The organism is Sphingobacterium sp. UBA5996 (assembly GCF_002429765.1).
GTDB lineage: Bacteria > Bacteroidota > Bacteroidia > Sphingobacteriales > Sphingobacteriaceae > Sphingobacterium.
In genome coordinates this window covers 1-115,343 of record NZ_DJAS01000029.1, presented here as the reverse complement: position 1 = coordinate 115,343, position 115,343 = coordinate 1, and the positions used below count along the sequence as shown (strand labels likewise).

Below are 115,343 nucleotides of genomic sequence, written 5' to 3'. Positions count from 1 at the left end.
ATTCTGCAATTGCACTATGAAAAGCTATATCAGCTTCAACACAGGCTATCAGATTATTTAACTCTGCATATTTTAGTCTATTCTTTAGCGCCGAAGCCATATCTTTCAGCCCCTTAGTTGTCCTATTCAGGGCAGATTTTTCAATAATTCTAATCTCCAATACTTGCCTAACTTCAAAGATATCATCAAAATTTCCTTTTTCAATTTTGGCATCCAAGGCGTGATGTCCTATTGAACTCTTCACAAATGTTCCCAACCCCTGTTGTACATTTAGATAGCCAGACTGGCATAAGTATTTAACAGCTTCGCGAATTGTTGATCTACCTACAGCAAATTGCTTCATTAATTCAGGTTCCGTGGGAAGTTTTGACTCTACCGGAAAAGCGCCCATTTTGATTTTTTCTTCAATTGCAGTAGCAACTTCCTCTGCTAGCGATTTCCTTATAATAGCATCATTCTTCATATAATCACATCATCTGATGATTGCAAAGTTAGTAGAATTTGTTTTACAATTAGTTCAGACGTGGAAAAATTTTTGGGACAGGTGAATTGCGCCACTTTTTTCTTAATTTGCATGCATGTCAAATCAAGCGAGTAATTATCAGTTATTTTCTACTGATATTTTGGCACTTTGGAGAAGCCAAAATGTTTCTTATATCAAAGTGGAGGAACTATCTGTTGTTAATGGAGTCACCTTTTTTGAACTTATACCAGATTCGGAACTGTTGGATGAGGGAGGGCTTGACACCCTTTACCCTATAGATTCTGAAGATGTTGAAGATATGATTGTTTTCAACAAGGATATTAAATTTGTCGTTCATGGTATTTACCTGGATGAAGATTAATCAGTTTTTTATTCATGATCGGTCAATATTTTTATTGCCGATCATGAAAAATTAGGTGATCTGATTGTACAAGACCTAGCTCTTCATATTTAATCTTTCTTCCTGAAGATCCAATAAACGAAGGTGCTTCTTAATAATTTCTTCGTCTAGTAAAAGCTCCTCACGATTTTTATTGATAAGCCACATGCGTTGCGTTTCAAGAATGTCAATATATATTTTGCGATATTCTGCATAATTAATGATAATTTCAGAGCTCCGCAATTGATTTTCATACTTATCTAACTGATCCTTTAAGGTCGGAAAATTTTCAATTTTGTCGGCGTAGTCATTTCGAATTTTATCGACAGCAACTTGAGCTAGCCTATTCTGAATTTCATAATCGATTTCCTTCTCGCTTCGGACAAAATCTCTATCTACTAATTTGATTGTTCTTAATATAAAAGGAAGTGTTAATCCTTGAACGACTAAGGTTAAAAGAATGACGACAAATGTGATAAAAAGAATAAGGTTTCTTTGTGGAAAAGGGGTACCATCCGCCAGTGTTAAGGGAATGGACAGAGCTGCCGCCAGAGAAACTACACCACGCATTCCGGTCCAACCAATAATCATTGGAGTTTGCCAACCTGGTGATTGGGCATCGGCGACTGTTATGAAATGTTTCATTACTAAAGTGGTGATTACCGCAGCATATCCAGCGAAAATTCTGACGAGAATAAGGACTATTGTTACGGCTACACCGTAGCCGATCGCGGTAGAAATATTGGTGTCTCCCAATCCCGAAACAATTTCAGGTAAATCTAATCCGATAAGCATAAAGACAATACCATTCAATAAAAAGCAGAAGCTTTCCCATACTGTTACGGTGCGGATTCGGGATGCGCTACTCAAAAAGTCGTGGCTGCGATAGGATAAAAATAATCCGCCACTTACCACTGCCAAAACGCCGGAAGCGTGAAGTTGTTCTGCGATCAAATACATAGAGAAAGGCGCTATGAAAGTTAGCAATAAGTCTGTATTTGAATCGGTGGGCAAAAGTTTGTGCATTTTAAGGAAAACATATGCGATTGCAAGCCCTATTGCTACACCGCCAACGCACATCCAAACAAAGCTTCCGGCAGCTTGGTACCATACAAATTGTCCTGTAGCTGCGGCGATCATTGCGAATCTGAAGATTATTAATGAGGAAGCATCGTTCAATAAACTTTCACCTTCCAGAATGGAAGCCAATCTTTTGGGTACTTTTACGAATTTTAAAATTGCACCAGCACTAACCGCGTCAGGCGGTGAAACTATGCCTCCCAATAAAAATCCAAGTGCTAAGGAGAATCCTGGGATAAAATAGTTAGCAAATACGGCAACCGATAAGGCTGTAAAAAAGACCACAACGAAGGCAAAGCTAAATATAATCCTACGCCATCGCCACAGTTCTTTCCATGACGTTGACCAAGCAGCCTCGTACAAAAGTGGAGGTAAAAAAATAATAAATATTAATTCGGGCTCTATTTTTATAGTAGGAACTCCTGGTATAAAACTAATTACAAGTCCGGCTAATACAAGTAAAACGGGGTAGGCAACCTGAATTTTTCTCGCCAGTAAGATCAGCATCGTGATCAATAGGAGCACAAATAGATAGAATTCAAAATTTTCTAACATATATAAACTTTAGGTATATAAATATAAATCAAATTTCCAAAATTCTTTCAAAAAAGAGGGCTAATCTGCTTATTGAAAATTGGAAGAAATATTTCTTGAAGACTGTCGCATCTTTTCCTATTTTTGTTAGAAACAGAAAAAAGATGGAGAACGAAGTGATCGGTTTGAAACGAGTCGCAACACTATGTATCTTGAGAAATAAAGATAAATTCCTATTATTAAGACGCTTAAAAGAACCCAACAAGGATATGTACGTTCCTGTTGGTGGAAAAATAGACCCCTTTGAAAATCCTGATGTGGCTGTTGAGCGAGAGGTAATCGAAGAAACAGGTATCCATATAACTTCAAAACAGTTTTGTGGTATTTTGACAGAAACTTCTCCAGTTAATTACAATTGGATCAGTTACGTATATGTATCAGACATCGAATTTGTCGATGTACCTTATTGTAATGAAGGAGATTTAGAATGGATTTCAGCAGCGGATTTATCCGCTATTCCGACGCCAATAACCGATCTCTATATCTATGATTATGTGGCAAAGAAAAAGCATTTCGCTCTTAATGCTACCTATGACTCAGCCGTAAACTTGACGGGACTATGGGAGCAGTATAGCAATACTAAGCTTATTTAGGACGCTTTAATTGAATAAGAAAAATGACTATCGATAAAGACGCGATTAAAATCATTGCCTTTGATGCTGATGATACATTATGGGTAAATGAACCCTATTTTCAAAAAGCAGAACATGATTTCTGCGCACTGTTAGAGAACTATCTTCCGCAGCATGCAATTTCGCAGGAACTATTTAAGACGGAAATGAACAACCTGTCGCTTTACGGATATGGCGTAAAAGGTTTTATTCTTTGTATGATAGAAACTGCCAGCCGTATTTCTGCTGGCCAACTGCCTTTGAGCACAGTGAACAAAATTATAGAAATTGGACAATGTTTATTAAAAATGCCGATTGAATTATTGGATGGCATAGAGGATACGTTGGTACAACTTAGTGCACATTACAAATTGATTGTAGCGACAAAGGGCGATCTGTTGGATCAGGAAAGAAAGTTGAAGAATTCGCCTCTTCAAAAATATTTTCATCATGTTGAGATTATGAGTAACAAAAAAAGTGCGGATTATACGAAATTGTTAAGCAAAATTGAATGTCCGTCCAAGAATTTCATGATGATAGGAAATTCAATAAATTCCGATATTCTACCCGTTTTGGAAATTGGCGGACAGGCAATACATATTCCGTATCACGTAACGTGGTCCCATGAACAATCAAGCGATGACATAAAGCCGAGTAGTTTTCTACAGATAGACAGTTTAGATCAATTGCTACCAATCTTGCTTTAGTTAAAGATATAGATCTCGTTAAGCGTTTGTTGTAAAATCACTTTTTTAACTTGAAGGACCCAACTAATATCGCCATTTAATAGTTAAATTTCCGTTTGTAGATTGGTCGTTTTAATAACATTAAAACAATGAAGATACTTCATTGTTATTAGAAAATATTATTAACCGGTCACATGGAAACAGTTAGAAACGTAATCATTTTCCTTTTTTTCTTAATTTTTTTAGGCTGTAAGAGTAATCAGCAAAAAGGAGACGTTGTATATTTCGGCGGAAATATTGTTACGATGGAAGCGGATTTTCCGGAAGTAGAAGCTCTAGTATTAAAGGAAAGTAAAATCATTTTTGTTGGAAGCCAAAAGGAAGCGGATAACTACATAAAAGACAATACAAAGCGGATTGATTTAAAGGGTAAAACCCTACTTCCTGGTTTTATTGATGCTCATGGGCATATCACTTCAAGAGCCGGGATGGAACAAGCAATAGATCTTTCTCCAAGCCCTTATGGAACCGTAAATTCCATACCGGATCTTCAAAAGACATTAAAAATGGTAATAGATCGGATGAAACCCGGATCTGTTGCGCCGATATTGGGAAACGGCTATGACGATGCTATTATGCGTGAACATCGCCATCCTACCCGTCAGGAACTAGATGCGGTTAGCACTACACATCCTATTATTGTCATCCATTCTTCTGGTCATGCGAGTGTTGTTAATAGCGCTATGCTGACCTTGTTAAATATTACAGAAAACGTCAAGGATCCAGAGGGAGGACACTACGGGCGAAGTTCCGATAATCGCTTAAATGGTAAGTTGGAAGAAAATGCCTCCTTTGCGGCATTAATAAAGCTGACAGCTTTGTTGCCTAAGCCCAAAGAGGCTAAAGACGAACTATCTCAATCGCTTAAAGATTTTGTTAAAGCGCAAGACGAGTGGCTTAGTTATGGTCAGACAACGATCTGCGACGGGCGTTCGATGGGAGGGAATATTGAACTCTTAAAAGAAGCCGCTTCAAAAAATCTTCTTAAGGCAGACGTGATCTATTTTCCAGATTTCGAAGCCAACAAGTCAGATTGGAATTCCTTTAAATCTAATTATATGATATACGAAAAGCGTTTGAAATTTGGCGGTTTTAAATTTTCAAACGATGGTTCTCCGCAGGGAAAAACAGCGTGGTTAACAGCACCCTATCTCGTTCCTCCACAAGGCCAGTCGACAGATTATAAAGGCTTTCCAATATTTTCGGACGAAGCTCTATACAATGATCTGAAAACAATATTTTCACACGATATTACGGCGCAACTCCACGTCAATGGTGATGCGGCTATTGATCAGGCGATTCGGGTGATCGAAAAACTGAAAAATGAAGGGGTTTACAAGCCCGAACTCAGAGCGACGTTAATTCACGTGCAAAACAGCAGACCTGATCATATCGCTAAGATAAAAAAAATTGGCGTTATACCGTCTTATTTTTCATCCCATGTATATTTGTGGGGAGACTGGCATTATCAAAGTGTTTTTGGCCCAAAACGTGCCTCTTTTATAAGTCCCGCGCAATCAGCAAAAACTGCTGGAATACTTTTTACTATCCATCATGATAGTCCTGTAACACCACCTGATTTAATGACTGGGGTGTACGCCGCTGTCAACCGTATAACGCGGAGCGGAATGGTATTAGGGCCAGGAGAACGTATTAGCGTATGGGATGCGTTAAAAGCAATTACGATAAATGCGGCGTATCAATACCAAGAGGAAAAAAGTAAAGGGTCTCTGAAGGTAGGGAAGTTAGCCGACCTTGTTATTTTGAATCAGAATCCGTTAACAATAGATCCTCTAAAATTAAGAGATATCATCGTTGTAGAAACGATCAAAGAAGGCAAGTCAGTTTTTAAGCGAGATTTAGAGAACCCTTTTAATTCTCATTAATGTAATCCTCCTAGTGATGCCTTTTCCCTCTTTGGTGGTAGGGCACATGTTTAGCGAGGCTTTGTGCAACCTCATTACTGTTGGAAGATATGGATGAATTAGCATACTGCAACGAAACAATATCTGCAGCATCTATGTCTGGAAGGTTTTTGATTTGATTGTGCCATTTAGGTGGATAGAATAGATTGCTCTTTTCGTGTTGATGGTCTTTCTCCGTATTGATATTTACAAATCGTCTTTTCCAACGGCTGTAAATAAATGCAGCAACACCCGCTGCTGCTGTGATCATTAATCCAATTCGTGTATTCATTGCTCTGATTTTTTTATTAGTTGAACAGTTCCTCAGTTCAAATTGTTCAAAAAACTTTAAATTGATGTTACCAGAGATGACACATCTAGATTGACATGATCTCCTCTTAAACCATACAAATGAGTCAATGTAGGAGGTATACACCTGAAATCGTACAGCAGATTTGCTGGATTTGCTCAATTTTTGTATCATTGGGAAGATCATAACCAATGCAGCAACTTAAGTCTTTTTTATACGCGTATCTCAACCTTTTTCTTCTCCTTTTCATAGGTCATTTTTCGGCTTGGAGCCAGGTCAATACTTATGCGTTTAAAACCTTAACTTCTGACCAAGGCTTGGTTCATAATCACGTCAACTGTGCCATTAGAGATAAGAATAATTACCTGTGGTTTGGTACCGAGTCGGGCTTGAGCCGATTTGATGGGGTACAATTCACAAATTTCCGATATTCTGCCAGTAAGCACACAGGCCTGAGTGGAAATGTGATTTCAGCAATCTTCGAAGGACCGGAAGGCAATGTCTGGATCCGTACCAACAACGGGATGAATGTGTATGATCAGCGCTCAGGCATTATCCGCCAGCACCTGGATTCTATACTCACCAGCTTGAAGCTGCCCGTCAAAGACGTACACACGATAAGGCCGCTTGAAGAGCAGACCTTTGCACTATTGTATAGCGATCGTTCGCTGGTCCTGTACGACGCCCTAACCAAAACGTACCGTACTGTGCCGCAGCTGACCAAAAGCAGCCGAATTGCGGATGTGATAGCGGGGCAAGGGCAAACGATCTGCGTAATCTACGAAAATGGCCTCCTTGGCTATATCGATACAAAGTCGCTGCAAAGTATCAAAACCAGTTTATTGCCGCTCATTAATAAAACGGTAAATTATAATCTATTTGCCGATCAAGAGGGCGTCATATGGATATTCTCAAAGGATATCCCCATTGGGGTATACTGGCTTGACCCGAAAGACGGGGTAATTCGGCATATTCAAAAAGAACTGTCCAACCCCTTTGTAGGCAATATCGTGGAAGACGACAAAGGACTTCTCTGGCTGGGCACAGACCATGGTGGCATCAATGTCTACGATAAGAAAACGAAAAGTGTCGAAATCATCGGCAATGATAAATATGACTTACGGAGTCTGCCTTACAATAGTATAACGTGCTTATATCGGGATAAGTCAGGCATTATATGGACAGGAACCTATAAAGGTGGCATCAGTTATTATCATCCCAACCTGTTGTTATTCTCCTTAATCAAGAACTATCTGGGGCTTCCCAGATCACTTCCCTTTGACGATGTCAATAAGTTTGTACAGGATCGCAGGGGCAATCTCTGGATCGGGACAAACGGTGGGGGATTGCTCTATTATGATATCAGTCAGAAAACATTTAAGCAATATTTGCATGATCCTCGGGATCCCAATAGTTTGAGTTCCAACGTAATTGTTTCCTTATTGCTGGATACAGAAGACAGGCTGTGGATCGGAACTTATCGAGGTGGTATGTGTCGATTCGACGGCAAAAGTTTTAAAGTTTTCCATCGTGACCCGGCACCTGGAAAATTGAACGACGATAGTGTTTGGGAGATCTATGAAGATAGTCAACATCGGTTTTGGATAGGAACCCTAAGTTCCGGCTTGTACCTGTTTGATAGAAAAACAGAACAGTTTTCGAAAACGTATTCTCGGCAGGGCCAAGCCATCAACAGCAATTATATCTCCGTCTTATTTGAGGATTCGAAAAAAAGGCTCTGGATTGGCACAGCTACGGGGTTGGAATTATTGGGTCCCGACGGTAGGATCAGCTATATTAATACCTCCAGTTCGCCTATGAAACTCATGAATGATCTGATTTATGATATCAAGGAGGACAAAACCGGTCGCATCTGGATAGCGACACAAGAGGGGTTGCATGTAATCGACGGGACGAAAATAAGCTGTCTCACACAGCAGGATGGGCTCAGCGACGATGCGATCCTGGCACTATTGGTCGATAACCAAGAGGATATTTGGGCTTCAACAAACAAAGGACTGTCGGCGATCGTCGGCAAGGGGCAGGCCGAGAAATTCATCATTCGCAATTTTACACAGGAATCGGGCCTACAGGGGAATGTATTCAATGAAAATGCGGCTTTAAAAATTAGGGACGGAAGACTTGTCTTTGGTGGACCAAAGGGATTCAATTTTATCGACCCTACAAAAATTAGCAGCGAAAATGAACTGGTCTTGCCCCTTTTGTCCAACCTTTATTTATTTAATAAGCGGGTAGCAGTAGGAGAGGAATTTTCGGGTCGGGTCATTTACGATCAAGCCCTGAATAATCTCAAGGAACTGAGTCTTCCGTACAATCTAAATGCCATTTCGCTGGAATTCTCGACTTTTGATTACCTGCAACAGCATAATGGACTCTACCAATATCAGCTCGCCGGTCTAAGTGATGAATGGTTTGATTTTGAACCGGGGACCATGCGCGCCAATTTCACCAATCTAGACACCCGCAGCTACAGCTTATTTATTCGGCATGCCATCGATACGAATAGCTGGTCGGAGGGTGTACTGCTCTTGAAAATCGATGTACAGCCGCCTTTTTGGCGTTCTACCTGGGCCTTTCTTTTTTATGCCTGTATGATACTAGTCGTCCTATGGGCTTATTTTTATTTGACAAAACTGCGTGTCAAGACGCGTAATCAACTTTACCTTGCCCAGGAGCAGGCAGCCCAGGCAAAGGAGCTGGATGCTTTAAAAACACGTTTCTTTACCAATATAAGCCATGAATTCAGGACTCCGATCAGCTTGATCCTAACTCCAGCACAACAGTTGCTGGAGGAAGAACAGCATCCAGAAAAAAAAGCTGACCTAAATTTGATCAAGAAGAATGCGGACCGCCTCCTCAAACTGGTTGACCAGCTGCTGGACTTTAGGAAATTAGAGAAAAGTGAACTGGAACTGAGCGAGGAATATGGGGATCTCATGGGATTTATCCATGAACAGCTCAATGCCTTTGCCGGAATGGCCCAAAGCAATCAAATCTCCCTACAGGTCAATATTGCCCAAGACACATACCCGGCGTGGTTCGACAAAAACAAACTGGAAAGCATTATTTTCAATCTGATGTCGAATGCGATCAAATTTAGTCCGATATCCGGCATTGTGGCCTTCAATGCCGAAGTAACTGAAGAAGAAGCAGGAAAGGTACTGCTTATTGAAGTTCAAAACCAGGGTACAGCGATTCCAGAAAATCTACAATCCCGTGTTTTTGAACGTTACATACAGCTGGATGTGCCAAATGGAAAACTGAATCAGGGTACGGGCATCGGGCTCTCCATTGTCAAAGACTATGTAGAATTCTTGGGTGGAAATATCAGGCTGAGCAGCAATGGGCAATGGACGATATTTTATGTTCAACTACCTTTAAATAAGGTCGCAGCGAGCACTGACTCTGTCGAAAGCAAAAGGCAGGATAAACCCGCTATTTTATTGGTCGAAGATGATATTGACTTTCTTCATTACCTGGAGCGGACCCTAAGGTCAACCTACGTAATCCACTCTGCAAAAGGTATCAATGAGTCGAAATTGATTTTAAGCAAGCAACAAGTTGATCTTGTCATCACCGATCTCAGCCTGCCCGGGGAGAGTGGGTTGGATTTTTGCCGCTATATAAAAGCCCAGGCTAAGCTGGTCCATATCCCTGTGCTGATTGTAACGGCGATAGTCAATCAGAAAATTGAACTGGAAGCCTTGCAGTCCGGTGCTACAGATTACATCAACAAGCCTTTTAATATTAACCTGCTGCGTTCCAAATTAGCGCAGATACTCCATCAGCAGCAGACGATGGTAAAACGGTATAAAAAACAGATTAATGTCAATCTGGCACAGCCGGATATCGCATCTGCTGATGAACAGTTTATCCGTGCGCTGGTAAAGGAAATTGAACAGGATCTCAGTGACTCTTCGCTTTCTGTCGAACTGCTTGCCAAAAGAATGAACATCACCCGCGTAGGCCTTTATAAAAAGGTGCTTGCCATCACCGGTTATTCGCCGATGGAATACATCCGGCATATCCGGCTCAAACGTGCCATGCATTTAGTTCAGAACTCGAAATTATCGATAGCTGAAATTGCTTATGAAGCGGGATTCGGAAATCCGAAACAGTTCAGCAAATATTTTAAATCTGCATTTGGAAACCTACCGTCTTTTTACCGAAAAAGCCTGTAATTCATAGGTTTGAAGTTTATTGTACCTTCAAATGATCCCTTACATGTTAACAAAGGAGCCCCTAAAAGTTAACAAAATATACCCCTTATACAACCGGTTACATTCTATATTTGATCAGTTCTTTCAATAGGAAAGGACGTGTAATAACCAAGGGAATATAATAACCAATAAATCTTATTTAAATGCGCAACTTAACGTACGCTTTAAGTGGTCTGATGCTCTTCGCGATCGTGCAGCAGGGATTCAGCCAGACGAATAAAGCTCATTATGAAAAAACACCTACTGGTATTAAAGTTAGCTTCAAAAATTCGGAAACCTCCATTGATCAGGATGTCTATTTGGATGTCGTGACCGATAAGATCGTGCGTGTCACGGCTGTTCCGGCTGGTGCAGCCTTACCAGGACAAACAAGCTTAGTGATCGTCGATTCACTGCGCCGGCAAGTAAAATCACTCGCGGTAAGTTCGACCGACTCGACGGTACATGTACAAACTGCCAATATGCAGGCAGTAGTTTCCTTGATGAATGGTAAAGTGGAATTTTTTGACCTTAAGGGGCAATCCATCCTTAAAGAAGCAAAGCGGAATTCAAGTTCTTTCTTAGCCAATAGTTATCAGGGAGATGTCTTTTATCAACTTAACCAAGACTTTATTGTCGATCCTGAGGAAGGGATCTATGGATTCGGCCAGCATCAGAATGCCGTGATGAACTATAATCGCGGAAAACAGGTTTCGCTGCTGCAGTACAATACAGAAATCGGAATACCCTTTTTACTGTCCACCAACAACTACGGTATCTTATGGCACAATTATTCCATTACAAAAGCGGGCGATGTGAGACCATTATTGCCCTTAAATGCTTTTAAGTTGCAGTCCAAGGAAGGTGAGCCGGGCTGGCTCACTGCAACCTATGTAAATCGAAACAAAGTCAACGAGGTCTATTTATCCCGGCCGGAATCGATTATCGATTATGGCTATCTAACGGATCAGCACAAGTTTCCAAAGGGAGTAAATCTGGCCGACAGTAAGGTTATCTATGAGGGAAATTTCTCGTCGCCCTACACGGGCAGGCATGTGCTGCATTTTAAATATTCGGGTTATATGAAAGTCTGGATTGATGGTGAAGAGGTCGCCGACCGCTGGCGGCAATCCTGGAATGCTGGTACCTTTGAAATAGAAAAGGACCTGCAGAAAGATAAGACGCACCAGATCCGAATGGAATGGATACCGGATGGGAGCGAATCCTATTTTACCTTAAACTGGCAAAGCCCTATTCCCGGAGCACGTAAAAACCTTTTTTCCTTTAATTCAGAAGCCGGCGATGCCATTGATTATTACTTCGTTCAGGGGGCGTCCATGGATGAGGTCATTGCAGGTTACCGCTACTTATCCGGCAAGGCACCGATTATGCCGCTTTGGAGCTTTGGATTTTGGCAGAGCAGAGAGCGCTACAAGACGCAAGCGGAAATTGAAGAGGTCGCTGCTGAATTTCGCAAACGCAAGATTCCGATCGACAATATTGTGCAGGACTGGTCTTATTGGGCTGAAAATGACTGGGGCAGTCAGAAATTTGATGTAAAGCGTTTTCCAGATCCGCAGGCTATGGTGAAGAAGCTGCATGATCAACACTTTAACATCATGATCTCGGCCTGGCCCAAAATCAATGAAGAGTCTTCCGTATACCAAGAATTTAAAGCGAACAAATGGATTTATCCCCGGAATATCTATGATGGCAGAAAAGACTGGATCGGAAAAGGTTATACTTCGACCTTTTATGATCCTTTCAACAAAGCAGCACGCGATGGGTTCTGGAAGTTGCTGGACAACAACCTTTTCAAAATCGGGATCGATGCCTGGTGGATGGATGCCAGCGAACCTGATGTTCACTCCAATATCGATCTGGATGAACGCAAGTCGGTTTTTCAGCCGAGTATAGGATCATCTGTTCGCTATTATAATGCGTTCCCTTTGCAAAATGCCAAGGGCATCTATGAGGGTCAGCGTGAAACGGATCCCAACAAACGGGTATTTATTCTGACGCGCTCCTTTTTTGCGGGTCAGCAGCGCTATGCCGCGGCTGCCTGGAGCGGAGATATCGCTTCCAGATGGCATGACATGAAAGATCAGATTGCCGGGGGGATCAATTTCTCGATGTCCGGTACACCTTATTGGACAATGGATGCCGGTGGCTTTTTGGTGGAAAATAGGTTTCACAAACCCAATGCGGCAGATTTGGAGGAGTGGCGGGAGCTCAATAGCCGCTGGTATCAATATGGCGCATTCTTGCCCTTGTTCAGGGCGCATGGACAATATCCGTATCGCGAGCCATACAATATCGCACCGGAAGATCATCCGGCCTATAAAAGCATGACCTATGCGATCAATCTACGGTATAAATTACTGGCCTACAATTACAGTCTGGCGGCAAAGACCTTTTTCGAAGACTATTCGATGATACGTGGACTTGCCATGGATTTCCCGCAGGACAAAGATGGATTCCAGAGCAACGACCAATACCTTTGGGGACCATCCTTGCTCATCAGTCCAGTCACTGAAAAAGGAGCGACCTCACGCAAGATACACTTCCCGAAAGGAGCCAGCTGGTATGATTTATACAGTGGCAAGATGGTAGCAGGCGGGCAGGATCTGGTTGTGGCAGCACCATACGAACGTATCCCTGTTTATGTCAGAGCCGGAGCAATAGTACCCATTGGACCTGTCATTCAGTATACGACGGAGAAAAAGGCAGATGTGCTGGATCTTTATATTTATGCCGGAGCAAACGGTCAGTTTTCACTCTATGAAGATGAAGGGAGCAACTATAATTATGAAAAAGGAAAATACAGCCGTATTGATTTCAGCTATGATAACTCGACACACACACTTTCTTTGGCCAGCCGTCAGGGGGATTTCGAGGGTATGCTGACCAAAAGAAAGTTTAATATCATTTTTGTCAGCGAAAGCAACGTCGTCGGACTGGATGTTTCGTCAAAAAAATCAACGGCTATAACCTATACAGGAAAAGCCTTGCAGATCAAATTAAAATAATAAAAAACCAATTTATAAATCAAGACATATGATAAGCAAACAATTGTTGAGCAGGGGCGTGGCCGTCGTGGTCATGACCGGCGTGACCTCTCTGGTCTGGGCACAATCCTTCACCGGATCGGTTGTTTCGGCTGATTCAGGCTTGCCAATCGTGGGAGCGAGTATTAGCATAAAGAATCAGAAGATTTCAACCAGCAGTGATGAATCGGGCAGGTTTTCACTGAAGGCCAGCACAGGGACAGTATTGACCATTACCTACGTGGGGTATAGAACAGAGGAAGTTAAAGTTACCGGCCCCAATATGGTAATCCGCCTGCAGCCGCAAGCTTCTGATCTTGAAGAAGTGGTGGTCATTGGCTACGGTGTACAGAAGAAAAAATTGAATACAGGAGCCAATTTGAAAGTTGAGGGTGAAGAACTGCAGAAACGCAATCAGCTGAACCCGCTGCAGTCGCTTCAGGGGCAAGCACCGGGTGTATCCATTACATCAACTTCGGGTCAGCCGGGAGCAGATATGAAAGTCGTCGTCCGCGGACTGGGGACAATCGGTAACTCAGGTCCTTTGTATGTCATTGATGGTGTCCCAGGAGGAGATATTTCGGTCTTGAATGCGGCCGATATCCAATCTATCGACGTACTTAAAGACGCTGCTTCGGCTGCCATCTATGGGTCGCAAGCGGCAAACGGAGTGGTCCTGGTCACTACCAAAATGGGGGCAGCGGGTAAAAATGTGCTATCGTTTGATGGCTATACAGGCATTCAGAATGTTTCGCGTAAAGCGAAATTACTGGATGCAGATCAGTACAAGCTAATCATGAATGAGCAATCACTGAATTCGGGAGCCGCGCTGATTGATTTTAACAGCATGGAAGGTTTGGCCAATACCAATTGGATGGATTACATGTTCAAGGATAATGCAAAAACGGACAATTACAATTTTGGCCTGACCGGTGGGAATGAGAAATCCACCTACGCTTTATCCATGAACTATATTGGTCAGGAGGGAATTGTGGGTGGTAAGGACGTTTCCAACTATCAGCGTTATGGTTTCCGGACGAACTCGGAGCATAAACTTTTTGATAACTTTGTGAAAATAGGTCAACACCTCAACTTTAACTACATTAAGAATCGAGGCATCAGTGTCGGCAATCAGTACAGTAATACGCTGCGTGGTGCTTTTGCTACTTCGCCCTTGTCACCGGTGTATTCGGACAATGGCTTGTACGGAAGTCCTTTCAATGATACCTCCAATTCGCCCTGGTACAATGGGGACAGCAATCCATATGGGGTGATGATGACCAATTCGAACAACGCCAATGATGGTCAAAAATTACTGGCCGATGTATTTGCAGAGATCGAACCGATTAAAGGCTTAAAGGTCCGCTCACTGCTGGGGTTCAACTATTATGCTTCAGAATACAGAAGTTTTACGCCCTTATATCGCTTCTCCATCTACACCTACAACCAAGATCATACAACCACCTCGCAGAACATGAGCAAAGGTCATACGCTGACCTGGACAAATACCGCTTCCTATGACTTTGATATTCACACGGATCACCGTTTTTCGGCCATGGTCGGTATGGAGTCGCTACGTTACCAGGGAACTTACCTTTCGGGGGCCAACTGGAATCTGCTTTCGCAGTTCAACGATTTTGCACATGCCTATTTGGACAATACCACAGGCCAGGCACACCTGGATGAAAAAGGTAATGTCGTCGAAACGCGTACGGTGTCTGGAAAACCAGAGAACATCACCCGCAGGGTCTCGTATTTTGGACGCCTGGGCTATAACTATAAGGAAAAGTACCTCTTGAATGCTACATTGCGTGCCGATGGATCCTCTAAATTTTCGCGTAGCAACCGCTGGGGATATTTCCCTTCGGTATCGGCGGGCTGGGTAATTTCTTCTGAAGAGTTTTTTAAAGAGCATTTAGCGGCTGTAAACTTCTTTAAACTCCGTGCTTCATGGGGACAAGTTGGTAACCAGGATATTGCTGATTTTCAATATGCGGCACCCATCAGTACCTCAACTGGCATTACATCGTCCAACCCCGGCGCACATTATGTTTTTGGAACGAGCAACAATAATATCGCTGGGGCCTATCCGAGCCGCTTATCCAATCCGAATCTGACCTGGGAAACTTCCGAACAGACCAATATCGGATTTGATGCCAAATTTGCGAACAGCCGTCTGGATGTTGTTGCCGACTTTTATGTCAAAAAGACGAAAAACTGGCTGGTTACAGCGCCTGTTTTGGCGACAACTGGAACGTTGCCCCCTTTTATCAATGGCGGTGACGTGAAGAATACAGGGGTGGAACTGGGACTAAATTGGGCGGATAAGATCAATGAAGTCAAGTATCGTCTTGGGGTAAATGGTGCCTATAACAAAAATAAGGTGGGACAGATACCAACTGAAGATGGTATTATCCACGGACAGACAGCCATGTTATACGATAACTCGGAAGAATTTTACCGCGCCGCAAACGGCCTACCCATTGGCTACTTCTGGGGGTATAAAACAGACGGTCTATTCCAGAACCAAGCCGAGATCGACGCCTGGAAAACAGCCGGAAAAGGTATCCTTCAAGCGGATGTAAAACCGGGCGATGTGAAATATGTAGATCAGAATAACGATGGTATTATCAATGCCTCGGATAAGACAAATCTAGGTGTTGGCATGCCTAATTTTACCTATGGATTTAATATTGGACTGGATTATAAAGGATTTGATTTCTCGGTGAATGCCTACGGTTCCCTTGGAAACAAAATTGTACAGTCTTACCGCAATCATGCCAATAAACAAGCAAACTATACCACACGAATATTAGACCGATGGACCGGAGAAGGTACTTCCAGTAAGATCCCCCGTGTTACGGAAACTAATGTCAATTGGCAGTTTTCAGACCTTTATATTCAGGATGGAGACTTTCTTCGGATCAGCAATGTGACCTTTGGTTATGATCTGTCGAAGCTGATCAAATGGAAGTATGCTAATCAGATCCGGTTCTACGTACAAGGTCAAAATCTGTTCACGTTCACCAAATATGATGGGATGGATCCCGAGATCGGCTATGGAACAGATGGTTGGGTATCGGGTATCGACCTCGGCTACTATCCAAGACCAAGAACGGTATTATTTGGCCTAAATGTTAAATTCTAAACACAAGAAATCATGAAAAAAACGAGCTATATCTATCATTCCATGTTATTTGGGTCCTTAATTTTAGGATCGTGTTCATCTAGTTTTTTGGATGTCGAACCGATGACAAGCGTTTTGGAAAGCAATTTTTATAAAACCGTCGCCGATGCTGACATGGCGCTGGTTGGTTGTTACGATGGTTATCAACGGACGACCTCCAATGGGAGCCAGTCTTTCTATCTGACAGCAGAGGTGGCTGCAGACAATTGTTTTGGCGGAACAGGTACAACAGACGGTCGCTCATTTCAGGCAATAGACCGTTTTGATATTGCGCAGTCCCAATCGGACAACAATATCTTTGACGGCACCTGGTCGGATTACTATGCTGGAATTTTTAGGTGTAATACGCTGTTGGGAAAATTGGACGGTACTGATTTTTCGGGCAATACAACTGCACGGGCACGTATTGAAGGAGAAACGAAATTCCTGCGGGCCACCATGTATTTTGATCTCGTCCGCCTATTCGAAAACATACCTCTGCTTACAAGCCCAACCAATGAGAATATCCCGCAGTCGGACCCCAAAGCGATTTATCAGCTGATTGTTTCCGACCTTAAGTTTGCGGCAACCAATATCCCAGCCACAGCTTACCCCAAATCAGCTGCGGCAACCAATGATGGCCGGGCAACTCCCTTTGCTGCAAAAGCACTATTGGCCCGTGTCTATCTATTTTATTCCGGTTATTATGGAAAGGAAGATATCGGTATCTCCAAAGCCGAAGCCCTTGCAGGCTTAGAAGAGATCATTAGCAGTGGTCAGTATGCGCTGGTGGCCGATTTCAAAAATCTGTGGCCGGCAGCCAGTTATATTCCGAATGCAAGCAATAATACGCTAGACATCTCCAAATATGCCGGTAAGGGGAATGTTGAGGTGGTATTTGCACAGAAATTCAACAATACATCGAATTACAACGGTTATGTTGATGGCAATCGCTGGGTCGTCTTTCTGGGCCTACGTGGTAAAAATTGGTCGCCTTATGGCCAGGGATGGGGTGCATGTACGGTAAGCAAAAAATTCTTCAATGAGTTTGACAACACGGATACGCGCAAGACTGCTTCAATTATTGATATTGATGGCGAGAAGATTACGGGATTTGACCTGAAAGATCAGCGTGAGTATACAGGGTACACTATAAAAAAATACGCCCCCACAGCATTGCCGGACGGTACCAGCAATACAGGTGGCGATAAGGATATGCAATTGTCCCAAGACCAGGATTACTTTGTTATCCGCTACGCTGATGTCTTGTTGATGGCGGCAGAACTCGGTTCCGCAAATGCGCAGAAATACTTTGATGAGGTACGAAAAAGAGCCTATAAGACCAATTTTGTCTCCTTATCAGTTTCAAAAAATAATATTCTGAAGGAAAGAAAGTTTGAATTTGCGTTTGAAGGTGTCCGCTATTGGGATGTATTGCGGCAGGGGCTAAACAATGCTGCTGCTACACTGGAAACAACAGAAGATGTCCTCAGCGGTTCAGTACCGGAGAAGGTCACCGTAACTAAAGAGCGTTTTCTGACAACGAAAGGATTTATGCAGATTCCAAACAAGCAGATTACTCTTTCCAATGGCGTACTGAAACAAAATGCCGGCTGGAACTAGACAAAATCTTAGTAGAATTTGGTACCCGTTGAATTATAACTAGACAAACATGAAAAAGATATTCACATATGCCATCTGCTTCTTTGTAGCGATGGTACTTTTTGGAGCCTGTTCTCCGGAGAATTATACACTGGGGGACATCGATGTCACATCGGCACAGTTGGAGAAGGGAAAAGCCTTTACTGTTGAACATGATGCCAATAATCCCAATATAGTGTATTTGACAAGCTTGATGGATGCCAGATACACCGCTTTGTGGGAGCATCCGCAGGGACGGAGTCAGGAAAAAAAGGTTATCCTGAAAATGCCCTTCCCGGGCGAGTACACGGTCAAATTTGGTGTTGAGACCCGTGGCGGGATTGTCTACGGTGAACCTGTAACATTTAAAATCGATCAGATGTATGCCGAATTTATCAGTGACGAGACCTGGACCTTATTGACGGGCGGGGCCGGGGAAGAGAAAACCTGGTACCTCGATCTAGATGCTGACGGTATCTCTCGTTACTTTAAAGGTCCGCTGTACTTTTACGGCACCGGTGACTGGTGGGGTAGCATCAACGAAACAGCTGCGCCTCTTAACAGCGATAGTTGGAGCTGGGAACCCGACTGGAAAGGCAATAGTTGGCTGATGCCTGCAGGCGATTATGGGAGTATGACCTTTGACCTGAAAGGTGGAGCAAACATCAATGTGAATCATGCCATGTTGGGTAAAGTACAGAAGGGGACTTTTAATATCGATACTGAAAAGAAAACCATCCGTATGACGGGGGCTTCGCCTTTACATGGAAAACCACAAGATGGGATCGTAGTCGACTGGGGTGATGTCCGTATTATGTCGTTGACCGAGAATACCATGCAATTAGCGGTATTGCGAGATCCGGTGCTTTCGAATGATGGAGCGGCCATGCTGACCTTTAATTTTATTAGCAAGGCCTTCAAGGAGAGTCTGACCGAAAATAGGTCGAATACCAAAATGAACAAATAAATGTATGTTGAAGCAATTATTTGACATGGGGTATAGCAGATTAATAGGTATATTGTTGCTATTATTGACGCTCACGGGCTCCGTGATTGGACAGTCCAGAAAGGTTATTGATTTTAATGGGGGCTGGTGGTTTAAACTGGATAGCAACCAGCAATATAGCGATGGACGAAAAGGAGAAAGCTGGCGAAAGCTCGATCTGCCGCACGACTGGAGCATCGAAATGCCTTTTAGAGAAAACAGTCCCGCAGGCAGCGGGGCTGCTTACCTCGATGGTGGCGTAGGCTGGTATCAAAAATCTTTTAAGCTGCCTAGCGCGGAGCGGGGCCAGCGGATATTTGTCGCATTTGAAGGTATATACGAAAACAGCGAAGTCTGGATTAACGGGCATTTCTTAGGGAAACGGCCCAATGGTTATATCGGATTCGAATACGAGCTTTCCCCTTATTTATACTGGGATGGTAGGGACAACCTGCTTTCAGTAAAAGTAAACAATAAGAATCAGCCCAATTCGCGTTTCTATTCGGGTTCGGGTATCTATCGGGATGTCAAATTAATCAGCCGGAATCCAGTCAGTATAGGAACGAACAGCACCTTCATAAGGGCTGAGCAGCTCAGCGAGAAACGTGCTGTCGTGGATCTTTCCCTGGAAATTGAGCACAGCCGTAAAGAATCAAAAAAGATGACGCTGCTGACGGAGGTCCTTTCCGCTCAAGGTGCTGTTATCGCAAGCAAACGTACATCTTTGAACGCCGTCAAAGCAGGTCTACATCCCATCGCTCAGCAGATTGTTCTCGAAAATCCCGTCTTATGGGATATTGAAAAGCCCTATCAATATACAGCAAAAATGCAGCTCATTGTGGATGGTGAGGTGCTGGATGAACAGCATACCAAATTTGGCTTACGCCATTTTAGATTCGATCAGCAGCAGGGCTTTATACTGAATGGAAGACAGCTTAAAATCCGAGGGGTCTGTTTACATAGTGACCTCGGCGCACTAGGCATGGCATTTAATCGGTCTGCAGCATTACGTCAGCTCCGCATGATGAAAGCAATGGGGGTGAATGGGATACGAACATCACACAATCCCTCGGCCCCAGCATTTTTGGACCTTTGCGATAGCTTGGGTTTCGTCGTGATGAGTGAAACATTCGATGTTTGGAAAGGTCGTAAAAATGCCTATGACTATCATTTATACTGGGACCAATGGTACAAGCGAGACTTCTCGGATCATGTCAAACGGGACCGGAATCATCCGTCGCTGTTTATCTGGTGTCTGGGCAATGAAGCACAGGAGCAGTGGCATTCCAAAGCTGATGGTACAGCTATTCCAATATCGTTAGCCGCAATCGTCGATAGCCTGGATGGCACACGCCCGACCACCATTGCCAATAATGAGCTCTCCAAAGCCAATCCCGTACTCATGAGTACGGCGGTGGATTTAGTTGGCTATAATTACAACCATCACAAATGGGCAAGCTTCCCACAGGATCATCCGGGAAAGAAGTTTATTGTAACAGAAAGTACTTCGGCATTGGAAAGCAGCGGGAAATATGATTTGGTTCCTTACGATTCCATTCGTATGTGGCCTGAAAGATGGGATATTCCTTTTGATGGGGGCAACAGTGACAGGAGCATATCAGCTTACGACAATGTATTCACGCCTTGGGGATCAAGCCATCAGACGAGTTTGCGGCTAATGGAGAAGTACAGCCATATTGCAGGCATGTATGTGTGGACGGGTTTTGATTATCTCGGTGAACCCACACCATACACTTGGCCAGCGCGAAGTTCGTACTTTGGTATTGTGGATCTAGCTGGATTTCCGAAGGATGTTTACTACCTGTATCAAAGTGTGTGGACAGAAAAACCGGTTTTACATGTATTACCACATTGGAACTGGAAAAAAGGCGACCGAGTTGACGTGGTGGTCTATTTTAATCAGGCTGATCGGGTAGAGCTTTATCTAAACGACAGAAAAATACGAGAACAGTCCAAAGATCCAGATCGGTACGACCTTGTATTTAAAGGAGTGGAATTTGAGCCTGGTAAGCTCGAAGCGGTATCGTACCTTGGAAACAAGAAGGTACTCAGCAAGGCAGTACATACTGCGGAGAGCGCATATCGAATCAAACTAATGGCAGAAAATTCGATCGCAAAAAACGGCAGCGATGAACTATTCTTTGTGCAGGCCTTCATTGTTGATCAATATGATACTATTGTTCCGGATGCAGCTGATGAAATAGAATTTATGACAGATTCTGCCAACACAACGGTTATTGTCACTGATAATGGTAATACAGCCGACTTAACTAGTTTTCAATCAACAGCCCGAAGGGCATTCAACGGCAAAGCTTTGGTGATGATAAAAAGCAAAGAAAAAGGTAAAATCATCCTTCGAGCCAAAAGCAAGGGGCTTTTGGCTGATGAAGTAGTGTTGATGAGTGAGTGAATTATAATTCAACTTAACAGCAACAACTATTAACGCACTGTCTGCATAAATCATACTTTCAGTGCGTTAAATTACGTCCATAAAGGTCCTGGAGCGACAGCATTTACGCGAATACTTTTAATCTGCTCTAGAAGCATTTGTGGGAGATTCGGAACAGTATGTGGTGTACAGGAGATGCTGTACGCAAAAAGAATTGAGGATATATTTTGTCTATTCCCTGTTAATCATTCTATCAATATTCGCTTTAATGTCATCTAGATCAAAAGGTTTTGCTATAAAGCCATTTGCTCCATTTTCATTGGCTATGGTGGCGCCATCAACACTAGCGGAAAGTACTATAATAGGCAAATCCATTATTTTACCGTTTTTGCGAATCAGGCTTATCACCTGATCGCCAGACAACAAAGGCATCCAAAGGTCAAGCAGGAGCAGATCAGGTGAATGCATTTCTATCTGCTCAATTAACAGGGTACTATTGGCGACAGTGAAGACAACATAACCTTCCAATTCTAAATATAGCTCGAGAACTTCAAGTATTCCCTCGTCATCGTCACAAATCATTATTCGTTTAGCTTCCATGTATTTTTTGTTTTTGCATAATAGGTAATGTAAAATTAAAAGTAGCACCCTCATCAACCGACCTTTCCATCCATAATGTACCTTAATGATTCATAATGATTTCTTTGGATGTATAGAACCCAATACCTAAGCCTGGGAATTTCTTTTGTGTAAGTTGAAGGTGTTGCTTTAATTGCTTTACATTCGCGTTGTCTTTTATAATATTAGGGCGATAAACGACCTTATAGCAGGCTATAATAGCATAGTATCTACAAGGCAATTATACTTATCAGAAGAATTACAAATCATATGCCTTTAATACCGCTGACCGTATAAATCACGGGTAATTCAAGTAGTTTAACTCTTAAGAACCGCGGTAGGAAACTTTTTTAAATGGATTTAATTCAACAGAATCTGAGCGACATGGATACATGTTTAATTAAGGATACTGGAGATATTTCATTTAACTCCTTTTGTGCGCATTGGAATACAATATATTGCTGTAGATGCGGTAATAAATAAATCAGTCCTATCTTTTCCTCCAAAACACACGTTCGATGTCCAAGGTTCATTTATCTCAATATGTCCGATCAATTCACCTTTCGGGCTATAGATAGAAACACCTCTTCCAGTAAGGTAAATATTTCCTTGGCTGTCTAGGGTAAGTCCGTCAGAACCTTGCTCAATGACCGCTGTCTGACTACTTAATTTACCTTTAGACTCAATGACATATCTATACGTTTTATTCCGTTCAATGTCTGCTACATACAAATATCTTCCATCAGGCGAACCTACTATTCCGTTGGGCTTAGTGAGATCATCAGCCACCACAATTGGCTTCTTTCCTTTTCCGAAAGGAAGGTAGTATACTTTTTGCCCCGCTATCTCGGGTTTCTTTCTATCCCAATAATCACGCTGATAATAGGGGTCTGTAAAGTAAATGCCTCCTTTTTCATCCACCCATAGGTCATTTGGACCATTCAATTTTCTTCCATCTACAGCTGATAGCAGGACCGTAACCTTACCATCCATGTTGATTGACCAAATTTCGTTTTTCTCATCCGAACATGAAAGCAGTTGATTCAGATGATTAAAGTAAAGTCCATTTGCACGGCCTGAAGAATCTTTAAACAACGAAAGATCACCATTTGTGCTGTATTTCCAGATTTTGTTATTTGGCTGGTCAGTAAAATAAATATTCCCCTCCCGATCCACGGCAGGACCTTCTGTAAATGTAAACTCCCGAGATATTAATTTCAAGCTGTCTTGATTAAATAACTGCGCTCTTGTGTTTATTCCCCCTACCATGAAAAGGATGAATAAGAACGTATGAGAGTACCTGCAATAACTAACTGAATGTCCCATAGTAAAGTTTATAATTTCAAATTATTATCATCAATTAGCGTTCTACCATTAACGTGAAATGTCCTATTAATATACTTGCTAAAGAATCCATATCTTGATGTGGTCGAATGATCAGATACAATATAGCTTTTATTCTTTAAATTTATTGGTAAAAGTGTCTCTTTAGCAGCGATATGAAAAACCTTTTTGAATAAAGTAACGATTTTTATTTATATGGTTAAATATAACCATTGACTGAAGTATAACATCGCTGGTAACTTTGGGAGTTGTATAGATGTTCTATTTACTATTTAAAGTGTTAAGATCCAAATTAGCAGTGCCAAATATGACTATTCCATTTAGTATTGTTTTGTTAAGTCTTTTTATGATGATTTATCATACGCCTATTACAAACGTAGGAGAGCGGCAAGTTACTTATACTGATCATTCTCGAGAGCGACCTTTGAAATCCCAAATTTGGTATCCAACAACGGGTACGAATTTTAAAAATACGCAACAACCATTCGTTTTACCACCGACAGTAAAAGATGCAGAATTTATACAAAAAAAATATCCATTGGTTGTCCTTTCTCATGGGACAGGAGGCAATCGATATAGCTTATCATGGTTGGCGATTGAATTAGCTAAAGACGGATATGTTGTGATAGCTCCGGATCATTGGGGAAATACTCTCGATAATAAAATTCCTGAAAACTTTGTACGTTATTGGGATAGGCCGCTGGATATGAGTTTTCTAATTTCATCATTGCTTGATGATCCTGTTTATAATAGTTACATAGACAGTAGTAAAATAGCGGGAATCGGATTTTCGTTAGGTGGATACACCACTTTAGCACTTGCTGGAGTTAAAATAGATTGTGATAAACTCAAGATAAATGCATCGATAGCCAAAAATCGCAACCAATTTGTTGTTCCTGAACTGGGTGATCTTCAAGAACTCATACAAAAAATCCCATGCAACCAAGTGCCAGAAAATTTAAAAGATAGTCGATTTAAAGTCAACATAGCTTTATCTCCGGCTTTGGGACTGGGACTTTCGGAAGAAAAACAAAGCACAAAATCTTCGGTTTTGATCATCGGTGCCGCAGATGATTCCATTGCTCCGCTGGCATCGAATGCGCTTAAATATAGTGAAGTAATAAAAGGCTCAAAATATAGCGTACTTCCAGTTAAAACGGGGCATTATGTTTTTTTAAATGAAGGAAAATCATTTTTAGTTAATGAAGAACCGACTTTTTACAACGATCATGAAACTATTGACAGAAAATCGGTACATCGTCAAGTGGCTTCAGAAATAAAAAATTTCCTTAGAGAGCATCTGAAGTAATTGACCACTGATTTGTTAATATTAAGCTCAAATGCTTATCAGAGAATTTATTAAGGGTAGAATTTATGTTGAATTTTAAAATATATCAATTGCTTGCAACCTTTTTAATGAGGCGAATTATTTTTTAAATGTAATTTCATCGCATATCATCGGGTTAGCATACCACGGTCTAAAGTATTTGAAAAGTAACATGGTCGTAATTCAATTAGTCAAAAAATAAATTTATTAGTTTCTGTATTAATAAGTTAATTGATACAGGATTGTTACAAATAAAGTTTTTTCTTAATTTTGGCATTTTAGTATTTATAATTTATTCAATTTATGCTTTTCATTTATACGCGTTACGAGTACGTTCTAGGGAGTAAAAATATCTTGGCAACATTAAAAAATGAGGCCGTACCCCAGAACTTTAATCTTAGTATCATCACACCTGCAACCAAATTTTTAGGATTCCCAGTTGGTGGAGGTTTAGTAAAAATGTCTCGTTTAGTGAATCAAAACGGACAGGTCATCCACGCTAGAAATTATTCACCTGAAATAAAAGAAGAGGTTAAAAAATTTAAAAAGACGCTTAAAATTCCCTATTTCAAACTATGGAAAGGGTACTTGATGATAGCCTCAATAGCAATTGTCGGCTCTATTATTTACGGTATAAAACTAAATTTGGATGGCAAAAAATATCGTAATGAAAAGGATAATCTTGTGAAATCGGCTCGACAATTACACGCGGGTCAACTTTATGGAGCAAGTTTTTTTACTGACGCTGAAGGAAATAATATCGAAGGTTTGCCTGTCGGTTGGGTTAAAATTCTAAAGATAGAAGGAGATACAATTTTCGTCCAACGGTCAAAAAAAATGACAGATCGCGCGATGTTTGAAATGAAAGATTTGCAATCAATCAAGCCAACAACAGATGAAGACTGGAATAACCATATCGAAAAGATGAATTATCCACTATTTAAAGAAGCTTCCCTCAATAAAGATTTATCAAGAATAGATCTGTCATATATTGGTGCAGACCATGATAAATATTCTGGCGTCATCATGTCTTTCAAGGGTGTTGAGTAGTTACTTTTATTAAACTAATCATATGGAAAATGGGAGAGAAGTTTACCAAATTCGACGGGGTGGAAAACGAAAATAAGCAGGAAACACAACACAGTATATTATTTCAAAAAAGTGGTCGATTTTTAATTGTGTTGCCTTTTTTAATCCCCTTATTTTTTATCGGAAAAACTTTTGGTTGGTGGCAAAAGGAATTTGTTGCCAGAGGTTATATTATTGGGATTTCATCAAATGGTAAAATCTATGAGCTCGGCAATGGTGGTGTTTTTGCGTTCAGTAAACGTTTCGTTAGGGATAAGAAAGTGTTTTTGAAGGCAGGATCAGGCACGGTATGTTTTATTTCTGCACTAGCGGAGCAACACTATCAACTCAATTCTGAAAAACCGAGCAATCCATTTTTCCAGGGGAGCGTCACCTTTATCAATTACGACAAATCGAAGATTTACTGTCGGGAGGAGAGAAAATACATTGACGCTAGTTCATACTATACCGTAAATAGTGCGTTTGATCGCAATGGCCAACTTTTGTTAGCTTACAGTACTGACGACGAAGCTCCAAAATCCTTAAGGCAGCCCCAATTTATAAAAACAATCATTAATCAAGGCATGTCTCGGCGCTCGGGAGGAAGTGTAAGTGATGTTGAAGATCCTTATATTGATGTATCAGCGATCTTTGAGCAATTTTTTCATAGAAAATTGAATTATTCGGTTGACGAGGAAAAGAAAATCATACGTTTAATCTTATAATTATCAATGGAGATCTTGTACGTGCACTATGAAAAAACTAAACTTAAATTTTTTTATAGACTTTGTAGTTATGGATGATCGCCCACCGTTTTTGGATGTCAAGTTCATGTGCAACACAAGCTTTTTAGCCAACTAGGGTAGGCGCTTTTCCAAATTTTTTCTTAAAGGCAGTAGAAAAATGGGAGAGGCTCTCGAAGCCAAGATCTAAATAGATAGTTGAGGGCTTTTTTTTCTTTTTTTCAATTAAATACCATGCTTCGTTTAATCTTTTATCCTGTAGCCACTTTCGTGGCGGCATACCAAAAGCCCTCTGAAAGTCTCTTTTATACCCTGAAAGGCTTCTTCCTGTAAGTTGTGCAAATTTCTCGATGGGAACGTTAAAATGAAAATTGTGGAGCATAAATTTTTCAAGGTCTATTTTATAATTTTCCGAAAAATCAAAGAAAAAGTTACGTAGTGCTGGCACTGCAATCAGTATCAATTTGAGTCCTTCTTTGACTTTTAAAAGTCCCATTTCATCAGTCATTTCACGTCCAGCGCTTCGAGCATAGGGTATAATCGATTGAAAATAGCCTGTGAGATATATATTATTGGGGAGACATAGATTCAGCGGTCCGCTGTATTTACCGCTAACTTCCAATTTTTCCTCCAGCGCGATCTGACGCATTAGATTTTCTTGCAGGGATATAACAATTGTTTCATAATGGCCTTTTGTTTCAGGTGTTTTGGTTAACGTTCCAAGTTGATTTTTATGAATTAGCAATACTTCTCCAGCAGTTATGTTTATATTCTGTTGAGTAGTTTCGAGAAGCATGTGACCTGATACCTGCAATATTAGGGTATGGTGATTCCAAAAGCATGCTTTCTCTTTTCGCTCCGAAGAAAGGTAAGAATAGAATATAACGCCGGGAAGTATTTCTGCTGGACTCTCCATTTATCTTTGTAAGTATGTACTGCCTTTGATTGCACCTATTGCAAATGTACTGTTTAAAAGGCTCATCTCCTGGGGTGTAAATACGATTTTCATAGCAGCAATATTTTCAGGTAGTCTTGATCTGCGGCTCATACTCACCAATGGCATGATATTGTCGCTTTGTTCTTTAACCCATGCGATTGCAAGCTGCGCAGGTGTGACATTTTTAAGATGCGCAATTTCTTTTAATATGTCGACTTTTTCAAGATTATGGATTAGGTTATTGCTCTGAAAACGGGAAAAATGGGTTCGATAGTCATCCATAGGAACTGACGCTTTTAGCTGACCACTTAGCAGACCTTCGGCAGTATTAGCGAAGGCCACTACACTAATTCCTAACGCTTCAGCCACCGGCAAAAGATCCTTTTCGATCTGACGGTCGGCCAAAGAATAGGCGATTTCAAGTGCACTGATGGGGTAAACATTATTTGCTCTACGAAGTTGATCAGCGGTAATTTCTGATACGCCGATATGGTGTACTTTACCTTCTTTAATCAGGTCGGCTATTGTACCAATAATGTCTTCTATCGGCACGCTGCCATCCATTCTGCTGGGCTGGTATAGGTCGATGGCTTCAATGCCCAGACGTGTCAAGGAGTAATTGATAAAGTTTTTAATGGCTACAGGGCGGAGATCCAAGCCGATCCATTGTCCATTATGGAAGATCGCGCCAAATTTGACACTGATGAAAGCATCATCCCTTCTTTCTCTAATTGCTTTACCAATAAGCATCTCGTTGTGCCCTGCGCCATAAAAATCTCCGGTATTCAGGAAGTTGATCCCCATGTCCAACGCCTGATGGATGGTAGCGATGCTCTCCTTTTCATCGGGCGTAGCGCCGCCCCATATTGATGACATCCGCATACAACCCAAGCCGAGTTTTGAAACCGCAGGCCCGTTTTTGCCCAGTTGAATTCTTGTAATTTCTGACATTTGATTGATTTTAATGTAATAAGACAAAAGTCTTTATTTTTTAACATAATCACTTTCTTCCACGGTTCAATTTACTTGTCTGTAGGGTTCTGATATGATTTTAAAATTATTAAATAATAATTACTCAACATTTATATATTTTTTGAGTACTTCAAAAAGGTCAGCCTGTCGTATAGGTTTGGCAAGAAGGTCATTCATTCCGCATTCAAGGCAATTTTCTCTTTCTCCATGTACATTTCCAGCAGTTAGGCCTATGATAGGTACATCTTGATAACCTGGCAACATTCTAATATATCGGGTTGCATCAATACCACTCATTATTGGCATCTGTACATCAATAATAATAACAGAGAATTGCTTCTTCTTACATTCTTCCAATGCCTGCAAACCATTGACAGCTTCTGTTAGTTGCACAGTAGGGGCAAAGGATCTGATTATCTTATTATTCAGGGCCATATTCACAGGATTGTCATCAACCAATAGTACGTCCGATGATAGAACAAATAACGGTGAATGTCCTCCAATATGGTCCAGGATGTTTTCTGTTGCATTACTTTTGTCAATGTTTTTAAGTATTTGGTATAATTCATCGGATTTTATAGGCTTCATCAATAGATACATATTTTCAGTATTTTTACGGGATGTATACGTATCCAGTTCCTCTGAAGAAGCAGAGAGTAGTATAAATGGGGTAGTCTCTTTGTGCTGATTTAACAATCCTTTTATTTTATCGATTGTTTCCAATCCCGACATAATAGGCATATGATTATCCATCAGGATCACGTCGAACCGTTCACCTCTCAACATGAGATCTAACGCTTCCATTCTATTAGAAGCCAAGGTAACCTTGATATCTTTATAGGCAAGCATGTGTTCTAGAATGATTCTGTTGGACTCATTATCATCGACGATTAGAGCCGTTTTGATAGCTATCTCATCCTCATCTCGCCATTCGGGGATTTCATAGGGGACCTTGATATCGAAGAAAAACACTGAACCGTTTCCCATTTGGCTAATTAGGGATAAATGACTTCCCATATATCCCAAAATATTGTTCGAGATGGTTAGCCCGAGCCCCGTGCCTCCATATCTTTTGCTAATAGAACTGTTTTCTTGGGTAAAAGCATCAAAAATATATTTCTGTTTCTCAGCAGGAATTCCAATTCCGGTATCTCTTACTGAAAAGCGTAAAGTGATGGTATTATTGTCTATACGTAATTTCTCTACCTTTAATTCAATCTCTCCCTGTTCTGTAAATTTAACGGAATTACCCAAAAGGTTGATTAAGATTTGCTTTAACCTTGCTTCATCAATGGATAGCATTTTTGGCAATTCCGGTTCTACATTCAGCAAGAGTTCGATATTTTTTTTCCGGGATTGATAAAGAATAACATTTATAACTTGGCTTAGCATATCATAAATATTGCTTTTTTCGATTGAGAGCTCCATTTTTCCGGATTCTATTTTAGAAAAATCCAATATATCATTGATAATTCCAAGCAGGTTTTCACCGGACTCGTTGATATAATTCAGATATTGCATCTGTGTTTCATTCAGTGGTGTTCTCAAGAGAAGGTCAGAAAAACCAATAACCCCATTCAAAGGGGTACGAATTTCATGACTCATGTTGGCTAGAAATTCAGATTTTGCCTTGCTGGCAAGATCTGCGGCTTCTTTCGCATTTTTTAGCTCTTCATTAATTTTCACGGCATTAGTAATATTCTGTATGGAAATAATTACGCCGCCTACTTCGTCCTTTGTAAGATATCAAGGCCCCACTTTAAGGTCGTAATGCTGCATTTCTTCCTTTCCCTTCACCTTTAATTTAAAATTTCCATCGGTGTAAGTTTGTCCTAACAATGCATTCCTGTAGATTTCCTTTCTTTCTCCAGGAATATCCGGAGATGTGCTGAAGAGATTTTTACCGATAAGATCCACATCATGAATATCAAATTCCTCTTTCCATTTGCTACTTACAGCAACATAGTTAAGGACTTTGTCGAACATCGCTAAAGGAATAGGGACATCAGTGGCAAAAGATTGCATCATCGCCTCTTTCCGCGTGATTTCCAGAAACATTTTTTTAAAGGTATCGATGTCCTGGATAATTCCATAAACTCTGTTGCAGATTTCATCTTCAAATTCAGGAATACCCTTTACTCTCACCCAGATTGTAATGCCGTCATTACGCAAAAGCTGAAGTTCTTCATCAAAAGAAATTCCTTGTTGTACAGCCCTGTCAAAGAGATATCTTATTCGTTTTTCATTTTCTCCTTCATAAAATCCAAGAGCATTCTCAAAAGTTGGTTGGAAATTGCTTTTGATTTTGTGAATTTCCCTCGTGCTTTGAGACCAGAAGAGCTTACCAGTTTTCATATTAGCCTCCCAGCCGCCAACTTGTGCAACCGCACTTGTTTCCTCGAGCATTTCCTTGGTACGAAAAAGATCCTTTTCGAGCTTATCTCTGCGTAAAATGTCGGATTTTAATTGTATATAAACGAAGATAGTAACACCAATGGCTGCAACTGCAGAAAAGAGGATAAATAGAACAGTCCATCTAGAAGACGTATTCAGATCTTCATTTTTTATAGCGAGCTGAATTTCCTCATATTTGACAAATTCGTTAACGAGCATACGACATTTATCCATTGTCCTCTTATTTTGTATCAGTTCTTCTGAGGTCATTAATACCCCCTTTTTACGATTTTCAATCAGTAAGACATAACCTTTCATCATTGCTTCTGAAGTCTGTAGCAGATCACTTAAGGTATTCATTTGTTGTTTATCTTTGAGATGAAATCTACCTTTTTGAGCAACGAGCAGCGGATACTCCTTTCTGCTTTTGTTAAAAGGTTCCAGAAAATTTTCCCTACCGGTAAGCTGATATCCCCGATTGCCTGTCTCAGCATCTAAGAGTATGTTTAGAAGATCTTTTATCAAACTGATAGATTCCTTACTTTTTAAGAAGCTTTCTCTATTCTCCATCTGGTTTCGTATGCTGATATAGGATGCTACGGAACTCGCAATCAGCAGTATCAAGGAGAGCACTACACCTATCTGAAGATTTCTAATAATTTTTTTCGGCATTGTATGGTTGTTTACAGTTAAGATACTAAAAAAGTGGAACATTATATACTCAGGTACAAACGTACTTTAAACTATCAAATATGCACAGCGATTTATAATAATCTCTAATAAAAAAACTGTAAACTAAGTTGCGGGTGTTATATTCATATCATTAAAAGCCATCGAAGCTGTATATTCCAAATATTTTGTCCTATCAAATCTATCCATATTGTTTAATGGGCCTATAAATGCACTTTGAATGGAAGACACGCCACAATATCTCAATATGCCTTTTTCCAATTGAACGAGCCCACAAGAATGATAAATTTCTTGATAAGTATCCAAAGATAAATCGCCTGATGTGGTAATAATTCTTGCTGTTTTTGAACGTAGCAGCCCCGTACTAATCCCATTTTTATCACTTTTAAAAGCTAATCCTGGTAGAAATAAACGATCGATAAAGCCTTTCATAATTGCAGGCATACCCACCCACCACAGCGGATGTATCCAAACCTGGTGTTGGCTCCATTGTATATCTTCCAATGCTTTTACCAAATCTGGTTCAAGATCCATCCTTTGTCGATAACCAAACTGGAGATTGGGGTTAAAATTTAATGCTCCTATGGCTACATAACGTATATCAGCGCCATTTGCTAAGGAAGATTTAATATATGACTGTGCTAATGCTTCGTTGAAACTTTCGTTATCGGGATGTCCGTTGATGACTACTATTTTTTTCATTTCTTTTGACTTAAAATGCTGTTGGATAACTTGGCTGGCTGGTTGTAAAATGGCTTAACGTTTTATAAAGTGACTACTATTTTTCCGACTGTACGGCCGGTTTCGATGTGTAGATGTGCCTTTGCCATCTCGTCGAAATTGTACACATGAGAAATATGAGGTTTCAGAATACCTCTTTCTAATAGTGATGCAATTCGCTGCATATCAACACCGCTAGAATAAACGGACATGAAATAGCAGGCATGTAACTGCTTTTGTTGCGCTTTAAGCTCGTCGTCTTTAGTGTGGCCAGACGGTAATGCCACTATAGTTCCAAACTGTTTTAATACACTTACGGACTTTTGGAAATTATCGCCTCCAATGGATTCTAGTACAAAATCTATGTCATGAAGTACATCTTCAAAATTTGTCGTTTTATAATTAATGTGTTTATCTGCACCCAAGCTGAGGACGAAATCTCGATTCGAATTAGATGATGTTGCAACCACATAAGCACCAATATGTTTTGCAATCTGTATAGCAAAATGTCCTACGCCTCCTGAAGCTCCGTGAATAAGAACTTGATCTTGCGGTCTCAATTTTCCATAACTGTCAAATGCCTGCCATGCAGTTAAGGCCGATAGGGTACTGGCCGCGGCTTCGATATGGCTAATGCTATGCGGTTTCAAAGCAAGATGCTCCGCTGGAGCGGAGACGTATTCGGCGTACGCTTTGCCATGACCAACAAAATTGATCATCCCGAAAACTTCATCACCAATTTTGAATTGCTGAACCTGATCCCCTGTTTCTATCACTTCTCCAGATACATCCCAACCCAAAATCAATGGATCATGATGTGCTAAATCTTCTGCTAAAGGTGCTTGCCTGCTACGGACTTTAGCATCAACAGGATTAACACTTATGGCTCTCACCTTTATCAACACTTCATGTGCTTTAACACTTGGCCTTTCCATATTCTTGTAAAAAAGGCCAGTTGTATTTCCGAACTTTTCTAATATTATTGCTTTCATTTTCTTACGATTTATTAGGCAAATATAGACCGATAAAAGTCCCTAAAACAGGTACTTTTACAGTATTTATTGGTATTTTTGCAGTATGCCGAAGGAAAATATTTATCAATCAATAGAAGTTTTTTATGAAAAGGTGGACCACTGCCCATTGCGGGACAGAGAATTTAATTTTTTTGAATTGATTTATGTTATTTCGGGATGTGGAGTTCACGTTGTCAATGGGAACAAGGTCGCTTACCATACGGGTGATATGTTTCTTCTTGCACCGCATGATCGTCACGAGTTTGATTTAGAAAGCGTATGTGAGTTTATGGTTGTGCGTTTTGGGGAAAGCTATATAAAGGAATACCAATGGAAAAGTATTGACCATTTGGAATGTATATTATATTATGCTTCTCATATAGCTGGCTCCGTCCTTGTAAATAGAGAAGATCAGCAAATGGTTTCTTTACTTATGCAGAATTTAAGACAGGCCATAGCCCATCAATCTATGTACAACGAGGATCTTATCCGTCATTTGGTCAATGCTGTAATTGTCATTGCAGGAAGAAATATTGCTGTGATGAAGCCTAATGGCATCTCCTCTAAATCAGACGGTCGAATATTGCAGATACTGGATTATATACAGGAAAATATTCGAGAGCCAGAATTACTGAAAATTTCAGCAATTGCTAATCAGTTCGGTATATCTCCAACTTACCTCGGTACTTATTTTCGAAGACAGTGCAACGAAACCATCCAAAGTTATATATCCTCCTATCGTATTCGTTTGATAGAACATAGATTACGGTTTAGTGACAAAAGGGTTCATGAATTAGCCGATGAATTTGGGTTTGCAGATGAAAGCCATATCAATAAGTTCTTCAAAAGGCATAAAGGGTTGAGTTTAAAAGGTTATCGCAATACTGTACACTTAAATATGGGAGAAGACTCCTAAAACAAATGCAGGCGCAGCTATGCCATTTTTTTTCAGATGATAGAGTATACCGTTATTGTCACAAATAAGTGTATGCATGTAGGAAAGAAAGGCTGACGCATTAATTTAACTCATGGCATCCACTACAATTTTACTATCCACAAATTGTTCAAAGCGTACAATTTTGCCTTCTTCCAATTCCCACACATGGACAACTCTTGCGGCCATTGCTTTTAATGTAATCTTATAAGTACCTGTGTATGTGCCAATAACGGCGATATGACTATCACTTACGATATATTTCTCGGGCGTAAACTTATAATCTATCCATTCTGTTGCTAATCGATAGAAAACATTTTTCGAAATTTCCGCTATTCCAATATAAGTTCCGGCGTAAGGAAAACCCGCAGCTTCTGTCCATTCAGCGTTTGGCGCTAAATGAGTTTCCAGGTTCTTTCCTTTTTTTCTGATTTTACTCACAAACTCATGACTAATTCCTAGATACGCTGCAATTTGTAAGTTAGTAAGACGTTGTGAAAGTTTAGGATATTTTTCGATAAAATCAAGATATCGCTGATCTGCCGTTTTACTTAGATTATCTATCATCCGACGTTGTAATGCAACATGTGTCTTTTGTGTCATGATCCGAAAAAGTTTTTCAACAGCAGGTATAGCTTCATAGGCTAATTCCTTATTTCTTTTGGAAATTATCAATAGCTCACTATCTTCCAAAGCTTCTATACATAGCTGCGACGGTGTCTGGTTTGTAAAACTATCAATATCGGTTAGCCACCAACTTTCAACCGCGAAATATAACACCTTATCAAATCCATTAGCATCAATATGGTATACGCGAAGAAGCCCTTTAATGACAAAAGCTTCAAATTTACAAACGTCGCCTTCGTACAATAAGAATTCCTTCTTTTTGATGCTTTTTTGAGCAAATAGTTCACAAAACTGCGCTAGATCCAGTGCGGAGAGATCAATATGATTGGCGATATTTTCTTTCAGTTGTTTTAGCATGCTGTCATCCTATACCTAATTTTAGGAACTAAATTATAATGATCGACCTAAATTAATGATTATAATCTAATTCCTAAGGGTAGTTTGTATTGAATTTGCTCAGCCGTCTGATAGATCATTTTATATCATGAATCGGTAGATTTATTAATGGCAAAAAAGAATATTTCATTTTTTAAAACTTTAAAATACAGGCGACCCCCAACTTATTTGATTGATAGTAGGGTAAAACAAGTGGATTTTTTTCCCTTTTGCTCGAAAATAATTCAGACAGTTTTGGAAATGACCAATAGGCAAGCTCTGTTGACAAAATTCCAATGCCTGCTCCTGCAACCACATCGCCTACCCAATGCTTATCATTGAACGTTCTATATGTTCCAGTGAATATGGCAAAAGGATAACCGAGTAAACTGAGCCACAAATTATGCGCACGATATTCACGGAACATAAAATGAGCTGTTGCAAAAGCTGTAGCTGTATGGCCCGAAGGAAAAGATAAATTATTTGAACCATCGGGTCGCTCTTCGCTGACTAGGTGTTTTGTAGGCGTCACGATCGCTGTGGAAATTAGCAAAGTGGTGGCCAAAATTAGATTACGATCTCTAAAGCCATGTATTCCTTTTATACCAATAGCATTTAAGCCATAAACTAAAGCTCCAGGCACAAATTGCGTGTAATTATCAAAATTAATATGCGATAGACTGTGCTCTCCAATTTCAAAACGCGTTGAACTGTTGATTTCTTTTATTCTTGGGTTAGTAAGACTGAGAATACCGTATCCAATGCATAGGGATGGTATGATCATCGTTTTATAATTTGGCTTATACATTTTATCCAAAGAATCTAAGTTATTCGACTCGTTCCCAAACAGTGTATCACGACTTGAACAATGATGCATTCCAGACGCTAAATTAGCGAAGAGCAAACATACCATCGTGGTTAAGATTATGGTCTTCATTTATTTAAATCTTAGATTTAATGAAATAATATCGGACTTCATGCCCACTGACTTGGAGTAATGTCCGTACCGTAGTTCCAACAGATCCAATTTACGGATACCGAACAGTCCATTTGGAAGATTGAAACGGACACCGGCACCATAGAAATTGCTGGTGAATTGCGATAAATCATAGTTACTGGTGTAGTAATCGTCCAATCCGGTGTGTTGCTGATAAGCTGCAAAATATTTAGCGGCAGTCTGACGGTAATACCGATAAAAAGGACTTAGCGAAACAAATGGTGAAAGCTTTATCGGCATTTCTAGACTTGCTGTGCTGGACTTTATTCCCCAGTCGTCTGTGTAATAACGATAATAGGCGCGCATGATGAATTTGTCGCCGAGGAAATAATTTGCCCGTACACCCAATGGAATTTTAAATCTTCTATCGGGTAAGGTTTCTTGATGCACCGTGCCATCTGTAAAATAGACCCTGTGAAAGGGCAAACTCAAAAAACCTGAATGCTGTACGGCATCAGCCAAAAATTCCACCTGAAAATTGCTGTTGATAATCTGTGAATAGCTCAGTGAAAGCGCATAGGTATTTCTGCCGCTTGAACCATAGTTATTATCATGCTCGTTTCCATTCGACCCAAGGTTGTTGTTTAAGCGTAGCTCGATTGGGGTGACCAGCTTTACTTGGTCGAGGTAGGTTTGGAATCGTGCGGTGAATTCGCCCATTCTGTTTTTGGTTTTCTGCGCAAAACCAATATTGGCACCATAGGATTGATAGTCAAATTCTGAAGAAAGGGATATTCCACCCATCAATGTCGATCCCTTTTTTTCATTTTCCCGAGACCAGGAAATTGACGGGTAGATTCGATTGTCGGCATGTGAAGCAGAGGAATTGGCCTTGAGGTCGATCATATCTGAAGATGCCGAAGTGTAATGGTCCAGTCCGATATTGAATGTGAATTTGTTTTTCCGGTGTTTCTTGTCATATTTTAAGAGAACCACCTCGATATTATTGGAGATATCTGTTAATCTTTCTGAACCGATACCGCCTGTTACTGCCGAATTGTTGCCGTCCTGATGATAATAACTTGAGACAAGATTTGCCTCTTCAAAAGTAAGCTTCCTCGATTTTTCCGTGGGTTTGCTTTCCTGTGCTTTTGCGTGCAGCAGGCTCAGGAGGGCCGCAACGCTAAGAAATACTTTTTTCATTTAGTTGTGTGTTAAAAAACAGGAATCATTTTAATTGCAGCCACAGCCGCCGCCAACCTTTCCGGCGTTTGCGCCAGAAGAACCTTCTCTATAAGACTGAAAGCTGAGTTCAGTCTTTTCGACATTGCGGTTTCCCAACCTCATTTCAGCATCGTTGAGTTTATTTTTTTCGTATTCTTTTACTGTACTGCAGGAGGAGGACAGTACCGATAGTACAATCATAGCGAGGCTCCAGTATATCTTATTGCTTTTGTTTTTCATTTGAAGTTGATTTTATGAGATGAATAAATATGGTTGTCATCGTCAATGATGATACATTCTACCTGTTGAATCTGATTGATGAGCTCAATACCATTTTGAACACCCATGATGCTGATCGGCGTTGCAAGGGCATCTGCTATTTCAGCATTCGGGCAGATGATCGTAACACTCTTTATACCGCTTATGGGCATTCCTGTTTTTGGGTTAATGGTATGGGAATACTTTTTACCGTCTATCAGGACGAATTTTTCATAGTTGCCCGATGTTGCAATAGCAGTATCAGTGATGTTCATATAGGAAAAGGGAAGGCCTGCCTGCTCCGGATTGGCAATTCCAATGGTCCATGGCTTTCCATTAGCCTGATTTCCCCAGACGGTAAGGTCACCCGAAGCGTTTACCACACCCGCATCTACGCCCCGCTGCTGTAATATTCGTTTCCCCATTTCGGCCGCGTATCCTTTTCCGATGCCTCCAAAACCGATACGCATGCCCTGCTTTGTTAAAAATACCGTACTTGCCTTTTCATCGAGTACTATATTGTTGTAGTTCACTAAACTCAAATTGCGTTCAACAGTTTCTGCATCAGGAAGACATGGCATACTGCGATCAAAATTCCAAAGGGCCTTATCAATGCTCCCGTAGGAAATATCAAAATAGCCATCCGTCAAGCGGCTAATCCGCAGGCTTCTTTCGATAAGTTGGTAGATTTCCCGGTCAACTTTGACCGGACGGATGCCCGCATGACGGTTGATCAGGTTCGTTTGACTGTCTTCATTGAAAGTGGACAATAATCGCTCTATACGTTGTATTTCTGCAATAGCCGAATCAATATGGGCGTTAGCTTTCACCTCATTTTCATCCACGACTGTTAGCTCAAAATGATTACCCATGAGTTTGAGTCCACGTCGAAATTCTTTTTTCATGGCCGTGTTATTTGTTGGTAAACTGTCCTGATCTCTTCGCAAAAAGCAGAGCGATCTTCCCGAGGTAAGCCGGCCCAGCTCTTTAAAATTTTCCCATTGGCATCCAGTAACAGCGTATAGGGAAATATGCCCGTAGGATTATATTGATCTGCAAGATTCGCATTCTCTTTTTTCAGTTCTTCCGGCAGTTGATTTTTTTTGCTTCTTGGAAAGTCGGCATTAAGAAAGACAATGATCTGTTCGTTTAGAAGTTGTTTGAACTGCTCGGTATCAATGATCTCTTTATGCAGCTTTATACAGGGAATGCACCAGTCCGAACCGGAAAAATTGAGCAGTATAAGTTCATGTTGCGCTAGTGCCTGTTGTTTAGCAACATCCAGTCGATTCTGCGCGTGAGCGGTATAACACAACAGTGTTAGTACCAACGTATTTAATAATGTTTTCATAGTGATTTTATTAATCTTCTCCTTCGGTTGTGTTTTTTAACTGCATTAATAGGGTATAAGCATTTTTACTAACGATTTTTTTACCTTCGAAATCTCGACCGTTTAACACCTTAGCTAGGCCTTTTTGGGGCTCCTCAACGGATATTGCTGTCAGACGATAGTTCCTGTTTCCTTCTGAGACGAATACGTAACTTTTTCCTTCGAAATCTACAATACATTCTTCCGGCAGAGCCTGTCCCAAGCTCGTTGTCGTTTGGATTTCAGCATTCATATATACACCTGGTACCAGCTCCTGATCATAGTTATCCAAATGGCAATGGACATCTGTCATGCCTATAGGATCGACATCTTTGCCGATCAAATGGATTTTTCCAGCATACTTCTTACTGGGACTAGCATTGGTGTAAGCCAATAGTGATTGGCCTGGACGTAATTGTTCAAGATCCTTTTCATAGACTTTCAGATTTAGATGAATGTCCGTCGGATTGATCAATTCAAAGAGGATATCGGAAGGATTTACATATTTCCCGATATTGACATTCACTTTACTTACATAGCCATCGATCGTGCTATAGACTGGAGCGCTTTTACGGATATTTCCTGCAGTAATAGTACTTGGTTGTATATGAATAAGTTCTAGCTGTCTGGCGATTGCATTCATAATTATCTGCTGGCTGTTCATTTCGGCCTGTGCTTGCTGCATTACTTTGTCACTGCTTGCCTGGCTCTGGTTGAGTTCTTTTTGACGTCTGTAGTCGATCTGGGCAAATTGTAATTTCGACTGGGCGGCAAGATAGTCTTGCTGCAGTTGAATAAACTGAGGGTTTTCGACGATAGCAATAATATCGCCTTTTGATACTTTCATACCGGGCAGTAGGTTGGTACTTTTTAAATATCCCCCCAAAGGAATACTTACCGATACCAGGTTCTGAGGCGGGACATCAATTTTTCCATTCAGTTTTAAGATGATGGCTATCGGCTGGTCTGAGAGCGTTACAGTTTCTATTTGGGTATTGTGCAGTTGCGCTTCCGTTAAGGAGACAAGAGTTTCGTCCTTCGACTTGGGTGATGACGGTGAGACATCTCCTTTATTACCCTGGCAAGAGATGACAGTTGTTGTCAACATAAGGACGATGTATTGGACTATCATATTTTTTGTTTTCATTTCTATTGATTTATCATGATGTAATGAAGTTGAATGGCATTTTCATTGAGCTGCCACAATGCATCTGTATAGCTACTTTTCAGCGAGATCGCCTGATTGATTAAAGTGACAAATTCGAGATAGTCAATTGCTCCATTGGAAAACTGCTTCTGTGCTGTTTCAAAAACTATTGTTGCATTTTTGAGTCCCTCGGATTCATATTGATTGACAATAGCAAGACTGGTCTGATAGCGTTGAGAAAATTCTTGGGCTCGTCTTTCAAGCGCAGATTGTGCATTTTGCAATTCATCGCTGGCAATGGCTTCAGCCAGGCGCATCGTTTCGATCCGGGCACGCTGTCCGCTCGAAAATACCGGTATGGAGAGCCCTAACTGCACCGAATGAAATCTTGGACTCGCTTCGTAAATTCTGTTATCAGGCCCTGCACCTTTAAAACTATTCAGATTGTAGCCTAGCAGTAATTGGGGAAGCAGCCTGGATTTTTCCACTGCAGTCGCCTGAGCTGCGATTATCTTTTCTTGTTCCAGTACTTTGAGTAAAGGATGATCGACTACCGATGACTGAACGAAAATAGTCTTTTCCACTTGGATAGGGCTGTAGGCTTCTGGTGTATTTAGCAACCATTGAAATTGGAGGTGAAAGACTTTTAGTTCATCAGCCACCTGTCTCAATTGGATTGTGATTGCTGCCTTTTGATTTGCCGCTGTTGCGCTTTCTAAGGCATTACTTTCTCCTGCTTTTTTACGTAGTATAGTTTTGTCAAGGAAGCCGCTATAAAGGGACAATGCCTCGTTTAAAAGTATTTCCTTTTGCTGCCAATACAAGATGTTATAGTAGGTTAGACTGACAGCCTTTTTCAGCTCAAACTCTTTGAGAGTGACATTGAGCTGGCTTTTTTTCCATTCTTCGGTATAGCGTGCGCGTTGCCTTCTGTAGACAGCAGGAAATCCAAAACGTTGACTGACACTGATTTTTGTATCTTGATAGGCGCTATTGATCTGCCCGTAATCCAAGCTTAGGTCCGTTTGAGGAACATCAGCAGTGGATGTCGCTATCATTGCCTTTGCATAGGCTACACGCAGTTTTTCAATTTTTATGTTTCGGTTGTTTTGGAGCGCAAGTTCAATAGACTGATCTAAAGTGATCTTGGTCTGTGCTGTGGATTTTTCTGTTGCAAAAACAACAAAGGCTATCACAAGCGGTACAATTTGCTTTCCTTTTAATTTACGCGTTTTAAATCCGCGTTCCATCGTTACGAAAAGCAGTGGAAGCACAAATAAAGTTAATAGTGTCGCAATAAGGAGACCACTGATAACCACAGTTGCTAAAGGGCGTTGTACTTCAGCTCCAGCTCCGTTGCTCAGCGCCATTGGAATAAATCCCAGTGAGGCCACCGATGCGGTCATTAAAACAGGACGTAACCGATTTTCTCCACCATCAACGACAATACGCACAATATTACGGATGCCGCTTTTTCGAAGTCGGTTAAATTCAGATATCAATACGATTCCATTGAGCACAGCGACCCCAAAAAGCGCAATAAATCCAACTCCGGCACTAATGCTAAAAGGCATTCCCCGCAGCGCCAGTAAGAACACGCCACCGATAATTGATAATGGTATAGCTGTATAGATCAATAAGCTTTCTCTAACAGATTTAAATGCAAGGAATAAGAGTATAAAAATTAGCGCTAACGCAATAGGTACAGCAATCAACAGGCGCTGTTTGGCGTTATTGAGGTTTTCAAAAGAGCCGCCATATTTGATGGAGTATCCAGTTGGAAGTTTGATTTCTTTTTCAATCTTAGCTTGTAGGTCATGAACGATACTTTGTACATCTCGACCGTTGATATTAAATCCGACAACAATCCGCCGTTGCGCATTTTCCCGTTGGATCTGGTTAGGGCCCTGTACAATCTCTACACGGGCCAATTGGGACAATGGAATTTGGTTTCCCATGGGAGTAGGTATTAAAAGGTTACGGATATCAGTAATGTTATTTCGGTCTCTGGCGGCAAGCCGTACGACCATGTCGAATCGTTTCTCACCCTCGAATACCAGACCTGTTCGCTGTCCAGCAAAGGCAGCATTGATGGTTCTGTTCACTTCAGCAATCGAGAGGTGATACTGCGCTATGATGGGGCGATTATAGGATATGACAACTTGCGGAAGCCCAGCAATCGGTTCGATGTAAAGATTCTGGGTTCCCTGGACTGTTTCGATAATTTTACCTATTTTTTGAGCATGTAAAGTTAGGGAATCCAGGTTGTCTCCAAATATTTTGAGGACAACATCCTGACGTGCCCCCGTCATCAACTCATTGAACCGCATTTGGACGGGGTACTGAAAACCCGCGGTAATACCGGGGACATCTTTCAATGCTTCGCTCATTTTTGTAGCAAGTTCAGGAAACGTATGTGCCGAAGTCCATTGCTTCTTGTCTTTTAAAATAACCATCATATCCGATGCCTCCATGGGCATAGGATCGGTTGGCACCTCGCCACTGCCAATTTTGGTGACTACTTTTTCTACTTCCGGAAATCTGCTCTTTAAGACATGGGCAGCTTTCTGGGTGCTTTCAATGGTCGTCGTCAGGTTGCTTCCCGGGAGTACGCGGGTATCCACCGCAAAATCACCTTCCTCCAGTGAAGGGATAAATTCACCACCTAGCTGACTGAGTACCACTACAGCTCCTATAAAAAGTAAAATCACCAGTGTAAAAATTGTCTTTGGAATTCGCAGTACTTTGAGTAGTGTGTGTAGATAAAACTTTTCCAGTCTTTTCATCAGCTTATCCGAAATCGAAGGTCTGTTACTTTTTGACCGAAGTAGGAATGAGCTCATCATCGGAATATAGGTGAGCGATAGAAGGAATGCACCCAATAGCGCAAAAGCAACCGTTTCGGCCATAGGCTTGAACATTTTGCCTTCGATTCCTTGCAACGTTAAGATTGGAAGGTAAACGATCAGAATAATGATCTGTCCAAAGACAGCACTGTTCATCATGCGACCGGCTGATGCTGTTACCAAATCGTCCATTTCAGAAGCGGGCACTTTGAATAGGGCTTTGAATCGTTGCTGTTGCATAAGCTGATGCATGACGGATTCAACAATAATGACTGCCCCATCAATGATTAATCCGAAATCCAGTGCACCAAGACTCATTAGGTTACCACTCACCCCAAAAAGGTTCATCATACAGATTGCAAAAAGCATGGCTAGCGGAATGACGGAAGCTACGAGCAATCCGGCGCGTATGTTGCCCAAAAAGAGGACCAGCACTAAGACCACAATAAGTGCGCCTTCCAAAAGATTTATCTGCACGGTGCTGATGGCATTATTGACCATTTTGGTACGGTCTAGAAATGGCTCTATGACGACTCCTTTGGGTAGGGTTTTTCGGATTTCCTCTACCTTGGCCTTTACATCCGCAATCACTTGGCTGCTGTTGGCTCCTTTAAGCATCATGACGACGGCTCCAGCCACCTCACCATTGTCATTGTAGGTCATGGCACCATATCGCGTTGCAAAGCCCGTGCGGACATCGGCTACATCCCGAATGAAAATTGGTAAGTTATTTTGCTTCCCTGTGATCGCAATATTCTGAATGTCTTCAATCGTGCCAACCAATCCTTCACTTCGGATGTAAAGCACTGTCGGTCCTTTTTCGATGTAAGCACCGCCGGTATTCTGATTGTTGGTGTTGAGGGCATCAAAGACGTCGTTAATGGTAATCCCATAAGCATTTAGCCTGTCGGGGTTTACAGCGATCTCATACTGTTTAAGTTTACCGCCAAAACTGCTGACTTCGGCTACACCTTTAACACCCAGCAGCTGCCTTCTGACAATCCAGTCCTGGATTGTACGGAGCTCAGTCACATTATATTTACCCTCATATCCATGCCCCGGGCGAATAACATATTGGTATATTTCGCCAAGACCTGTTGAAATCGGACCTAACTGCGGAGAACCTATACCAGGTGGGATTTCCTGTTGCGCCTGTTGGAGACGCTCAGCTACCTGTTGCCTCGCCCAATAGATATCGATATTGTCATCAAAAACAAGGGTTACCAAGGATAAGCCAAATCGCGAAAAACTCCGGATTTCCTGTAATCCACCAATATTACTGTTGGCCTGTTCGATTGGAAAAGTAACGAGCCTTTCAATATCTGTTGCTCCAAAGGATGGAGCTATTGTAATGACCTGCACTTGATTGTTGGTAATATCGGGCACGGCATCAATAGGCAATTTCGTCACCTGATAAGCACCTACACCGATCAAAGCCAACATCAACAGCACGACAATGAGTTTGTTCTTTACAGAGAACTCAATAATTTTCGTAAGCATATCAATTTGATTCTGTTAAATCGTAAGTTTTGACAAAGACATGAATGAACAGCAATATATTGACATTGAAAAATGCTTCCGTATTTCCAATACAGAAATTATAGGCATTTACTGTCAAGAAAGATGCTGAACTGCGGACGTCTTTATCCTAATAAAAAGAGGAATATATTAACAGAATTTTGGCGGTTGCCAGATGGAACTAAGAAATGTATCGTCTATAAACCGATCGTTATGGATTGGAGTAGTGGTATGCTGCTTCGGTTGGGAGCTATTGTGCATTTCCACTTCTATAGTGGGAGGGCAAACAAAAACAGCATAGTATGAAGCTGTATGCATTATGAATGGGAGCTTCTGATCTTCTTCAAAGTCGTCATCATGTGGATGGTTTTCCAGGTGATCCCCATTATAGTGAATCTTTAGAAATTCGAAGACAGATAGCTGTGGATTTTTCGCCTTATGCTCAAAATAATGCTCAATCAACAATGGAAACCGCAACAACTGCGCAATTTCTGTTGCAGAGGCGATATAGATCGTCAAAAAGCATATAGCAAGCATTTTTTTCATCCTATACAAAGTTATTAAAAAATAGTATTGAATTTGTTTTGCCATCAAATATTTTCTTGAATTTTATTTTCTACTCAAGCTTTATTACTCAGTAACTAGTTTAATTAGGAGGGCACCAGTAAGCTATAATTCAACTTAAATCTTTTTTATTAAAAAACCATTTGATTAACACGGTTGTTTTGTTCATATATTTTAAATTTCTCTAGCATATTATGGCCTTATGCACAACCAAAGATATCCTAAAAACGAAAACACTTTTCACTTCGTAGCTGATCAAAATTATAGGCTGATAGCTGATATGATTAAGGATGATTTCTTTCGGGTGCTCCTTAAGGCTAAATTGATCAGTTATGCGGAGATGGCCATATTAACTTTATTTGATAATAATCGAAATTTTGTCGGTACATACTTCCACGATGCTAAAGGAAATGTCAGTGTAGACAAAGTGTTCCTGGATTATATGTTTGATGATGGTATTCATTCAGAGCTTTCAGATCTGAAGAATGAGCGATGTTTGTTGCGTAATTCCGTGGTTTTCCAAGAATATAACATTATGTACTACTTGGAAATACCACTAAAAAATCCAGATGGAAAGACGGTTGGTTTTTTAAGCGTTATGGATAGCAATGTTAGAGACATTGATGATAATCAACATACGCTCTTATCATTATTATGCCTCGAAGTGCTTGAACTGCTCTACGATAGGAATAGCCGTTTTAATCTAAGCAGTGAATTGGCATATGTAAAATCCACAATAGACATGACGAGTAAAGTGGCTAGGGTAGGTGGCTGGGAGTATGATTTAATAGAACACTCAATCAATTGGTCTGAAATGACTAGAACTATCCATGGCGTTTCTATGGATTATAATCCTACTGTCGAAACAGCAATTGATTTTTACAAGGATCCGCAACATAGAATGAAAATTGTTAGGGCTATGAATGACGCTATTTTTACTGGAACACCTTGGGATCTGGAATTGGAGATTGAAACATATCAAGGCCAAAGACTATGGGTTAGAGTCCTTGGAAATGCAGCGTTTGATAATGGGAAATGCGTTCGACTATATGGGACTTTTCAGGATGTTGATAAGCGAAAGCGTTCTGAGGAGGATTCGATGCAGTCAAAAAAACTGCTTGAAGATGTATTAAACGCTACAACTCCAGTAGGCATTATTGCAACTGATTCAGAAGGGTTGATAACACTTTTTAATCGGGGAGCTGAAAACCTTTTAGGATATCGCAGTGAGGAAGTTATCGGAAAAATTAGCCCAACATTATTTCATAGTAGCAATGAAATAAAAGGACGCGCCAATGAATTGGAAATTGAACTGGGCTATCCTGTTAGTGAATTTAGGGTATTTGTTGAGAATGCGGAACGTTATGGATCAGAGCAGCGAGAATGGATATATGTAAAAAAGGATTTGACCCAACTTTATGTATCTGTAGCTGTTACGGCAATTCGGGATATTTCGGACCAGATTATAGGTTATCTTTGCATAGCCACCGATATCACGAAGAGTGTTTTGCAGCGTGAAGAATTAAAAAAAGCTAAAAAACTTGCTGACCAGGGAAGTGAAGCAAAATCTGAATTTTTGGCTAATATGAGTCATGAAATTCGCACACCTCTTAATGGAATTATTGGTTTTACGGATTTAATGAGTCGTACAAAACTTGATGTTACACAAAAAGAGTATCTATCTATCATCGATCAGTCCGCTAATCTTCTCTTGGGAGTTATCAATGATATACTTGACTTTTCTAAAATTGAAGCAGGGAAATTAGAACTTTTAGTTGAGAAAAGTGATTTATACGAAATGCTTGCTCAGTTAACGAGTTTGATCGATCCTCAATTAAAAATCAAAAAGTTAGATTTTAAGTTGAGCTTATCTGAATCGTTACCGCATTATATTTGGGTTGATACTCTTCGATTAAAACAAGTGCTCATGAATCTACTAAGCAACGCGTTAAAATTTACTGAGAAGGGAAAGATTGAGCTTCTTGCTGATGTACTTTCTACCGACAGCAGCACCACAACGCTACGCTTTAGTGTTACTGATACCGGGATGGGTATTAAACCAGACAGACAGGAAAAAATATTTGAAGCATTTTCGCAGGAAGACGCTTCAATAAGCAAAACGTTTGGAGGAACTGGACTTGGACTTAGTATTTCAAATCAGTTGCTAAAAATGATGAGTAGTCAACTAAAATTAGAAAGTGAATATGGGGAAGGGAGCAAATTTTATTTCGAAATAACCATAAGATCCTTAAAAGGTGAGGTATATGAGTGGAAACTTTTGGAGTCCTTACATATGCTGATTGTGGCTCGGGAAGATACCGACAGAGCTAATACTGCATTAATGTTAAATATGAAGAAAGTCAATGTGTCTTTAGCTGATAACGGATTTGAAGTTCTCCAATTATTAGCCAAAGGACATCGGTATGATATGATTATTATTGATCATGATCTGCCTGTAATGAACGGTATGGATACAATAAAAAAAATTAGAGAAAAACTAATCAACAATGATACTGAACAGCCGATTGTTTTAATGTTATCTACCGTAGAAAGCCATGCCGCTGATAGTATTAACAGTGAATTCACTCCTTCTATTAATAAACCCTTTAAGATCGATCAGTTATATTCTGTGTTGGTTGGCGTATTAAAACAGCATGTTAAATCAGTCAGATCCAAAGATGAAGAAACCATTTTCTTGGAGTCAAAACACAAAATATTAATTATAGAAGACAATAAATTCAATATGTTACTCACCCATACTATTGTGCAGAATCTTCTTCCTAATGCTGAGATCATAGAGGCTTCCGATGGTGTGAAGGGGTATGAATTATTTAAGGAACATGCGCCAGATTTGGTATTCATGGACATTCAAATGCCTAAGATGAATGGTTATGAATTAAGCAAATTAATCAGAGAAAATGAGGACCAAGAAAATCGTACACCGATTATAGCATTGACTGCGAGTAATATTAAAGGTGAGAAAGAAAGGTGTATTGCGTCTGGCATGGACGATTTTGCGGTGACACCCTTTGTTAAGAAAACGTTGACGGAGCTATTGTACAAATGGTTGCCACGATACTAAAAAAGTTTATCCATAATACGCATATTCATATATTTGCTAGACATGAGCCAACTTCTGATCAACGATATAAAGCAAACAATCGATGTTTCCGAAAAGGAAATAGAACACATTATGACATTCTTCGTTAGCGATACGTTTAAAAAGAAAGATTTCATTATACGAGAGAACGATAAAGTGGAACATATGTACTTTATTTTATCGGGACTTGTAAAACTTTCGGTTATGGATAATCACGCTAATGAGCACATTATATCATTTGCTATGGATGCCTGGTGGGAAACTGATTACCATGCATTCTATACCCAAACTAGAGCTTCGCAATCGTTAAGATGTATTGAAAATACCAGAGTTTTAAAACTTTCGTACGGGGGATACCATCGATTGCTGCAAGAAGTTCCCAAAATGACTCATTTTTTTCTAAACAAGGCTGTAAGAGGCCATATTTCCAGCCAGCACCGGATTCTTTCTCTCATGACCTTATCTGCACAAGGAAAATACGAGCATTTCCTTAAATATTATCCTCTACTGCTACAGCGGATTCCCAAGACTACGCTGGCACTTTATCTTGGAGTTTCAAGGGAAACGTTAAGCCGATTTTTTCGGAGCCCAAGTTATTGTGATTAATGTCACACAAAACATGCATTCATTTCGACGAACTTTGAACTTTCTTTAACTAAAATAAATAACATGGAAAAGAGAGTTATCAACCCTTGGCAGTGGCAGGATGCTAGAGACTATGTGCAAGCTGTAGAAGTTAAAAATGCACGGAGCACGCTGTATGTTTCAGGACAGACAGCAATCGACGATGATGGAATTTCTAGCGACGCCGATATGAGAACCCAGATATTGATGGCGCTAGAAAATCTTGAAAAAGTCATTTTTCAGTCTCAATTTGAAATAAAGAATATTGTTCGACTTAATGTTTACACAACCGAACAGGAAGAGTTATTTAAAAATTTCGATGTTCTTCAGCTCTGGATTAAAAAGCACCAATTACAGCAGGCAACCACCGTTATGGAAGTTAACAAACTTTTTGAGACACTCAAGATTGAATTCGAAGCAACAGTTGTCAAATAAAATTATTTCGCCCAGCAATTAGCGCTAATTCTGGGCGGAAAGGATTTATAAGGGATCATTAATGGATGATTTTTCCGTGTTTCATTGATATTGTAATTTTTAACATTCCTTTTTAACTCACTGTAATACGGCTATAAAAATTATTCATAAAATAACCTTTATACGTACCAAAACATTTTAGATCGTTTGATGTTATTTGGAAGATTACAAACGACCCTATTATGAAAATAGTCCTTTCATCGATTTCTCTGATTTTTTTTTCATTAGCGCTGTTGACAAGTTGTTCATCCTTAATCAATACTGTTCAGGTACAGACCTTGACTAAGAATTATTGCATGCCAAATGTTACCTATCAATCCATTCCAGTGCAACAAATTTCTAATTCTGATAGTCTACAACTTGTAAAGCATTTCTCTCCACATAATTTTGTTCTGATTAAATACCTCAACCTATCACGCTCAAGTACTAGATTATGTAAATAGTGATGATGATTCTGCAAGAAAACTTGTTGCCAAACAGATGATGACTGAAAAATATATCTTGTTTGAGTCCGAATTGAATGCCATTGCAGCGGAACTTGATTGTAATGGCGAACGTATTGATAAGCTCGCGAACTACATAGATGGTCTTAATGCAAAGAGTCAGACTCGACTTACCGTAGCTTCCATCCTTTTAGGTGCAGTTACGCCTGTAACCGCAACGACAGTAAACAACAAGGAGCTCAATAATGGACTTAGCATTGCAGGAGGTCTGGGTACAGCTGCCTTAGGATTTATGACATTAAATCCTAAAGGGAAAAAGATCCGGATGACCCTGCAGCGTAATATGCTCGAAAGTATATGGTATCAAAATAATAACGCACAGATTTATCCAAGTTCCATTTGGGGCATTATATCTGAGAAGAATTTTAGTAATTCTAAAAATCTCTCTTTAATCGAGACAACTCGCCAACGTTGGTTGCAGTATGGCCTGGATGATCAGCAGGAAAGTTCATTGGAGGAACTCTACTTTAGAGATGGCGGGGTGTTTGCAGCTGAGGAGCTTCATGATCTGGCGAATATGCACAATGAACTGCAGGCGACCATTCGATCAATTCAACAGGATATACGAAGTCTTATGCTAAGCATAACGTCGCTAAATTAATTTTTATTAATTTTATATCGAAATATTCATTCAACACGATTATAGATGTGCTCATCTACTATATTTATTTTTTTAAATTTTTAAAATTTCGGTTCTTTGCTCAGCCTCGTCCTAATCGTGACGCAGTGAAATTAAGCAGCCGTTAGACAATAGTATATGATCTTATTTTGAGGAAAGCCTAATGAAAATATTCTGGAAAATCGTTCAATGGTTGGTGCTTGCGGGATTTGTTGCTGTTGTCGTTTTTATAATGAATAGCTATCGCTATCTAATCTATGCCTTTATAATTACTTCGTTGTTCTATTTTCTATTAAGAGATATAATTGCCCGCAAATTAAGCAATTCAGACATTAATAGGAAGGTGCGGTATGAGATCAACGGAAAGCCCGTTAGCATGTCAATGAGCAAGCTCAGTGCCTTTGTCACTTTGTTATTCATTATTTATGCCCTAATCGTAACGGTCTTTGCAGTAAGTCCGTATTTGGATCGGAAAGAATTTAGGATGACTCATCCAAGTTGGACTGCAGTAACCCCAGTCATTCGAGATCTAACAAGTAATATACAACGTGGGAGGACCAAATACGTTTATATCGATTTGGAATACCAATTTACTGCAAACGGTAGCTCGTATGAACAAAAAGTTAAAAAGGCTGAAAAGCGATTTTCATATTTTCCAATTTGGGGTGATCGGAGTTTTGAAAATATGCGTGTGGAATTGTTAAATAGGGCGAATCAGAAAGATAAAGCAAAAGAAACTTTATTGTTTTATGACCCACACAACCCCAATCAGCAGCGTTTTTTTTTAGCAAACGATGCCTTTTACCCACAGGGCGCATGGCTGTACGATCTGTTGTTTGTATTCTCGATTATACTGTTAATCATTATATGTATTTCGATGGCTTTTAGCTTAAAAAAATAATTTCGGCATGAAAAAGACCACCAGGGGAAATGTAGTTCTCTAATTTATATTAAATATTAACACCGAAAAGATAACCTACACCGGCAGAAAGGGCCATAGCTATTGTTCCCCAGACTGTTATGCGTATTATCGCTTTCTTTATACTTGACCCGCCCGTTTTAGCAGCTATAGCACCCAAAAGGATCAAAAAGAAGATTGTAAATCCATAAAGCCAATATTCCATTCCAGTAACGGGGGCAAAAAGAATAACCAATAAAGGCAAAATACCTCCAACTGTAAACGAAGCTCCTGATGCAAGTGCAGCCTGTATGGGCTTTGCCTGACTAATTTCATTTATGCCAAGTTCGTCTCGGATATGCGTAGCCAATGCATCTTTTTCTGTAAGTTCAATCGCAACCTGCATGGCAGTTTCTTTTTTTAATCCGCGCCGCTCGTAGATCTGGGCAAGAATCTGCAACTCCTCTTCAGGCATTTCCTGCAACTCTTTTTTTTCTCGCTCGATGTCGGCCATCTCGGTATCTGTCTGCGAGCTTACCGACACATATTCACCTGCGGCCATTGATAAAGCACCCGCAACAAGCCCAGCAACTGTTGCCAGTACAATCGGATCTCGCGCAACACTGGCGGTAGCTACACCAATGGCCAAACTGGAAATAGAAATAATACCATCATTAGCACCTAGAAAAGCAGCCCTGAGCCAGTTACTACGGTGGATGTAATGATTGTCGAGATAATTATCAATTGTTATCATACATTATTATATTGGATGCCCAGCTCCATTTTAGCTTTCCGGTTCAATAATTGGATCTATTTCTTATAAATATACTGAATTAAAAACACTCAATTGTATTTTCGGTCAACATTTAAAACAGTAATGAGCCAACCATTTTATAGTATTCGATGTTATTAGACAGGCATACGTGTTAGAATTATTTTCTCAAACAGGTATTCGTAAAGTAAGGTAAAAATAAAGTCACGATATATGTATTTCAATATTATATTTCGCACAACATAATTTTATTTGTAAATTTGATTTACAAATCGAGGTTTTAAACAAAGTAAAAATCACTAAATATAAAAAACATGAAAGTACTATTTGTAGTTACCTCCCATGATGATTTGGGAAATACAGGACATAAAACAGGATTTTGGGTGGAAGAATTTGCTGCACCTTATTATTCTTTTAAGGATGCTGGGTTTGAAATAACTGTGGCCACTCCAAAGGGCGGACAAGCTCCAGTCGATCCAAATAGTGAGGTTCCGGATGCGCAGACAGCGGCTACCGAGCGATACTATAAAGATAAGGAAGTACAGGGCATTATTGCGAATACACAAAAATTGAGTGACCAAAAAGCTGGCGATTTTGATGCTGTATTTTATCCTGGAGGTCATGGACCGCTTTGGGATTTGGCAAATGATAGCGATTCTCAACAGTTGATACTTGATTTTTACAATAGCAAAAAACCTGTAGGAGCAGTTTGTCACGCTCCTGGAGTATTTAAAAATGTAAAATTCGAGAATGGTGAACCATTTGTTAAAGGTAAAAACGTAACTGGGTTTTCTAATAGCGAAGAAGCTGCTGTTAAACTGACAGAGGTTGTGCCGTTTCTTGTAGAAGATGAGTTGAAAAAATTGGGCGGTCATTATACCAAAACAGATGACTGGGGTGTGCATGTAGTGGAAGATGGTCTCCTTATCACTGGACAGAACCCAGCATCGTCAGAAGCTGTGGCTGAGAAATTAATTACACTCCTTAAAAGATAATTTATAGACTATGTAAAAGGCAGTTTGTACTGCCTTTTATAATTTAACGGCAGCGCGCAACTGCTTGCTATTCGTAAGGACAATATGCACGCACTACACCTATGCCGGACAAAGATTTTGAAGCTGCACAAAATAATAATAAAATGAAAACTGAAATTCAAAAGAAGATAAAAGACGTATTTGAAAAACAAAAAGACTTTTTCAGAATGCAGAGTACGAAAGAAATTACGTTTCGCAAAATGCAATTGCAAAATTTCCGTAAGGTATTTACGAGTTATACTGACGCAATCTGTGATGCTTTGAATATCGATCTTGGGAAAAGCAGGGTAGAAGCGGAATATGCCGAAGTTCAGATAGTACTCAATGAGCTTGACGATATGATCCAAAATATGGAAGAATGGGTAAAACCGATCTTTGTCAAATCAAAACCGCATACCTCAGGAGCTGAAGTCATTAGCAAGTATATTTACGAGCCCTACGGTGTGAATTACATCATCGGTCCGTTCAACTATCCGGTTCAGTTGACTTTCAGTCCGCTCATTGGCGCCCTTATGGCGGGAAACACAGCTATTATAAAACCATCTGAAAACACACCACATGTTGCAAAGGTAATTGAAGAGATTGTGAAAGAAGCGTTTGATGAAAAATATGTTGCCGTATTTCAAGGCTCCATCGAAGAAAATAGCTTCTTATTGACTCTACCTTTTGATTATATCTTTTTTACGGGAAGTCCAAAGGTCGGTAAAATCATCATGAAAGCTGCCGCTGAGCAGCTCATACCGCTTACATTAGAGTTAGGTGGGAAATCTCCAACGATCGTTCATCACGATGCTAATCTAGAGAAAGCTGTTCAGCGTATTTCTTCAGGAAAATGGATCAATTGCGGGCAGACCTGTGTTGCGCCCGATTACATCTATGTACATGAATCCGTCAAAGATGCGTTTATAGACCATTTTAATTCTTATTTAAAAACAACTTACGAAGATAAATCATTAGGGAAAATTGGAAAGATCGTAAGTCAGCATCAAATCAAAAATCTAGCTTCTTATCTTGATGCGGCACCTGAAAAAGTAATCTATGGAGGTAAATACGATCTTGATACACGTCATTTCGAAGCTACACTAATGACGGATGTAAATTGGGATGATGCTGTGATGCAACAAGAAATATTTGGGCCAATACTGCCTATCCTGACTTATATTGATATTGACGAAGCATTAAATGAAATTAACTCCAGACCAAAGCCTTTGGCACTGTATGTATTTTCGGAAGACCAAAAATTTGCGGAGGATGTGATCGCTAGAACAACAAGCGGTGATGCCGAAATTAACAGTACATTGATCCACGTCGGTTCGCATTATCTTCCTTTCGGTGGAGTAGGCACCTCGGGAATGGGTAAATACCATGGTAGATTCAGCCTGGAGAATTTCAGTCATCAGCGATCAATTCTCCAAGTTAAGTAAGTTATAAATATGGAATTTTACATGAGCAACTTATCCATGAATAATGTTGATTGCATGCTTGAATAACATCGACTGCAAAATTCTTTAAAAAAATCCCTCACGCAGTATAACAGTTGCACAATTTTTGTTTAACTAAATTGAACTATTTGATCATATCTTAGGTTAGTTACTTAAGGCATTTTGCTCAGTCAATTTATTGGGTTCCTTAAAAGAAAATATGAAAACTGTTTTTATTCTAGAAGATGAGGTTGGTATACAGGAAGTGCTTGAACTTCTTTTGTCATCACAAAATTATAACGTAGTAACCTTTTCAACCGTAAAGGAGTTTAACTGTAGGGAGATGGATATTCAGCCGGATTTATTTATGCTTGACGTGATGTTGCCTGATGGGCTCGGAACCGAGGTGTGCCGAGAACTTAAATGCGACCCAATAACATCCAATGTACCGGTATTATTGATGAGCGCCCACGCTAAAATTATGAAAACGGATGATCCACATAGCGCTGATGATTTTATGAGCAAACCATTTGACATCAACGATGTTATTTCAAAGGTTGATAAGTTGACCGCACTCCAGGCATAAGACTGACTGAAGATTATAATGCTATTGCGCTTAATAGGGGAGTGGAAGGCTGAAGGAAAAGACGCTACCTTCTTTCTGAACACTCTCTACGCGTATAGTTCCATCATGAAGTTCTACTATTTCTTTACATAGATAGAGTCCGATACCCAAGCCCGCAGTTCCACCAGTGCTAATTTCCTTCACCCGATAATAACGTTCAAATATTCGTTCCTGATCATCTAATGGAATGCCTTTTCCATGATCCCGAATACTGATATTGATATTTTTACCATCCACAACGTAATCTGTAATTATCGTTGATCCCACAGCAGAATATTTTATGGCATTGCCAATCAGGTTATGGATCACCTGTGCTATCTTTTCTCGGTCCGCATATATATCCACAGCCCCAGAAGATTTAAAAATAAAATTATGGGTTTTGACTGTAACGCGAATCTCTTCTTCAATTTCTGAAAACAACAATTTGAAATCAAAAGCTCTTTTATCCATATACATCATGCCCGATTCTAATCGCGACACGTTGAGAAAGCCATTAATCATACTGGTCATATAGTCAACTTGCTTTATAGATTTCCCAAGCATATTTTGTGGTGCAGCTTCTCTTGTATGAAAGTCCATCTGCTGTAACATTTGAAGATAGGCCTTAAGCGAGGTTAGAGGTGTCTTTAGCTCATGACTGACCATGCCCATGAAATCGTCCTTCCGCTGTTCCTCTTTTTTTTGCTCTGTAATATCTCTAAGCGTACCGTTGAGACTCAATGGAATACCATTTTGATCATAGAACACTCTTCCATTTGCTTGAAGAAGCCTTATTTTTTTGTCAACCTTATTTTTAATCTTATATTCTACAAAATAATAGCCATCGGAATCTGTACTAACGGCGTATTGAATTGCAGCAATCACGCGATCTCTATCCTCTGGTAAAATTACTGATAAGGCCTGGTTGAGGTCCACATTTTCATTTGTTGAGAGGCCAAACCACGTCTTGAGCATTGAATTTCCAGAAAAATGGTTTGTGGCGATCTGATAGTAGAAAGTCGCGAGCTCACCCGCTTCTATTGCCAGCGCGAGCATCTGCTGATTATTCTCATTCCGTCTTCTTTCCAAAACCTGTTGAGTAATTTCTTCGAGGATAATAAGCACACCTGAAATATCGCCATCTTCTGAAAATATAGGCTGATAAACGGAATTTACGATCGCTTCTCTCAAGCCGTCTTTGTGGCGCAGTTTCACCGTGAATTCCGTATTAATTTTAGGATGTCCGGTTTTGTAAACCTGCTTAATCCAATCGTTTACGGGTTGTCCCTGAAGCTCCGGACGCGCACTTTCATGCGGAAGTCCGATGATTTCTGACTCTTTGCGCCCCCAAATCTTGAGAATAGCGGGATTGGCAATTTCAATGAGATGTTCGGGACCATTTAACATGGCAATACCGACAGGCGCCTGCTCTATGATTGCTCGGATGTACTTCCGACTATCTGCAAGCTGCTTTATATAGCTATTGAGTTCCTCATTAGTAGCAGTAAGTTCCTCAAGTGTAGCGGCCATCTCCTCATTGAGTGCCTGCTCTATTTCTTCTTTCTGCTTTATCTGCCGCAAAAACTCCCGGCGTGAGGTTACTTCGAGTGCGGTATTTAGGATACACCACGTTTTCTGATCTTGGTCAACGAGCGCTCTATATTCGTAATCAAAATAATCCAGTGTTTCCTTTCCGTTTTTGATCAATACTGCGGGCGCCTCAGATACAGCATACGTTTTTCCGGTATGCCACACTTCTTGTAGAAGTTTTAGAAACGGCTGTCCTTCGAGTTCGGGAATAGCTTCCATTAAAGGTTTGCCGATAACAGAAGATTCTTTGCCCCAGAGTGCCAACATACCGGCATTCGCAAAGCGGATAATTATATTTTCGCCGGAATATATAGCGGTAGGTGCAGGGGAGGAAGCTAAAGCCTGAATAATTAATTCAGCACTAAAGGAATTATCAAATGGGCCTTCGGTTGGGGAGTTCATACACCAGCAAAAGTATGGAAAAGATAATTTATATCCATGTATAATCGTAGTAAAATGCGCTATATATTTTCTCAAGAAACTTAATAATAGCTATCGTCCGCATTTTCTGATTTTATCGTATCGGTCTATCTAGATTGCGCATTTTTGATCGATAACATTTAATGCGATATTTCCGATTTCTTTAAAATGAGACTAAGTTCCTTTATTTTCTTTGATAGAGTTTGCCTTTCAGTATTGGATTTGCTTAGATTAATGGCCTGTTTGTAATGTTCAATAGCTCTTTCAATGTTCACGTTGGAATACAGGTAACCTAACAATTCATGATAATAATTGCTTTCAACTAAATTTAACCTTTTGGCTACAGGAATGGCCTCTTCGTTGCCATAAACTTTGGCAAAAGCAAACGTTCGGTTTAGTGCTGTGATTGGTGAATATTCAATTAAAATAAGTTGGTTATAAAGCTTTAAAATGTAATCCCATTTGTTTTTATCGGTCTTTGTAGTATGCCAATAAGCAATTCCCGCTTCCAGATGATATTTTGAAAGTTCGTTACTTGTTGTTGCATTTATCAGATAATAATTTCCTCTTTTAATAAGTGATTTATCCCACAGACTTTTATCTTGCTCGTCAAATAAAACAGCCTCGTTTTTATCATTTGTGCGCGCCCTAAGTCGTGAACTTTGAAAACACATAAGAGCCAATAAAGCATTGCATTCAGGTGTGTTTGTCAATGGATTCTCCGTCAATAACAATGTGAGTCGCGTTGCTTCTGAACAGAGATCTATTTTGATTTGCTGTTTGTCTGATTTAGAAAAATAGCCTTCGCTAAACAATAAATACAATGTTCTTAAAACCATGTCCAATCGTAAGCAAATATCGGTTTTTGTTAAACTTTTAATTTGAAAATTATCTTTTCGAAGATTTGCCCTTCCTCTTTGTAGTCGCTTCTTAATGGTTTCTGACTTTGTCAAAAACGCATTTGCAATTTCTTCAATGCTAAAACCGCAAAGAATCTGAAGTGCCAGGCAAATTTGGCTTTCATCTGAGTTTACAGGATTACACACCGCAAAAATCATCGCTAATTGACTATCGGAAACCATCTGTGAATCAAATTCGAAATTGGGTTCAACTTGGAAGTGAGGCTGTATTTCGCTTTTTATTTTAGTTTCAAAAACCAATAGTTTCTTGAAGTAGTCTTTGGTTTTATTCTTCGCCACCACATAGAGCCAGGCCCTTGGATTTTCGGGTATTCCGTTGACGGCCCAATGTTGCGAAGCTTTTAAAAATGTATCGCTGACAATATCTTCTGCAATTTCAATATGCTTTAAACCAAAACTACGACATAAAACCGCCGTCATTTTTGTATACTCCAGGCGAAATAAATGAGGTAGAAGCTCCATGGTATTGAATTTTGTTACACACTCCATTAAAATATACAAAACTTTCCAACAAAAATGCTGTTGGAAAGTTTGCTTGGTTTTCTCTAATCACGTTTTACAACTTCTCGAACTTCAATGCTTCCACCCACTTGGGTAAAAATTGGATTGTCTTTCGCTATTTCTACCGCTTCGTCAATGTTATCTGCTTTCACAACAATATAACCGCTGATAAATTCTTTAATTTCTGTATAAGCCCCATCTGTTATCACATTGTTAGGCTTCACCGTTTTCGCACTTCCCTCAAATGGTAAAAGTGTGTTGCCTTTATCCACCAATTTGTTTTGTGATGCAATTCCAGCTAACCAATTCATACGTTCCTGCATTTGTTCAGGAGAAGGTTTGAAGTCTGAAATGTCCTTTAATCTAAAAATTAATGCAAATTCTTTCATATGTTTAAAGTTTTTATTATTTGCAGTTAAGACGATCGACTGACTAAATTAGGGACAATCTTGTGCTGATTTTAATACTAAAATATCAAAAAAAGCGCTTATAGCCAAGTTTACTTATCTCTTTGTAACCGCATTGCCAAATACAGTGCTATTCACAATAAGGACTTAAAAATTCCGGTGAAAGATTGATTTGATCATGAAACCGTGCTATAAAATAGGTAAAAAAAAAGCAGATAACATACCTGCTACCTGCTGAACTTAATTTAAAGAAGTTTTTAAGCTTCCTACTTAATTATGCGATGCGCACATTAACTGCGTTAATGCCTTTTTTTCCATTTTCGAGATCAAATGTTACGGCGTCATTTTGACGTACATCATTCAGTAGACCTGATGAGTGGACGAAAATATCCTGACCTCCATTTGACGGTGTAATAAAACCAAAACCTTTAGTTTCATTGAAAAATTTTACTGTTCCTTGTTGCATTATATTTATTATTAAATTATATTTTACTCAAATTCTCCCTGCGTCTGTGAGTACTTAATATATAGCACTACGCATAAAGCAGTTAAATCAAATTGTAAACAAAAAATGAGGATGGTATTTAATCGTATTGAAAATATCAATTTGAAGAAAGGAACTTTACCTGATCTGCTGATAACAAAAACTAGCGGCTGAAAAAGCGAAGACTGATAAGATGGAGTAAACTCAAAAGTTCAGAAGAAGCGATGGCAGAAGCCTGATTATTTCACTAAGGTAAACAATGTTTTTAATAAAAACAAGTTATTTGTCTAAAAATATTTTCCTTGAACCATGGTCGTAAAAATTGTAAGACTATGAAATATATCATATCAAGCTAATACTATCTAGTATAAACACTACTTCCCCAATATCTTTTTCCTATGATTCACACCCCAGTTGTGTAGCTCTTCAATGACTTTTTGTAATGTAAAGACATAATCAGTGGCCGTATATTCTACCAGCACTGGCGGCTCATCATAAACGGTACGTTTGACGAGCTGGTGTTCTTCCAGATCTTTTAGTTCTTTAGCAAGTACCTTTGAGGAAATTTTAGGAATACTTCTTTCTATTTCTCTAAAACGTTTGTGGCCACTCATAATGGAAATAATGATGAGGATTTTCCATTTTTCGCTGATATCGTCAAGGGTATCACGAACGGTCAGCATTCTCGCCATACAGTCGGATTCGGTGCTTTTGGAAATTGATCTTTCATTTTACTTACTTTAAGGTAACTGCTTACTTTAGGGTAACTGCTTGCAAAATGTAAGCATATGGCTTTAATCATCTTGCCATCCTACTTCGCGCCACGAGAATACCTCATCCAGACGACGAAAAACTTGCAGTTTCCAGATTATTTCCCACTTGAACTGGATATCTTAAAAATCGTAGGAGCCATCTTCATTCTCATTCCAGCTATCCCGACGATTCTCAAAGAATGGGCTTATGTAGGTTTCGGAATTCTCTTGCTTTCCGCAAGTCTAGCGCATGGTATTGTTGATGGGCTGGCGAAAGGTATTGCCCCGCTTATTCCGTTTGCATTGTTGGCTGTATCTTATTATTATTTCCGTAAACTGAACTATGAAAAATAGTACACTAGCGGTACTATTATCCCTGCTCTTCATTATGACGTTTGGTCAGGAAAAGAATCAAATGCAATTAAAACAAATAAAAAATAGGACGATGGAAAAAAAATGAAAATAGAAATATGGTCGGATATTATGTGCCCTTTCTGTTACATCGGAAAGCGTAATTTCGAGAAAGCTTTAGCTCAGTTTCCCCATAGGGACCTGGTAGAAGTAGAATGGAAAAGCTTCCAGCTTGACCCAGCCATACCCGAAACACCTAAATATCAAAACGATATGTATATGTTTGTGGCCGACCGGAAGGGATTAAGTTATGAGCAGTCAAAAAAGGGGCATCAGGATCTGATCGAGTATGCTAAAACTGTAGGTCTTCAATTCAACTTGGATAAAGCATTGGTCACCAATTCAATGAAGGGTCACCGAATCATACAGTTTGCTAAAACCAAAGGTTTCGGTGAGAAAGCTGAAGAGATTTTATTTAATGCCTATTTCACAAAAGGCAAGAATCTTAATGATCAGAAAACACTGGTCGAACTTGGACAAGAAATCGGTTTAACGGAAGGCGAGATCAATACTGCACTGACAGACCCTATCTATATGCGAAAAGTAGCACATGAGGGCCAAGAAGCACAGAAATTAGGCGCTAAAGGTGTTCCTTTTTTCGTAATCAACAGCAAATATGCCATCGCTGGTGCACAACAGCCCAATGATATTTTACAAACCCTTGAAAATTCTTTCTTTGAGTGGCGGAAAGAGAATCCGCAGGCAACATTAGAAGTAATACAAGGAAAAAACTGTTCAATTGACGGCGAGTGCAATTAAAAACCATAAAATACATTCATTAAATCAGTACAAGTGAAAACAATAGCAATAGTTGGAGCAGGCGCTGGACTGGGCCTCTCCATCGCAAAGAAATTTGGTGAAAATGGTTTTCTGATAGCCCTTATTGCAAGAAATCAGCAAAAGCTGAATGACCTAGTCAGCCGATTGAATATATCAGGAATCGAAGTAGCGGCTTTCACGGCAGATATCTTGGATAAAGCTCAGATCGCATCTGCCTTTGATGCTATCAAAGAAAAATACGGTTTCATAGATGTTCTTGAATACAGCCCAATACCAAGTGTCCATAATTTGGCAGCAACTTTAGATGTTAATGAAGAAAATGCACTTTATCAATTTCAATTCAATGTGCTTGGTGCAATTTCATCCATCCGTGAAGTGCTTCCGGATATGTTGGCTAAAAATACAGGAGCGTTATTATTCACAAACGGAGGTGCTTCATTTTCGCCTGTACCCATGATGGGTAACGTAGGAATAGCGATGGCTGGTCTTCGCAATTATGTTCTTAATCTGAATACCGAGTTATCTGGAAAAGGTATTTACGCAGGTCATATCGGTATTGGTATTTGGATGCAGGAAGACTCCGCTGTACAGGACAAGATCGCAGATATATGGTATGATATGTACATGAAGCGAGACAGAGCTGAAGAGTATATTTCCGAAGATAAGGTGAAATGATTCGAATTACCTAATAAAGCAATTAAGAAGGCTGATTTTTCTTGATCTAGATCAAGAAAAAAAATCTTGTAATGTGATAAATTTAATCTAACAAAAAGATAATACAATGGAAATAACAGCCGCATTAGTAAAAGAAAAAGGTGGAAAATTCGAATTGGAAAAAATAACGCTACAAGAACCTCGGCAAGATGAGGTACTAGTACGAATTGTAGCAACCGGAACTTGCCATACTGATATGGCTGCAAGAGATCAACAAACGGGCGCTACTCCTTTTCCCATCGTATTAGGACATGAGGGTGCTGGAATTATCGAGAAAGTAGGAGATGGTGTGAAAAACCTTAAAGTGGGTGATCATGTTGTTTTAACTTTCGGTTTCTGTGGAGAGTGCTACACATGTCAGCGTGGTAAACCCACTTACTGCGAAAATTTCCCGGCTTTGAATTTTGGGGGAGCACGTATGGATGGCTCTCATAGTCACCAACACAACCAACAAGATATCTTCGATAATTTCTTTTCTCAATCCTCGTTTGCAACATACGCAATAGCAAATAAAAGAAACGCTATAAAAGTTTCTGAAAAAGCGCCGTTAGAATTATTGGGACCGTTGGGTTGTGGTATTCAGACTGGGGCAGGAGCAATCATCAACTCGTTGAAAGTATCTCCGGGAAAAACAATTGTTATCTCTGGTGCCGGCGCTGTCGGATTGGCTGCTTTGCTGGCGGCAAAAGCATGTTCGGCTGCGGAGATCGTATTAGTCGATATCAATCAAGAACGTCTGGATTTTGCGTTGGAACTCGGTGCAACCCATATCATTAACAGCCGTAATGAGAATGTGGTAGAATCTTTACAAAAGATTTCCCCGAAAGGATTTGATTTTGGGTTTGACACCACCGGTCGTAATGATGTTATTAATAATACCTTATCGAGTTTGAAGTCCTTGGGACAAATGGGTATTGTTGGTGTGGCTACAAAGCCCCTTGAAGTTGAAATGAATACATATGTACTTAAAGGAATTAAGTTGATCGGAATTGTAGAAGGGGACAGTGTACCGACCGAATTTATCCCAGAGATGGTAGAGATGTATCTGAATGGACAGTTCCCATTTGATAAATTAATTAAGAAATATAAATTCGAAGATATCAATCAAGCTATAGAAGATTCAGAATCAGGAAAGACCATTAAACCAGTAATTCTTATTGGTGAGTATAAAGGGTAATCAGCAAAGAGATAAGTCAGTAGCATTAAATGTTACTGACTTATTTATTAAGAATATTTATGTCCGTAGCATCAGTTAGTTATGGGTCAAAATCGTTAGGGTTAGAACTATTTAAAGCGTTATCGGTTTATAGCAAATAAATTGATTACATTTGTTTTATTGATCTTATCGTATGAATTCTCCCAAAAATATTGATTCTGAGTCATTGCTCAGTATACTTTTTCACTCACCCAATGCCACTGCAGTCTATCAGGGAGAAGACATAAAAATAATGACTGCCAACCTAGCAATGCTCAATTTTTGGGGGAAGGACAGATCGGTTGTGGGTAAAAACCTACAAGATGCCGTTCCCGAACTTAAAGGACAGCCTTTTGTTGATATTCTCAAAGGAGTTTGGTATTCTGGTGAAACTTACATTGCAAAAAACTGTTCCGCATTTCTTCAAAAAGATGGTGTACTTCAGGAATTTTTCTTTGATTTTGAATATAAAGCGATTTTAGATGAAAACGGTAAAACTGCATATATTCTTCATACTGCTTCGGAAGTCTCAGAACGTATGCATGCCTTAAAACTTGCAGGTGAAAAGTCCCTTGCGGAAAAAAATCTCAACGAAAAGCTTTTGGCCATAAATGAGGAGTTTAAAGTAGTAAATGCCGATCTGCTATCTAAAAACGAGGAACTCATCACTTCAGAAGACAATCTTCATAAACTATTTTCGCTGTTGCATGAACAGCAACAGCTTTTCCGCATCATGATCGAGCAGTCCCCCGTAGCTATGGCTACTTTGAAAGGCCCTGACTTTATTGTGGATGTTGTAAATCAGCATATTCTTGATATCTGGGGCAAAGATCGCTCTGTATTAGGGAGGCGACTCGCTGAGGCATTACCAGAACTGAAAGATCAGCAATTCCTTGATATTCTGAAAAATGTTTATGAAACTGACGAACCTTTTTACGGAAAAGAACTCAAGGCCCTGCTTACTGTCGACGGAGAAACGCTGGAACGCTATCTTAATTTCGTTTACCAGCCTACGAATGGTCTCTCAAAGGAGGAGAAGCTTATTCTTATTGTTGCTACGGATGTGACAGAACAGGTCAATAGCAGAAGAGCAATCAATGAAATAAATACCCGACTGGAAATTGCGATGGACGCCAGCAGATTAGGATCTACCGAGGTGCAGCTAGCTACGGGGAAGATGCAGAGCACGGATCGGTTTAAGATGAATTATGGATTTATGCCGGAGGAGGATTTTTGTTATTCGGATCTTTTTGAGGCAATGTATCCGGAATATCGTGACAGGGTAAAAGAACTGGTGCAGGAGGCGATTCGCACCAATGGAATCTATAGCACAGAATATCCTGTCAAATGGCGCGATGGCTCTACGCATTGGATTCAGGCCCATGGACGTCCTCGTTACAATGATTTGGGAGTCGCAGACCGCATGGTAGGCATGACATTGGATATCACAGATCGAAAGCTTTTTGAACAGCAGAAAGATGACTTTTTAAGTATTGTGAGCCACGAGTTAAGGACTCCAATTACAGTTTTAAAAGCTTCCCTGCAGTATCTTGAACTTTTAAAGGATAAACCTTATAGTAATATCCATTCGAAAATGATCAACCAGTCCTTAAGAAGCGTGGAGAAGATGAACGATTTGGTTGCTGAACTATTGCAAATTCGCCGCCTTACCGAGGGACAGCTTGAAATCAAAAAAGATTGGTTTAATATGTTTGATCTTCTTCTGCGTACTTGTGACCATGTCTGCTTTGAGGATGAATATCAATTGGTTGTTTCGGGAAATCAAACTGCGAGGGTATATGCCGATGAGCATAGGATCGATCAGGTTGTTATCAATTTTGTCAATAATGCAATTAAGTATGCGCCGATGTCGAAAGAAGTCCATCTAAATGTCGAGGTATTGGAAAATCAATCCGTAAAAGTCTCTGTCCGTGATTTTGGCATAGGCATCGAGCAAGAAGCTCTGCCTAAATTATTTGACCGATATTACAGAGTAAGTCATTCTGGCAAAGAATATTCTGGACTGGGGCTTGGGCTATACATCTGTTCGGAAATCATCAGAAAACACGATGGAAAGATAGGAGCCGAGAGTGTCCTCAATGAGGGCAGTACATTTTGGTTTATCCTACCAGACCGCAAGTCATCGGAATAGGTTGGAGTGTCAGATCTCTCTGCGACCAATATAATCTACAGAAAACAAATTAAAACACCTCGCTTTTGAAATTATTGTTTATACAATATCGCTCTTACTTTTTGTAAAAATGAATTTATTTTAGCTTCTGAATGATTTTGCAGAATTACAATTGTTTTGTCGCTGTCCAAATGCCTTTCTATATAAGTGGAATACCCTGGCCAACCTCCAGTGTGATAAACTATTCGACCATATTTTTTCGAATTGACTACGAACCAACCAAAGCCATAATTTGTTTCTTTTCCATCGTTGGTTTTTAAAGAATTAAATATCAGATCCTTATCTTTTGGATCAATTAATTTATTGCCATATAGTGCTCTGTCCCATTTTAATAGATCCTCTGTAGTAGAATTAACTGTTCCGTCCCCCACGATTCCATCTAAATAATAGGTATAAAATCCTTTGCCGAAGCTATCTGGAAGCACTTTGTTACCAACACTATCTGTAACATATCCAAGAGCATAATTTTCTATTTTTTTAGGTTTAAATCTATTCCTATAGATAAAGGTGTTTCTCATGTTCAAAGGTTGAAATATATTTTCACTCAAAAACTTCTCGAAAGTTTGATGAGATACTCTTTCTATTATCAGAGCCAATAGCGTATAACCCGTATCACTATACTGGAATTTTGCGCCTGGTTGAAAGATCAATTTCGGTCTGTACTTAGCGAAGACGTTAACAATATCCTGGTTGACAGCAATTTTTGCCTTATCCCATTTTTCTTCGAAAATCTCCATATAGTCAGGAACTCCGCTCGTGTGATTTAGTAAATTTCGGATGCTGATATTATCATAGAAACCCAATTCAGGAATATATTTTGACATTGTGTCATCATAGTTTAGTTTTCCTTTTTTCTCTAACAAAACAATCCCCATGGCAGTGAATTGTTTGGAAACAGATGCCAGCTCAAATATGGTGTGGTTATTAAGTTTTTGGCCGTTTTTCTCATTCGCAAAACCGTAACTTTCTTCAAATAAGATTTTTCCTTTATCTGCAATCAACACATTTCCGTTGAACTCTTTCTGCTTAAAAAGAGTATTGAATAAACTGTCAAGCTGCTTATGTTGCCGTGACTGAGCAAAGGTATGATTGAATATTATCAATACAATTGGTATCAATAAAAATGATTTTCTCATCATGTATTATTTGTAATTGCCTACAACTTGGTCTTTATTCCCAAAAGACTGGATTAGATGGCCTATGCTACGTAAATATACTAATTGTTGACAACAACATTATCAACAATTAGTTGGCATTGATTATTCGTTTTTTTCGGTGGCTTTATTGCGAAGAGAATTGCATCTACTTTTAAGATTCACTTTTTTAATAAAAATCTTCTGAGCCAAACAGACCTGAAAATATTCTGAAAAGAAAGTTACTCCCAAATCCCGATATTACAATTTGACGGCTAAATTAGCGGAAAAACGTCTAGGCATCATTTGGTTGACGTAATTACCCCAGTATAGCTTATTTGTGAGGTTATCCACTTTAATGCTTATCCGAACTCTCTTTGTCTCATAACCCGCCACAGCATTCATGACCACATATTCCGGAATATAAAATTCACCAAACTGACGCGATTGACTGATGTAGGCTTTGCTATTATAATTACCACCTGCACCAATAGAAAATCCCTGCAAGGCCTTAGCCTGAAATGCATAGTTGACCCATAAATTGGCCGTTTGCGCCGGTCCCGTCCACTGACGTAATCCATCGATATCTGCGTTTGTATTTATGGAGTAAGCTTTATTGTAAGAATATCCAGCGATAACATTGAAACCTTTGACCATGTTAACTATTAATTCTGTTTCAAGTCCTCTACTGATTTGGCCGCCGTCCTGTATGGTGAAACCATTACGGGCAGGATCAGGTCGGAGGATATCGTTCACTTTAATATCATAATAACTTATTGTCGAGTTTAATTTGCCATCAAGCACATTAAGTTTAAGACCGGTTTCCCATTGATTAGCATTACTTGGTTTAAAAACCGTTCGTGCACCATCGGGCTGTATAGCAGGGCCATTGTTTGCGAATCCGTTCATGTAATTTCCAAATAAAGATATTTTATCTGGTATAAGCTGATACACGAGTCCAAATTTCGGCGAAAGGTTTGTTTGGCTATACTTTCCGGTAACAGTATCAGCCGCCAGATCGTGTGATCCCCCAGATGCAAAGTGGTCAATGCGAAGGCTGGCCATGGCCAAAAAATTATGAGAAATATTAAAAACATCAGAAAAGTAGGCGCTATAAGTACTTTGTTCACTGATTGTACGTATGGGACTTAGTGTGGCTAAAAAAGCATCTACAGTAGCTTTCGAAATATGAGTATAAGCTGGATCTTTTCCTTTTAGTGCAATACGGTCGAACGGGTAGGCAATAATGAAGTTTTCATTCGATCGGGCGTTATAATAATCCAGCCCCACTACTAAACTGTTGCGATGGCCAGCAAGTTCAAAGTCACCCGTGAAATTTTGTTGAATTTCAATACTATTATAATTTGAGTTACTATATCGGATATTTCTATTCACACTGTCCTGCATAATTTCATTCCATACGCGGTAGCCGACACTGGAGTGTTTTGTCTGCGAGATCAGCGTTTGTGATTTCCATTTATCTGACAATTGATAAGCGGCTTCAGCGTAAATGCTAACGGATGGTTTAGACTCCGTTAAGTCGTTCCCATGATAATATCTCTTCCAATTGATACCCAAGCTCTCTGTACTTGTTTTTGTAAATGACATTTCGGGAAATAGACGATGGAAATCATTTGCTTTCTGTTGATAAATCTCCGCATCGATCGAAATTGTTAAACGATCATTTACCTTATACAAGAGAGATGGTGCAATAAAAAGACGTTTGGTAAAGCCTGCATCCATGTAGTTGCCTTCATCGTGGTAAGCAATATTTGTGCGCATCAGAAGTCCGGCATCTTTTGCCAGGGGGCTGTTAATATCGGCCGTAATTCTATTCAGGTCAAATCCGCCCAATGTATATGAAATCTCACCCTTAGCTATGTCAAAAGGTTTCTTTGTTACCCGGTTGATCAATCCGCCAAAGGAGGTCAAACTATTTCCAAATAAGGTGGCGGACGGGCCTTTCAATACTTCGATGTGTTCAATATTAGCGACTTCCAAACTATTATCTTTTCTATCCTGAATACCGTTCCTGATAAAACTGTTGTTCTCAAAACCGCGCATATAAAAAGAGTTGCTTCCATTGACCAAACCCTGGCTCACACCAGTTACATTTTTTAGCACATCATTATAGGTAACGATGACCTGTTCTTGCAAAATTTCCTTGGGCACAACATTGTATACCTGAGGGTTCTCTAAATTTTTCAAAGGCAACTTCGCTACCTGTTCGGATTCTTTCTTTCCAAACCTGCGGTATCCCGATATTTCGATGCCGTCCAGTACCCTTTCTTTTAAACTTAATACAAAGTCTAATACCATTTCCTGGCCGTTAAGTAATGTGATTTGTTTTGACTCCATATCTGTGCCCAAATATTTTGCAGAGACTATATAGGTTCCAGCTTGTAGCTTAGTAAAGCTGTAATTTCCATTATTGTCCGTTTGGACAGATTTTTTGATTTCGGAAAGCGACACCGTTACAAATGGCATTTGTTCCCCAGTTTGCGATTTTATTGTACCACGCACTGCTGCTGTTTGGCAGACAGCTTTGTGTGACGAAAAAATCATAAGTAGAATAAAAAAGATCCCTATGGGATTATTAAAGTTAAAATTGATTTTCTGTTGCATGTCAATGAAATAGATAATTATGACTACAAGGTTGTGTTTAATATTTATTTAGAACAAATATAAATAATATAGGTATACTCCAAAATACTATTTGAATTTTGTGAATTCAACAATGGATGCATACGATTAGGAATGCTGCAAATATGCTTTGAGTGTAGTTTAATAAGAGTTTAGAATCTACTGGAAGATTGTTATGACCGCGACTTTTTATCAAAGTAGCGGCTAATAGCAAAGAAAAACAGTTGCTGAATAAAGAAAAGATCTGTATTTTGAACAATAATACTAAAAGCCTTTAATGGCCAAATATGCAGTATTAATCGGAGTAAACGAGGTCCATAACTTGGATTAAATATAGGTGTTCGTGTTGATAAGCAATTCAAACGCAACAAAGGAGAGGTTCCAAGATTGTACTAATGAGGGACGAATGTATATTCACCGTAAAAAACATGGAAGACAAAGAATTTAGATTTCAAGGACTGGATGCTAAAACTGAACTACACATTTCATTGGTGCTTGTTATTCCCGCATTAATTATGATGATCGGAACCCTGTATCTTTCCCATCTGTTTGTTTCTAATACATTTTTTCTTTTCCCAATTATTATTGCTGCACTGATTACAATTTTAGGAAGTATAACACTACTGAAGATCATGACCAATAGGATAAAAGAGAAGGAGTGGATCATCAGGATCATCAGAATCAACGATCAAGAAACTATCACCGCAAGATTTAGAAATTATGTATATAATTTTAATATGACTGATATCGTGATGATTAAAAATATGGGTAATGAAGGGGTCCGCTATTTAACTATTAAAACTAGCGATAAATTTCTTAAAATAAGGGTCGGCCACACCGGATTCGCTCCCTTTTCCAGCGACGAAGATATTAATAAGCTGGATGCATTTATAGATTACCTAAGGCCTTATATCGATCAGAATTTTAATACAAAGGTGCTCAAGAATGCAATAAACCCCAACGTTATTCCAAATTTTGGAGTATTTGTAAGAAAAGGTGAAAAAATAAAATACAGCATCATCAACAAGATGCAACCCTGGCAGGTTATTGCAATGATCTTATCCATAGGCATCATCATCATGATTCTTTTTTTCAATATAATGGAATATTACTTTTTTAAATAAAGTAAAAATAGCCGTATTAAAACTATTTAGAAAAATAGAAACTGGACCAAATTTATGGCGAAATAATAAGTTATTCATCGTCGTGACAAGACGGTGAAAGATATATATTTAAATTTAGACATGAGTAAAATTCTACGAGAACAGTTCCGAAAATATATCGAGATAACAGATGTCGAGTTTGATTATATCTTGAGTCATTTCATCTTTAAGAAATTCAAAAAGCATCAATTCCTCATACAGGAAGGTCAGTCCGTATTAAATGATTATTTTTTGCTTTCTGGCTGCGTGAAATCATATTATACTGACGAAATTGGGAAAATACATATTCTTCTTTTCGCTATTCAGGATTGGTGGATAACAGATTACGAAGCCTATTATGATAAAAAGAAAGCAAAAGTAAATATTGACTGTCTGGAAGATACCGAAGTGCTATGCCTTAGTAATGAAAACAGAGAAAAGCTCTGCCGGGAATACCATCAAGTCGAACATTTTTTCAGAAAGAAAACAAACCGCAGGAACGTGGCGTTGCAAAACAGAATCCTATCGTTATTAAGTAGCTCTGCAAAGGAACGTTATGAAAAGTTTGTACAGGAGTATCCATCGTTGGTGCAAAAGTTGCCCAAGCACATTGTAGCTGCTTATCTTGGTGTAACAAGGGAAACACTGAGTCGTTTATACTCGCCAAACAATTGATCTACCTCACATTTTTTTTGTGAGGTATGTCCTTTATATCTTTAAAGAATACCCTGATTTTTGTTTTGTCAAATTAAAAATCAAGAGCAATGACAAAATTTAACATTCAAACAGAAAGCAGCACTGTCAACTGGACAGGAAAGAAAGTTCTAGGCTTACACACGGGAACTATTCAAATCAAAGATGGTTTTTTGAGTTTCGAAAACGATGAGATCATTGATGGAGAAATACATATTGACATGACTTCAATTGTCATCACCGATATTTCTGACAAATCTATTTACAAGGAGTTTTTTGATCATTTAAACCACGATGATTTTTTCTCGGTCGATCAATTTAAGACGGCATCTTTGAAAATCAACAATGGAAGAAAGGAAAATACGCATTACATCATTAGTGGCGATTTGACCATTAAGGAGATTACACAGCCCATCCATTTCGCGGCAAATGTAGAACTATTTAACGATTTCTTGCATGCATTGGGCGAAATCAAAATTGACCGTACATTGTACAATATTCGGTATGGCTCCGGAAAGTTTATACCGAATTTGGGCGACAAATTGATTTACGATGAGTTTGTACTACAGTTCAAATTAGTTGGGCAACGCTAAATTTATTCATATGTGGACAAAAACAAATTTCACTAAATTACTTGGAATAGATTTACCCATCGTTCAAGGACCCTTTGGTGGAAAATTATCCTCAGAGGACCTTACAGCACTCGTGTCAAATAAGGGTGGATTAGGGTCTTACGGTGGACAGCCGTATGATGCTGCCGAATTAATTTCTATTGCTAGCGGCATCAGAAAATTAACCACAAAACCATTTAACATTAATCTTTGGGTTAATGATCAAGACGCTACGGCAAGAGATTTTGATGAAAGTAAGTTTCAGCAAGTTATCAAACTTTTGGAACCGTACTTTGAAGAGGTCGGTACAGAACCACCCACATTTCCTTTGCCAGGCGGTCCTAAGTTTGAAGAGCAGATTGAAGCTATTTTTGAGATAAAGCCAGCAGTTTTTAGTTTTGTTTATGGCATACCCTCTGAAGCTATTTTGGAGAAATGTCGGCGGTTTGGAATCATAACGATAGGAGCTGCTACTACTTTAGATGAAGCTATCGCTATAGAACATGCCGGGGTAGATGCCGTGGTAGCCACAGGATTTGATGCAGGTGGGCATCGGGTTTCATTTCTGAATAAACCTGAGGAAAGCTTAATAGGAACCTTTTCATTGATTCCGCAAGTCGCGGATACCGTAAAAATTCCTATCATAGCCGCTGGCGGTATTGCCGATGCCCGTGGGGTAAAAGCGGCAATGGCATTAGGTGCCGATGCTGTGCAAATAGGAACTGCTTTTCTGGCTACCCGGCAATCAGGAGCAAGTAAAATACATCGTGAAAAATTATTCTCTAAAGAAGCCCGCTATACAACGTTGACCAAAGTTTTTACTGGAAGGCTATCGCGAGGGTTGAAAAACCGCTTGACAGAGGAGTTAAAAGAATTTCAGAATAGTCTTGCCCCTTATCCATTGCAGGGAAAAATTGTTGGTAAACTGGGAGCGTACCCTGCAAATTCCGAATCGAATCCTGAAATGAAATCGTTTTGGGCAGGTCAGGCAGCCTCTATTCTCCAATATCATGATGCGGAAAAACTGATTGCAGCTATTATTGCTGAAATGGAAAGATAATAAGTATGTGTGATTTAAAAATGATCCAAAGATTACTTTTTACAGGTTGTATCAATTATAGAAAAGCCGAGTTTTAAAGGTCGGCTTTTCTATACCCAATTTTCGCATTTGAAATTCGTCCATAATGGATGTCATATAGTTTTTTGAAACATGTTCTGATATTCCCTACATATTCTAAGTCATAAGCCTTCATTCTTTCGAATTAGCTCAGCGATATACCGATTTTAGGCGTTCCCCATTGGAAATTCCATATCCGCAGTCAATTGCCTCCGGATAACCTCGGCTGTCCATCGATCGAGGTAATACGCTGTGCCAAGATGCCGCTAAAGCCCGATCCGCGGAGTGAGTAGGACGGATTTTCTCATCGGGAAAAAACAGACATAGCGAAAGTAAAGCATATAACATATCAGGTTTTACGGCCTCTCGAATACTGTCCAAGCGGCCTTTTTTTATAGGAAGTCACCAGAAGATCATTCCGCCCGCTAGTAGTATCAGTTTGGCGCGGAAAACGTAAGAATGTGAGAATAAAACCGTAATTTCATCGATCAAACAGCTTTAACATGACATTTCTATACCAATATCTTCGTGTATTTGCGGTGCTAGCTACATTCCAATTTTCTCTCCATGTTTTTGCGCAAAAACAATCAGGAGTGGACAGCAATGCGTTGGCAATTCAATTCGTTGAAAGACAACTTCCTGAGGGCGACTATACCGCGGCGGTGTTGGGTGTTCCCCGACCCAACGCAGCGCAGGGCGCAATTGTTGAGAAAATGAAACAAGCGATGAGAGCCAATGAAGATTGGTTTTTTAAAACAATGAAGGAATTAAAACCAGGAGAAACGATACCGTATCACAAAAATCTAGGTATTAGCGAAGAGGAGTATGCTATATTTATAGCTTTCTCCCAATCTGTCAAATTAGACAAAATAGGGGTTATGGAGGTCAAGATTGTGCGTAAGGAAAATAGTTTACATTTTGAACCGAAAGACTTCGGAGACTATTTAAAATACCTAGTCGTCGATTTAAAAGACCATAGACTCAGAGTTGATAATGTGGGCTTGGAATACAAAGAGCAGATCACTATGGATGCCAAACGGACAACATTGGTTGCAGGGCCTTGGGTAGGTTACTCCTGGCAACTCGAAGAAGTTAAGAAAGACGGAAAACTAATTTCAGATCCGAATAAAGTAGCTCCTGCAGAAATGGAAGAACTGGATATAAAATCTATTAAGGTAATCATTGGCAAACTCGATCATAGCAATCAGTGTTTTCTGTATCTCAAGAGTAACATCGTCAATAAAGGACATTTGCTTGCAAAACAGGATTTAGCTCTTTTATTAACGAAAAAATAAGCCGAAATCCAACGTTATGTCTAACTCATCCACTCATCCGTAGTAGTATTGACAACCGCAATACCGTTTCTGATGTTAGCTTTAAAAGTTTAAGAATGCAAAAAAACAGGAACGCCTAATTTTAGCAGGAGCTATGGTATTACTTTCTGGTATGATGGCAATAGCGGATGTTTTAAGTCCTCTATGTTGGTAAGCTGCTAAAGTTATCGCCTGCCCGGGAACCAAAGTCAGGCCTTCTTTGGGATTTGAATATAAGCTATTGATCGACTTTAATACATTATCGTAAAGTTCTTGCTGTTTAAAATTTGTGACCCCCCCTGCAAAAATGGAGCATTTAAAAGTAGAGAATTCGGACTTGAATTACTAATTTAAAAGGGATGAGAACAGCAGCCTCATTCCAATTTAAGTTTATGAAAGGAATATTTCACTTAATTTAGTTAAAACTCAAGAGTTTTATCATATCAATCAACAAAATGAAATCAGAAAAAGAGATTGTACTGAATATACCTAAAGATTGCGATAATTCCCCTAAAAGAAGAATTATTAGGGATTTTGTAGTTGCCTTTTATAAAAAAGATTGGCAAAAAATTAATGAAATGCTTGAAGACAAATTTACTTTCAAAATTATCGGCAATAGAAATATAGAAACTGATGATGAATTTGTAAAATACTTACATAGTTTTATTAATGTAGTCGAACTGAATATAGATGAAATTCTAAGCCACGGTAAATATGGTGCATGTAATGGAACGATTAAATATAAAGCAAAAGAAGTAAATTATGCATATTTCTTTGAATTTCAATCTGCAGGGAAAAATACCATTAAGACAATTTCCGAGTATAAAGTTATCAATCAATAGCTAAAATTCTCAATAATTCGAAGGGGATTGATTATGGGACAAATCTCACACGCACTATAGCAATGGTAACCAAGCATGTTTTTTTGCGCTAATTATTTTAGTATTTTTCAATTTATTATTGTATATTTACTTGATAACCAATTAATAAATAATATGGCTAGATCAAAAAAACATTTGGGTAGGTATGTAGATCCACGTACCGATTTCGGTTGGAAATTTTGTCAATAAACAATTAGCACGAGGTAAGAAGGGGAGTGATTATTACCTACCTGAGGTTTACTTTAGTGGTATTTTGGAATTTGACATGGATAGAAATGGAAGCTCTGGTGTATCCCGTGTCACAGGGCGGCCTTATTTCTATGATGTGGCGCTGTGTGACAAATTGACCAAAGAGATATTTTATGATAAATTGGGATATAAAATGATTTCGCTTCCATTATTTAATAAACAGCCAGAAGAACTAAAGACAGTTATGGATCAGTGGTTGTACTTACTTAAACATTTGAGTACCATGGATAGATTACCATCATTTTTGGATAAAAGAATATTTGGTTTTATCTTTGAGATAGGAGAGATAGGCAAATTAACGGAGGAAGAACTAATGTCATACGAAGCAAGTTTAAAACATAAGCGTGATGCTGAGAGCGTATTTAATTCGGCCAAGAAATCCGGAGAAGCTTTGGGTCACGCTAAAGGCCTAGCAGAAGGAGAGCGTAAAAAAGCTCTTGAGACTGCTAAAGCATTTAAGGAAATGGGGCTACCTATAGCTGATATTGCCAAGGGCACAGGACTTTCTGTCGAAGAGGTCCAAAAACTCTAAGTTTCTTTATTTAGGATGACAGCACCACACCGATAGATGAGTGGCCCGAGCCCATTAAATTGGTTGACACAGTTTATGTTAATTATCATTAAAACACCCCCATATTTTCTCACTAGAATGCCACTACCATAAGTTTTTGATTAAGGTTTAACTTGTCGGAGTATTAAAGTCCGACATTATGTAGAAAGTGTCAATGTATAATACGATAGAAACACTGTTATCCCATAAGAAATCAATACGGGAGATAGCCTCAGAATTTTGGTGTGCCGCAAGACCGTTTCACGGATATAGAAACCCTTCAGCGTGGCCAAGAGGAACCTTTGTCCTAGGTAAGACCAAAGCTGCTGGACGATTATCTCGATGACATTCAGACATATAAGGAAATGGGGCTGAGTGCCCTACTTATCCACCAGCGCCTGCATGAGCAGCACGGCTTAGATGTATCTTATCCTAGTTTAGCCACGAGTAGGGTGCTTGCACGATTAGGCAAACGGAACAATAAATAGGAACAAATAAGGCGCACTACAACGTACGCCTTATTCTCATATGCAAAAAAAGCAAAATTCGAAAATGTTTAGCTATGAAACATTTTTGTAGATACCGCAATTCTGTTCCAAAAATTCATCTGATTGATGGCAACAATCATCTGAGCGACCTGATGGTCGTCAAAATATTTCTGAACTTCTTGAAAGACGGATTCACATACTCCGTTTTCAGAAATTTCTGTTACCTGGTCAGCCAATGCTAAAACAGCTCTTTCCTCATCATTAAACAATGGGCTTTCCTTCCATGCTGTCAGAGCATAGATACGAGATTCCGTTTCCCCTAATCTTCTGGCATCCTTTGTATGTATCTCAATGCAAAAAGCACATTTGTTGATTTGCGAAACCCGAATCTTGATTAGCTCACGAAGGTTTACGCTTAGGTTTGTAGTTGATAAATATTTTTCCATAGCATATAAGATTTCATACACTTTTGGTTCCAATTCCTTAATGTTGATGCGTTGTTTCATTTTGTCTATTTTTCGTAGTTAAAAAGATATTTCTGTTTTCCTCCTGTTATGCTCATATTTGATTTTATAATTCATTGTTTGAGTAGTGCAAAGTTGAATAAAGATAATTTGATAAAACTTAAACAGGTTTAAGAAATGGATTAAGATCATTTTTTACCTATCAGGATATTAATAGATTACTTTATTTTCTTAAATTAGGTAATTTGAAGTAATGAAAAATATTAAAATGGATACTTTTAAATCAGATAACCCTGCCTGGTATTCACTAAATGAAGCACATGAGGAATTCGCAGTTAATTATGATGGCCTAAAGTTTTACCAACCTGCTTATTGTCCATTTGGAGGGGTATTTACTGACAAATCGGTTGCGCTCAATATAGCAGATTATGCTTCATTCACAGACTATTTTTTCCTAATTGGCGATGAGCCTAAGATTGATCAGAACGTCAAAATTGATGGTGAACTTGTATGCAATCAGATGTTGAGAAACCAATTGATTTAGAATCTAACACATCCAAAATTCCCTATTTGCACGTTGCTTCTGATAATGCGAATGCGATACGCTTATATCAAAAGCTGGGGTTTGTATCTAGAAGAAAATTAAGTTTCTGGAAGATGAGTTGCATTTTGCGATAGAAATTAAATATAAGGATACGTACTATAGAGAGTAATTAACAATTACTGATACGTACTGTTATACGAACTGAATTTTTAAAGAACTAGTGATATATGAAAGAAAACGTAAGAAAATATTTAGAAGAGCATGAGCTTAAGCTACTTGCTGATAGTCAAGTTATGGCAAAAGAAATACTGCGGAGACATAGCCTAGATAAGTTTGAAGATTTTTATGAATTTATGAGTGTTTACGGGGGTGACCTCGATGGGAAACTCGGCTACATGTTTGATATTATACAGGATATAGACGATGAAGAAGGAGTGACCGCATCTTTGATCCAAAATGGCGATATACCGAACAATTACATTTCCCTACAGGATTTTGACTATGAGCATTATTTGCTTTATGATAAATCTAATAATCATGTCGTTTTGGTGTATGACGCAAATAGCGATAGACTAAATAGGGGTGATTTTGATCAGGAATGGACCACATTTTCCGATTTTTTACAGTGGTTTTTTGAACTGGATCATGATAAGTAAACTTTAAACCATTTAACATACTCCTTTACATGCTCAGCACTGTGCATTACGAAAATTATCCGGAAGTGATAAAGTTCTAGTAGAGAAAGGTTGAATGTAAAATTCATGTTGGATTAACGCCCGCATTTGTATGCTGGCGTCCTGACCTTGGGAATCCCAAATGTTTTGAAGAGTCTTATTCAACTCACTTAGAAATAGATCTACCATCAATAACAATAAACAATTACTGATACGTATTGTTATACGAACTGAATTTTTAAAGAACTAATGATATATGAAAGAAAACGTAAGAAAATATTTAGAAGAGCATGAGGTTAATCTACTTGCTGATAGTCAAGTTATGGCAAAAGAAATACTGCAGCAATATAGGTGTGGCAATCACTAAAAATAAATATGTATAGAAACTAGAATAAAGCCATGCCTATGTTACGTGTTATTATTACCTGCATATTATTTTTCCTCTGTCTTACACACCATGCCCAAAATAGTAATACATCTTTTGGTCGTGATTCAATTTTAATAAATAGTATTGAGAAAGGCGCTATTCAAAAAATAATTACAACACCAGATAGCATCCGTGCGTTGAAAAAGAGATTAAAGTGTGCTCTAGAAAGAGATGTAGAAAGACCATTTATGTGGGATCTTTTTGTTTCATCTAATGACACCTTGCTGCAATTTTATAATTACAAAGATCTGGTTATCGACGGCACAACGTTTAAAGCTTTCTATTTGAGAGTAGATTATGAGGATGGAGATTATCAGGCAATTCTGCTTGTTAATGAGCTACCTTTTATAGAATACACGAGTTTGTTATGTTACGAGGTACTTCATTCAGAAGAAACCTACCGGCGTTACAGCGAGATTAAACAAAGTCTGGTCACTATTCATTTAAAAACCGAAAAAGCTGATAAAGCTTTGAAGTATGAGGTTAAGGATGGTTTGTTCCTTGATTACTTAAGCACGCCATCGGTTGATAAAAAATGGGGAGATTACCAGCTAAAGGGCCTAACCAAAGATCACCTGAAAAATGGCTATTGGATTGAGAAACGGTATGACATTATGTTCAATAAAAATATGGTCGAAGATGGGCATTATATCAACGGTAAGCGAACAGGCGAATGGAATTATTCTGAAAATGGGCCTGTCCAACTCGTTAAAACGTATCGCGATGGTCAATGTATCTCTATAAAATACCCATAACAAGGAATACGAATGGCCTTTTATTATTTCGATGCGAAAAGATGCCGGGCAGCAGGTACCTAGCTGGTCCGAAGAAAAGGGCATGAAGGATTTGCGTAAACAATAATTAAAGCGGTATTTCTTCTACCAGAACTTCATTTCCAGCACTATCATAGTATGCACAGGTCAACTTGTCTAGGAGAACAGTCCATTTTTCGATACCACATTTCGCGCACATCTTCATAAAACTTGCATAGTCTGTTTTGCCTTGCTGGTGATCTTTTAATCCTTGTTTAAATTGTTCGGAATAAACACTCGAACCGATTGTTAAGAATTCGTGATTGCCGGGAGAACTGGTTTTATAGCGATTATTGCCATAATGATCCGAGTGTCCATCGGCAACAAAAACATCATAAGAGGTAACGCCCAATTTTTTGATATCCTGAATGTAGGCTGCAAAGTCTGCACCTGATTTCACTTTACTGTGAGCAGCTTCAATTTGTTCTACTGTAAACATTTCTCTTTGATTTATACGCGTTAACTTCCCTATTGAAGCTCAGAATCTAATACCATCCTATTCAATAGAATAGTAAATATACTAAAAGAATCGGACTGGCAAATCAACGAGATTCGGGTAAAGAATTGCACGTAATAGAGCAGGTAGTACGAACGATGCTACATTTGCAGCGAGTGGCAGATAAGTGCATATTTGATGGTTATTTTAATATATGTAATTTTACATGTAAAAAGAGGTTGGCTTAAACGGCCGAAAAAGCGAGTCGGGTGCACGGTATGATTTTTATAGAAGATTTTTTAAGTGAATATTTTGGTCTTCTGCAAAGTGATGCAGATGAGGTAAATTGTTGTGTGATCAGTTTAAAGGATTATAAGTATGCTATTGACGCCGTCAAGTTGAATTTTTACCTGGTTGTTTTATGCAGTCGGGGCGAATGCAATGTTACTGTTGGACACCACGATTTTTCAATAAGTTCATCTACCATATCCATCATTCCTCCACAAACACTATTTTCCATTAAAAATTTTTCAGAACCTTTTGTTGCTGATTTTTTGTTTTTTAAATCCGACTTTGTCAAGACAGGATTTGTAGAGAGTGAGGTCATGGAAGAGCTGCTGCTGATTAATCCAGATTATCCGCCGATATTCGATCTGGAAGAAACAAAATTTCAGGATTTCTCGTATAAAATCGCGAAGATAAAGGACGAAACAGAAAATCAGTCACCATTTTGTCTTGAAGTATCAAGGCTATATATCCTGCAGCTTCTATACGATTATAATAGAGTATGTGAAATGTGCTTATTAAATTCGGACAAGTTAATTAATCGGCAGTATCAAATCATGTATACGTTCAGGAAACTGGTAGATAAAAATTTTCATCAATACAAAACAGTCAAAGAATACGCAGATCTCATGTATCTATCTTCAAAATATCTGAGTGAGTGCGTGAAAAATCAGACCGGGGTATCTGCTCTCGCTCTTATTCGAAACAGGATTATGCTCGAAGCGGAATTACTCTTAAAATATTCTACGCTTTCTGTAAAAAATATTTCTGATAAACTTGGTTTTACGTCCACTTCTTCTTTTTCCCGTTTTTTCAAAGCCGCAAAAGGAGTTTCTCCCATACATTATCATAAAAAACCGAAAAATTGACAACATAACCGGAACTTCCGTGATTGTTTAAATATGTTTTCATTTGGAAATTTGTGGGAGGAAATTAAAGCAAATTTTATGAAAAAATTATTGATAACAATGGCATCTGCTACTGCCTTAGCTTTTGCTGCATCCTGCACCCAGCAGCTAGATAAACAAATTTCGAATGGAAATTACAAGATGAAAGCCGTACAGTTCAGAATAGCGCGGCCTACCAACAACTTGAATGAAGTAGTTAAATTTTATAATGATATCCTGGGAATGGAAATAATTGGAAAATTTGAAGATCATCTGGGTTACGATGGTGTGATGTTGGGTATGCCTGACAAAACCTATCATCTGGAGTTTACCCAGCAAGCGGAAAAGTTTCCTTTACCTGAGCCGACGAAAGAAAACCTACTAGTCCTTTACTACGATAATGAAGACGACTATAAACGCGCAAATGACCGTTTCAAGAATGCGGGAATTGGCGCCGTCGAACCTGAAAATCCTTACTGGAAAGATAAGAGTGTGACGTATGAAGATCCAGACGGATGGAGGGTTGTACTGTTTAACGGAGTATATAATCCTTAGTCAGTAATCGAGCTGTCTATTTATATAGCTAGTCGCAGCGATTATTATTTTTAGCCTCGTATTATGAACGATAGACCAGCGCCAAAAAATCAAAATTTCTTGGCGCTCTTTTTTGAAATGTCTATTCTTTTTCGAAAATTGATGGCAATAATTGACCTGCAATATAGGTACAGTTCAACATGATCGAATCGTCACATTTAACCAGTAATATGTATTACATCTTTATTCATCCACGATGGAGATTATCCGTAACATCATTGTAATCACCTTTTCTTTAGTCAAAGGGATGACATTATGAACAATCGTATAACCTTCCACAAAAGGAATAAGGAAGTTCACAACATCTTCAGGCTTGCGGCAAAATTTGGATACCAAATTAATCATCCAAAGACAGTATGTTTTATAATATGCTTCTACTGCGTGCTGCAAATCTTCATTTCTAGCTGCCAAAGTCCATATCTCCTGAAACATCAATGTTTGATGGCTGGATTTGCTATCAATTAATAACATGCTCAATACCTTTTCCAAAAAAGTATCTTTATCGGGCACGCTATTCTCGGTTAAAAGTTTTATGGCCTGGGTAAGTTCTTTTTTACAGCTTTCAAAGTAAAATTCAACTGTGGCAATGAAGAGGAGGTCCTTATCCTTATAATAATATTGAAGGTTACTGAGCGAGATATTAGCATGTTTAGCAACCATTCTCATCGATAGTTTTTCGGCTCCCTGTTCAGTTAGGATCGCTATTGTTGTGGATAAAATCTTGTGTAACCGCTCTTCCTTTTTATGCATTCGACAAATTTAAAAATAAAATATCAAAAAATATTTTTATATAGGTCAAATGACCTATATTTGTATTAGGTCGATTGACCTATTTTAATAATGCAATAGGATAATAGCAAAAAGATATACGAACATGAAAAATGCATCAATTTTACACACAGCCAATGAATTTGTATCCAAAGGAGACCATGAAGGGTTCTTAGCCTACTGTACTGATCAAACAAAGTGGGTATTTGTCGGGGAGCGAACGCTGAATGGTAAGGAAGAAGTCCGTACTTATATGGAGGAGTTTTATGAGGAACCGCCAGTTTTCAACGTAGAGAAGACGATTGAGGAGGAGGATTTTGTTACAGTGACCGGAGAAATCCGATTGAAAAACAAGGCCGGAGAATATGAGCATTTCTATTATTGCGACATTTGGAGATTCGAAGATGGAAAAATAGCAGAACTTAAAGCATTTGTTATCGGGAAGCCCCAGTAATTCACGGATCTTTATACTATTTGCCCCTAAAGGTTAGTTTAAATTTTCTGTCGACTTATTTCCGAAAGTTGAATGGATGTAGTGGGGAATCTGAAAACAGTCAACGTATTAAAGCATGAGAAGAAATAGCGTTTTAACATGATAAAAATAGTAGTTTTAAACCATACCAATATCAATGGAAATGTCCAAAATCAGATTTTTGAGCTGTTTAAGCAATTGAGTCCCAATAAAAGACAATCGAAATTGGATGAAATTTTAATTCAAAACAACGAGGTAACTTTACTAGCTTGTTTTATCGGAGACAGAATAGTCGGCATTGCCTCCATGGCAGTCTACCACGTAATCTCAGGTAGGAAAGGCTGGATTGAAGATGTTGTGGTAGACAAGGGCTATCGTGGAATGGGAATCGGGAATAGACTTATCGAAAAACTACTATCCATCTCCAACGAACAGCAACTAAGTGAAGTGCTGCTATTTACCGAAGAACACCGTACGTCTGCCATCGGACTCTATGAAAAGCTTGGTTTCAGTAAAAAGAGTAGCAACATCTATATATTAAAAAAATAATGGAGATTAGAAAATGCATCTTATTTTTATGTCTGATGTTTAATTTCGGTTATTCACAAGTTATTGCTCGATGAAATTAAACTGGTTTTCGAAAAGTTTACCAATCAAAGGAAGAGGTTTCTTGACTTCACCGGCAGCATTGATGACTCCGATGATAAAAAGAATGAAAAGTACGATTCCAATAAAATTAATAAAATAGAGTGAAGGAACTAATAAAAGAACAAACCACATGCTGAAATTAAATATCACTGTAGTGATAAAGAGGCCAAAACCCTGTTTTAAATGGTAGGTTACAAGATCATTTTTAGGAGTGATATCATTCCTTTTAACATACGCTATTAACCATCCGATAATGGTGATGTAAGATAAAATTGATGCAGTTTTGCTAGTCATAATCTGATTTTTTTTTACAAAACTATCATAACGCCCGAATTTTTTGTCAGCAGATTTTTTTTCTGTCCTGATGACTTTGCGTTTCTGCAGCTTGGATTTTTATCCGGTTTGAAGTCTAATCCTCTTCGTTTTTCATGATTCTAAAGAAATGTTCTCTGTTAGCTCGGGATATAGGGATTGTATCATTGTTCAGCATCATTATAACCCCATCCTTAGAGAAGCTTGTGACGAAATCTGTATTGATTAAATGCGACTGATGTACGCGTATAAAATTGGGTGAAATAAGTATATCTTCATAATATTTCAATGGTTTGGAAACAATAATGTGCTGCCCGTTCTTGAGAATAAATGTTGTATAAGAACCTGAGGTTTCACACCTGATAATGTTTTTGAGTTTTACAACATGCATAGCTTCTATGGTAGGAAGCACTATTCTATCATGCTTCTTGGCGATGCTAGAAGAAGGAGCAATAACATTTTGAAAATCCATGTAATCCGATTTTTTGAGTGCTATACGATCAAGCGTCTCTCTTAACTCATCATAGTCTATTGGTTTCAGGAGATAGTCGATAGCATTGAATTTGAATGCCCTTATCGCATGCTCCTCATAAGCGGTAGTAAAAACAAGATGGAAGTTTTTATGGTTAATCTGTTCAAGAACATCAAAACCGGTCCCGTTTTTCAGCATGATATCCATAAAAACTAGGTCTGGCTTTAAACGGTCAATAATTTTGACGGCTTCTGGCAGCCCTTCGGCGTAACCGATCACCTGTATTCTGTCAGACGCGACCATTTCAAGAAGGATAGAAAGGGCCTCTCTCAGATGATATTCATCTTCTATAATAACTGCTTTATACATATTTATACTATTGGAATATTGATAGTGATTGTGCATCCCTCGTCAGAGCTTTGTTTTGTAAAATGAGGAATAAGTTTGTCTGAGTCATTCTTTGCATACAGTGCCAGTCTTTCATCTATTATTTTTATAGCCAATGGATCATGTTTGTCTTTGTTTTTCCCTTTTTGGGAAGCTTCCATTCCGATTCCATTGTCTCTGATAACACAAATCAATACCTGCTCCGATGATTTTTTTGTGAATGTTATAACTAGGTTTCCTTTTCGATGTGTCAACGGTTTTAGCCCGTGTTCGATCGCATTTTCCACCAAAGGTTGTATGAGTAGGGGTGGTATTTTTTCGTACATATTTACTTCATCTGAAAATTCGAACCTATAATCAAATGAATGGTTAAGCCTCAGTTGTTGCAATTCAATGTAACTTTTCAAGTTTTCTGTCTCCTCTTCCAAGGTTACTGATTCTTTTCTGGAATGATACAAGGTCTCTCTGGTTAGCCGTGCAAATTTATTAAGATAGGTGAGCGCTTTTGTACGGTCACCTTTCAGGATGATGCTCTGAATATTTGCAAGGCAATTAAAAATAAAATGAGGGTCCATCTGAGACTGAAGAAACCGCCGTTCCAAAGAAAGCTTTGCCAATAGATTTTCAAGGCTGTCCTTTTCCAGCAGGTTGAGCTTGAGTTGGTCATTTATTTGCTGCTGCTTCAAGTTATCAGCTTGCTTCTGGTAAAATCGCTTTCTGTAATAAAAAGAAATGAAGATAAAAATAACGATAACAAACAAGATCAGTGAAATTACATATCCAAGATTCTTATTTTTTTCCTGAAGCAATTTTTCATTCTCTAACTGTTTTATTTTACGGATTTTTTCAGCAGATTCAAATTTTATTTCCGCAAGCTGCAAATTCCGTTGCATTGTTTCATCGTAGGTAAGGCGGTTATATTTGCTAAAAGACTGGTCATAGAGATAATAAGAAGAATAATCTTTTTCCCTTGCAGCGACTTCTTTGAGACTGGCGTAAAACTGGGCTAATATTTCATGGTCTTTATAAGGTAGCCGAAGTTGGTAAGCAATTCCGTCCAGAAACAATTTCTTGGCTTTGCTATAGTTGCCCCGATATAATAAATACTTTCCACGCAATCCTAGGCTGTTTCTATAAGTAGCCTTCACGCCGTATTTTTTGCTTATGGCAATGGCCGTATCCAATTGTCGCGCAAATAAAATTCCATCCATCAGTTTTGGCCGTCTTATCAACAGTGCTGCAAGATTAAGATGAGAAATAGCGATGTTACTCTTACTAGGTATCCTGCTATCGTTCTCTGCGGAAAAGTCTGCGGTCTGTTTTAAAAATTTCACAGAATTTTCCCATAAGGAAATGTTATCCGGGTCTTTATCTGTCAAACCTGTCAGGTAAGAGCCCATTGCCAATCGGGCATGTAGTATGCTTTCGGCATCTGAAGATTGTTGCCCATACTTCATAGCTTCGCGCACATATTTCTCGACCCGATCATCCGAACTTAAGGAAAAGCTATAGGAAATATCGGCGCATATTTGAGCACAGAGAGCATAATTCTTATGCTTTTCAAAAAGTGTATTGGCTTGAAGCTGGTAATTCAGCGCGGCTGCATTGTCATCGAAATATGATTTAAGATTTCCCATAACCATATAAGTGTAAGCCTTTGCGCGCTCATCGTTGGTTTGTGAGGAAATTTTGTAGGCTTGCTCGGCATAGTTATTAAATTCCTTCGGGCTATTCAGCCTTCGATAAGTTAACGCCAAAAAGGCAAGACAGATTGCTTCATCTTTTTTAGAATTTGATTTCTTGGCCAGTATTAGCGCATTATTGAGCATTTGTTTAGCTTTCGCACTATCCGTAAATCTATACGAGTATCCCTGGGATGCCAATGACTCTATTTTTGAGTCTTGCGCTTTCAGTGAAGCGGTGAATGCCATCAGCGGGATTAATATTGCACGGAAAAAATACAGTCTGGTAAAATATAGGTGATCCATAAAATGCTGCAATATCTTTTTGCAAATATAGCTATTAAATCATTGGTTTAATTTTTCGAATAGGGATTCAAATCCACCATACAACAAGTAAAAACATCCAGATACAGATTACCTATTGGAATCGATAGCTTTAAAGTAGTAATATTGATCTACTTGATATACAAAACACATCATTATATGTATTTTATAGAAATATTTAAGCCGTTGAAATTTTCCCTGTTCTTATTTTTAATGATTTCTAGTATCTCTAATGCGCAGACTAAAAAGAATACCAAAAATAAGATCGAATTTTTAGTGAAAGGTAAAGATGGTATAGCTATTCATGCAGCACGGGGAGTATCGCTGACATTCAGTAATCCTAACAAAGGTGCTTCATTTAGTTTTGCTTCACCCAGTGAAAATAAAAGAATAGAAAAAAAATATTTTTTGACTATCGATTTTGAAAAGATGAACGCTGAAATTCTCAAATTGTTGACCGACTATGAAAGTGATTTTTCAGGTGAATTGCGGGTCATTAGTCACGCGGACAATAACCTTTCGCAGAAAATAGAATTTTTTGGCGCATCGCTGGATAACGTTGCCTACCAGAGTACGCAGGATGAGGCTAGTATGTTCCTCTATCTTTGGTGCAGTGAAATAAACGTAAACGGTGTTAAACTTGATTAACTATGGAAAATACAATTAAAAATTTTAAGAAAGATGGTAACCGTTATATACTTAAACGGCAGTATGGATTCGGTATATTGATTGTCGCTGGTCTTACAGTCTTGGCCTGGTTCGGATACACATCTAATAATGCAGCAATGATGTGGATTTTTGGAATCTTCGCGGCACTATGTTTTTTATCCATTTATACAGAGCGCATGGTGATTGACTTAGATGAGAAAGCTTTGTTTATCAAAAGAGGTTTAAAAGCAGAGACCTGTATTCCATTTTCAGATATTGCCCATTACCAGATGAGCAGGTTGATTTACATCTTTATACCTGTCAACACATCACTTAATGTGCGTTATTTTTCCGCAGGTGAAGAGAAGTTCGCTATCGTTGCACAAGGCCTGTCAAAACGAGCTATGCAGGATATTTTGAATGATATTGAAGAAATAACACAACCTTATGTCGGCAATCAGCAAGTATAAAATTGTTGACAGCGGTAGGATTTTTAGTTTTACGCCCAACCGCCATAGCGTTAAGTTATCAGTTTGGACACTTGGTGTAATTTTGTCACTGGTTTTGTTAGCCATTATCTTTTTTCGTGATATCAACCGGGGAATGGTCATTCTGCTTGCTGTTCTTGGTCCATATCTTATCCTACACAGCCTTTATGATATTTTTATACGCGCCGAAATATGTTACGTGTTTGACCGAGAAGATCGGATCGTATATATAGAAAAGCCCTTATTTCCTACAAAAAGGATTATGTCCTTTGAAGAAATTGTCATTTTCACCAGCACCACGGGAAGCTATTGGCATTATGCTATTGGGGCAAAGAATAATCATTTGGTTAAAAGCTACCGTATCAGTGAGGATTTTAGGGAGGGCAGAAAAAAATCGTCAAAAGAATCAGCATACGAGAACGCTATTTTAGCAAAGCTCTATGAAATGCGGCAATTGCCTGTACGTTAGGATTGAACCACGCCGTGGTCAATCGCTCTGAATTTAAAATAATTATACACAACAATGAAAGATACACTTCATCAGAACGCATTAAACGCAGTTGCCGAAGGCAATTATGCCTTGGCTGCGAAATTTTGGCTGGACGGATATGCTCTTCCTCATGATTTGGAGGAACTTCATGAACTATTTTACCATATCAATAACCTCAATGAGGCAAGCGTTGACCCTAATCTATGTGCCATATTGGGTCTTATAGCACTCGACTATAATGAAATATTTGAATCCGACCGAGAGAAAGCGTTAGAAAAATGCTTGGACTGGGCTATTAGTGGGCTTAAAATTGATCCTGAGCATTACCATTGTTACCGGAATGCTGGTTCTGCACTGTACTGGCTTGAAGACTGGGATGCGGCTTTGCGTTATTACGAAAGATCCTGTCAATTACGATCCGCTCCAGTCTTAGAGATACGAATCTTCCGGATAATCAATAGACACAGTGACTATCCGGATTTTTCGCAACTTCATCCTTCTGCAGATTCGCAATCTGCTATGGAATTATACAATGCCGGGGTTGAAATCGATTATGTTCTCAAGCAATATGCCGAAATGTCCGGAGCTGAGAACCAACGGCTCACCGAACTAAAAATACAGTTCTACACCCAATCTTATCAACTTTTTAGAGCGGCAGTTTTGACAGCGCAGACGAACAGTCTTAATTACGACCCGCATACGTTCGCCATGTGCTGTAATAATCTTGCGCGGGAACTCAATTTTAAAGGGGAATATCAGGATGCTGTTACCATTGTCAACGAGGGCATAGCACAAAGTAAATTTATGGTGATTCTTCTCAATAGAATGTACATTTATATGAGCGCTGGTATGCCTGAAAGTGCTATTATCGATGGCGAAGAGCTTTTGGGAGAGTATTTTGAAGAAATGGACTTTATTACCTTAATTAGCACGATTGATGTGGTATGTCTGAGCCACTCGGATATTGGTCAATATCAGGAAATGCTGTACTGGGCCGACCAGGGACTCGAATACTATCAATCGGTAAATCCAGGTGACCCACTTCTTCAAGACGAGGAAGTTGTACGCTGTGTAACCAATTTCTACATATCTAAATCCAAAGCCGCGTCGATGCTTGGCTTAGATGTTAATAATTCGGTGGATTCCGAACAGGCTGACTCCTTACTGGAAGCTATGCCCGACAATCCGAGTTTGATGATAAGCAGAGGAGAAACGTTTTTAAGGGATAAACAATGGGAAAAGGCTTTGGAATGTTACAATCAAGCAGTACATTTCGGGCTAGAAAAAGGAATGGCAAGATCTGTTCAGGTTGCCTTGTACAACCGGGGATATGTTTTAGAAGTGCATATGAAAGATAGCGAATCAGCTCTTGAAAGTTTTGAGCAGAGCATTGGGCATGGCAACACAGATTTTTGGTGTTATTACTGGGCCGTACACAGTGCATACCACCTGACAGAAAATGAAAAAACTGTGCATTACGGTACATTGGCAATCTCCATGCTGCCGGAACAGCAAGAAGTTACGGATGACATCGCGGCAGAACTATATGAACATATCGGTACTTCGCTGATTGATATCGGACATTACACAGAGGCAGTGAAAAATCTTGAAATCTCACTTGGACTTTTCTATAATCGTATTACAGAAGATAACTTAAAAATCGCACGGGCGAACGTCAAAGAGCCAGGCTTTTTTAGAAAACTTTTCGGACAATAGCAAAGTTTTAATCTTATAAACTTAATATCGGCGTATGAAGGGTACAATCATCAGAAAAATAAAAAAATCGGACAACGATGCTCTTTTAAAACTAATTAGAGCTGTGTTTGAAGAGCACAACGCACCAAAAGAAGGAACTGTTTATTCCGATCCTACCACTTCAGACTTATATGCACTTTTCAGCAATGAAAGTGCCGTGCTCTGGGTTGGTGAGGTAAATGGCGTCGTGGTGGGCTGTTGCGGGATTTATCCCACTGCTGGATTGCCTCCGTACTGCGCAGAGCTGGTTAAGTTTTATCTCAATCCAGCGTTCAGAGGCATGGGGCTTGGTAAAGCGTTAATGAATAAAAGTATCGAAAGCGCAAAGAGCCTAGGGTACGATAAAATCTATCTCGAGAGCTTTCCGGAATTTTCAAATGCTATAAGAATGTACGAAAACATGGGCTTTAGGTTACTTCAAAAGCCATTAGGAAATTCTGGACACCATGCCTGTTCAATATGGATGCTTCGTAGTGAAGAAATTAGGAAACTTTAGACTATATAAAGTAATCAACTAAACGCTTAGGTATGGTAATTGTTAGAAAATAAAGCGTAAGTATCTTTAAAAACCAACTTCATTTGTATGGCTTTAAAAAAATTGGGCATAGTCTTATTTACAGTTTTATCGTTTATATTTCTTTGTGGATGTACAACTAAAAATGCTATTCAATTGAAAGAAATTATGGACGAGAAGGAAGTTCAGGCAACTTCTATTTTGATTGGTGAAAAAGGTATGGAGTCTGCTAAGCTGAACTATTTGATCCAACATGATTATGACAGCGCCCTATTAATTATCGATCAACAGGAAACAGCGTTCAACGTTATTCTCAAAGATTTAAAAAATGCAAATGTTGATGGTATAAAAAAAGGTAAAGAGATCCAGCAAGCTGAGATTGATTACTATATGGCTCTCAAAAATCTATATCTCTTTTCCAAAAGAGAAGTTGAGCAGCAAAAGAAAATAGAGCAGGAAAAAAACGAACAAAAGTTCAGGATTGCCATCGATGAAAGATATAAACTTGCTCTTGATAAACAGCGTTTATATCAGGTAGTTTACGAAGCGGATGACAAAAGAAATCGTATCAAGAAGCAATTTGAAGTTGAAAACAGTCTTTAATAACTTTCAAATTTTTCTCGTACATTAATCTTATCGTAGCGTTACGATATTACCTCTACTGTATTTTATGCTGCTTTCATTTTCCTCAATTTTTATATGTCCGCTTTCTATGATGATGAACAAAAAATTTTAAGGTGTCAATGATCTTCCTACAATTCCCTCCTTAAATAAGGCTATTTCCGTAAGTACATTTATCATTTATTATTATGCTGAAAGTATCCATAATTGTATAAAATCCATGTAAGGTTTTAACTATCTTTAAGCTTATTTAAGGTTTCTTCAATCATTTCCATACACCTTTTAACCTTTTCAGCGGAAGCATCGAGCGTATAGCCATCATCAATCATTTCCTTTATGAGCAGCATTTTTTTGATGTTCTCATAATTATATCATCTGGTTTTACCTTCCTCTTCCGTTAGGCTTTGTATAATTACTTTTTCTTCCCAATAATGTATTTGCCTTGTCGGAATGCCTGTTATTTGTGCAACTTCTCCAATTCCCACAACTAATTTATCTAAAAAATTAAACTCAAATGAAAGGTCTTTATTATTATCTGATTTGCTCATTTGTAAATAATTTACAATTATTGATAATTAAAAGCAATAAAAGTATGAAAAATACAATTTCAATTTTATCTATAGTATTATTCTGACATTTTTAAGTATGAACGTTATGCACGCATAAACAAAACAAAAATCGGCACTTATTCTGATTGAAATCCAAAACGAATGGATGCATCTAGAAGGAAAATTGAGAAAATTATTGGTAGAGTCTGTGCAACCTGCGAAGGTATATCGCTGGGCGATGTACTGCAAACTGCTACGACCGCTGCTTTGGTCAAATCGGTTAGTTTTGCTACCAGTACGCTGCTGGCCAAACTGGGTAAACGAAGATGATGAGTATAGCAAAATCAGGCGAATAGAAATACGCGTCTGATTGTTTAGAAGCGAGACAGATAAGCTCGACAACTCTATTGTCCGTTCAGGCCCTCTTTGGGATAAATCAGGCAGCCGATTTTGGAGGGATGGTCCTGTACTAAGCTTTCCCTACCTTGCCTGTTGAGCATAAGTATAATCATTAAATCTCCACCTGATGCCATCGTAAAAAACAGTCCGAATGCCAACCACACTATATTGCCTAAAAACAGGGCGACTACCGAAGGTAATATGCCCAGGATAATACCGGGAGCGGCAGCACCGATCTGATATTCTCTCACCTTCAGCGGTTCTTTGCAATGACAGTATGGGGTGATGGACTTCCATAAGATGCCGAAGCGAATGGACCGGAATCCCGAGGCGGCATATCTGGACCAAGTTATGCCGTGAATAAGCTCATGTACAATCACCCCCGCAACAATAGTGAGGATCAGCGAGGCAATCCCAGCTGTACCCGACGGAAAAGCGGCTTTATAATTCGCAATGGAAAGCCTTTGCGGCCATAGAGCGTAAAAGGCAAGACCAAAGACCAGCGCAAATGGCAAGAAGTAGGCAAATGACCTAAGCTGCGCTTGAACTGGATTAATCGTCAGCTCCTGAGCATTTCCAAGATTCGGATTGGGTTCTTTCATACTTAAAAATAATAAAAAAAGTAGAAAGTCCTACTTTCTAAGTTCTTGAAGCGAAGAACGTTGAATAGCAAAAGATCTTTACTGATATGATAATTTCGAGGAAATTTACAAATGACAACAGAATCTTTCAATTCATGAAAATAGGTAACCGACCTACTGTAAATCTTTGTAATTTGCAATATCAATATTTGATCATATAAATAGAATATACAGTTCAGCAAATCCGTGAAATGTATTTTTGATCTGGAAATTCCTCATCTTTTACTTTCTAAAAATTGGCGAGCATTGTGATTTTTGGGATCAAGTTCCAGGGATTTGCTGTAATTTTTGATGGCTTCTCTGCGATGTCCGAGTAGTTCTAGCGTCTCTGCATAGCTATCATAGACATTGGCACTTTTTGGAAACAGCAAAGTGTTTAATTGAAAAATCTGTAATGCTTCCTTTTTCTTATTTTGTTCAATAAGCTGGTATCCCCACGAGTTGATTTCGTCTTCTGACAAATCAAATTCTTTATTACTACGCTTGATATTAGAATAGATTTTGAAACTATTTTGAAAATTATTTTTCAGAAGTCCCTGCCGTAGCAGCTTGAGATTTTTACTCAATCCAAAACCGTTTGCTATTTTCATATCTGGGAAATAATATCCTGCTATCTCATCAATGAACCATTCCGGATTAGAGCCCTGAAGATTAGTCAAAACGATTATCGACAAATTATCTTTAGGATAGACGAATAATGCAGAGCGCATTCCCCCGACAGGAGCCGCTGCGGGATGTTCATCCCTGACTACGGTCGGCCAGCCCAAAGCATAGCCATTAGTCAGTTTGTTAAAACCATCAATACGATCGTCGTTCAATTTTACAGAAGTTAACAATTGCTGGACGCTACCCTTATTTTTCAACAGCTTTCCGCTTTGTAATGCAATCAGCCATTTGGCCAAGTCCTCCGATGTCGAGGTTATACCTGTTGCAGTTCTGAAGAAGAGTGAGAAAGTGGCAAAGGCATTATGAAGCTTGCCGTCATTGATCCATTTACCGTCCACATTGACAATTGTAGAATATGCGCCTTGGTCATGGAATTGATTGAAAATGAACTTGTGGAATCAACGGAAATCTGATGTTCAATGTTGGCAAGACCATATGCGGACAGCTTTTCTAAGCTGTTGTTTCTGATAACAGCAAGCTGAAGTCCGGGGATTTTTAACTTCAGCATCTTTTCTTTTATAAAAAGATCAATGCTATCCGAAGTACTTTGAGCAAAAACCTGTTGAGACAATGTGCTTGTAAATAGGAGTAAAATGATTTTGAAATAACTTTTCATATGGATATTATAAATGGTGAAACTAGGATAATGACAACTGGGATCTTTCATTTGTTACATTGTATTCCTCCTGTGAGTAACTTTTTCCTTTCAATATGCGCATATTACGTAATGGAGATAAAGACTATTAAAAAAATGCTAACGATCAATGAATTTGGAATTTTTGCAATGGTACAAAACAAAACATTTTTTAGAATAAAATATCTGAGATGACGAAATATTTATACAAATAATATCGTTCTGGCTACAACATAACTACTTTCGGATACATTTATAAGTTTGCCAAATCTGAACTTTGGTTTATAAATAGTTTAGGATATGAAAGTATTTGTTACAGGCGCTACAGGTTTCGTAGGAACAGCTGTAGTACAGGAATTATTAAAAGCTGGTCACCAAGTTCTAGGTCTGGCAAGATCAGAAGAATCTGCTAAAAAATTAATTAACGCAGGAGCAGAGCCCCATGTTGGTGACCTGATGGATTTTGAAAGCTTAAAGTCAGGAGCCAAACTCTCCGATGCTGTGATCCATTTAGGATTTGTTCATGATTTTAGTCGTTTTCCCGAAATGTGCATTTTAGATAGTAAAGTGATCGAAGCTGTCGGAGATGCGCTGGTTGGAACTGATAAACCCTTTCTGATTACTTCTGGAACCGCGCTGTTTTCAAAAGATGGAATAACAACGGAGAATGACAGAGAGGTGAACCATCCCCATCCAAGGATTGCTACTGAAAATGCAGCGGATGATCAGGTTGCGAAAGGCGTAAATGTTTCGGTGATCAGATTATCTCCCTCAGTACACGGTGAGGGGGATGAAATAGGTTTTGTTCCATTATTTATAAAAATAGCAAAAGAAAAAGGCGTCTCAGCCATCATTCGCGAAGGAAAGAACCACTGGCCAGCTGTGCACCGCCTAGATGCAGCAAAGCTTTACCGCCTAGCCCTTGAAAAACCATTTGAAAAAGGAACTAGATATCATGCTGTAGCGGAAGAAGGAATTCAGCTTAAGACAATCGCTGCTGAAATTGCCGAGCGTCTCAACATCCCACTCATTTCACTGAATGCCGAAGAAGCTGAACAGCATTTTTCTTGGTTTACGCATTTTGCAAAACTCGACAATCAAAGTTCAAGTACGCTAACAAGGGAAATGCTGGACTGGACCCCGGTCCATCCGACTTTACTGGAAGATTTAAAAGGCTCATATTATTTTTCTGGGCTTTAAATATTTGTACTTTTGTTCTGATCCACATATACTAAAAATGCTGTAATGCCATGTCCGATAATAAACTGATAAGACTAAAGACCATTTCCGAATTTCATAAGCTTCGAGGATTGCCGGCACCAAAGCACCCACTGATCAGCGTGATAAATTTTGAAGATATGACCGACAATACGAGGATTGGAAAACAAAGCTTGCTTTTCGATTTTTATCTAATTTCCGTTAAACGGGATATGGATCACAAGTATAGATATGGGCAACAAGATTATGATTTTGACGAGGGAGTGATGTTCTGCATGGCACCGCATCAGGTGCTTAGTGTAATACGTGAAGAGCAAGGGAAAAATCCTTCCGGATGGATGCTGATGATCCATCCGGATTTTCTCTATGATTCGCCAATGGCGACATCGATCAAAAGATATGAGTTTTTCGATTATGCTGTGCATGAAGCGCTTTTCCTTTCAGAAGACGAGGAACTGAAGATGCAGCAGATCATCGAAAATATCAAACAAGAATATCAAGGAAATATTGACCGGTTCAGCCAAAATATTATTATCTCTCTATTGGAAACCTTATTTAATTACTCCCACCGTTTTTATCAGCGTCAATTCATCACCCGCAAGAAAGCGAGCCACCAGTTTTTGGAAAAGCTTGAGATTTTTCTTGATAAGTATTTTGAAGACAGAGACATCATGCAGAGTGGATTACCAACGGTACAGCTGCTTTCCGAGCAGCTCAATATGTCGTCACAGTATATGCGAAGCCTACTCAAATCCTTGACAGGGCACACGCCCCAGCAGATCATTCATGAGAAAGTGATTGAAAAGGCCAAAGAAAAGCTTTCCACAACTGAACTAACCATCAGTGAGATCGGCTATAAACTGGGCTTTGAACATTCACAATCATTTAATAAACTATTTAAGGCCAAGACCAACATGACTCCGTTGGGTTTCAGAAAGTCATTCAAAAGGATTAATTCTATTTAATTTGATTTTTTCCAGAAAACAAAATTGGAGTAAAGCGTAGTTGCTACTAAAATAAATAGTGCGATGACATAAATGGTTTTAGATAGCATATCGTTTTTCGAACCAACAAAGCAAATAATGAGTAGGCTGCTTATATAAATTATACCCGCATTAACCCAAATTCTTGATACCTTTGGAGAATACATTTTTTTTGGTGAATCATAATCCGAATTCAATTCTGAGATTCTATTTTTATCCCAATAAAGGAGAATTAAACCCGCAAGCATCATCAAACTAGTGATTATCCAAGTACCCTTAAAGTGCATTGAAATTGTAATCATCCAGATATTGGCTGTTATGGCCAAAAAGAGAAATGTTCCAATTAATGCAAATCGCTGCGTCATCAGAAGGATTGCAGTAATTATCTGCATAACACCTAGAAAGTTATAATAGATACCGGAAAGATAAAGTACTTCAAAAAACTGCCCTATGGCACTTGTTGTAGGTAATTGAGTAAATCTTTCGCCAACCATTTTTGTAAACCCGGAAGGGACGAATGCCAATGCAACAAGGTATCTGATATGAATAATCGTCCATTGGATAAATTTATTTTGTTGTAATTTATAAAACATATTATTTAACAGGTATTAGGTTAGGCCGATCAATTTGTCCTTTCCTTGTGCTTACGTCTATATTTGATGATTGCAGCGTGACTTTTTATTTAGCGCAAATTTATCCTAATTCAGCAAATATTGCCAATGGTTATAATTAACCAAAAAATATCCCGCTAGTGAACCCTTTCCTTTGGTTAAAACATAAACTAGAAAACATTATGTCCATAAACCAAAAAACCTAAAGGATCTTTAACCGTAGAATTTCAAAAAATCAGCTGGCCTGTAGTACATAGGGCTGATACAATAAATCAACTGACCTCCCCGGAAAATAGGTCATGTCTAAAGTAGAGGTAGAAATGTTGAAATATTATTTTATATTTGCATGATACTTGACTAATCAAGTGTTATGCAAATTAAAATATGGAACTCAATATTATATTAAACCTACTGAAAGTTCAGTCTCTCATCACAAAGAAATTTGATGGCCTAAGCCTTCATGGAATTAGCCTTACAGATTTTATGATCCTGCATATCCTAAGCAGTGTTCCCGGCAATCGCTTAAAGAGAATTGATCTGGCAGAAGGCATTGGTTTAACGGCATCCGGCATTACCCGGATTATTTCTCCTATGGAAAAGATGGGGCTTGTTGTAAAAGAAGCAAATGAAAGAGACGCCAGAGTCAGCTATGTGAAACTCACCAGTGCCGGCGAGCGTGTGTTTAAGGAAGCAAAGGTTACTGCGACTCAAACTTCTAAAAACATGTTAGCTGGAATATCCAAGAATGAGTTAAAAGTTTTCGCTTCTCATTTGAAAGGGTTAGGAGGAGACCTCTAATATTAAATATAAAAAACATGTCCAAAAAGCCGGAAACGATATGAAAGAAAAGCTGAGTAGAACGATTGATATATACTGATATGCTAAACAAAACCTATACTTACCCCACGTATGAAGCCGGAAGGCATTTGGCGTTAAAGAAGATTCAGGGTTCCATTGTGAACCTGAACCTGATCCGGTTAAAAGAGTTCGCAGATTATTCCGATTTTCCCGATATAGCTCCGGAAACAACGATTTCCGGTTATGAAGCTTTTATGAGTTACATACAACTCGCCAAACCATTTGTGGAGCAGACTGGAGGAGAGATACTTTTGGTAGGAAAGGGAGGCCGATTTCTTATCGGCCCGGAAAATGAGCAGTGGGATATCTGTATGCTGATCAAGCAAAAAAGCGTATCAGATTTTTTCGCTTTCGAGCAGAACCCAGATTATATGAAGATTACAGGGCATCGTTCGGCTTCTATATTGGATTCCAGACTTTTGCCCTTAGAAATGCTATCATTTTAAACAACAGATGGGTTATATTGAACTAAGAAATGCCGCTATATATTATCAGTTATACGGTGCTGAAAACAAGGATACTATTGTATTGGTTAGCGGTCTGAATACGCAGATGACCCGCTGGGAAGCAACATTCGTTAAGATGCTTGCCGACGAAGGGTTCCTGGTTATCTGTTTTGATAACAGGGACTGCGGAAAAAGTACGTTTACAACAGATCGCCATAGCGATACGTTCAATTTTTCGCTGAACAGTTTTTTACAGGACCCCGAAAAATATCCTCCTGCTTATTCTTTACATGATATGGCAGATGACATCAGGGATCTGCTGCAATCGCTGAATATTAAAAAGGCGCACATTGTCGGCCGATCCATGGGAGGGATCATTGCGCAGTTATTTTCATCACGGTATCCGGCAATGACTCAGACACTAACGTTATTGATATCTTCAAGCTTTAATCCGGCTCTTCCGAAACCTGATGATGCACTGGTAAGAAAAATGACCCGCTCATCTGTAAATTTTGAAGATAATCTGGAAGCATACCTGAAAGAAAGAATAGACTTTATGAAAGCTATTTACGGCAGCAGATATATTCTCAATGAAGAAAAAGAACGGACATTAATTATTGAAGATCAAGTCCGGCAATCTTCTGCAGTCAGGCCTTATCGTCAGATCATTGCCCTCATCAGTTATGTATTTAATCCAGGTCTTCTCACAGGTATTCAGGTACCTGCACTGGTTATACACGGGGACGAAGATCCATTGTTCAGTATTGAACATGCGATTGATTTAAAAAACAATATACCCGGCTGTCAGCTTATCATCAAAAAAGGGATGGGGCACGCGATACCGGAAGCACTGTTTCCATCATTGGTGCAGGATATTTCAAATTTTATAGTTGTATCATAATGTGCCGGATCATGATTAGGTAATTAATAAAGACTAAAAATGAGTGTTGTCATATATCGGTTTTTGTTGCTGACAACGCGTAAACCATCGGGATTTTATCTTCCAGATGAGCAATTCTGAACTTGCCGGGCTCAGACTCTACCGAAAGATCAAAGTTATTATATGGTGAATAGTCAAACTCTTCAAAATAGGTTATGCCGAGGCCGTTTTGTATCAGGCTGCTGATTACCTCGCCTAAGCTGTGGTTCCATCCAATTGTTTTTACTTCAATTTGCGCCGCTTTATCTGCGTAGGTTCCTTTTTCCGTTTCTATAATGGCACCGGAATTAAAATACTTGTATTCGATTTTTTCAAACCGGGAATCATACATCCACACCACAGGATGAAACTCCACAAAAATAAATCTACCGCCGGGTTTCAGGAACTTTGAAATCACCTTCGCCCACCGATCCAGGTCGGGAAGCCAGCCGATGGTCCCATAGCTCGTAAAAACAATGTCAAACTGACGATCCAGATGATTGGGAAGGTCGTAGACGTCGCTGCAGATAAACGATGCAGTGGAGTGGGCCTGCTTTGCCAGTTCGCGGGCCTTCGCAATCGCCACATCCGATAGATCAACACCCACTACCTCAGCTCCAAGACGGCTTAATGATATGCTGTCCTGCCCGAAATGACATTGTAAATGCAGGACAGAGGTATTTGAAAGATCTCCCAGTATATTCAGTTCGATATTCTTTAGCGAATTTTTGCCCTTTAAGAAACCGTCCACATCATAAAAATCGGATTTGATATGGATTTCTGTGCGGTCATTCCATGATCTCCGGTTGATGTCTACGTAATTTTCCTCGATATTCATGATTTATTCTGATGCGTTAAATTCTTAAAGATACTAAAATAGGTTATGTTTTGTTATCACGGAGAAGCATGTGGATGATGGGGTTTATTCCCGTAGCCCTTTCCACGCTTTCCGTCACGGATAAAAAGCATTCTGGGATAATCGTCAAAAGTTGCGAGCCTGATTTGTTGTGACATACTACTAAAATTGATGGTATACTTAAATATTCAAAGATGGTTTCCCGGCTGCGATGGTATAGGCTTCTTTCAGCACTTCTGAATACGTCGGGTGGGCATAGCAGAGGGAAGCCATGTTACTGGCTGTTACTTCGTATTCCAGGCCGACAACTGCCTGTGCGATCAGGTCCGCCGCCCGGGCGCCGATAATGTGTACTCCTAAAAGTTCTCCATATTTCGGATCGGAAAGCACCTTTACAAAACCGTCAGGCTCCATACCCGCCCTTGCTCTGGCATTTACGGCAAATGGAAATTTACCAATAGAATACTCCAGTCCCTGTTTTTTTAATTCTTCTTCCGTAACTCCTACAGAAGCAACTTCCGGCCAAGTGTATACTACCGAAGGAATACGGCCATAATTGATATGAGGTTTCTGACCATTGATTCTTTCCACCACAAATACCGCTTCTTCCTCTGCTTTATGGGCCAGCATGGCGCCGCCGATCACATCTCCGATGGCAAAAATATTTAAAGCTGTTGTCTGAAGCAGTTCATTGACTTTAATTGTACCGTCGGCATTCAATTCTACATTGGTGTTTTCCAGCCCCAGACCATTCACATAAGGCTTTCTTCCGACAGCAACGAGGATATAGTCGGCAGTAAGTTCCTGCTCTTCACCTTGTTTATTTCTGAAATAAACCTTAGCCGCATTGCCGAGGTTTTCGGCTTTGTAGACGGCTTTCCCGCATTGTATTTCTACGCCTTCTCTTGTTAATATTTTTGCTAAGGTTACTCCCAGTTCACGGTCCATATTGGCAATCAGCGTGTCAGCATATTCTACAATGGTTGTTTTTGTGCCGATCCTATTGAATATGGACGCCATTTCTACACCAATCACACCTCCGCCGATGATCACAATGCGCTCAGGCTGTTCCTTCAGAGCCAGGGCTTCGGTAGAGGTAATGATCCTGTTTTTATCAATGGCGACCCCAGGAATCGTGGCGGGTTTTGATCCGGTAGCAATAATGAATTTCTGTGACCTTATTACGGTTTCCGTCTGATCAGCATGTAATATCTTCAGGGAATCATTGTTGAGAAAAGATCCCGATCCCTGTAGAACTTTGATCCTGTTTTTTCGCATTAGGAAATCAAGCCCCTGTGTATTTTTAGCCACTACCTCTTTTTTTCGGTTGTACATCTGTTCAAAATTGAGCCCTAGGCCAGAAAACTCAATTCCATGCGCATTAAAGCTCTTTGCGGCTTCTGCATAATGATGCGTGCTGTCCAGCAATGCTTTGGTAGGAATGCAGCCAACGTTTGTACAGGTACCTCCCAATGTACTGTATTTTTCAACCAAAGCTGTTTTATAACCTAATTGAGCGCTCCTGATCGCAGCTACATATCCGCCGGGACCTGACCCGATAACGGTAATATCAAATTCTTCCATTGTATTGATCTAAAATTATATCTATAAAATAAACCGATTGGTCTTTTTTAAGGTAAAAAAAATTATGCTTCAATGCCTTTAATCAGTTTTTCTAAAAAGGACATGGCTATAGTAAGCTCTGCCATATGGCTGTTGACTTTCGCCTGCATGAACGCCCCCTCGATCATTGAAATCATGATCACGGCCATTTCAGTTGGATCGGTATCTGCCTTGATTTCATTCCTTTCTATGCCCCGCTTTATCTGGTTTTCAATAGACGTTTTCCAGAACCCCAGTGCTTTCTGTGCGCTTTCTTTCAGTTTAGGATGCGTGTCATCTGCTTCTGTAGCGGTATTTAAAATGGGGCAGCCTGCCTGAAGGTAAGGATACCTGAAATAATTTTTATAGGTCTGCGGATAAACCAGCAACCGTTCTATTGAATGCTCCGTAGCGAGTATGCGTTCTTTCATATGCTGAGTGATCCTGGCGAAGTTATGGTCAAACACGCTCAATGCGATCTCGTCTTTGTTCTCGAAATTACCGTAGATGCAGCCTTTTGAAAGCCCTGTGGCGTTCATTAAATCGTTTATCGATGTGCCCGCATAGCCTTTTGTATTAAATACGGATGCGGTTTTCTCGATAATCAGGCGCTTGGTATTTTCAGATTTTGTAGTTTTCATGCAGCATAAATTATCATTTATGACAAAGGTAAATAAAAAAATAAAACAATCGGTCTTTTTTTTAACATGTCAAATCCCAGTCTTGCCTCGTATCCTTATTTCAGGATATTCAGCCGTGAAAACATAATCGGTCCGTCTTATTATTCCGGTAAGGTCCATATAATCAAGTTAAAATGGTTACATGTTGTCCTGGAATATTGCTTATTCAAAGAACAAGTTAATATATAAAAATAGCAGGTTTTTGTATGGAGATTAAATTAGCTTATATTTTTTGCCCTGATCGCCGATACTGTCCGCTTGTCAGCAACACCGTCAAAATATTTTTTGAGGACTTCATTAAATATATTTTCTGTATCGCTAACCATTGCAAATAATGTCATGCAGGAGCGCAACTTGAGGTAATCGGGATATCCGAAGATTTCCTCTGCCGTAAAGCCATCGAGCTGTAGGAGGGCTTCTGAAATTTCAATCAGGTGCTTCCCAAGAACGGGGTGGGCCAAATATGAGATTGCTTCAGATACACCGGAGATGCCATATTCGTCGGATATTGCACTACTTCCCAAACCCCTGAGCTGCGGGAACACATACCACATCCAATGGGAAGTCTTCCTGCCATTTTTGATTTCAGAAAGTGCCTTCAGGTAAACTTGGTTCTGGGCATCCAAAAACCTTTTTAATTCCATATAAGTTTGCGATTTAATATAAATTCCAATATACAAAATTAAGCAAATTATTTCTGCATCTTTTGCCTTGGAAGCCCGATTTCATGCTCCTGCGGATATGGCACGCGATGGATCATGCTGACATTCTCGCGCAGATTCTGGTGCGCCATAGTATGCAAATCGGCGGAAGCTAAGTTATATAATGTGGCATTATAGTACATTTTCCCACGCTTATAGGCGACTATGCCAACGCAAAAATGTCCTATATTAACATTATGCAAAATAGCCAATGACATAGTCTTCACCAATGATGTTCAAAAAGTAAAAGCTTTAGAGCAAAAAGAGCGTGCAATGTATGAAAAATTGCTTTTAATTTCAGAATTGAAACGCATTTACATTGCAAGACACTTAAAAAGATAGCCTTTTGATTTACCCTTTATAAGCACAATGTATGCCATATAAAGAACACATAACTGCACCAGATTGAAAAAAGGTTGAAGCAAATCATGTCTTATTTTAAGTAAACTCTTTTATGGCTTTTGTAAATTTGGTAAAAATCTATTTTCGCAGATTATGGCTGTACCTGTCAATAAAGAAGAATTACAAAAGGCAATTGAAACGAATTACAACAAACTGAAAAAGGAATTATCGACCATTCCTGTTGAATTAACTACCACCACAGATTTAGAAGGACATGCAAAGGATACTACAATGAGTATCAATAATCTTATTTCTTATTTGATAGGGTGGGGAGAATTAGTGCTTAAATGGAATCGAAAAAAAGATAATAATGAGCTCGTAGATTTTCCTGAAACAGGTTATAAATGGAGGTAGTGTAAACTGAACTGTGTCACAGTACTCCTTTTAGGGTTCGGGATTAAGAGGCTGAAAGCCTCAAGCCCGAACCCTAAAAGGAGTTGCCGAAGGCTTTGATCCTATCCCCAAATTTAATATGTAATTGTTGCATTGTCAAACACCAATTTCGAATCGGCATGGTCCATTTTTTGGAAATATCTTTTATAGCCAGATATACAAGCTTTAACAGTGCCTGATCCGAAGTAAACGCCCCCTTGGTCTTGGTGACTTTTCTGATCTGACGGTGCATAGCCTCGATCGCGTTCGTAGTATAGATTGCTTTTCTGATGTCTGGGGTGTATTCAAAATAGGTAGAGAGATTTCCCCAGTTATCCAGCCAGCCTTTGACCGAAAGCGGGTATTTTTTGCCCCATTTATCCTCAAACTCCAATAGTTTTTCATAGCCCTGTTCCTGATTATTGGCCTGATAAACAGGTTTCATATCGGCAATAACGGCTTTTTTATCTTTTTCCGGCACATATCTTAGGCTAGAGCGTATCTGGTGTACGATGCAAAGCTGAACCTGTGTTTTGGGGTAGATGGATTCGATAGCCTCCGGAAAACCTTTCAGACCGTCCACGCAGGCTACCAGGATATCCTCCACACCCCGTTGTTTGAGATCGCTCAGAACCGATAACCAGAACTTGGCACCTTCGTTCTCCGAAAGGTAGATGCCGATCAGTTCTTTACGGCCATCTTGATTGACTCCCAAGATATTATAAACCGCCCGGCTCTGCACGCTGCCATTATCCTTGACTTTGTAGTGCATGCAGTCCAGAAAAACAAAAGGATAGACCGATTCAAGCGGACGGTTTCGCCACTCGTTCATCGCAGGAATGATCTTGTCAGTGATGTGGGAAATTTCTGTAGCAGAGATATCCATCGCGTACATCTCCTTAACATAGCTGGAAATATCACGCGTGCTCATTCCTCGGGCATACATTGCTAAAACATTGTCTTCCAGTTCTTCGGTGATAATCAGCTGACGTTTAGGGACTATCTTAGGTTCAAAAGTGCCATTACGGTCACGGTTACTTTCCAGTTCAAAATGGCCGGACTGAAGACTTCTGACCGTCTTTTTTGTCTTCCCGTTTTTACGGTTGTTTTCTCCAGAGGCTTTGCTTTCCTCGATATGATGATCAAGCTCGCCCTCAAGCATCGATTCCAAAAGGTGTTTCAGCATCGGAGCAAAAACACCATCAGTACCGCCCATCTTTTTACCGGCGTAAAGCTCCTTCATCGCTTCCGCTTTGAAGCGCTCAAAATCAAATTTCTCGTTTCCCATTATTCTGTGTCTAATATAAATATTCTTTATCTGACACAGTTTAATTTACACCCTCGAATTATTACTTATTCATGAGCTTATACAAGGAGAATTATGGATTGAAGAAGAATCCTTTGACTTGGAATTAATGATAAATAAAGTAGTAAAGTCCTAATTTCAAAACAGCTTAGTTGATAAAACAAGAGTATTTTTTTTGAAAGTATCCTTACCTAAAATCAGGCAAACAAATACAGCTGATCCTCTTCATCACTCAAAAAATGATCCTCATTGCAGATGGTGTCAATCTCAAAATCATATAATCTGAAACCAGCTATTTTTAATGGATCAACGCATTCTAATTTTTGATCTTTAAGTACATATTTTTCGCGGAGATCCATCCAAAGTCTGCCGAGGTAGTTGCTTCCAACAAGGTCACCATTTCCCATATTCTTTACCCCCCAATATTGATCCTTATGAGATAACTCTACGATTGACCTTCCTGCCGTTTCTTTTAGGATTGGATACAATTTATTCCAATGTTGAGAGAGCTTAACCTCTAAAACCCATCGCATTATCTTTAATTTAATCAAATCCCAGTCCTGTCTCGTATAATAAAGATATTTTTTGCTGATCATTTTAGCTGTCATAGGGCTTTTCTGAGTTAAGATCTCATTTTGAGCCTTTGGAAATAAAGAATATCTCATGGCTTGATAGAGAGCCTCACTACTTGGAATAATGATATCATTAATAAAAAGAGGAAATTTGGAAGACATATTTGACAACTCCCCAAACTCTTCATTTGTTTTGGAAAACATAACCACACTATCGATGTGATAAGTATTATATTTCTTTGATTCCATTGACATTATCGCACTCCTCTATTTTTTACAACGAATAAGGGTCTCCAATTATTACTTCCCCACCAAAATACTATAGGAGAATTATTGGGAATATTTCTATATGTGAAGAACAACGTTCCAAGGCCAAATGTTTTATGTGATTTCACAGTATAACCTAAAGGTCGGATTTGCTCTACTCTTAATTCTCCTACTCTGGAAAGGATTTCGATGCCTTTTGTCAAAAATAAGGTTTCTAATCTATTTCTAGCAACAGAAGAAGAAAATAAATTTTCTTCGTGCGGTTGAGTAGAAAGGCGAAACGCGTACTCAGATTTGTTAACGGCATTAAGAGAATTTAAATACTCATGAATTACAGGGTCTTGGTTATCAATAGGAACCATGTTGTTGAGTTTAGGGCTGTAATCTTTTATATTATTTTCGATCATATAGTACACCTGGATGTGGAGAATAGCTTCGACTTCAGTACCAATATTTTTGATCAAACCATATTTGGTATTATAAATACCCCAAGAGTGACCACACAGAAGGCATACGTGAATTTTGATTTGCTTGTCTTTGAGGTATTGAAAGTTCGTTTTCGTTTTGTCGACATCATTTATTGAATTGAACCATTCATTGAAATTTCTAGAAATAGTTTGACCAGTGGATAGTATATCATCCAAATAGATGTATCGCTTAGCGATTCGTCCTGATGACCCTAAATTGCATTTATAGAACTTAACTAAGATTTCGTCCAATAAGTTCAACAATTCACACTGACTTTTATGCTCTGGTTGGAGTTTAAGAAAAACAGTTTCCGCAATGAAAGTGGGTACATCGGGGTATTTAAAAACTTTAATCCAATGATCAATATAAAGTCTTAAGATATGGACACATTTTGTTTTGGAATAGTATGTTTTTTGGAAAATGTTTTGAAGTTCTTCTAATACAAAACCCTGGTCAGGTGTATTAAATTGACTTACCCAATCTAAGACATGTTCTCTTGAGACAGTATTATTTTCATAATCAGACAAGATATTCGCTATATTTTGTGCAGTGTTTATCATAAATGTGGTTATATTGGCTATACAACTTATCTTTTGAAGTTATAAATATAAATATCGTAAAAAATAACAAACTTTATAATCTCCTTCGACAGAATAAAAGAATAACCAGCAGTTGTTTTGTCTTTTATATGGTGTTAATGATGGTAGTTTGTATTGTCTTTTCAAACCTATAGATTATCCATCTCGTTTTCTTACGGTTTCCCGTAAACAATCCTTCTTTCAAACGTATACCTTAGCCTTACAATTTGTAATAATCTTGAAAGTTAATATCTGTAAACATATTAATTCAGAATAAATAATGTATATTAGGCTTGGGTATTAACCTTGCCCGATTGAAAAGTAGCATGCCATGATAGTAACCACGACCAATTCCATCGAAGGGAGGGAGATTTCACGATATAATGATCCAATAGCAGCCAATGTTGTCATCGGCACCAATATCTTTAGCGATATAGGGGCGAGCTATGTAGATTTCTTTGGCGGTCGCTCTACCAGTTATGAGAAGATGCATGAGATGTACAAGCGCGTTACCGAAATGCTCAAGCAGCGCGCGCAGGCAATTCGTGCTGATGCTATTATTGGGCTTAGTGTAGATATCGACGAAATCTCAGGAAAGGGGAGTCAGATGTTTATGATTACTCCGGTGGGTACTCCGGTACATCTTAAAGAGGTTGCCCGCGTTCCAATGGAGAAGCAGGATGATCTATTAGATGGCGAACTGATTCAGCAAAAAGTCCGAGCAGAAATTATCTTAGAAAATTATAAGTCGCTAGAGTCTATCAATAAGGACACTGTCGAATTTATCGCTACGTCAGGTTTAAGGGAATTTGAACCACTTGTATTCAAAGCAATGAATGAGGATTACGGTATAGAACAAACTCCAAAAGAAAAGCAGGAAATGCTATTCCGCTATTTTGATTACTTACCGGATGAGGGCGCCATTGCTATTCTTTATAATGCTTTATTAGAAGGCAATTTGACAACCTTACAAGTAAAACGTATCAATGCGATTATCACTTCATCCAATTTTATAGATTACACAAAAGCTATTAACCTTTTAAATAGTAATGCACATGCTAGACGTATTGCACTGAAAATATTCTCTTTGGACAAAGATTGGTATTCAAAAGAAGATATAGCTATACTGAAAAGTTTAGAAGGAAATGCTTTAGCAAAGTTCTTCCCCGAACTTGTACAAGTTGAGGAATCGAAGGGAATGTTTTCGAGTGGAAAAGAAGTGTGGCGATGTGAATGTGGTCATACAAATAAGCTTGACTATTCAAATTGTGGCTCATGCACACGAGATAAGAGAGGTTTTACTGAGAAAAGTTTAAAGCCGGAAGAGGTGCAGATGACGTTGAATAGAAGGATTAAAATAATTGATAAAACTGTCACTAATTAGTGTTATCAGACTAAAAATTGAGTTTTAAAATGATGATTTTTTTTTACATTTTTATGCAATTGACCTCTCGATTAGAGATAAAGAAGAGCTGAAAAAGTAATCTCATTTTATTATACTAAATTCAAAAAAAACATGAAAGGTAATAATTCATTAATTAAAAAAGTTTTTTATTGCCTAATTCCATTAATCATTCTTTTCGCTATCGAATTGATGGACAATTTTAAAAACTTAAAGTTGTTAGTTTTAGTTGTGAATGGTAATAAAGGAACGGCAACGATTGTCGATAATCCATTTTATGAGTTATCTAAGTCTGAAGAATTTTTAAGTAAAGACGGTGACTTTGATTCGGAAAAATTTGAGGAGTTTTTGAGATCTAAAGCTATTCTAGAGAAAAAATATATAAAATTTGAATATTTTGATGGTGCTAAAATTTATACTGATTCTTTGCTTTATAACTATGACGTTGATTATGGCTCAGACCCTGAAACAGGAAGTTATTATTCTGAATGGGTAAATCAGTTATCTGAGTTTATGCCAACAATTAATACGGAGCCAGTTGGGTATAAATTTGATATAATATATTTTAAAGATTTGTCATACCCCGAAATGGTTGTCTACGGGATTAAAAAACACAAAGAGCATCATGCGATCATAAGAAATTTTATATTTATGTGGGGGCTTGGGATCTTAATTTCAGGTTTTATTTTCAGACATTACTTTATTCTGAAAAATTAAAACAATCAAACTTAGGATTATAGAAGAAAATGAAATGCCCTGGTAGACTTACCTGTTTTTGGGAAGGCTTCAAAAGTGGGAAGGCTTCACTTAACCATTAAAAAGGGGGAGTGTAACTCAAGCTGTGTCATATTTCTTCATCAATTTTTTCATTTATTTTATCCAGATAAGCCTGTAAATCGATAGCAGCAACTGTGCCAATAGCCTGTTGTAGATAACGGGACAGTTGCATGAAAAATGTCACCATCGAATTTTCAGGCTTACTAAATGATACATCGACAAATTGACGACCATTGTAGTAATCTGTGATTCTTTTCTCAAAGTCTTTCGGCTTTGATAAACTCAGATCCTCTGAACCATTATACTCTACAAAAAAACTACCGTAATCTGCAGCACAACCGAAATCTATAGATTTAAAGCCTTTTTGCTTTTCAAGTATTTTTGAAATTGTGCCAGTTCTTTTATAAGTGTTGGTACTTGCTAAAATTCCACCAACAATTTTTGTCAATGGACGTGCGAACACAGTTTTTCCTGATGCTATCATATCGACAGATGTCCGTTTTAGTACACGCACACTTTCTATTTTTTCAGCGGCATAGGTTATAAAGTCTTTGTTCTTTTTCCCTTTACCCATAGGTATACTGCCATTGAAATCCGGTTTTACTTCAAAAACTGCATAGACTCCTTCGGCCGGAATATAATGGAAATCATTCTGGGTAAAAATGAAAGGGGTAAACCAGTTGTCATAAATTACTATATCTATCTGCTGGCTAGTTTGCCCTGTATAATCTATTACAATTGCCTTATCAACACTATACCTGTTTGGTAAATAAGCTCTAAGCCATTCTATCCATGCATTTTCTAAAGAATCTCCTTTCGATCCTGGGTGATTAATAAATTCTCTATTGGTGCTTAATTGTGCGGTCATCTGGTTCTGTAATCCGCTGAAAAGCATTTTTAATTCAACTTTTTTCATAATTGATTAATGTATTATTTTTAAGTAAATAGATTTCGAAGTCATTTAATTTTAGTTTGGAGAGACTGAGAATAAGTAATACTGGATTAGTGATACTAACTGTCGGACAATTTGCGACTTCGATCATAGCATTCAAATCGGTTGAGCTAAACTGAACACTTCCATTAGGATGGGTGTGCCATTCTCCCACATAGTAAATGTTCCTCTCCGAAAATAATTGGTTAAATGTTTCGATTAAACCATCTGTACTTCGTTCGAATGAGTAGGGTTGACCTTTATATTTAATTGGAAGCAAATATTCAACAACAAAGAGTGTTTTGAAATCAGATGAATATCTGCCCAATAAAAATCCTCCAAACTCATCTGGATAGTGCTTCTGTCCAATTTCGCTTAATTCAACTATTAAACTTTCACTTATTTCCAAGGACAATCCGTTTGTAGTATTCAGTTTCAATAGGATATAATTTTAAGTTGTCCGAGATCAATTTCTTCTTTTACAACAAAGGAATGCAATCTTTTATCAGAAGATAAAGTTCTATTAATATGTTTTAAGGCCATTTGTACCATAAGGCTGATGTCATTGTAAGATCCCTTAAAGGTAGGTGCCCAGCATCCGGTAGGATTGTAAAGATCTGATGTATCATTTTCAAGCACATTCCCAAATTGGTTATTTACGAATCTGAATAAATTGGGATAAATACCACATACCAATTCTTCAGCATGGTTGGTAATGGAAAGACTAATAAGGCACGTTTTCAGTTGTAGTCCATCAAGAATATAGAGCAAGTCATTGTCTGTTGAACAATCGAATACAAAATCGTATTCATTTAAAATATCCGTGATCTCAGATTTAGAAAAATCTGTTCCAGTTTGAGCTTTGGTCAATACATCGAACATGGTATTATTACCTATACTGATATTTACGAATGGTGATATTTTACATAAAATGGTTGATAATTCGTGGACCTTGTCAGTGATCCCATTTCTGAATTCATATTCGGATCTACACACGTTTTCAGGTTCCTTTCGGTCGTAGTCGACCAAGTGGATGTTTTTGCAGCCACATCGCACAAGTGTCCGTGCGTGAATACTGCCCACGGCTCCGATTCCTATTATTAGTATTTTACTTTCCGTGAGTTTTTCACAAAATCTACCTCTTCCGAAAAAGTATTCATAAGAACTGTTTCTTGCTATTCCCCAGTCAATTGGTGAGTCAAGGATTTTGGTATTCCAGTTTCCGGTTTTTTTTTCGTTGATATATTCCGGCTCACCAACGAATGGAAAGTTACCGACCTGAAACAAAGCTATTTGCCAATGAACTTCATCATTATTGATGTTATAGCCGATGAACAAGGGTATTATTCCTTTCTGTTTATTTTTCAATAACTTCTTTTCCATTTTATGAAGCTGATTTAACAACTCCAATGGCAAAATAGAAGACAGTTGTTGCCAATTGCTTACAATAAATCTTTGGTATTCAGATGGCGGCTGTGGTGAAAAACAATAAAATCCTCCTTCAGTAGCTTTTTCATGCTGATAAATAGTACTCCATTGACATTTTCTAATGGTTTTATCATAAGAGACGAACTCTTTAACCAAATGGTTGATAACTGGGTTACTGTCGTTTACTTTTCCTAATTCTCCTTCCTGTATTAAGTGAAGATTTACAAAGCCAAAGTCACCGGGTTTGAAAGGTACTTCACAACCTGTAAATATAAAAGTTTGAAGTTTACCTTTTAAAGGGTTTTCAGGAACAACCAAATGCTCGTAATGATCATCTTTATCTTTATTAATATAATACTTAAGTATCCATGCTTTTAGAGAAGCTAGATCAATATTAAGTTTGTCTTTTAAATCCGGATTACTTGTTGTGTGGATGCAGATTAAACCATTTCGCATCACATGGCTGTACTCCAAAAGATCACTATTGAAGAACAAAATTGATTCAGTTTCATGAACTTTAAATGGATATGTAAATGCAATGGAGAATTCAAAAGATAGTGGGCTCTCCATGACGTCAAGCTTGATGGATAGACGACCTGTTACAGTATGATCATCCATGTTAATATTAAGCAGCTCAACGTCCGGAGTTTCCCGTATACAGTTTTCTATAAGTTCTTTACGATTCACCATTTTATCCGAAACGTTCAGTATCTTTTGGAATGGAATGAATGATCGCCGGACCCTTTATACCATAAGAATTATCGGTAGTTTTCTGTTCTTCAAACTGTTCGTTTATTGGGAAATAACTTTTTATATTCTCACTACTTTCCTCGATCCGCTCGATAACAGTTTTAAAACGATTGGCCAAATTCTCTCTTTGCCAAGTATCTAGAGATTCCATTACGTCGTTATTAGAATTTCCAGGATCAACCAATGTAAACGTTTCTTTGGTGATATTTTCTTGGACATAAGTCATCACACCCTTCAATTTATCCCATAGGCCACCAGTTATGGAGGTTTTGTCAAATGCCTTTACTACTAAGAGTTCCATTAAAAATGACTTAAATTGTTCGCCGTTATGGTACTTCCACAATTTTAATAGCCGAATAATTTTCCGCTCATTATCCCTTGCTTTAATATGGTCGATCTGTGAATCAATATTGGTTTTTAGATAAGTGTCTTTCTGGATGAAACCCATGCCCTCATTGAAGAAAACATTGAGATCCCTAGATTCAGGATAATCGTCAGCTGTTAACTCTCTTCCTGGTACTACATCAATACTGACAATATCCCCGTCACTATCTTTGTCGAAAATTACTCCAATTGAAACCTTTTGTTTTCTGATTGTAGCAATATCTTTGTAAGTTTCATATAGGTAATCATAAACATCTTCAAACATTTCACGCAAGGTGGCATACGAATTACGCTTAAATGGAACTACTAAGTCGAGGTCAAACTTACAGTTTACAGCCGTATGCTTGGCGTAAGAGCCAGAGTTAAATGGTCCATAGATATCAGAACCATAACGCTCTTCAAGTGCCTCCTTTATTGAATTACGTTTTTCTTTATACTTTTCTACTGATGATTCAATGTGTGACATCCGATGGGATTGTAGTACACTTTGAAGATGATCATTTCGATTTACTGCCATAATTTTGTCTTTTAAATTTATAATTGGTTATTAATACATAATCATATTTAGCGACAACATATCTTATAAACTTTTTCGCAAAATATGGATTAGAAAATCTGAATACAAAAGATCTGCCAACCTTTTTTCTGCCCAAAAATGGCAGATTTTAAATAAATAATTGTCTTTTTGGCATATTCTGTGATTCACAATGATAAAATTTCTTATACTTAAATCGACAAGTCGTATAGTTTAACTATTTACAGCTGAGATTACACTTTCGGCAATACGCGATATTTCTGTGGCAGAGATATTCATAGCATACATCCCGCGGATAAATTCACTTATCGCCCGTGTGCTCATTCCTTTGGCATACATGCTCAATACGTATCCCTCAAGCTTTTTAGTAATGATTAATTGTTTTAGGCACTACTTTCGGCTCAAACGTACCGGATCTATTACGACCTGTTTCCAGCTCAAATGTCCCAGTGTTAAGGCCACGGACAGTCTTTTTTGTCTTGCCATTTCGCCGGTTGCTATTGCCCGAAGCTTTCTCCTCGTTCAAATGGTTTTCCTTTATCAAAGTCATTATCTTTTTTTTAAAATTAACTCTTTGTAACTTTTCTTATCATCAAAGAATTCATAAGAGACTCCAGAAATAGATAAGTTGTTTGTTGTTGATTTGATACAATCTTGCAATTGTGAGCCTCTTTTAAGGTCTTGTACATTGATTTCATAACTTGAAATTCTGGCGAGAGAATTGTCAGATCTTATTGTTGTTTGAAGGTTCACTATGTTATCTGAATATACCAAGTGATCATCACTTACCATTATTACGATTTGAGTTGAGGGATTAATTCCATAGTGAAGATTAGGAAAATTTTGCGAATCAATGTCTTGTAATTTATTAATCTCGAATACCCCGTTTTCTATATAAAAATGTGTTTGAATATTTTTAGCAATAACGTGTTTTGAAAAGTTAAAAAAATAAGCCTTGACAGTAATAAAATTATAGTTTCTATTATTGTAAAAATCCACAATAGTCGTTTCACATTCAACATCCGCTAGTTTAATTTGGTTAAACATCGAATCTACAATATAATGCGGAGCAGGTTTTGATTGTCCATCTAATCGAATGAAATACTGTCCATTTAATTGATGTGGTTTGGAACCGCTTTCCTGCACTTCAATGATATAAACATATCCGTTATTAAATTCTAACCTCTCAGCTTTTATCCCTGTGGGCATGTAAGATATAGAACTGGAAATTCTATTGATCAGTTGATCTTTTTCCTTTCTTTCTTTAACGGGCACGAAATCGCCTACGCAAACTTTTAGCATGCCTCTTTCAGGAGACTTATCTTCCGGAGATCCCCAAATAAGGACGCCGCCTGAAGAGTTCAGGAAAGCAGATACCGTTTTAAGGATATTGTTGTTAAATACTCCCTCGAAGTCTCCTTTTCCACTTTTAAATTCAAGTATTTCACTTTCTTCTTTCACTTCTGAAAAATAAACCTTAAGGTCTTCAATTGTGAGTTCCCTAATTGATTTTCCGAAAATATTTTTGCAATAATCTGTCATAGCTAATTCTATATGGAGTATCTAAGTTATAATATTTTACTTTAAATGTGAACATTAAATGCTATCAAGGCGGTCTTATACGTCTATAGCTTTACAGTTTTGGTTAAAAACGTAAAGGAAACATGAAAGAACAAGTTTTGTCTCGATTTGAATTCGAAGAAGAATTTAAAGAGAAATTAGTAGAGCTGGTGCTTTATAAAAATCTATCAACATAACAGACTGCAAACAAGTACGGACTCCCCAATACGACGATCTTAATCAATTGGATTAACAATTATAAACGCAAATTAGAAAAGGGAGCCGTAACTTTAGTACCTATGGAAAAGCCAGGAACAAAAGACGTTACCGCTCTAAAAAAACGGATCAAGGATCTGGAGAAAGCTTTAGAAAAAGCCAATGTGCTAATTTACGGTCTTAACTTTATGATTGACCATGCTGAAAAGGAGAACAAAATTGCGATCCGAAAAAAAGTGGTACCAAACAATAAAGCTAATCAAAAAGCATGTGACAAGGATGGGAGTCGGTCCACTTTGTAAATTGTTTGGTAAAAGCCGACAAGCTTATTACGATCATATATGGCATCTTCACGACCATACTGATCAGTAAAATCTGGCTGTAGACATGGTTCGCCTTGTTCGCCGTGAACTACCTGGGTTAGGTGGTAACAAGCTTTATAAATGTCTATATACTCCTTTCCGAAGTAATGGTGGGTATTTCGGAGTAATGA

110 protein-coding genes and 1 pseudogene (1 of these 111 running past the window's edge) are annotated in these 115,343 nt (G+C 38.8%); 57 read left to right on the top strand and 54 right to left on the bottom strand.

Annotated elements, in window-relative coordinates; genetic code table 11:
* A protein-coding gene (locus tag B3E00_RS20820; RefSeq protein WP_293883231.1) for a FadR/GntR family transcriptional regulator crosses the window boundary here: on the bottom strand, positions 1-463 show its 5' portion. Its footprint begins 197 nt before the window's first position; the window shows 463 of its 660 coding nt (coding positions 1-463); it begins with the start codon at positions 461-463; the stop codon falls past the left edge of the window.
* A gap of 115 nt (positions 464-578) precedes the next feature.
* On the opposite strand from B3E00_RS20820, the gene B3E00_RS20815 reads away from it, so the two are divergent.
* Positions 579-845 (top strand): hypothetical protein, encoded by a 267-nt coding sequence (locus tag B3E00_RS20815; protein WP_293883234.1) that lies wholly within the window; start codon positions 579-581, stop codon positions 843-845.
* A gap of 75 nt (positions 846-920) precedes the next feature.
* Here B3E00_RS20815 and B3E00_RS20810 read toward each other — a convergent pair whose 3' ends face one another.
* Complete coding sequence (locus B3E00_RS20810; RefSeq protein ID WP_293883237.1) at positions 921-2,498, bottom strand: Na+/H+ antiporter; 1,578 nt, start codon at positions 2,496-2,498, stop codon at positions 921-923.
* 143 nt (positions 2,499-2,641) lie between these two features.
* Here B3E00_RS20810 and B3E00_RS20805 point away from each other — a divergent pair, with 143 nt between their 5' ends.
* The 3 genes from B3E00_RS20805 (at position 2,642) to B3E00_RS20795 (ending at position 5,780) form a co-directional block, all read left to right on the top strand.
* A complete protein-coding gene (locus B3E00_RS20805; protein WP_293883239.1) occupies positions 2,642-3,130 on the top strand; it encodes an NUDIX hydrolase in 489 nt (162 codons plus the stop codon).
* Positions 3,131-3,153: 23 nt separating this feature from the next.
* A complete protein-coding gene (locus B3E00_RS20800) occupies positions 3,154-3,855 on the top strand; it encodes an HAD family hydrolase (RefSeq protein ID WP_293883241.1) in 702 nt (233 codons plus the stop codon).
* Between the two features lie 173 nt (positions 3,856-4,028).
* Positions 4,029-5,780, top strand: coding sequence for an amidohydrolase (locus tag B3E00_RS20795; protein ID WP_293883244.1), 1,752 nt, complete (start codon positions 4,029-4,031; stop codon positions 5,778-5,780).
* A gap of 10 nt (positions 5,781-5,790) precedes the next feature.
* Here B3E00_RS20795 and B3E00_RS20790 read toward each other — a convergent pair whose 3' ends face one another.
* A complete protein-coding gene (locus B3E00_RS20790) occupies positions 5,791-6,090 on the bottom strand; it encodes a hypothetical protein (RefSeq protein ID WP_293883247.1) in 300 nt (99 codons plus the stop codon).
* Positions 6,091-6,299: 209 nt separating this feature from the next.
* On the opposite strand from B3E00_RS20790, the gene B3E00_RS20785 reads away from it, so the two are divergent.
* The 6 genes from B3E00_RS20785 to B3E00_RS20760 all read left to right on the top strand — a co-directional run bounded on the left by B3E00_RS20785 (position 6,300) and on the right by B3E00_RS20760 (position 21,598).
* Entirely contained in the window at positions 6,300-10,310 is a 4,011-nt protein-coding gene (locus tag B3E00_RS20785; RefSeq protein WP_293939913.1) for a hybrid sensor histidine kinase/response regulator transcription factor, read from the top strand.
* Positions 10,311-10,492: 182 nt separating this feature from the next.
* Entirely contained in the window at positions 10,493-13,357 is a 2,865-nt protein-coding gene (locus tag B3E00_RS20780; RefSeq protein WP_293939912.1) for a TIM-barrel domain-containing protein, read from the top strand.
* A gap of 28 nt (positions 13,358-13,385) precedes the next feature.
* Positions 13,386-16,523, top strand: a complete 3,138-nt coding sequence (locus tag B3E00_RS20775) for a SusC/RagA family TonB-linked outer membrane protein (RefSeq protein WP_293889187.1) — start codon at positions 13,386-13,388, stop codon at positions 16,521-16,523.
* Between the two features lie 12 nt (positions 16,524-16,535).
* The gene (locus B3E00_RS20770; RefSeq protein ID WP_293883259.1) at positions 16,536-18,164 is read left to right on the top strand and encodes a RagB/SusD family nutrient uptake outer membrane protein; all 1,629 of its coding nucleotides are present in this window, start codon (positions 16,536-16,538) and stop codon (positions 18,162-18,164) included.
* Positions 18,165-18,213: 49 nt separating this feature from the next.
* Entirely contained in the window at positions 18,214-19,149 is a 936-nt protein-coding gene (locus B3E00_RS20765) for a hypothetical protein (RefSeq protein WP_293889184.1), read from the top strand.
* Positions 19,150-19,153: 4 nt separating this feature from the next.
* Positions 19,154-21,598, top strand: coding sequence for a glycoside hydrolase family 2 TIM barrel-domain containing protein (locus B3E00_RS20760; protein ID WP_293889182.1), 2,445 nt, complete (start codon positions 19,154-19,156; stop codon positions 21,596-21,598).
* 210 nt (positions 21,599-21,808) lie between these two features.
* On the opposite strand, the gene B3E00_RS20755 is transcribed toward B3E00_RS20760, so the two are convergent.
* Together B3E00_RS20755 and B3E00_RS20750 are read right to left on the bottom strand one after the other, a co-directional pair.
* Positions 21,809-22,177, bottom strand: a complete 369-nt coding sequence (locus tag B3E00_RS20755; RefSeq protein ID WP_293883266.1) for a response regulator — start codon at positions 22,175-22,177, stop codon at positions 21,809-21,811.
* 438 nt (positions 22,178-22,615) lie between these two features.
* Positions 22,616-23,416: an SMP-30/gluconolactonase/LRE family protein gene (locus B3E00_RS20750; RefSeq protein ID WP_293883268.1), complete on the bottom strand. Its 801-nt coding sequence runs from the start codon at positions 23,414-23,416 to the stop codon at positions 22,616-22,618.
* Between the two features lie 430 nt (positions 23,417-23,846).
* On the opposite strand from B3E00_RS20750, the gene B3E00_RS20745 reads away from it, so the two are divergent.
* From B3E00_RS20745 to B3E00_RS20735, 3 genes are all read left to right on the top strand, one after another.
* On the top strand, positions 23,847-24,848 hold the full coding sequence (locus B3E00_RS20745; RefSeq protein WP_293883270.1) for an alpha/beta hydrolase family protein: 1,002 nt from the start codon (positions 23,847-23,849) through the stop codon (positions 24,846-24,848).
* 372 nt (positions 24,849-25,220) lie between these two features.
* Positions 25,221-25,916, top strand: a complete 696-nt coding sequence (locus B3E00_RS20740; protein WP_293883274.1) for a hypothetical protein — start codon at positions 25,221-25,223, stop codon at positions 25,914-25,916.
* A gap of 29 nt (positions 25,917-25,945) precedes the next feature.
* Positions 25,946-26,659 (top strand): hypothetical protein, encoded by a 714-nt coding sequence (locus B3E00_RS20735; RefSeq protein WP_293889179.1) that lies wholly within the window; start codon positions 25,946-25,948, stop codon positions 26,657-26,659.
* Between the two features lie 124 nt (positions 26,660-26,783).
* Here the strand turns inward: B3E00_RS20735 and B3E00_RS20730 are convergent, their stop codons facing one another.
* From B3E00_RS20730 to B3E00_RS20705, 6 genes are all read right to left on the bottom strand, one after another.
* Complete coding sequence (locus B3E00_RS20730) at positions 26,784-27,593, bottom strand: helix-turn-helix domain-containing protein (protein ID WP_293939911.1); 810 nt, start codon at positions 27,591-27,593, stop codon at positions 26,784-26,786.
* A complete protein-coding gene (locus tag B3E00_RS20725; RefSeq protein ID WP_209579536.1) occupies positions 27,594-28,565 on the bottom strand; it encodes an aldo/keto reductase in 972 nt (323 codons plus the stop codon).
* A 120-nt stretch (positions 28,566-28,685) separates the two neighbouring features.
* Positions 28,686-30,272 (bottom strand): response regulator, encoded by a 1,587-nt coding sequence (locus tag B3E00_RS20720; RefSeq protein ID WP_293939910.1) that lies wholly within the window; start codon positions 30,270-30,272, stop codon positions 28,686-28,688.
* Positions 30,273-30,332: 60 nt separating this feature from the next.
* Positions 30,333-31,652, bottom strand: a complete 1,320-nt coding sequence (locus B3E00_RS20715) for a CHASE3 domain-containing protein (RefSeq protein ID WP_293939908.1) — start codon at positions 31,650-31,652, stop codon at positions 30,333-30,335.
* Positions 31,653-31,775: 123 nt separating this feature from the next.
* Positions 31,776-32,372, bottom strand: coding sequence for an NAD(P)H-dependent oxidoreductase (locus B3E00_RS20710; protein WP_209579540.1), 597 nt, complete (start codon positions 32,370-32,372; stop codon positions 31,776-31,778).
* Between the two features lie 62 nt (positions 32,373-32,434).
* Complete coding sequence (locus B3E00_RS20705; protein WP_293939906.1) at positions 32,435-33,382, bottom strand: NADP-dependent oxidoreductase; 948 nt, start codon at positions 33,380-33,382, stop codon at positions 32,435-32,437.
* Between the two features lie 133 nt (positions 33,383-33,515).
* Between B3E00_RS20705 and B3E00_RS20700 the strand changes: the two genes are divergently transcribed.
* Positions 33,516-34,319, top strand: a complete 804-nt coding sequence (locus B3E00_RS20700) for an AraC family transcriptional regulator (RefSeq protein ID WP_293939905.1) — start codon at positions 33,516-33,518, stop codon at positions 34,317-34,319.
* A 105-nt stretch (positions 34,320-34,424) separates the two neighbouring features.
* Here B3E00_RS20700 and B3E00_RS20695 read toward each other — a convergent pair whose 3' ends face one another.
* The 9 genes from B3E00_RS20695 to B3E00_RS20655 form a co-directional block, all read right to left on the bottom strand.
* Complete coding sequence (locus B3E00_RS20695; protein ID WP_293939904.1) at positions 34,425-35,321, bottom strand: nuclear transport factor 2 family protein; 897 nt, start codon at positions 35,319-35,321, stop codon at positions 34,425-34,427.
* A 172-nt stretch (positions 35,322-35,493) separates the two neighbouring features.
* Entirely contained in the window at positions 35,494-36,276 is a 783-nt protein-coding gene (locus B3E00_RS20690) for a phosphatase PAP2 family protein (RefSeq protein WP_293939903.1), read from the bottom strand.
* Positions 36,277-37,479 (bottom strand): DUF3570 domain-containing protein, encoded by a 1,203-nt coding sequence (locus tag B3E00_RS20685; protein ID WP_293939902.1) that lies wholly within the window; start codon positions 37,477-37,479, stop codon positions 36,277-36,279. It abuts the gene before it with no gap.
* Positions 37,480-37,509: 30 nt separating this feature from the next.
* Positions 37,510-37,740, bottom strand: a complete 231-nt coding sequence (locus tag B3E00_RS20680) for a DUF4266 domain-containing protein (protein ID WP_209579548.1) — start codon at positions 37,738-37,740, stop codon at positions 37,510-37,512.
* Positions 37,737-38,663, bottom strand: coding sequence for an FAD:protein FMN transferase (locus B3E00_RS20675; RefSeq protein WP_293939901.1), 927 nt, complete (start codon positions 38,661-38,663; stop codon positions 37,737-37,739). The genes B3E00_RS20680 and B3E00_RS20675 overlap by 4 nt, the downstream gene beginning before the upstream one ends.
* Positions 38,660-39,109 (bottom strand): thioredoxin family protein, encoded by a 450-nt coding sequence (locus B3E00_RS20670; RefSeq protein WP_293939900.1) that lies wholly within the window; start codon positions 39,107-39,109, stop codon positions 38,660-38,662. The genes B3E00_RS20675 and B3E00_RS20670 overlap by 4 nt, the downstream gene beginning before the upstream one ends.
* A gap of 10 nt (positions 39,110-39,119) precedes the next feature.
* Positions 39,120-40,274 carry an efflux RND transporter periplasmic adaptor subunit gene (locus tag B3E00_RS20665; protein WP_293883312.1) on the bottom strand — a complete coding sequence of 385 codons (1,155 nt, stop codon included), beginning with the start codon at positions 40,272-40,274 and terminating at the stop codon, positions 39,120-39,122.
* Positions 40,275-40,276: 2 nt separating this feature from the next.
* A complete protein-coding gene (locus B3E00_RS20660; RefSeq protein WP_293939899.1) occupies positions 40,277-44,620 on the bottom strand; it encodes a CusA/CzcA family heavy metal efflux RND transporter in 4,344 nt (1,447 codons plus the stop codon).
* A gap of 168 nt (positions 44,621-44,788) precedes the next feature.
* Positions 44,789-45,184, bottom strand: a complete 396-nt coding sequence (locus B3E00_RS20655; RefSeq protein WP_293883316.1) for a hypothetical protein — start codon at positions 45,182-45,184, stop codon at positions 44,789-44,791.
* 220 nt (positions 45,185-45,404) lie between these two features.
* Between B3E00_RS20655 and B3E00_RS20650 the strand changes: the two genes are divergently transcribed.
* The 5 genes from B3E00_RS20650 to B3E00_RS20630 all read left to right on the top strand — a co-directional run bounded on the left by B3E00_RS20650 (position 45,405) and on the right by B3E00_RS20630 (position 51,423).
* Positions 45,405-48,284: a PAS domain-containing hybrid sensor histidine kinase/response regulator gene (locus B3E00_RS20650; RefSeq protein WP_293939898.1), complete on the top strand. Its 2,880-nt coding sequence runs from the start codon at positions 45,405-45,407 to the stop codon at positions 48,282-48,284.
* 42 nt (positions 48,285-48,326) lie between these two features.
* The gene (locus tag B3E00_RS20645) at positions 48,327-48,908 is read left to right on the top strand and encodes a Crp/Fnr family transcriptional regulator (protein ID WP_293883320.1); all 582 of its coding nucleotides are present in this window, start codon (positions 48,327-48,329) and stop codon (positions 48,906-48,908) included.
* Between the two features lie 63 nt (positions 48,909-48,971).
* Complete coding sequence (locus B3E00_RS20640) at positions 48,972-49,361, top strand: RidA family protein (protein ID WP_293883322.1); 390 nt, start codon at positions 48,972-48,974, stop codon at positions 49,359-49,361.
* 519 nt (positions 49,362-49,880) lie between these two features.
* On the top strand, positions 49,881-50,504 hold the full coding sequence (locus tag B3E00_RS20635) for a hypothetical protein (RefSeq protein ID WP_293883324.1): 624 nt from the start codon (positions 49,881-49,883) through the stop codon (positions 50,502-50,504).
* Between the two features lie 181 nt (positions 50,505-50,685).
* Positions 50,686-51,423 carry a hypothetical protein gene (locus B3E00_RS20630; RefSeq protein ID WP_293939897.1) on the top strand — a complete coding sequence of 246 codons (738 nt, stop codon included), beginning with the start codon at positions 50,686-50,688 and terminating at the stop codon, positions 51,421-51,423.
* A 49-nt stretch (positions 51,424-51,472) separates the two neighbouring features.
* Here B3E00_RS20630 and B3E00_RS20625 read toward each other — a convergent pair whose 3' ends face one another.
* The gene (locus tag B3E00_RS20625; RefSeq protein ID WP_293939896.1) at positions 51,473-52,174 is read right to left on the bottom strand and encodes a VIT1/CCC1 transporter family protein; all 702 of its coding nucleotides are present in this window, start codon (positions 52,172-52,174) and stop codon (positions 51,473-51,475) included.
* Positions 52,175-52,506: 332 nt separating this feature from the next.
* On the opposite strand from B3E00_RS20625, the gene B3E00_RS20620 reads away from it, so the two are divergent.
* From B3E00_RS20620 to B3E00_RS20610, 3 genes are all read left to right on the top strand, one after another.
* Positions 52,507-53,187, top strand: a complete 681-nt coding sequence (locus B3E00_RS20620; RefSeq protein WP_209579566.1) for a type 1 glutamine amidotransferase domain-containing protein — start codon at positions 52,507-52,509, stop codon at positions 53,185-53,187.
* A gap of 143 nt (positions 53,188-53,330) precedes the next feature.
* Entirely contained in the window at positions 53,331-54,650 is a 1,320-nt protein-coding gene (gene mdlD / locus B3E00_RS20615) for an NAD(P)-dependent benzaldehyde dehydrogenase MdlD (protein WP_209579568.1), read from the top strand.
* A gap of 217 nt (positions 54,651-54,867) precedes the next feature.
* Positions 54,868-55,233 carry a response regulator gene (locus tag B3E00_RS20610; RefSeq protein ID WP_209579570.1) on the top strand — a complete coding sequence of 122 codons (366 nt, stop codon included), beginning with the start codon at positions 54,868-54,870 and terminating at the stop codon, positions 55,231-55,233.
* 30 nt (positions 55,234-55,263) lie between these two features.
* Here the strand turns inward: B3E00_RS20610 and B3E00_RS20605 are convergent, their stop codons facing one another.
* From B3E00_RS20605 to B3E00_RS20585, 5 genes are all read right to left on the bottom strand, one after another.
* Positions 55,264-57,243 carry a PAS domain-containing sensor histidine kinase gene (locus B3E00_RS20605; RefSeq protein WP_209579572.1) on the bottom strand — a complete coding sequence of 660 codons (1,980 nt, stop codon included), beginning with the start codon at positions 57,241-57,243 and terminating at the stop codon, positions 55,264-55,266.
* Positions 57,244-57,401: 158 nt separating this feature from the next.
* A complete protein-coding gene (locus B3E00_RS20600) occupies positions 57,402-58,682 on the bottom strand; it encodes an RNA polymerase sigma factor (protein ID WP_293939895.1) in 1,281 nt (426 codons plus the stop codon).
* A gap of 44 nt (positions 58,683-58,726) precedes the next feature.
* Positions 58,727-59,071: a YciI family protein gene (locus B3E00_RS20595; protein ID WP_209579575.1), complete on the bottom strand. Its 345-nt coding sequence runs from the start codon at positions 59,069-59,071 to the stop codon at positions 58,727-58,729.
* Positions 59,072-59,363: 292 nt separating this feature from the next.
* Complete coding sequence (locus B3E00_RS20590) at positions 59,364-59,555, bottom strand: cold-shock protein (RefSeq protein ID WP_209579577.1); 192 nt, start codon at positions 59,553-59,555, stop codon at positions 59,364-59,366.
* Between the two features lie 392 nt (positions 59,556-59,947).
* The gene (locus tag B3E00_RS20585; protein ID WP_293939894.1) at positions 59,948-60,265 is read right to left on the bottom strand and encodes a winged helix-turn-helix transcriptional regulator; all 318 of its coding nucleotides are present in this window, start codon (positions 60,263-60,265) and stop codon (positions 59,948-59,950) included.
* A gap of 96 nt (positions 60,266-60,361) precedes the next feature.
* Here B3E00_RS20585 and B3E00_RS20580 point away from each other — a divergent pair, with 96 nt between their 5' ends.
* The 5 genes from B3E00_RS20580 to B3E00_RS20560 all read left to right on the top strand — a co-directional run bounded on the left by B3E00_RS20580 (position 60,362) and on the right by B3E00_RS20560 (position 65,577).
* Positions 60,362-60,679, top strand: coding sequence for a DoxX family protein (locus B3E00_RS20580; RefSeq protein WP_209579581.1), 318 nt, complete (start codon positions 60,362-60,364; stop codon positions 60,677-60,679).
* A gap of 102 nt (positions 60,680-60,781) precedes the next feature.
* The gene (locus B3E00_RS20575) at positions 60,782-61,495 is read left to right on the top strand and encodes a DsbA family oxidoreductase (protein ID WP_293883351.1); all 714 of its coding nucleotides are present in this window, start codon (positions 60,782-60,784) and stop codon (positions 61,493-61,495) included.
* A gap of 33 nt (positions 61,496-61,528) precedes the next feature.
* Positions 61,529-62,191, top strand: a complete 663-nt coding sequence (locus tag B3E00_RS20570; RefSeq protein WP_293939893.1) for an SDR family NAD(P)-dependent oxidoreductase — start codon at positions 61,529-61,531, stop codon at positions 62,189-62,191.
* Positions 62,192-62,297: 106 nt separating this feature from the next.
* The gene (locus B3E00_RS20565) at positions 62,298-63,407 is read left to right on the top strand and encodes an NAD(P)-dependent alcohol dehydrogenase (RefSeq protein WP_293939892.1); all 1,110 of its coding nucleotides are present in this window, start codon (positions 62,298-62,300) and stop codon (positions 63,405-63,407) included.
* Positions 63,408-63,579: 172 nt separating this feature from the next.
* The gene (locus tag B3E00_RS20560; protein WP_293939890.1) at positions 63,580-65,577 is read left to right on the top strand and encodes a PAS domain-containing sensor histidine kinase; all 1,998 of its coding nucleotides are present in this window, start codon (positions 63,580-63,582) and stop codon (positions 65,575-65,577) included.
* Positions 65,578-65,648: 71 nt separating this feature from the next.
* On the opposite strand, the gene B3E00_RS20555 is transcribed toward B3E00_RS20560, so the two are convergent.
* Together B3E00_RS20555 and B3E00_RS20550 are read right to left on the bottom strand one after the other, a co-directional pair.
* The gene (locus tag B3E00_RS20555; protein WP_293939888.1) at positions 65,649-66,755 is read right to left on the bottom strand and encodes a serine hydrolase domain-containing protein; all 1,107 of its coding nucleotides are present in this window, start codon (positions 66,753-66,755) and stop codon (positions 65,649-65,651) included.
* A gap of 255 nt (positions 66,756-67,010) precedes the next feature.
* A complete protein-coding gene (locus tag B3E00_RS20550; protein WP_293939922.1) occupies positions 67,011-69,314 on the bottom strand; it encodes a TonB-dependent receptor in 2,304 nt (767 codons plus the stop codon).
* A 506-nt stretch (positions 69,315-69,820) separates the two neighbouring features.
* Between B3E00_RS20550 and B3E00_RS20545 the strand changes: the two genes are divergently transcribed.
* The 4 genes from B3E00_RS20545 (at position 69,821) to B3E00_RS20530 (ending at position 72,898) form a co-directional block, all read left to right on the top strand.
* A complete protein-coding gene (locus B3E00_RS20545) occupies positions 69,821-70,516 on the top strand; it encodes a hypothetical protein (RefSeq protein WP_293883368.1) in 696 nt (231 codons plus the stop codon).
* A gap of 120 nt (positions 70,517-70,636) precedes the next feature.
* Positions 70,637-71,209, top strand: a complete 573-nt coding sequence (locus B3E00_RS20540) for a Crp/Fnr family transcriptional regulator (protein WP_293883371.1) — start codon at positions 70,637-70,639, stop codon at positions 71,207-71,209.
* 89 nt (positions 71,210-71,298) lie between these two features.
* Positions 71,299-71,820, top strand: a complete 522-nt coding sequence (locus B3E00_RS20535; protein ID WP_293883374.1) for a YceI family protein — start codon at positions 71,299-71,301, stop codon at positions 71,818-71,820.
* 10 nt (positions 71,821-71,830) lie between these two features.
* Positions 71,831-72,898: an NAD(P)H-dependent flavin oxidoreductase gene (locus tag B3E00_RS20530; protein WP_293883377.1), complete on the top strand. Its 1,068-nt coding sequence runs from the start codon at positions 71,831-71,833 to the stop codon at positions 72,896-72,898.
* A gap of 207 nt (positions 72,899-73,105) precedes the next feature.
* Here B3E00_RS20530 and B3E00_RS20525 read toward each other — a convergent pair whose 3' ends face one another.
* Complete coding sequence (locus tag B3E00_RS20525) at positions 73,106-73,336, bottom strand: hypothetical protein (protein WP_293883380.1); 231 nt, start codon at positions 73,334-73,336, stop codon at positions 73,106-73,108.
* A gap of 122 nt (positions 73,337-73,458) precedes the next feature.
* On the opposite strand from B3E00_RS20525, the gene B3E00_RS20520 reads away from it, so the two are divergent.
* From B3E00_RS20520 to B3E00_RS20510, 3 genes are all read left to right on the top strand, one after another.
* A complete protein-coding gene (locus tag B3E00_RS20520; protein WP_293883383.1) occupies positions 73,459-74,250 on the top strand; it encodes a hypothetical protein in 792 nt (263 codons plus the stop codon).
* A 473-nt stretch (positions 74,251-74,723) separates the two neighbouring features.
* Positions 74,724-75,110, top strand: a complete 387-nt coding sequence (locus B3E00_RS20515; RefSeq protein ID WP_293939886.1) for a hypothetical protein — start codon at positions 74,724-74,726, stop codon at positions 75,108-75,110.
* Between the two features lie 190 nt (positions 75,111-75,300).
* Positions 75,301-75,930 carry a PD-(D/E)XK nuclease family transposase gene (locus tag B3E00_RS20510; protein ID WP_209579707.1) on the top strand — a complete coding sequence of 210 codons (630 nt, stop codon included), beginning with the start codon at positions 75,301-75,303 and terminating at the stop codon, positions 75,928-75,930.
* 574 nt (positions 75,931-76,504) lie between these two features.
* Here B3E00_RS20510 and B3E00_RS20505 read toward each other — a convergent pair.
* Complete coding sequence (locus tag B3E00_RS20505; protein ID WP_209579600.1) at positions 76,505-76,942, bottom strand: carboxymuconolactone decarboxylase family protein; 438 nt, start codon at positions 76,940-76,942, stop codon at positions 76,505-76,507.
* Between the two features lie 226 nt (positions 76,943-77,168).
* Between B3E00_RS20505 and B3E00_RS20500 the strand changes: the two genes are divergently transcribed.
* From B3E00_RS20500 to B3E00_RS20490, 4 genes are all read left to right on the top strand, one after another.
* Positions 77,169-77,444 carry a hypothetical protein gene (locus B3E00_RS20500; protein WP_293939884.1) on the top strand — a complete coding sequence of 92 codons (276 nt, stop codon included), beginning with the start codon at positions 77,169-77,171 and terminating at the stop codon, positions 77,442-77,444.
* Positions 77,411-77,578 carry a GNAT family N-acetyltransferase gene (locus B3E00_RS22275; RefSeq protein ID WP_414712426.1) on the top strand — a complete coding sequence of 56 codons (168 nt, stop codon included), beginning with the start codon at positions 77,411-77,413 and terminating at the stop codon, positions 77,576-77,578. The genes B3E00_RS20500 and B3E00_RS22275 overlap by 34 nt, the downstream gene beginning before the upstream one ends.
* A gap of 93 nt (positions 77,579-77,671) precedes the next feature.
* Positions 77,672-78,100 (top strand): hypothetical protein, encoded by a 429-nt coding sequence (locus B3E00_RS20495; RefSeq protein WP_209579604.1) that lies wholly within the window; start codon positions 77,672-77,674, stop codon positions 78,098-78,100.
* A gap of 423 nt (positions 78,101-78,523) precedes the next feature.
* The gene (locus B3E00_RS20490; protein ID WP_293939882.1) at positions 78,524-79,300 is read left to right on the top strand and encodes a hypothetical protein; all 777 of its coding nucleotides are present in this window, start codon (positions 78,524-78,526) and stop codon (positions 79,298-79,300) included.
* A 106-nt stretch (positions 79,301-79,406) separates the two neighbouring features.
* Here B3E00_RS20490 and B3E00_RS20485 read toward each other — a convergent pair whose 3' ends face one another.
* Positions 79,407-79,796 (bottom strand): DUF1398 domain-containing protein, encoded by a 390-nt coding sequence (locus tag B3E00_RS20485; RefSeq protein ID WP_293939880.1) that lies wholly within the window; start codon positions 79,794-79,796, stop codon positions 79,407-79,409.
* Positions 79,797-80,071: 275 nt separating this feature from the next.
* Between B3E00_RS20485 and B3E00_RS20480 the strand changes: the two genes are divergently transcribed.
* Together B3E00_RS20480 and B3E00_RS20475 are read left to right on the top strand one after the other, a co-directional pair.
* Complete coding sequence (locus B3E00_RS20480; RefSeq protein ID WP_293939879.1) at positions 80,072-80,947, top strand: helix-turn-helix domain-containing protein; 876 nt, start codon at positions 80,072-80,074, stop codon at positions 80,945-80,947.
* A 78-nt stretch (positions 80,948-81,025) separates the two neighbouring features.
* Positions 81,026-81,520 carry a VOC family protein gene (locus B3E00_RS20475; RefSeq protein WP_293939878.1) on the top strand — a complete coding sequence of 165 codons (495 nt, stop codon included), beginning with the start codon at positions 81,026-81,028 and terminating at the stop codon, positions 81,518-81,520.
* A 222-nt stretch (positions 81,521-81,742) separates the two neighbouring features.
* On the opposite strand, the gene B3E00_RS20470 is transcribed toward B3E00_RS20475, so the two are convergent.
* Complete coding sequence (locus tag B3E00_RS20470; protein WP_293883403.1) at positions 81,743-82,309, bottom strand: TetR/AcrR family transcriptional regulator; 567 nt, start codon at positions 82,307-82,309, stop codon at positions 81,743-81,745.
* A gap of 124 nt (positions 82,310-82,433) precedes the next feature.
* Between B3E00_RS20470 and B3E00_RS20465 the strand changes: the two genes are divergently transcribed.
* Both B3E00_RS20465 and B3E00_RS20460 read left to right on the top strand, forming a co-directional pair.
* On the top strand, positions 82,434-82,781 hold the full coding sequence (locus B3E00_RS20465) for a nuclear transport factor 2 family protein (RefSeq protein WP_293883406.1): 348 nt from the start codon (positions 82,434-82,436) through the stop codon (positions 82,779-82,781).
* A 138-nt stretch (positions 82,782-82,919) separates the two neighbouring features.
* A complete protein-coding gene (locus B3E00_RS20460; protein ID WP_293883409.1) occupies positions 82,920-83,348 on the top strand; it encodes a GNAT family N-acetyltransferase in 429 nt (142 codons plus the stop codon).
* Positions 83,349-83,408: 60 nt separating this feature from the next.
* Here B3E00_RS20460 and B3E00_RS20455 read toward each other — a convergent pair whose 3' ends face one another.
* The 3 genes from B3E00_RS20455 to B3E00_RS20445 form a co-directional block, all read right to left on the bottom strand.
* On the bottom strand, positions 83,409-83,741 hold the full coding sequence (locus B3E00_RS20455) for a DUF4870 domain-containing protein (protein ID WP_293883412.1): 333 nt from the start codon (positions 83,739-83,741) through the stop codon (positions 83,409-83,411).
* A gap of 115 nt (positions 83,742-83,856) precedes the next feature.
* Positions 83,857-84,600 (bottom strand): LytR/AlgR family response regulator transcription factor, encoded by a 744-nt coding sequence (locus B3E00_RS20450; protein WP_293887463.1) that lies wholly within the window; start codon positions 84,598-84,600, stop codon positions 83,857-83,859.
* 2 nt (positions 84,601-84,602) lie between these two features.
* On the bottom strand, positions 84,603-86,606 hold the full coding sequence (locus tag B3E00_RS20445) for a sensor histidine kinase (protein ID WP_293939877.1): 2,004 nt from the start codon (positions 86,604-86,606) through the stop codon (positions 84,603-84,605).
* Between the two features lie 177 nt (positions 86,607-86,783).
* Between B3E00_RS20445 and B3E00_RS20440 the strand changes: the two genes are divergently transcribed.
* From B3E00_RS20440 to B3E00_RS20415, 6 genes are all read left to right on the top strand, one after another.
* On the top strand, positions 86,784-87,272 hold the full coding sequence (locus B3E00_RS20440) for a hypothetical protein (protein WP_293939876.1): 489 nt from the start codon (positions 86,784-86,786) through the stop codon (positions 87,270-87,272).
* Positions 87,273-87,274: 2 nt separating this feature from the next.
* The gene (locus B3E00_RS20435) at positions 87,275-87,742 is read left to right on the top strand and encodes a hypothetical protein (protein WP_293939875.1); all 468 of its coding nucleotides are present in this window, start codon (positions 87,275-87,277) and stop codon (positions 87,740-87,742) included.
* Positions 87,720-88,229: a hypothetical protein gene (locus tag B3E00_RS20430; RefSeq protein WP_293939874.1), complete on the top strand. Its 510-nt coding sequence runs from the start codon at positions 87,720-87,722 to the stop codon at positions 88,227-88,229. Before B3E00_RS20435 ends, B3E00_RS20430 begins: the two co-directional genes overlap by 23 nt.
* A 54-nt stretch (positions 88,230-88,283) precedes the next feature.
* On the top strand, positions 88,284-89,966 hold the full coding sequence (locus B3E00_RS20425; protein ID WP_293939873.1) for a tetratricopeptide repeat protein: 1,683 nt from the start codon (positions 88,284-88,286) through the stop codon (positions 89,964-89,966).
* Positions 89,967-90,000: 34 nt separating this feature from the next.
* Positions 90,001-90,501, top strand: coding sequence for a GNAT family N-acetyltransferase (locus B3E00_RS20420; RefSeq protein ID WP_293939872.1), 501 nt, complete (start codon positions 90,001-90,003; stop codon positions 90,499-90,501).
* Between the two features lie 87 nt (positions 90,502-90,588).
* Entirely contained in the window at positions 90,589-91,122 is a 534-nt protein-coding gene (locus B3E00_RS20415) for a hypothetical protein (protein WP_293939871.1), read from the top strand.
* Positions 91,123-91,511: 389 nt separating this feature from the next.
* Here B3E00_RS20415 and B3E00_RS20410 read toward each other — a convergent pair whose 3' ends face one another.
* The gene (locus tag B3E00_RS20410) at positions 91,512-91,688 is read right to left on the bottom strand and encodes a MerR family DNA-binding transcriptional regulator (RefSeq protein WP_293939870.1); all 177 of its coding nucleotides are present in this window, start codon (positions 91,686-91,688) and stop codon (positions 91,512-91,514) included.
* A gap of 162 nt (positions 91,689-91,850) precedes the next feature.
* Here B3E00_RS20410 and B3E00_RS20405 point away from each other — a divergent pair, with 162 nt between their 5' ends.
* On the top strand, positions 91,851-92,018 hold the full coding sequence (locus B3E00_RS20405; protein WP_293887477.1) for a hypothetical protein: 168 nt from the start codon (positions 91,851-91,853) through the stop codon (positions 92,016-92,018).
* A 74-nt stretch (positions 92,019-92,092) separates the two neighbouring features.
* On the opposite strand, the gene B3E00_RS20400 is transcribed toward B3E00_RS20405, so the two are convergent.
* The 3 genes from B3E00_RS20400 to B3E00_RS20390 all read right to left on the bottom strand — a co-directional run bounded on the left by B3E00_RS20400 (position 92,093) and on the right by B3E00_RS20390 (position 94,010).
* Entirely contained in the window at positions 92,093-92,689 is a 597-nt protein-coding gene (locus B3E00_RS20400; protein WP_293939869.1) for a DUF3267 domain-containing protein, read from the bottom strand.
* 254 nt (positions 92,690-92,943) lie between these two features.
* Complete coding sequence (locus B3E00_RS20395; protein WP_293939868.1) at positions 92,944-93,732, bottom strand: class A beta-lactamase-related serine hydrolase; 789 nt, start codon at positions 93,730-93,732, stop codon at positions 92,944-92,946.
* Positions 93,648-94,010: a serine hydrolase gene (locus B3E00_RS20390; protein WP_293887481.1), complete on the bottom strand. Its 363-nt coding sequence runs from the start codon at positions 94,008-94,010 to the stop codon at positions 93,648-93,650. Before B3E00_RS20390 ends, B3E00_RS20395 begins: the two co-directional genes overlap by 85 nt.
* A 318-nt stretch (positions 94,011-94,328) precedes the next feature.
* On the opposite strand from B3E00_RS20390, the gene B3E00_RS20385 reads away from it, so the two are divergent.
* Both B3E00_RS20385 and B3E00_RS20380 read left to right on the top strand, forming a co-directional pair.
* Positions 94,329-95,228 (top strand): SDR family oxidoreductase, encoded by a 900-nt coding sequence (locus B3E00_RS20385; protein WP_293939867.1) that lies wholly within the window; start codon positions 94,329-94,331, stop codon positions 95,226-95,228.
* 50 nt (positions 95,229-95,278) lie between these two features.
* Positions 95,279-96,211: a helix-turn-helix domain-containing protein gene (locus tag B3E00_RS20380; protein ID WP_293939866.1), complete on the top strand. Its 933-nt coding sequence runs from the start codon at positions 95,279-95,281 to the stop codon at positions 96,209-96,211.
* Here the strand turns inward: B3E00_RS20380 and B3E00_RS20375 are convergent.
* Positions 96,208-96,822 carry a hypothetical protein gene (locus B3E00_RS20375; RefSeq protein ID WP_293939865.1) on the bottom strand — a complete coding sequence of 205 codons (615 nt, stop codon included), beginning with the start codon at positions 96,820-96,822 and terminating at the stop codon, positions 96,208-96,210. The two genes, B3E00_RS20380 and B3E00_RS20375, sit on opposite strands and share 4 nt — an antisense overlap.
* 402 nt (positions 96,823-97,224) lie before the next feature.
* Between B3E00_RS20375 and B3E00_RS20370 the strand changes: the two genes are divergently transcribed.
* From B3E00_RS20370 to B3E00_RS20360, 3 genes are all read left to right on the top strand, one after another.
* Entirely contained in the window at positions 97,225-97,638 is a 414-nt protein-coding gene (locus B3E00_RS20370) for a MarR family winged helix-turn-helix transcriptional regulator (protein ID WP_209579637.1), read from the top strand.
* An 80-nt stretch (positions 97,639-97,718) separates the two neighbouring features.
* The gene (locus tag B3E00_RS20365) at positions 97,719-98,144 is read left to right on the top strand and encodes a hypothetical protein (RefSeq protein ID WP_293887484.1); all 426 of its coding nucleotides are present in this window, start codon (positions 97,719-97,721) and stop codon (positions 98,142-98,144) included.
* 7 nt (positions 98,145-98,151) lie between these two features.
* Positions 98,152-99,045 (top strand): alpha/beta fold hydrolase, encoded by an 894-nt coding sequence (locus tag B3E00_RS20360; RefSeq protein WP_293939864.1) that lies wholly within the window; start codon positions 98,152-98,154, stop codon positions 99,043-99,045.
* A 49-nt stretch (positions 99,046-99,094) separates the two neighbouring features.
* Here B3E00_RS20360 and B3E00_RS20355 read toward each other — a convergent pair whose 3' ends face one another.
* The 4 genes from B3E00_RS20355 to B3E00_RS20340 all read right to left on the bottom strand — a co-directional run bounded on the left by B3E00_RS20355 (position 99,095) and on the right by B3E00_RS20340 (position 102,845).
* A complete protein-coding gene (locus B3E00_RS20355) occupies positions 99,095-99,901 on the bottom strand; it encodes a class I SAM-dependent methyltransferase (RefSeq protein ID WP_293939862.1) in 807 nt (268 codons plus the stop codon).
* Between the two features lie 198 nt (positions 99,902-100,099).
* Positions 100,100-101,503, bottom strand: a complete 1,404-nt coding sequence (gene lpdA / locus B3E00_RS20350; RefSeq protein WP_293939860.1) for a dihydrolipoyl dehydrogenase — start codon at positions 101,501-101,503, stop codon at positions 100,100-100,102.
* A gap of 62 nt (positions 101,504-101,565) precedes the next feature.
* On the bottom strand, positions 101,566-102,162 hold the full coding sequence (locus tag B3E00_RS20345; RefSeq protein ID WP_209579649.1) for a TetR/AcrR family transcriptional regulator: 597 nt from the start codon (positions 102,160-102,162) through the stop codon (positions 101,566-101,568).
* Positions 102,163-102,419: 257 nt separating this feature from the next.
* Positions 102,420-102,845 (bottom strand): DUF1810 domain-containing protein, encoded by a 426-nt coding sequence (locus B3E00_RS20340; protein WP_349681469.1) that lies wholly within the window; start codon positions 102,843-102,845, stop codon positions 102,420-102,422.
* A 552-nt stretch (positions 102,846-103,397) separates the two neighbouring features.
* On the opposite strand from B3E00_RS20340, the gene B3E00_RS20335 reads away from it, so the two are divergent.
* Entirely contained in the window at positions 103,398-103,658 is a 261-nt protein-coding gene (locus B3E00_RS20335; RefSeq protein ID WP_293939858.1) for a ClbS/DfsB family four-helix bundle protein, read from the top strand.
* A gap of 73 nt (positions 103,659-103,731) precedes the next feature.
* Here B3E00_RS20335 and B3E00_RS20330 read toward each other — a convergent pair whose 3' ends face one another.
* From B3E00_RS20330 to B3E00_RS20320, 3 genes are all read right to left on the bottom strand, one after another.
* Positions 103,732-104,964, bottom strand: a complete 1,233-nt coding sequence (locus B3E00_RS20330) for an IS256 family transposase (protein ID WP_293939857.1) — start codon at positions 104,962-104,964, stop codon at positions 103,732-103,734.
* A gap of 215 nt (positions 104,965-105,179) precedes the next feature.
* Positions 105,180-105,809 carry an NADAR family protein gene (locus B3E00_RS20325; protein ID WP_293939856.1) on the bottom strand — a complete coding sequence of 210 codons (630 nt, stop codon included), beginning with the start codon at positions 105,807-105,809 and terminating at the stop codon, positions 105,180-105,182.
* Positions 105,809-106,849: a phosphoribosyltransferase-like protein gene (locus B3E00_RS20320; protein ID WP_293939855.1), complete on the bottom strand. Its 1,041-nt coding sequence runs from the start codon at positions 106,847-106,849 to the stop codon at positions 105,809-105,811. The genes B3E00_RS20325 and B3E00_RS20320 overlap by 1 nt, the downstream gene beginning before the upstream one ends.
* 349 nt (positions 106,850-107,198) lie before the next feature.
* On the opposite strand from B3E00_RS20320, the gene B3E00_RS20315 reads away from it, so the two are divergent.
* Both B3E00_RS20315 and B3E00_RS20310 read left to right on the top strand, forming a co-directional pair.
* Positions 107,199-108,251, top strand: coding sequence for a YbjQ family protein (locus B3E00_RS20315; RefSeq protein ID WP_293939854.1), 1,053 nt, complete (start codon positions 107,199-107,201; stop codon positions 108,249-108,251).
* A gap of 132 nt (positions 108,252-108,383) precedes the next feature.
* Positions 108,384-108,986, top strand: a complete 603-nt coding sequence (locus tag B3E00_RS20310; protein ID WP_293939853.1) for a hypothetical protein — start codon at positions 108,384-108,386, stop codon at positions 108,984-108,986.
* 127 nt (positions 108,987-109,113) lie between these two features.
* On the opposite strand, the gene B3E00_RS20305 is transcribed toward B3E00_RS20310, so the two are convergent.
* The 7 genes and pseudogenes from B3E00_RS20305 to B3E00_RS20275 all read right to left on the bottom strand — a co-directional run.
* A complete protein-coding gene (locus tag B3E00_RS20305; RefSeq protein WP_293939852.1) occupies positions 109,114-109,962 on the bottom strand; it encodes a DUF6602 domain-containing protein in 849 nt (282 codons plus the stop codon).
* Positions 109,949-110,416: a Mov34/MPN/PAD-1 family protein gene (locus tag B3E00_RS20300; protein ID WP_293939851.1), complete on the bottom strand. Its 468-nt coding sequence runs from the start codon at positions 110,414-110,416 to the stop codon at positions 109,949-109,951. The genes B3E00_RS20305 and B3E00_RS20300 overlap by 14 nt, the downstream gene beginning before the upstream one ends.
* A complete protein-coding gene (locus B3E00_RS20295) occupies positions 110,413-112,095 on the bottom strand; it encodes a ThiF family adenylyltransferase (protein ID WP_293939850.1) in 1,683 nt (560 codons plus the stop codon). The genes B3E00_RS20300 and B3E00_RS20295 overlap by 4 nt, the downstream gene beginning before the upstream one ends.
* A gap of 1 nt (position 112,096) precedes the next feature.
* Complete coding sequence (locus B3E00_RS20290) at positions 112,097-113,056, bottom strand: nucleotidyltransferase (protein WP_293939849.1); 960 nt, start codon at positions 113,054-113,056, stop codon at positions 112,097-112,099.
* A 237-nt stretch (positions 113,057-113,293) separates the two neighbouring features.
* Positions 113,294-113,609: pseudogene (locus B3E00_RS22280) on the bottom strand (transposase); the annotation flags it as partial.
* Positions 113,610-113,623: 14 nt separating this feature from the next.
* On the bottom strand, positions 113,624-114,616 hold the full coding sequence (locus tag B3E00_RS20280; RefSeq protein WP_293939847.1) for a helix-turn-helix domain-containing protein: 993 nt from the start codon (positions 114,614-114,616) through the stop codon (positions 113,624-113,626).
* Positions 114,617-115,109: 493 nt separating this feature from the next.
* Positions 115,110-115,343: hypothetical protein (locus tag B3E00_RS20275; RefSeq protein WP_293939846.1), on the bottom strand; the 234-nt coding region annotated here is incomplete at its 5' end.

Excerpts from the sequence above, each read along its gene's own strand:
- B3E00_RS20815 (WP_293883234.1), top strand. The coding sequence starts at position 579 with ATGTCAAATCAAGCGAGTAATTATCAGTTATTTTCTACTGATATTTTG.
- B3E00_RS20810 (WP_293883237.1), bottom strand. The coding sequence starts at position 2,498 with ATGTTAGAAAATTTTGAATTCTATCTATTTGTGCTCCTATTGATCACG.
- B3E00_RS20805 (WP_293883239.1), top strand. The coding sequence starts at position 2,642 with ATGGAGAACGAAGTGATCGGTTTGAAACGAGTCGCAACACTATGTATC.
- B3E00_RS20800 (WP_293883241.1), top strand. The coding sequence starts at position 3,154 with ATGACTATCGATAAAGACGCGATTAAAATCATTGCCTTTGATGCTGAT.
- B3E00_RS20795 (WP_293883244.1), top strand. The coding sequence starts at position 4,029 with ATGGAAACAGTTAGAAACGTAATCATTTTCCTTTTTTTCTTAATTTTT.
- B3E00_RS20790 (WP_293883247.1), bottom strand. The coding sequence starts at position 6,090 with ATGAATACACGAATTGGATTAATGATCACAGCAGCAGCGGGTGTTGCT.
- B3E00_RS20785 (WP_293939913.1), top strand. The coding sequence starts at position 6,300 with ATGCAGCAACTTAAGTCTTTTTTATACGCGTATCTCAACCTTTTTCTT.
- B3E00_RS20780 (WP_293939912.1), top strand. The coding sequence starts at position 10,493 with ATGCGCAACTTAACGTACGCTTTAAGTGGTCTGATGCTCTTCGCGATC.
- B3E00_RS20775 (WP_293889187.1), top strand. The coding sequence starts at position 13,386 with ATGATAAGCAAACAATTGTTGAGCAGGGGCGTGGCCGTCGTGGTCATG.
- B3E00_RS20770 (WP_293883259.1), top strand. The coding sequence starts at position 16,536 with ATGAAAAAAACGAGCTATATCTATCATTCCATGTTATTTGGGTCCTTA.
- B3E00_RS20765 (WP_293889184.1), top strand. The coding sequence starts at position 18,214 with ATGAAAAAGATATTCACATATGCCATCTGCTTCTTTGTAGCGATGGTA.
- B3E00_RS20760 (WP_293889182.1), top strand. The coding sequence starts at position 19,154 with ATGTTGAAGCAATTATTTGACATGGGGTATAGCAGATTAATAGGTATA.
- B3E00_RS20755 (WP_293883266.1), bottom strand. The coding sequence starts at position 22,177 with ATGGAAGCTAAACGAATAATGATTTGTGACGATGACGAGGGAATACTT.
- B3E00_RS20745 (WP_293883270.1), top strand. The coding sequence starts at position 23,847 with ATGACTATTCCATTTAGTATTGTTTTGTTAAGTCTTTTTATGATGATT.
- B3E00_RS20735 (WP_293889179.1), top strand. The coding sequence starts at position 25,946 with ATGGGAGAGAAGTTTACCAAATTCGACGGGGTGGAAAACGAAAATAAG.
- B3E00_RS20730 (WP_293939911.1), bottom strand. The coding sequence starts at position 27,593 with ATGGAGAGTCCAGCAGAAATACTTCCCGGCGTTATATTCTATTCTTAC.
- B3E00_RS20725 (WP_209579536.1), bottom strand. The coding sequence starts at position 28,565 with ATGTCAGAAATTACAAGAATTCAACTGGGCAAAAACGGGCCTGCGGTT.
- B3E00_RS20715 (WP_293939908.1), bottom strand. The coding sequence starts at position 31,652 with ATGCCGAAAAAAATTATTAGAAATCTTCAGATAGGTGTAGTGCTCTCC.
- B3E00_RS20710 (WP_209579540.1), bottom strand. The coding sequence starts at position 32,372 with ATGAAAAAAATAGTAGTCATCAACGGACATCCCGATAACGAAAGTTTC.
- B3E00_RS20705 (WP_293939906.1), bottom strand. The coding sequence starts at position 33,382 with ATGAAAGCAATAATATTAGAAAAGTTCGGAAATACAACTGGCCTTTTT.
- B3E00_RS20695 (WP_293939904.1), bottom strand. The coding sequence starts at position 35,321 with ATGCTAAAACAACTGAAAGAAAATATCGCCAATCATATTGATCTCTCC.
- B3E00_RS20690 (WP_293939903.1), bottom strand. The coding sequence starts at position 36,276 with ATGAAGACCATAATCTTAACCACGATGGTATGTTTGCTCTTCGCTAAT.
- B3E00_RS20685 (WP_293939902.1), bottom strand. The coding sequence starts at position 37,479 with ATGAAAAAAGTATTTCTTAGCGTTGCGGCCCTCCTGAGCCTGCTGCAC.
- B3E00_RS20680 (WP_209579548.1), bottom strand. The coding sequence starts at position 37,740 with ATGAAAAACAAAAGCAATAAGATATACTGGAGCCTCGCTATGATTGTA.
- B3E00_RS20675 (WP_293939901.1), bottom strand. The coding sequence starts at position 38,663 with ATGAAAAAAGAATTTCGACGTGGACTCAAACTCATGGGTAATCATTTT.
- B3E00_RS20670 (WP_293939900.1), bottom strand. The coding sequence starts at position 39,109 with ATGAAAACATTATTAAATACGTTGGTACTAACACTGTTGTGTTATACC.
- B3E00_RS20665 (WP_293883312.1), bottom strand. The coding sequence starts at position 40,274 with ATGAAAACAAAAAATATGATAGTCCAATACATCGTCCTTATGTTGACA.
- B3E00_RS20660 (WP_293939899.1), bottom strand. The coding sequence starts at position 44,620 with ATGCTTACGAAAATTATTGAGTTCTCTGTAAAGAACAAACTCATTGTC.
- B3E00_RS20655 (WP_293883316.1), bottom strand. The coding sequence starts at position 45,184 with ATGAAAAAAATGCTTGCTATATGCTTTTTGACGATCTATATCGCCTCT.
- B3E00_RS20650 (WP_293939898.1), top strand. The coding sequence starts at position 45,405 with ATGCACAACCAAAGATATCCTAAAAACGAAAACACTTTTCACTTCGTA.
- B3E00_RS20645 (WP_293883320.1), top strand. The coding sequence starts at position 48,327 with ATGAGCCAACTTCTGATCAACGATATAAAGCAAACAATCGATGTTTCC.
- B3E00_RS20640 (WP_293883322.1), top strand. The coding sequence starts at position 48,972 with ATGGAAAAGAGAGTTATCAACCCTTGGCAGTGGCAGGATGCTAGAGAC.
- B3E00_RS20635 (WP_293883324.1), top strand. The coding sequence starts at position 49,881 with ATGATGACTGAAAAATATATCTTGTTTGAGTCCGAATTGAATGCCATT.
- B3E00_RS20630 (WP_293939897.1), top strand. The coding sequence starts at position 50,686 with ATGAAAATATTCTGGAAAATCGTTCAATGGTTGGTGCTTGCGGGATTT.
- B3E00_RS20625 (WP_293939896.1), bottom strand. The coding sequence starts at position 52,174 with ATGATAACAATTGATAATTATCTCGACAATCATTACATCCACCGTAGT.
- B3E00_RS20620 (WP_209579566.1), top strand. The coding sequence starts at position 52,507 with ATGAAAGTACTATTTGTAGTTACCTCCCATGATGATTTGGGAAATACA.
- mdlD (WP_209579568.1), top strand. The coding sequence starts at position 53,331 with ATGAAAACTGAAATTCAAAAGAAGATAAAAGACGTATTTGAAAAACAA.
- B3E00_RS20610 (WP_209579570.1), top strand. The coding sequence starts at position 54,868 with ATGAAAACTGTTTTTATTCTAGAAGATGAGGTTGGTATACAGGAAGTG.
- B3E00_RS20605 (WP_209579572.1), bottom strand. The coding sequence starts at position 57,243 with ATGAACTCCCCAACCGAAGGCCCATTTGATAATTCCTTTAGTGCTGAA.
- B3E00_RS20595 (WP_209579575.1), bottom strand. The coding sequence starts at position 59,071 with ATGAAAGAATTTGCATTAATTTTTAGATTAAAGGACATTTCAGACTTC.
- B3E00_RS20590 (WP_209579577.1), bottom strand. The coding sequence starts at position 59,555 with ATGCAACAAGGAACAGTAAAATTTTTCAATGAAACTAAAGGTTTTGGT.
- B3E00_RS20585 (WP_293939894.1), bottom strand. The coding sequence starts at position 60,265 with ATGGCGAGAATGCTGACCGTTCGTGATACCCTTGACGATATCAGCGAA.
- B3E00_RS20580 (WP_209579581.1), top strand. The coding sequence starts at position 60,362 with ATGGCTTTAATCATCTTGCCATCCTACTTCGCGCCACGAGAATACCTC.
- B3E00_RS20575 (WP_293883351.1), top strand. The coding sequence starts at position 60,782 with ATGAAAATAGAAATATGGTCGGATATTATGTGCCCTTTCTGTTACATC.
- B3E00_RS20565 (WP_293939892.1), top strand. The coding sequence starts at position 62,298 with ATGGAAATAACAGCCGCATTAGTAAAAGAAAAAGGTGGAAAATTCGAA.
- B3E00_RS20560 (WP_293939890.1), top strand. The coding sequence starts at position 63,580 with ATGAATTCTCCCAAAAATATTGATTCTGAGTCATTGCTCAGTATACTT.
- B3E00_RS20555 (WP_293939888.1), bottom strand. The coding sequence starts at position 66,755 with ATGATGAGAAAATCATTTTTATTGATACCAATTGTATTGATAATATTC.
- B3E00_RS20550 (WP_293939922.1), bottom strand. The coding sequence starts at position 69,314 with ATGATTTTTTCGTCACACAAAGCTGTCTGCCAAACAGCAGCAGTGCGT.
- B3E00_RS20545 (WP_293883368.1), top strand. The coding sequence starts at position 69,821 with ATGGAAGACAAAGAATTTAGATTTCAAGGACTGGATGCTAAAACTGAA.
- B3E00_RS20540 (WP_293883371.1), top strand. The coding sequence starts at position 70,637 with ATGAGTAAAATTCTACGAGAACAGTTCCGAAAATATATCGAGATAACA.
- B3E00_RS20535 (WP_293883374.1), top strand. The coding sequence starts at position 71,299 with ATGACAAAATTTAACATTCAAACAGAAAGCAGCACTGTCAACTGGACA.
- B3E00_RS20530 (WP_293883377.1), top strand. The coding sequence starts at position 71,831 with ATGTGGACAAAAACAAATTTCACTAAATTACTTGGAATAGATTTACCC.
- B3E00_RS20520 (WP_293883383.1), top strand. The coding sequence starts at position 73,459 with ATGACATTTCTATACCAATATCTTCGTGTATTTGCGGTGCTAGCTACA.
- B3E00_RS20515 (WP_293939886.1), top strand. The coding sequence starts at position 74,724 with ATGAAATCAGAAAAAGAGATTGTACTGAATATACCTAAAGATTGCGAT.
- B3E00_RS20505 (WP_209579600.1), bottom strand. The coding sequence starts at position 76,942 with ATGAAACAACGCATCAACATTAAGGAATTGGAACCAAAAGTGTATGAA.
- B3E00_RS20500 (WP_293939884.1), top strand. The coding sequence starts at position 77,169 with ATGGATACTTTTAAATCAGATAACCCTGCCTGGTATTCACTAAATGAA.
- B3E00_RS22275 (WP_414712426.1), top strand. The coding sequence starts at position 77,411 with ATGCAATCAGATGTTGAGAAACCAATTGATTTAGAATCTAACACATCC.
- B3E00_RS20495 (WP_209579604.1), top strand. The coding sequence starts at position 77,672 with ATGAAAGAAAACGTAAGAAAATATTTAGAAGAGCATGAGCTTAAGCTA.
- B3E00_RS20490 (WP_293939882.1), top strand. The coding sequence starts at position 78,524 with ATGTTACGTGTTATTATTACCTGCATATTATTTTTCCTCTGTCTTACA.
- B3E00_RS20485 (WP_293939880.1), bottom strand. The coding sequence starts at position 79,796 with ATGTTTACAGTAGAACAAATTGAAGCTGCTCACAGTAAAGTGAAATCA.
- B3E00_RS20480 (WP_293939879.1), top strand. The coding sequence starts at position 80,072 with ATGATTTTTATAGAAGATTTTTTAAGTGAATATTTTGGTCTTCTGCAA.
- B3E00_RS20475 (WP_293939878.1), top strand. The coding sequence starts at position 81,026 with ATGAAAAAATTATTGATAACAATGGCATCTGCTACTGCCTTAGCTTTT.
- B3E00_RS20470 (WP_293883403.1), bottom strand. The coding sequence starts at position 82,309 with ATGCATAAAAAGGAAGAGCGGTTACACAAGATTTTATCCACAACAATA.
- B3E00_RS20465 (WP_293883406.1), top strand. The coding sequence starts at position 82,434 with ATGAAAAATGCATCAATTTTACACACAGCCAATGAATTTGTATCCAAA.
- B3E00_RS20460 (WP_293883409.1), top strand. The coding sequence starts at position 82,920 with ATGATAAAAATAGTAGTTTTAAACCATACCAATATCAATGGAAATGTC.
- B3E00_RS20455 (WP_293883412.1), bottom strand. The coding sequence starts at position 83,741 with ATGACTAGCAAAACTGCATCAATTTTATCTTACATCACCATTATCGGA.
- B3E00_RS20450 (WP_293887463.1), bottom strand. The coding sequence starts at position 84,600 with ATGTATAAAGCAGTTATTATAGAAGATGAATATCATCTGAGAGAGGCC.
- B3E00_RS20445 (WP_293939877.1), bottom strand. The coding sequence starts at position 86,606 with ATGGATCACCTATATTTTACCAGACTGTATTTTTTCCGTGCAATATTA.
- B3E00_RS20440 (WP_293939876.1), top strand. The coding sequence starts at position 86,784 with ATGTATTTTATAGAAATATTTAAGCCGTTGAAATTTTCCCTGTTCTTA.
- B3E00_RS20435 (WP_293939875.1), top strand. The coding sequence starts at position 87,275 with ATGGAAAATACAATTAAAAATTTTAAGAAAGATGGTAACCGTTATATA.
- B3E00_RS20430 (WP_293939874.1), top strand. The coding sequence starts at position 87,720 with ATGTCGGCAATCAGCAAGTATAAAATTGTTGACAGCGGTAGGATTTTT.
- B3E00_RS20425 (WP_293939873.1), top strand. The coding sequence starts at position 88,284 with ATGAAAGATACACTTCATCAGAACGCATTAAACGCAGTTGCCGAAGGC.
- B3E00_RS20420 (WP_293939872.1), top strand. The coding sequence starts at position 90,001 with ATGAAGGGTACAATCATCAGAAAAATAAAAAAATCGGACAACGATGCT.
- B3E00_RS20415 (WP_293939871.1), top strand. The coding sequence starts at position 90,589 with ATGGCTTTAAAAAAATTGGGCATAGTCTTATTTACAGTTTTATCGTTT.
- B3E00_RS20410 (WP_293939870.1), bottom strand. The coding sequence starts at position 91,688 with ATGAGCAAATCAGATAATAATAAAGACCTTTCATTTGAGTTTAATTTT.
- B3E00_RS20405 (WP_293887477.1), top strand. The coding sequence starts at position 91,851 with ATGGATGCATCTAGAAGGAAAATTGAGAAAATTATTGGTAGAGTCTGT.
- B3E00_RS20400 (WP_293939869.1), bottom strand. The coding sequence starts at position 92,689 with ATGAAAGAACCCAATCCGAATCTTGGAAATGCTCAGGAGCTGACGATT.
- B3E00_RS20390 (WP_293887481.1), bottom strand. The coding sequence starts at position 94,010 with ATGAAAAGTTATTTCAAAATCATTTTACTCCTATTTACAAGCACATTG.
- B3E00_RS20385 (WP_293939867.1), top strand. The coding sequence starts at position 94,329 with ATGAAAGTATTTGTTACAGGCGCTACAGGTTTCGTAGGAACAGCTGTA.
- B3E00_RS20380 (WP_293939866.1), top strand. The coding sequence starts at position 95,279 with ATGTCCGATAATAAACTGATAAGACTAAAGACCATTTCCGAATTTCAT.
- B3E00_RS20375 (WP_293939865.1), bottom strand. The coding sequence starts at position 96,822 with ATGTTTTATAAATTACAACAAAATAAATTTATCCAATGGACGATTATT.
- B3E00_RS20370 (WP_209579637.1), top strand. The coding sequence starts at position 97,225 with ATGGAACTCAATATTATATTAAACCTACTGAAAGTTCAGTCTCTCATC.
- B3E00_RS20365 (WP_293887484.1), top strand. The coding sequence starts at position 97,719 with ATGCTAAACAAAACCTATACTTACCCCACGTATGAAGCCGGAAGGCAT.
- B3E00_RS20360 (WP_293939864.1), top strand. The coding sequence starts at position 98,152 with ATGGGTTATATTGAACTAAGAAATGCCGCTATATATTATCAGTTATAC.
- B3E00_RS20355 (WP_293939862.1), bottom strand. The coding sequence starts at position 99,901 with ATGAATATCGAGGAAAATTACGTAGACATCAACCGGAGATCATGGAAT.
- lpdA (WP_293939860.1), bottom strand. The coding sequence starts at position 101,503 with ATGGAAGAATTTGATATTACCGTTATCGGGTCAGGTCCCGGCGGATAT.
- B3E00_RS20345 (WP_209579649.1), bottom strand. The coding sequence starts at position 102,162 with ATGAAAACTACAAAATCTGAAAATACCAAGCGCCTGATTATCGAGAAA.
- B3E00_RS20340 (WP_349681469.1), bottom strand. The coding sequence starts at position 102,845 with ATGGAATTAAAAAGGTTTTTGGATGCCCAGAACCAAGTTTACCTGAAG.
- B3E00_RS20335 (WP_293939858.1), top strand. The coding sequence starts at position 103,398 with ATGGCTGTACCTGTCAATAAAGAAGAATTACAAAAGGCAATTGAAACG.
- B3E00_RS20330 (WP_293939857.1), bottom strand. The coding sequence starts at position 104,964 with ATGGGAAACGAGAAATTTGATTTTGAGCGCTTCAAAGCGGAAGCGATG.
- B3E00_RS20325 (WP_293939856.1), bottom strand. The coding sequence starts at position 105,809 with ATGTCAATGGAATCAAAGAAATATAATACTTATCACATCGATAGTGTG.
- B3E00_RS20320 (WP_293939855.1), bottom strand. The coding sequence starts at position 106,849 with ATGATAAACACTGCACAAAATATAGCGAATATCTTGTCTGATTATGAA.
- B3E00_RS20315 (WP_293939854.1), top strand. The coding sequence starts at position 107,199 with ATGATAGTAACCACGACCAATTCCATCGAAGGGAGGGAGATTTCACGA.
- B3E00_RS20310 (WP_293939853.1), top strand. The coding sequence starts at position 108,384 with ATGAAAGGTAATAATTCATTAATTAAAAAAGTTTTTTATTGCCTAATT.
- B3E00_RS20305 (WP_293939852.1), bottom strand. The coding sequence starts at position 109,962 with ATGAAAAAAGTTGAATTAAAAATGCTTTTCAGCGGATTACAGAACCAG.
- B3E00_RS20295 (WP_293939850.1), bottom strand. The coding sequence starts at position 112,095 with ATGGTGAATCGTAAAGAACTTATAGAAAACTGTATACGGGAAACTCCG.
- B3E00_RS20290 (WP_293939849.1), bottom strand. The coding sequence starts at position 113,056 with ATGGCAGTAAATCGAAATGATCATCTTCAAAGTGTACTACAATCCCAT.
- B3E00_RS20280 (WP_293939847.1), bottom strand. The coding sequence starts at position 114,616 with ATGACAGATTATTGCAAAAATATTTTCGGAAAATCAATTAGGGAACTC.